The 114,192-nt window shown below is 60.8% G+C and carries 94 protein-coding genes and 8 pseudogenes (2 of these 102 cut by a window edge); 33 read left to right on the top strand and 69 right to left on the bottom strand.

From position 1 onward, the window contains the following. The 18 genes from A7X77_RS17530 to A7X77_RS17445 all read right to left on the bottom strand — a co-directional run. Nucleotides 1–797, bottom strand: partial view of a hypothetical protein gene (locus A7X77_RS17530; protein WP_064684121.1) — the 5' portion only. The gene continues 133 nt to the left of window position 1, outside the view; 797 of the gene's 930 nt are visible here — the first part of the coding sequence; the start codon lies at nucleotides 795–797; its stop codon lies off the left edge, out of view. Beyond that, the gene (locus A7X77_RS17525) at nucleotides 794–1,780 is read right to left on the bottom strand and encodes a DUF4150 domain-containing protein (protein ID WP_064684120.1); all 987 of its coding nucleotides are present in this window, start codon (nucleotides 1,778–1,780) and stop codon (nucleotides 794–796) included. Before A7X77_RS17525 ends, A7X77_RS17530 begins: the two co-directional genes overlap by 4 nt. Next, complete coding sequence (locus tag A7X77_RS17520) at nucleotides 1,780–2,823, bottom strand: 3-oxoacyl-ACP synthase (protein WP_064684119.1); 1,044 nt, start codon at nucleotides 2,821–2,823, stop codon at nucleotides 1,780–1,782. Before A7X77_RS17520 ends, A7X77_RS17525 begins: the two co-directional genes overlap by 1 nt. Beyond that, nucleotides 2,820–3,932: a DUF2169 family type VI secretion system accessory protein gene (locus tag A7X77_RS17515; protein WP_064684118.1), complete on the bottom strand. Its 1,113-nt coding sequence runs from the start codon at nucleotides 3,930–3,932 to the stop codon at nucleotides 2,820–2,822. The genes A7X77_RS17520 and A7X77_RS17515 overlap by 4 nt, the downstream gene beginning before the upstream one ends. Next, nucleotides 3,929–4,477, bottom strand: coding sequence for a type VI secretion system-associated protein TagF (gene tagF, locus A7X77_RS17510; protein ID WP_064684117.1), 549 nt, complete (start codon nucleotides 4,475–4,477; stop codon nucleotides 3,929–3,931). The genes A7X77_RS17515 and tagF overlap by 4 nt, the downstream gene beginning before the upstream one ends. Next, complete coding sequence (gene tssM / locus A7X77_RS17505; RefSeq protein WP_064684116.1) at nucleotides 4,459–7,989, bottom strand: type VI secretion system membrane subunit TssM; 3,531 nt, start codon at nucleotides 7,987–7,989, stop codon at nucleotides 4,459–4,461. The genes tagF and tssM overlap by 19 nt, the downstream gene beginning before the upstream one ends. A gap of 1 nt (nucleotide 7,990) precedes the next feature. After that, on the bottom strand, nucleotides 7,991–9,316 hold the full coding sequence (icmH, locus tag A7X77_RS17500; RefSeq protein ID WP_064684115.1) for a type IVB secretion system protein IcmH/DotU: 1,326 nt from the start codon (nucleotides 9,314–9,316) through the stop codon (nucleotides 7,991–7,993). Nucleotides 9,317–9,320: 4 nt separating this feature from the next. Beyond that, a complete protein-coding gene (gene tssK, locus A7X77_RS17495) occupies nucleotides 9,321–10,655 on the bottom strand; it encodes a type VI secretion system baseplate subunit TssK (RefSeq protein ID WP_064684114.1) in 1,335 nt (444 codons plus the stop codon). Between the two features lie 17 nt (nucleotides 10,656–10,672). Then, complete coding sequence (gene tssJ, locus A7X77_RS17490) at nucleotides 10,673–11,134, bottom strand: type VI secretion system lipoprotein TssJ (RefSeq protein WP_064684234.1); 462 nt, start codon at nucleotides 11,132–11,134, stop codon at nucleotides 10,673–10,675. Next, a complete protein-coding gene (tagH, locus tag A7X77_RS17485; RefSeq protein WP_064684113.1) occupies nucleotides 11,134–12,408 on the bottom strand; it encodes a type VI secretion system-associated FHA domain protein TagH in 1,275 nt (424 codons plus the stop codon). The genes tssJ and tagH overlap by 1 nt, the downstream gene beginning before the upstream one ends. After that, nucleotides 12,399–13,469 carry a type VI secretion system baseplate subunit TssG gene (gene tssG / locus A7X77_RS17480; RefSeq protein WP_064684235.1) on the bottom strand — a complete coding sequence of 357 codons (1,071 nt, stop codon included), beginning with the start codon at nucleotides 13,467–13,469 and terminating at the stop codon, nucleotides 12,399–12,401. The genes tagH and tssG overlap by 10 nt, the downstream gene beginning before the upstream one ends. Next, nucleotides 13,433–15,307: a type VI secretion system baseplate subunit TssF gene (gene tssF, locus A7X77_RS17475; protein WP_064684112.1), complete on the bottom strand. Its 1,875-nt coding sequence runs from the start codon at nucleotides 15,305–15,307 to the stop codon at nucleotides 13,433–13,435. The genes tssG and tssF overlap by 37 nt, the downstream gene beginning before the upstream one ends. A gap of 1 nt (nucleotide 15,308) precedes the next feature. Further along, on the bottom strand, nucleotides 15,309–16,070 hold the full coding sequence (locus A7X77_RS17470) for a type VI secretion system baseplate subunit TssE (RefSeq protein ID WP_064684111.1): 762 nt from the start codon (nucleotides 16,068–16,070) through the stop codon (nucleotides 15,309–15,311). Continuing rightward, a complete protein-coding gene (locus A7X77_RS17465) occupies nucleotides 16,057–16,506 on the bottom strand; it encodes an Hcp family type VI secretion system effector (protein ID WP_064684110.1) in 450 nt (149 codons plus the stop codon). The genes A7X77_RS17470 and A7X77_RS17465 overlap by 14 nt, the downstream gene beginning before the upstream one ends. Before the next feature lie 20 nt (nucleotides 16,507–16,526). Next, on the bottom strand, nucleotides 16,527–18,035 hold the full coding sequence (gene tssC / locus A7X77_RS17460) for a type VI secretion system contractile sheath large subunit (RefSeq protein WP_064684109.1): 1,509 nt from the start codon (nucleotides 18,033–18,035) through the stop codon (nucleotides 16,527–16,529). Between the two features lie 3 nt (nucleotides 18,036–18,038). After that, a complete protein-coding gene (tssB, locus tag A7X77_RS17455; protein ID WP_009990230.1) occupies nucleotides 18,039–18,575 on the bottom strand; it encodes a type VI secretion system contractile sheath small subunit in 537 nt (178 codons plus the stop codon). Continuing rightward, a complete protein-coding gene (gene tssA, locus A7X77_RS17450) occupies nucleotides 18,572–19,738 on the bottom strand; it encodes a type VI secretion system protein TssA (RefSeq protein WP_064684108.1) in 1,167 nt (388 codons plus the stop codon). Before tssA ends, tssB begins: the two co-directional genes overlap by 4 nt. Before the next feature lie 92 nt (nucleotides 19,739–19,830). Further along, the gene (locus tag A7X77_RS17445; protein WP_064684107.1) at nucleotides 19,831–21,924 is read right to left on the bottom strand and encodes a serine/threonine protein kinase; all 2,094 of its coding nucleotides are present in this window, start codon (nucleotides 21,922–21,924) and stop codon (nucleotides 19,831–19,833) included. Nucleotides 21,925–22,070: 146 nt separating this feature from the next. On the opposite strand from A7X77_RS17445, the gene tssH reads away from it, so the two are divergent. After that, the gene (gene tssH / locus A7X77_RS17440; RefSeq protein WP_064684106.1) at nucleotides 22,071–24,803 is read left to right on the top strand and encodes a type VI secretion system ATPase TssH; all 2,733 of its coding nucleotides are present in this window, start codon (nucleotides 22,071–22,073) and stop codon (nucleotides 24,801–24,803) included. Nucleotides 24,804–24,836: 33 nt separating this feature from the next. Here the strand turns inward: tssH and A7X77_RS17435 are convergent, their stop codons facing one another. Then, a complete protein-coding gene (locus tag A7X77_RS17435) occupies nucleotides 24,837–25,577 on the bottom strand; it encodes an OmpA family protein (protein WP_064684105.1) in 741 nt (246 codons plus the stop codon). Between the two features lie 120 nt (nucleotides 25,578–25,697). On the opposite strand from A7X77_RS17435, the gene A7X77_RS17430 reads away from it, so the two are divergent. The 3 genes from A7X77_RS17430 to A7X77_RS17420 are packed head-to-tail and all read left to right on the top strand — an operon-like array spanning nucleotide 25,698 to nucleotide 29,841. Continuing rightward, nucleotides 25,698–26,468 (top strand): PP2C family protein-serine/threonine phosphatase, encoded by a 771-nt coding sequence (locus A7X77_RS17430; protein ID WP_064684104.1) that lies wholly within the window; start codon nucleotides 25,698–25,700, stop codon nucleotides 26,466–26,468. 5 nt (nucleotides 26,469–26,473) lie between these two features. Continuing rightward, the gene (locus tag A7X77_RS17425; RefSeq protein WP_064684103.1) at nucleotides 26,474–27,373 is read left to right on the top strand and encodes a M15 family metallopeptidase; all 900 of its coding nucleotides are present in this window, start codon (nucleotides 26,474–26,476) and stop codon (nucleotides 27,371–27,373) included. Between the two features lie 32 nt (nucleotides 27,374–27,405). Beyond that, entirely contained in the window at nucleotides 27,406–29,841 is a 2,436-nt protein-coding gene (locus tag A7X77_RS17420; RefSeq protein WP_064684102.1) for an ImcF-related family protein, read from the top strand. Nucleotides 29,842–30,128: 287 nt separating this feature from the next. Here the strand turns inward: A7X77_RS17420 and soxR are convergent, their stop codons facing one another. Then, on the bottom strand, nucleotides 30,129–30,563 hold the full coding sequence (soxR, locus tag A7X77_RS17415) for a redox-sensitive transcriptional activator SoxR (protein WP_010059864.1): 435 nt from the start codon (nucleotides 30,561–30,563) through the stop codon (nucleotides 30,129–30,131). 85 nt (nucleotides 30,564–30,648) lie between these two features. Between soxR and A7X77_RS17410 the strand changes: the two genes are divergently transcribed. Both A7X77_RS17410 and A7X77_RS17405 read left to right on the top strand, forming a co-directional pair. Continuing rightward, the gene (locus tag A7X77_RS17410) at nucleotides 30,649–31,371 is read left to right on the top strand and encodes an SDR family NAD(P)-dependent oxidoreductase (RefSeq protein ID WP_064684101.1); all 723 of its coding nucleotides are present in this window, start codon (nucleotides 30,649–30,651) and stop codon (nucleotides 31,369–31,371) included. Then, nucleotides 31,368–32,429 (top strand): S-adenosylmethionine:tRNA ribosyltransferase-isomerase, encoded by a 1,062-nt coding sequence (locus A7X77_RS17405; protein WP_064684100.1) that lies wholly within the window; start codon nucleotides 31,368–31,370, stop codon nucleotides 32,427–32,429. The genes A7X77_RS17410 and A7X77_RS17405 overlap by 4 nt, the downstream gene beginning before the upstream one ends. Nucleotides 32,430–32,571: 142 nt before the next feature. Here the strand turns inward: A7X77_RS17405 and A7X77_RS33990 are convergent. Both A7X77_RS33990 and A7X77_RS17395 read right to left on the bottom strand, forming a co-directional pair. Further along, nucleotides 32,572–32,772, bottom strand: a pseudogene (locus A7X77_RS33990) (hypothetical protein); the annotation flags it as partial. Continuing rightward, entirely contained in the window at nucleotides 32,709–33,350 is a 642-nt protein-coding gene (locus A7X77_RS17395; RefSeq protein WP_064684099.1) for a DUF433 domain-containing protein, read from the bottom strand. The pseudogene A7X77_RS33990 and the gene A7X77_RS17395, both read right to left, overlap by 64 nt. Nucleotides 33,351–33,646: 296 nt before the next feature. Here A7X77_RS17395 and A7X77_RS17390 point away from each other — a divergent pair, with 296 nt between their 5' ends. After that, nucleotides 33,647–34,981, top strand: a complete 1,335-nt coding sequence (locus A7X77_RS17390; protein WP_156668124.1) for a TadE/TadG family type IV pilus assembly protein — start codon at nucleotides 33,647–33,649, stop codon at nucleotides 34,979–34,981. Nucleotides 34,982–35,285: 304 nt separating this feature from the next. Here the strand turns inward: A7X77_RS17390 and A7X77_RS17385 are convergent, their stop codons facing one another. The 4 genes and pseudogenes from A7X77_RS17385 to A7X77_RS33985 form a co-directional block, all read right to left on the bottom strand. Continuing rightward, entirely contained in the window at nucleotides 35,286–35,729 is a 444-nt protein-coding gene (locus A7X77_RS17385; RefSeq protein WP_064684097.1) for a TA system VapC family ribonuclease toxin, read from the bottom strand. After that, complete coding sequence (locus A7X77_RS17380; protein WP_156668123.1) at nucleotides 35,726–35,953, bottom strand: CopG family transcriptional regulator; 228 nt, start codon at nucleotides 35,951–35,953, stop codon at nucleotides 35,726–35,728. Before A7X77_RS17380 ends, A7X77_RS17385 begins: the two co-directional genes overlap by 4 nt. A gap of 258 nt (nucleotides 35,954–36,211) precedes the next feature. Beyond that, nucleotides 36,212–36,481 (bottom strand): annotated as a pseudogene (locus A7X77_RS17375) (4-carboxy-4-hydroxy-2-oxoadipate aldolase/oxaloacetate decarboxylase); the annotation flags it as partial. Then, complete coding sequence (locus A7X77_RS33985) at nucleotides 36,469–36,756, bottom strand: hypothetical protein (RefSeq protein ID WP_064684095.1); 288 nt, start codon at nucleotides 36,754–36,756, stop codon at nucleotides 36,469–36,471. The gene A7X77_RS33985 and the pseudogene A7X77_RS17375, both read right to left, overlap by 13 nt. 383 nt (nucleotides 36,757–37,139) lie before the next feature. On the opposite strand from A7X77_RS33985, the gene A7X77_RS17365 reads away from it, so the two are divergent. Then, a complete protein-coding gene (locus A7X77_RS17365) occupies nucleotides 37,140–40,166 on the top strand; it encodes an alpha-mannosidase (protein WP_064684094.1) in 3,027 nt (1,008 codons plus the stop codon). Nucleotides 40,167–40,325: 159 nt separating this feature from the next. On the opposite strand, the gene A7X77_RS17360 is transcribed toward A7X77_RS17365, so the two are convergent. Further along, entirely contained in the window at nucleotides 40,326–41,321 is a 996-nt protein-coding gene (locus A7X77_RS17360; protein ID WP_064684093.1) for a substrate-binding domain-containing protein, read from the bottom strand. A gap of 174 nt (nucleotides 41,322–41,495) precedes the next feature. Here A7X77_RS17360 and A7X77_RS17355 point away from each other — a divergent pair, with 174 nt between their 5' ends. The 6 genes from A7X77_RS17355 (at nucleotide 41,496) to A7X77_RS17330 (ending at nucleotide 46,808) form a co-directional block, all read left to right on the top strand. Then, a complete protein-coding gene (locus A7X77_RS17355) occupies nucleotides 41,496–42,443 on the top strand; it encodes a sugar ABC transporter substrate-binding protein (RefSeq protein WP_064684092.1) in 948 nt (315 codons plus the stop codon). A gap of 123 nt (nucleotides 42,444–42,566) precedes the next feature. Beyond that, nucleotides 42,567–43,688: an ABC transporter permease gene (locus tag A7X77_RS17350; protein ID WP_064684091.1), complete on the top strand. Its 1,122-nt coding sequence runs from the start codon at nucleotides 42,567–42,569 to the stop codon at nucleotides 43,686–43,688. A gap of 2 nt (nucleotides 43,689–43,690) precedes the next feature. Continuing rightward, the gene (locus A7X77_RS17345) at nucleotides 43,691–44,485 is read left to right on the top strand and encodes an ATP-binding cassette domain-containing protein (RefSeq protein WP_040142174.1); all 795 of its coding nucleotides are present in this window, start codon (nucleotides 43,691–43,693) and stop codon (nucleotides 44,483–44,485) included. A 79-nt stretch (nucleotides 44,486–44,564) separates the two neighbouring features. Continuing rightward, nucleotides 44,565–45,368, top strand: coding sequence for a TIM barrel protein (locus tag A7X77_RS17340; protein ID WP_156668122.1), 804 nt, complete (start codon nucleotides 44,565–44,567; stop codon nucleotides 45,366–45,368). A gap of 42 nt (nucleotides 45,369–45,410) precedes the next feature. After that, complete coding sequence (iolG, locus tag A7X77_RS17335) at nucleotides 45,411–46,403, top strand: inositol 2-dehydrogenase (protein ID WP_064684090.1); 993 nt, start codon at nucleotides 45,411–45,413, stop codon at nucleotides 46,401–46,403. 102 nt (nucleotides 46,404–46,505) lie between these two features. Continuing rightward, nucleotides 46,506–46,808: a hypothetical protein gene (locus tag A7X77_RS17330; protein WP_082928828.1), complete on the top strand. Its 303-nt coding sequence runs from the start codon at nucleotides 46,506–46,508 to the stop codon at nucleotides 46,806–46,808. Between the two features lie 80 nt (nucleotides 46,809–46,888). Here A7X77_RS17330 and A7X77_RS17325 read toward each other — a convergent pair whose 3' ends face one another. After that, nucleotides 46,889–47,524 carry a TetR/AcrR family transcriptional regulator gene (locus tag A7X77_RS17325; protein WP_064684089.1) on the bottom strand — a complete coding sequence of 212 codons (636 nt, stop codon included), beginning with the start codon at nucleotides 47,522–47,524 and terminating at the stop codon, nucleotides 46,889–46,891. Between the two features lie 110 nt (nucleotides 47,525–47,634). Between A7X77_RS17325 and A7X77_RS17320 the strand changes: the two genes are divergently transcribed. After that, a complete protein-coding gene (locus A7X77_RS17320) occupies nucleotides 47,635–50,094 on the top strand; it encodes a glycoside hydrolase family 3 C-terminal domain-containing protein (RefSeq protein WP_064684088.1) in 2,460 nt (819 codons plus the stop codon). A gap of 60 nt (nucleotides 50,095–50,154) precedes the next feature. Here A7X77_RS17320 and A7X77_RS17315 read toward each other — a convergent pair whose 3' ends face one another. The 9 genes from A7X77_RS17315 to A7X77_RS17275 form a co-directional block, all read right to left on the bottom strand. After that, nucleotides 50,155–50,691, bottom strand: coding sequence for an OmpA family protein (locus A7X77_RS17315; RefSeq protein WP_064684087.1), 537 nt, complete (start codon nucleotides 50,689–50,691; stop codon nucleotides 50,155–50,157). Between the two features lie 14 nt (nucleotides 50,692–50,705). Continuing rightward, a complete protein-coding gene (locus A7X77_RS17310; RefSeq protein WP_064684086.1) occupies nucleotides 50,706–51,380 on the bottom strand; it encodes a L,D-transpeptidase in 675 nt (224 codons plus the stop codon). Between the two features lie 275 nt (nucleotides 51,381–51,655). Continuing rightward, nucleotides 51,656–52,660 carry an ABC transporter ATP-binding protein gene (locus A7X77_RS17305; RefSeq protein WP_064684231.1) on the bottom strand — a complete coding sequence of 335 codons (1,005 nt, stop codon included), beginning with the start codon at nucleotides 52,658–52,660 and terminating at the stop codon, nucleotides 51,656–51,658. After that, on the bottom strand, nucleotides 52,660–53,637 hold the full coding sequence (locus A7X77_RS17300; protein ID WP_064684085.1) for an ABC transporter ATP-binding protein: 978 nt from the start codon (nucleotides 53,635–53,637) through the stop codon (nucleotides 52,660–52,662). Before A7X77_RS17300 ends, A7X77_RS17305 begins: the two co-directional genes overlap by 1 nt. Continuing rightward, a complete protein-coding gene (locus A7X77_RS17295; RefSeq protein WP_064684084.1) occupies nucleotides 53,634–54,548 on the bottom strand; it encodes an ABC transporter permease in 915 nt (304 codons plus the stop codon). Before A7X77_RS17295 ends, A7X77_RS17300 begins: the two co-directional genes overlap by 4 nt. A 3-nt stretch (nucleotides 54,549–54,551) precedes the next feature. Beyond that, the gene (locus A7X77_RS17290) at nucleotides 54,552–55,526 is read right to left on the bottom strand and encodes an ABC transporter permease (RefSeq protein WP_064684083.1); all 975 of its coding nucleotides are present in this window, start codon (nucleotides 55,524–55,526) and stop codon (nucleotides 54,552–54,554) included. Between the two features lie 11 nt (nucleotides 55,527–55,537). Beyond that, nucleotides 55,538–57,148: a gamma-glutamyltransferase gene (ggt, locus tag A7X77_RS17285; RefSeq protein ID WP_064684082.1), complete on the bottom strand. Its 1,611-nt coding sequence runs from the start codon at nucleotides 57,146–57,148 to the stop codon at nucleotides 55,538–55,540. Beyond that, nucleotides 57,145–57,999: a hydrolase gene (locus tag A7X77_RS17280; RefSeq protein WP_064684081.1), complete on the bottom strand. Its 855-nt coding sequence runs from the start codon at nucleotides 57,997–57,999 to the stop codon at nucleotides 57,145–57,147. Before A7X77_RS17280 ends, ggt begins: the two co-directional genes overlap by 4 nt. A 148-nt stretch (nucleotides 58,000–58,147) precedes the next feature. Then, nucleotides 58,148–59,722 (bottom strand): ABC transporter substrate-binding protein, encoded by a 1,575-nt coding sequence (locus tag A7X77_RS17275; RefSeq protein ID WP_064684080.1) that lies wholly within the window; start codon nucleotides 59,720–59,722, stop codon nucleotides 58,148–58,150. A 192-nt stretch (nucleotides 59,723–59,914) separates the two neighbouring features. Between A7X77_RS17275 and A7X77_RS17270 the strand changes: the two genes are divergently transcribed. After that, nucleotides 59,915–60,679 (top strand): IclR family transcriptional regulator, encoded by a 765-nt coding sequence (locus tag A7X77_RS17270; RefSeq protein ID WP_064684079.1) that lies wholly within the window; start codon nucleotides 59,915–59,917, stop codon nucleotides 60,677–60,679. Nucleotides 60,680–60,738: 59 nt separating this feature from the next. On the opposite strand, the pseudogene A7X77_RS33980 reads toward A7X77_RS17270, so the two are convergent. Together A7X77_RS33980 and A7X77_RS32425 are read right to left on the bottom strand one after the other, a co-directional pair. Beyond that, a pseudogene (locus tag A7X77_RS33980) lies at nucleotides 60,739–60,932 on the bottom strand (dihydrodipicolinate synthase family protein); the annotation flags it as partial. Nucleotides 60,933–60,937: 5 nt separating this feature from the next. Beyond that, nucleotides 60,938–61,262: pseudogene (locus A7X77_RS32425) on the bottom strand (ATP-binding cassette domain-containing protein); the annotation flags it as partial. Nucleotides 61,263–61,636: 374 nt separating this feature from the next. On the opposite strand from A7X77_RS32425, the gene A7X77_RS17260 reads away from it, so the two are divergent. Next, nucleotides 61,637–63,808: a TonB-dependent siderophore receptor gene (locus A7X77_RS17260; protein WP_064684077.1), complete on the top strand. Its 2,172-nt coding sequence runs from the start codon at nucleotides 61,637–61,639 to the stop codon at nucleotides 63,806–63,808. Nucleotides 63,809–63,812: 4 nt separating this feature from the next. Beyond that, nucleotides 63,813–64,598 (top strand): siderophore-iron reductase FhuF, encoded by a 786-nt coding sequence (gene fhuF / locus A7X77_RS17255; RefSeq protein ID WP_064684076.1) that lies wholly within the window; start codon nucleotides 63,813–63,815, stop codon nucleotides 64,596–64,598. Between the two features lie 12 nt (nucleotides 64,599–64,610). Here fhuF and A7X77_RS17250 read toward each other — a convergent pair whose 3' ends face one another. After that, a complete protein-coding gene (locus A7X77_RS17250) occupies nucleotides 64,611–65,525 on the bottom strand; it encodes an AraC family transcriptional regulator (RefSeq protein ID WP_064684075.1) in 915 nt (304 codons plus the stop codon). Nucleotides 65,526–65,620: 95 nt separating this feature from the next. Here A7X77_RS17250 and A7X77_RS17245 point away from each other — a divergent pair, with 95 nt between their 5' ends. Continuing rightward, a complete protein-coding gene (locus A7X77_RS17245) occupies nucleotides 65,621–66,463 on the top strand; it encodes an SDR family oxidoreductase (protein ID WP_245293762.1) in 843 nt (280 codons plus the stop codon). On the opposite strand, the gene fhuB is transcribed toward A7X77_RS17245, so the two are convergent. Genes fhuB through A7X77_RS17230 form a run of 3 tightly spaced genes read right to left on the bottom strand, consistent with a single transcriptional unit; the run spans nucleotide 66,385 to nucleotide 69,703 of the window. After that, nucleotides 66,385–68,349 carry a Fe(3+)-hydroxamate ABC transporter permease FhuB gene (fhuB, locus tag A7X77_RS17240; RefSeq protein ID WP_064684074.1) on the bottom strand — a complete coding sequence of 655 codons (1,965 nt, stop codon included), beginning with the start codon at nucleotides 68,347–68,349 and terminating at the stop codon, nucleotides 66,385–66,387. The genes A7X77_RS17245 and fhuB overlap by 79 nt on opposite strands. Then, a complete protein-coding gene (locus tag A7X77_RS17235) occupies nucleotides 68,346–69,179 on the bottom strand; it encodes an iron-siderophore ABC transporter substrate-binding protein (protein WP_064684073.1) in 834 nt (277 codons plus the stop codon). The genes fhuB and A7X77_RS17235 overlap by 4 nt, the downstream gene beginning before the upstream one ends. 32 nt (nucleotides 69,180–69,211) lie before the next feature. After that, complete coding sequence (locus A7X77_RS17230; protein WP_064684072.1) at nucleotides 69,212–69,703, bottom strand: GNAT family N-acetyltransferase; 492 nt, start codon at nucleotides 69,701–69,703, stop codon at nucleotides 69,212–69,214. Between the two features lie 165 nt (nucleotides 69,704–69,868). On the opposite strand from A7X77_RS17230, the gene A7X77_RS32420 reads away from it, so the two are divergent. Next, the gene (locus A7X77_RS32420; protein WP_082928827.1) at nucleotides 69,869–70,525 is read left to right on the top strand and encodes a sigma-70 family RNA polymerase sigma factor; all 657 of its coding nucleotides are present in this window, start codon (nucleotides 69,869–69,871) and stop codon (nucleotides 70,523–70,525) included. On the opposite strand, the gene A7X77_RS17220 is transcribed toward A7X77_RS32420, so the two are convergent. Genes A7X77_RS17220 through A7X77_RS17210 form a run of 3 tightly spaced genes read right to left on the bottom strand, consistent with a single transcriptional unit; the run spans nucleotide 70,416 to nucleotide 74,015 of the window. After that, complete coding sequence (locus tag A7X77_RS17220) at nucleotides 70,416–71,603, bottom strand: PLP-dependent transferase (protein WP_064684071.1); 1,188 nt, start codon at nucleotides 71,601–71,603, stop codon at nucleotides 70,416–70,418. The two genes, A7X77_RS32420 and A7X77_RS17220, sit on opposite strands and share 110 nt — an antisense overlap. Nucleotides 71,604–71,613: 10 nt before the next feature. Beyond that, on the bottom strand, nucleotides 71,614–73,032 hold the full coding sequence (locus A7X77_RS17215) for an MATE family efflux transporter (protein WP_064684070.1): 1,419 nt from the start codon (nucleotides 73,030–73,032) through the stop codon (nucleotides 71,614–71,616). Beyond that, nucleotides 73,029–74,015 carry a GNAT family N-acetyltransferase gene (locus A7X77_RS17210; RefSeq protein ID WP_197486856.1) on the bottom strand — a complete coding sequence of 329 codons (987 nt, stop codon included), beginning with the start codon at nucleotides 74,013–74,015 and terminating at the stop codon, nucleotides 73,029–73,031. The genes A7X77_RS17215 and A7X77_RS17210 overlap by 4 nt, the downstream gene beginning before the upstream one ends. 194 nt (nucleotides 74,016–74,209) lie before the next feature. On the opposite strand from A7X77_RS17210, the gene A7X77_RS17205 reads away from it, so the two are divergent. From A7X77_RS17205 to A7X77_RS17195, 3 genes are read left to right on the top strand one after another with little or no spacing between them, the layout of a single operon-like run. Continuing rightward, on the top strand, nucleotides 74,210–74,428 hold the full coding sequence (locus tag A7X77_RS17205) for an MbtH family protein (protein WP_064684068.1): 219 nt from the start codon (nucleotides 74,210–74,212) through the stop codon (nucleotides 74,426–74,428). An 18-nt stretch (nucleotides 74,429–74,446) separates the two neighbouring features. Further along, nucleotides 74,447–78,436 carry a non-ribosomal peptide synthetase gene (locus A7X77_RS17200; RefSeq protein ID WP_064684229.1) on the top strand — a complete coding sequence of 1,330 codons (3,990 nt, stop codon included), beginning with the start codon at nucleotides 74,447–74,449 and terminating at the stop codon, nucleotides 78,434–78,436. Next, nucleotides 78,433–79,791, top strand: a complete 1,359-nt coding sequence (locus tag A7X77_RS17195; protein WP_064684067.1) for a lysine N(6)-hydroxylase/L-ornithine N(5)-oxygenase family protein — start codon at nucleotides 78,433–78,435, stop codon at nucleotides 79,789–79,791. The genes A7X77_RS17200 and A7X77_RS17195 overlap by 4 nt, the downstream gene beginning before the upstream one ends. Here the strand turns inward: A7X77_RS17195 and A7X77_RS17190 are convergent. The 4 genes from A7X77_RS17190 to A7X77_RS17175 form a co-directional block, all read right to left on the bottom strand. Next, a complete protein-coding gene (locus A7X77_RS17190) occupies nucleotides 79,764–80,483 on the bottom strand; it encodes a 4'-phosphopantetheinyl transferase family protein (RefSeq protein ID WP_064684066.1) in 720 nt (239 codons plus the stop codon). The two genes, A7X77_RS17195 and A7X77_RS17190, sit on opposite strands and share 28 nt — an antisense overlap. Nucleotides 80,484–80,529: 46 nt before the next feature. Further along, on the bottom strand, nucleotides 80,530–81,327 hold the full coding sequence (locus A7X77_RS17185) for an ABC transporter ATP-binding protein (protein ID WP_064684065.1): 798 nt from the start codon (nucleotides 81,325–81,327) through the stop codon (nucleotides 80,530–80,532). A gap of 11 nt (nucleotides 81,328–81,338) precedes the next feature. Next, nucleotides 81,339–82,232, bottom strand: coding sequence for a nitrate ABC transporter permease (gene ntrB / locus A7X77_RS17180; protein WP_064684064.1), 894 nt, complete (start codon nucleotides 82,230–82,232; stop codon nucleotides 81,339–81,341). A gap of 61 nt (nucleotides 82,233–82,293) precedes the next feature. Continuing rightward, nucleotides 82,294–83,607: a CmpA/NrtA family ABC transporter substrate-binding protein gene (locus tag A7X77_RS17175; RefSeq protein ID WP_064684063.1), complete on the bottom strand. Its 1,314-nt coding sequence runs from the start codon at nucleotides 83,605–83,607 to the stop codon at nucleotides 82,294–82,296. Between the two features lie 540 nt (nucleotides 83,608–84,147). On the opposite strand from A7X77_RS17175, the gene A7X77_RS17170 reads away from it, so the two are divergent. Continuing rightward, entirely contained in the window at nucleotides 84,148–85,914 is a 1,767-nt protein-coding gene (locus A7X77_RS17170; RefSeq protein WP_064684062.1) for a putative bifunctional diguanylate cyclase/phosphodiesterase, read from the top strand. Between the two features lie 61 nt (nucleotides 85,915–85,975). Here A7X77_RS17170 and A7X77_RS17165 read toward each other — a convergent pair whose 3' ends face one another. From A7X77_RS17165 to A7X77_RS17125, 9 genes are all read right to left on the bottom strand, one after another. Then, nucleotides 85,976–87,631: an alpha-keto acid decarboxylase family protein gene (locus tag A7X77_RS17165; protein WP_064684061.1), complete on the bottom strand. Its 1,656-nt coding sequence runs from the start codon at nucleotides 87,629–87,631 to the stop codon at nucleotides 85,976–85,978. 38 nt (nucleotides 87,632–87,669) lie between these two features. After that, the gene (locus A7X77_RS17160; protein ID WP_064684060.1) at nucleotides 87,670–88,494 is read right to left on the bottom strand and encodes an MBL fold metallo-hydrolase; all 825 of its coding nucleotides are present in this window, start codon (nucleotides 88,492–88,494) and stop codon (nucleotides 87,670–87,672) included. Between the two features lie 117 nt (nucleotides 88,495–88,611). Then, nucleotides 88,612–89,637 carry a sugar phosphate isomerase/epimerase family protein gene (locus tag A7X77_RS17155; RefSeq protein ID WP_197486854.1) on the bottom strand — a complete coding sequence of 342 codons (1,026 nt, stop codon included), beginning with the start codon at nucleotides 89,635–89,637 and terminating at the stop codon, nucleotides 88,612–88,614. 128 nt (nucleotides 89,638–89,765) lie between these two features. Next, entirely contained in the window at nucleotides 89,766–90,704 is a 939-nt protein-coding gene (gene iolE / locus A7X77_RS17150; protein WP_064684059.1) for a myo-inosose-2 dehydratase, read from the bottom strand. Next, nucleotides 90,670–91,227: a hypothetical protein gene (locus tag A7X77_RS17145; RefSeq protein WP_064684058.1), complete on the bottom strand. Its 558-nt coding sequence runs from the start codon at nucleotides 91,225–91,227 to the stop codon at nucleotides 90,670–90,672. The genes iolE and A7X77_RS17145 overlap by 35 nt, the downstream gene beginning before the upstream one ends. Then, complete coding sequence (locus A7X77_RS17140) at nucleotides 91,224–92,342, bottom strand: ferritin-like domain-containing protein (RefSeq protein WP_064684057.1); 1,119 nt, start codon at nucleotides 92,340–92,342, stop codon at nucleotides 91,224–91,226. The genes A7X77_RS17145 and A7X77_RS17140 overlap by 4 nt, the downstream gene beginning before the upstream one ends. Before the next feature lie 100 nt (nucleotides 92,343–92,442). Beyond that, nucleotides 92,443–94,314 (bottom strand): GMC oxidoreductase, encoded by a 1,872-nt coding sequence (locus tag A7X77_RS17135; protein ID WP_064684056.1) that lies wholly within the window; start codon nucleotides 94,312–94,314, stop codon nucleotides 92,443–92,445. Nucleotides 94,315–94,409: 95 nt separating this feature from the next. Further along, nucleotides 94,410–95,840: a glycoside hydrolase family 15 protein gene (locus A7X77_RS17130; RefSeq protein ID WP_064684055.1), complete on the bottom strand. Its 1,431-nt coding sequence runs from the start codon at nucleotides 95,838–95,840 to the stop codon at nucleotides 94,410–94,412. 263 nt (nucleotides 95,841–96,103) lie between these two features. Continuing rightward, the gene (locus tag A7X77_RS17125) at nucleotides 96,104–96,448 is read right to left on the bottom strand and encodes a helix-turn-helix domain-containing protein (RefSeq protein WP_064684054.1); all 345 of its coding nucleotides are present in this window, start codon (nucleotides 96,446–96,448) and stop codon (nucleotides 96,104–96,106) included. Between the two features lie 174 nt (nucleotides 96,449–96,622). Here A7X77_RS17125 and A7X77_RS17120 point away from each other — a divergent pair, with 174 nt between their 5' ends. Both A7X77_RS17120 and A7X77_RS17115 read left to right on the top strand, forming a co-directional pair. Further along, nucleotides 96,623–97,261 (top strand): acyl-homoserine-lactone synthase, encoded by a 639-nt coding sequence (locus tag A7X77_RS17120; RefSeq protein WP_064684053.1) that lies wholly within the window; start codon nucleotides 96,623–96,625, stop codon nucleotides 97,259–97,261. Nucleotides 97,262–97,418: 157 nt separating this feature from the next. Next, complete coding sequence (locus tag A7X77_RS17115; RefSeq protein ID WP_064684052.1) at nucleotides 97,419–98,144, top strand: helix-turn-helix transcriptional regulator; 726 nt, start codon at nucleotides 97,419–97,421, stop codon at nucleotides 98,142–98,144. Nucleotides 98,145–98,159: 15 nt separating this feature from the next. Here A7X77_RS17115 and A7X77_RS17110 read toward each other — a convergent pair whose 3' ends face one another. Then, nucleotides 98,160–98,624, bottom strand: a complete 465-nt coding sequence (locus tag A7X77_RS17110) for an Lrp/AsnC family transcriptional regulator (protein WP_064684051.1) — start codon at nucleotides 98,622–98,624, stop codon at nucleotides 98,160–98,162. Nucleotides 98,625–98,749: 125 nt separating this feature from the next. On the opposite strand from A7X77_RS17110, the gene alr reads away from it, so the two are divergent. From alr to A7X77_RS17095, 3 genes are all read left to right on the top strand, one after another. Then, nucleotides 98,750–99,883 (top strand): alanine racemase, encoded by a 1,134-nt coding sequence (alr, locus tag A7X77_RS17105; RefSeq protein WP_064684050.1) that lies wholly within the window; start codon nucleotides 98,750–98,752, stop codon nucleotides 99,881–99,883. 30 nt (nucleotides 99,884–99,913) lie between these two features. Further along, nucleotides 99,914–101,170 carry a D-amino acid dehydrogenase gene (locus A7X77_RS17100; protein WP_064684049.1) on the top strand — a complete coding sequence of 419 codons (1,257 nt, stop codon included), beginning with the start codon at nucleotides 99,914–99,916 and terminating at the stop codon, nucleotides 101,168–101,170. A 68-nt stretch (nucleotides 101,171–101,238) separates the two neighbouring features. Further along, complete coding sequence (locus A7X77_RS17095) at nucleotides 101,239–102,258, top strand: helix-turn-helix transcriptional regulator (RefSeq protein ID WP_064684048.1); 1,020 nt, start codon at nucleotides 101,239–101,241, stop codon at nucleotides 102,256–102,258. Between the two features lie 82 nt (nucleotides 102,259–102,340). On the opposite strand, the pseudogene A7X77_RS17090 reads toward A7X77_RS17095, so the two are convergent. Next, nucleotides 102,341–103,318, bottom strand: a pseudogene (locus tag A7X77_RS17090) (aminotransferase class III-fold pyridoxal phosphate-dependent enzyme); the annotation flags it as partial. Between A7X77_RS17090 and A7X77_RS17085 the strand changes: the two are divergent. Beyond that, nucleotides 103,318–103,758: pseudogene (locus tag A7X77_RS17085) on the top strand (cupin domain-containing protein); the annotation flags it as partial. The pseudogenes A7X77_RS17090 and A7X77_RS17085 sit on opposite strands and share 1 nt — an antisense overlap. 89 nt (nucleotides 103,759–103,847) lie before the next feature. Here A7X77_RS17085 and A7X77_RS17080 read toward each other — a convergent pair. From A7X77_RS17080 to A7X77_RS17065, 4 genes and pseudogenes are all read right to left on the bottom strand, one after another. Then, nucleotides 103,848–105,035 carry a hypothetical protein gene (locus A7X77_RS17080; RefSeq protein ID WP_064684047.1) on the bottom strand — a complete coding sequence of 396 codons (1,188 nt, stop codon included), beginning with the start codon at nucleotides 105,033–105,035 and terminating at the stop codon, nucleotides 103,848–103,850. Between the two features lie 286 nt (nucleotides 105,036–105,321). Beyond that, a pseudogene (locus tag A7X77_RS17075) lies at nucleotides 105,322–105,683 on the bottom strand (DUF5086 family protein). Nucleotides 105,684–105,772: 89 nt separating this feature from the next. Then, nucleotides 105,773–106,558: a pyrroline-5-carboxylate reductase gene (locus A7X77_RS17070; RefSeq protein ID WP_156668121.1), complete on the bottom strand. Its 786-nt coding sequence runs from the start codon at nucleotides 106,556–106,558 to the stop codon at nucleotides 105,773–105,775. 4 nt (nucleotides 106,559–106,562) lie between these two features. After that, nucleotides 106,563–107,281 (bottom strand): annotated as a pseudogene (locus tag A7X77_RS17065) (GntR family transcriptional regulator). 321 nt (nucleotides 107,282–107,602) lie between these two features. On the opposite strand from A7X77_RS17065, the gene A7X77_RS17060 reads away from it, so the two are divergent. After that, nucleotides 107,603–108,280 carry a GntR family transcriptional regulator gene (locus A7X77_RS17060; protein WP_064684046.1) on the top strand — a complete coding sequence of 226 codons (678 nt, stop codon included), beginning with the start codon at nucleotides 107,603–107,605 and terminating at the stop codon, nucleotides 108,278–108,280. On the opposite strand, the gene A7X77_RS17055 is transcribed toward A7X77_RS17060, so the two are convergent. After that, nucleotides 108,277–109,284, bottom strand: coding sequence for an Ldh family oxidoreductase (locus A7X77_RS17055; protein ID WP_064684045.1), 1,008 nt, complete (start codon nucleotides 109,282–109,284; stop codon nucleotides 108,277–108,279). The genes A7X77_RS17060 and A7X77_RS17055 overlap by 4 nt on opposite strands. A 261-nt stretch (nucleotides 109,285–109,545) precedes the next feature. Between A7X77_RS17055 and A7X77_RS17050 the strand changes: the two genes are divergently transcribed. Both A7X77_RS17050 and A7X77_RS17045 read left to right on the top strand, forming a co-directional pair. Further along, nucleotides 109,546–110,598, top strand: a complete 1,053-nt coding sequence (locus A7X77_RS17050; RefSeq protein WP_064684044.1) for a proline racemase family protein — start codon at nucleotides 109,546–109,548, stop codon at nucleotides 110,596–110,598. Between the two features lie 106 nt (nucleotides 110,599–110,704). Further along, entirely contained in the window at nucleotides 110,705–111,544 is an 840-nt protein-coding gene (locus A7X77_RS17045; protein ID WP_064684043.1) for a hypothetical protein, read from the top strand. Between the two features lie 332 nt (nucleotides 111,545–111,876). Here A7X77_RS17045 and A7X77_RS17040 read toward each other — a convergent pair whose 3' ends face one another. The 3 genes in view from A7X77_RS17040 to A7X77_RS17030 are tightly spaced (at most 1 nt apart) and all read right to left on the bottom strand, a layout consistent with a single transcriptional unit that may run on beyond the window. Next, nucleotides 111,877–112,461, bottom strand: coding sequence for a TadE/TadG family type IV pilus assembly protein (locus tag A7X77_RS17040; RefSeq protein WP_064684042.1), 585 nt, complete (start codon nucleotides 112,459–112,461; stop codon nucleotides 111,877–111,879). Between the two features lies 1 nt (nucleotide 112,462). Then, entirely contained in the window at nucleotides 112,463–112,993 is a 531-nt protein-coding gene (locus A7X77_RS17035; protein ID WP_064684041.1) for a TadE/TadG family type IV pilus assembly protein, read from the bottom strand. Next, on the bottom strand, nucleotides 112,990–114,192 hold the 3' portion of the coding sequence (locus tag A7X77_RS17030) for a TadE/TadG family type IV pilus assembly protein (protein WP_064684040.1). The gene runs 162 nt beyond the window's last position; the window shows 1,203 of its 1,365 coding nt (coding positions 163–1,365); its start codon lies beyond the right edge, outside the window — the gene reads right to left on this strand; its stop codon occupies nucleotides 112,990–112,992. The genes A7X77_RS17035 and A7X77_RS17030 overlap by 4 nt, the downstream gene beginning before the upstream one ends.

Raw genomic sequence — 114,192 nt, 5'->3', positions numbered from 1 at the left:
GACGGCTGCATCGCATAGGCAAAGCTCAAGGCTCGGAACTCTTTCAGGACGTGATTGTCTTGGACGAAAACCCCGAAGTCATTATCGCCCCAAAACCGCGCCCCCTTGAAGTCACATATCGACATGAAATCGCTATCGGGCGCCTTGATCTCTTTCAACAGATTGTCTCGGTACTCTAAGCAGATGCCGTCTTCGCAGCCGATGCTGACCGTCCCGTTGGGCGAGACATGGATCGCTTCGATTGAGCGGTTGAAATCGAGGGGGACCTGCCGCCAACGGTCCCCTTGTAGATGGAGGAGAGTACCATTGTTGCCCGCCACATGAAGGAGCTCGGCCGACGGCCCATGCATGGCTCTCAGGAATGACGATACCAGCGGTTGCATCGGCTGCCACGAAATGCCGTCAAAACGACACACGCAGCCGTCCTCGCCGTAGGTGAAGAGTGTTCCATCGGGCAGGCGGAACAGCTTGTGAAAGAAGGGCTCGGGCGCCCGTGCGGTGGTGTGCGATCTGCCGCGCAGGAAATGGGTGAGGCCGCCGACCTCCAGCAACACGTGATCATCTTGCGAACCGCTGATGTGCGACAACATCTGGTTTTCCAGCTGCAAGAGAACATGAAACCGGGCGCTCCGCCCAGTGAAATCCACTAACAGCAGATAGGAACGGCCGCACTCCCTATATTCATCGCTGAGTTCAATCGACACGCCAAAAAGCGTGCCGCCAAGGTGATAGCCGCGCATTGCCTCCAGGTAGACTTCCTGTGAAGGCACATCGTCTATTGTCTTGCGCCCGGTCATGCCACTGTCCTGTGACGCATCGTCCGCATCTCATTAAGTTCCTCCATTGATTTCTTGGGAGGAGGGGGACCGACGACGCTCTGGATATAGGCCATAAATATCATGGTTAGACATTTCGCGACCTTCTCTTGCGTGGCAGGGCTCGAATTCTTGCACTCCTTGTGTTGTTCGGAGATCGACTTAGTTCCCTTGGCGACAGCCCCCCGTAACTTGGGGGACCTGCCTGTCTGAGCTTCCAGTTTTGCGTTGTAGTCGTTGACCGCCTTCGTCTTCGTATCATGGGGAGTGTCCTTGCGGCTTCCTTTGCCGGTTTCCTGGAACCCGCCGCCCTTCTTGTGCTTCATCGAACGGATGCAGACACATGGTGCCGTGCGCACGCTGTAATCCTTCCACTGATCGTAGGAGGTATTATGAGCACGATCGGGCTGGAAGTATTCGTTTCCAACATAGTGTTCCGACTGATATCCCTGCGGACAATTTTTCTTGTTGTGCGGATGCAGACGTAGGTTCATCTTCTGCAGCAGCGTGCCGCACGTGATTCCTCCGACATTTGCCGAGAGCACATGAAGCCAAGGCGGCGTACCGGCCTGTGGCGATGCGTGGTCATTGGTCGCCATATCGCTGAAACGAATGACCGGCTCGCCATCGAATTTCACGTCATTCGACCAGGAGTGGAAATACTCCTTGCCTGTATTCCTTGAGGTGATGAGGTTTTTCTTGGGTGCGCAACCGGCTTCTGTGCCGGTTGTCTTCGACAGATAGGATTTGTTCTTGATGTTGACCGTCTGGCCGCCGATTTTGACCGTGCTCGTGCCCTTGTCGGTATCGCTCGAGGTGCCGAAGCTCGGATAGGGAACGGGCACGCCCGGTGGCGTAGCGGGCGTCTGGGGCGGAGTGAAACAGGTGTCGGGGAATGCGGCAATGGTCTTTCCATCGGTGTCCTTGCCCGAAATCTCCAATCCGTTCGCAAAGACATTTCCCATCACTGCACCCTGAATGAGAAGATGGCAGCACCGCAGGCACCGCTGTCGTTGGATGCCTCGATGAGGACGGGGCTGCCGCCCGAATAGCTTTTGGCGGCTGCGGTCATCGCCATTCCGACCATGATCGGCACGACGGCGGCTCCCACGTTGCCGAGCGATTCGGCGGGAGACCGGATATCCTGGAAGTCGTGGGCCCCGCGAACCAGCCGGATCGACGCAAGGGCCGATTGTCTGAACCAATATTGCTCACCGATGAGATCTGCGATCCTATAGCCAAGCCCCGCCATTTCGATCCCGCATTCCGCCAGGGCCTCCCTATAGGCCGCCGTCATGCCATCGCCACGCAATGGTAGATGCATCCCGTCCGCATCGAGCCCGTTGTAGATGAAAGCCTGTTCTCGACTGAGACCTAGCCCGGCGAGTCGGAAATTGCCTTGTCCCGCCCGGCCGCAGAGGATCGCGCCGGCGGCTTCGCCCGGAATGAAACCATTGGCGTTGTCTGGCGTCAGCAATCGATTCTCGGCCAGATAGTGCGTGACCGTTCCAGCTGTGAGATAACTATCCACACCGGCGATGACGACGTGGTCTGTATCCGGATCGGCCAACAATCGCGCTGCCGTTCGCAAGGCGGCATGTCCTGCCGGCCTTCCTTCGCTGATCACGCGCGTGGGCCCGGTGGCAGAATTCCCAAGGAGATCGCCAATTCGGCGGACGAGCCGCACGCTGTCTTCGATCGGTGAACCGGAACGGCCTTCCTCTGGAAGGCAAAGTACCAGCTGGGCGGCCTGTGCACGCGGGGTGGACAAGGGATCCAGACTTTCTCGGATCGCGGCAGCAACCATGTAGGCCATACGCTGCTCGCCCACAACTTCGGGGATCAAAGGGATCGGAGCGCCGATGATCGGCTCATCCGGGCCTGACTGAAATCGGGTTTCCTGAAATCCATCAATGCGCGAACGTATGGCAGCACAGGCCGAAGGCGCATCGAGACCAACGGCGGTCACCATCCCGCAGGCAAGGACGTCCAGCGCACGGGTCGTCATGCGCCCACCTCATCATCAGCGACCAGTTCCTTCTGCGTTGCCACATTCCGGATATATTGCTTGCCTTCTTCCCGAGCCCTTCTCATCGTCGCTGTCGGACGACCGACCCAGGCCTCCTCGAACTCGGTAATGACTTTCCGTATCCGCACTTCCGTTCGCCAGACCATTGATAGGCGCCTGCTCTCGATGTCGAATAGCAGCGTGTCGGGTCGGATGACCTTGTCGAGCACTACCTCGTTATCGCGAAAGATCGTCATTGGCAGTGCCGTATCGGGCAGCAAAAACCATGTCTTCCCCTGGGGAGTGAGGTTGATGAGTGTCACCTGCTCACCACCTTCGGGGTGAGATATCTGTTGATCGGCTGGCGCCATCTGAAAATAACGCTCATCGAAGTCGGGAGGCAGGAACGGGAAGATGTTGTCGATCCAGTTCTGGTCATAGGTCCCCGCGAACTCGATCCTGCCCGGGCAACCGCGACCATATGGGCCGAAACTCATCGGCCGATAGTCGCCGAACGGCGAGCGGATTTCTTCGTCTACCGCTTGCGTGTTCGGCAGCCGCAGGCCGGGAACAAGGCGCTGATTGCTCGTGCGCGCCCAACCGGTACCGTAGGGGTTTTGCTTGTAACTTGCGGGCATTTCTTCGTTGGGATCGAGCCGGTCGATGCCACCCCAGGCCGTATCATACGAGAAGGGCTGACGCAGGAAGGGTTGCGGGGCGGGAGCAATGAAGGCCGGCCCCAGCGCCCGCCACTCGCGATGTCCGAGGACTTCGAAAACCTTTGACCAGTTGCCAACCTTGATTCCGACCGTGACGCGGTCGGCTGGACGGCCTTGTGGAGCGTAGGCGCATCCATTGGCGATAACGTCGCAGAACGTTTTGCGGAACGCGAAGTCGGATTCCCAAAGAGTTGCAGAAAAACCCGGTTCGCCGGTATAGGTGTCGGCCATGACCAGCGGGACTTGCTCAAGGGATTTCTGCGCGACTCCGCCCGCGACATCGGGGAAGTCGAAGGTTCCCTTGACGACGACAAGGATGTATTCCCGGCCCTCTTTATCCATGCCCATCGTGAATTCGGTGGGGTAGCCCGTTTGGTTCCAGATCCTCATCGGACATGGCTCTCGTCTTCGGGGAAAAACTGCCCAAGCGCGGCATCGGGCATGGCAGCGTCGATCGCCGTGATCTTACGCTCCGATGTCCAGAAAACCATGTCTCCGACCGGCCGGTCGCACGCTTTGGCCGCCGGAAAAGGGAGTGCCGCAAGGGCGTTGGCCAACGCGTCGCCGTCCATCCTATCGTCTCTTGCTGACGTTCCTGTCGCTTCCAAACGATCGAACCAGTCTGAGGCAACGCTTGCAATCTCGATGGCGGCAAGTGGGGGCGCCGCGGCGATGGTCAGCGGAAACCGCCGGCCGGCACGATCAGTGCTTGCCATGATCACGCCGGTCATCGGGCCGAATGTTTCCCGGCCCAGCAGAAAGCGCAGGACCGGAGCGTTCTCCATCGGCCCTTGCGAAAATCGGTGAACCAGATGCTGGCTGATCCACCGGTCCCACCGCCCGACGAAAGAGGCCGGCAGGTTGCGTGTGACGAAATCGCCCATCGCCGGCAGCTTTCCGAAAAATCCGGGCAGGATCAAAGCTGCGTCGGGCACGAGAACCTCGCAAACATCTTCAAATCGAAGGGATTGGCGACACTTGCCGCGCGAAGCTCGAAGTCGGCGTAGTAGCCCTGCGCAGCAAGGCGCAGCTTGAAGAGCTCGGCAAGATTGGTCCCGCTCAGCCGGCCGGCGCGCAGCATCCGCAGAAACGCCCAGCTTCCAGTCTCGCTGACCATAACTTCCGGCGAACCGTCGAGGGGCTGGAAGGCGAGGGTGATCACCCCGGTGCCATCCTTGCCGGGCCAGGTCATCGGCTGCGGGCGCGTCGGGTTGTTGAAGTAGGAGAGACTCTGACCATCGACATTCAAGGTCACGCGGCTGACTGTCGGCGAAAGATCTTTGGGCTCGAGCGTGAAGGTCAGGATCGGCCCCGCTCCTCCCGGAAAGAGGCTGTCGCGGATCAGCCGCGCCTGCTCCAGCGCCGCTAGAGGCCGAGGATCGAGCTTGATGTCGGAGCGCCATTTCCAGGGGTGACTGGTCGTGTCGATGTAGTTGACCAGATTGTTATTGATAAAGCTGTCGATCAGCCCGCCGGGACCGAAGACGCGCTGGAAATCGACGACGTTGACATCGATTGCGCTGTCGGGGACGAACGGATAGCGATTGGTTAGCGCCGCCTGGCAGAAGGGGAGCACATCGGCCCGCCAGATGGCGTTGAGCTCTGAAGTGACCGCCCCCGTAGCCAGCGCGCTGGTATTGCCGGCCAGTCCGGCCAGCCAGTCGTCCAGCGGATCGGGAAGGGTCACGGCTTGTTTTGCCACTGCACCGGTCAGCTCCGCCAGGCCGCCCTGTCTTTTCATTGCGTCCTGCGCATCCGGGCTTGCCGACACGGTCTGAAGCATGTTCGACAACGCGGTCAAGGCTGCGACTGCATCATTGAGTGCGGGAGGCTGGCCATCGACCTCGACAATGGCCGCCTTGATAGGTTTGAAATGCTCGGCGACCAGCGCGCCCGAAAGATCGACATCCGACGTGGAGCCGGCTTTGGGCATTATCTTCACGCCCTTGGCGGCGAGCTTGCCGATCTTGCCAAGCTTGGACAAAAGCTTGGATGCTCCTGGCGGAGGAGCCCGGCCGCCGCCGTCGTCATCGGCACGGGTCAGTTCCGTCTCGCGCACGATGGCGGTCAGCAAACGCTTCATTGATGAATCGGCGCTGGAGAGATCCTTGAGGTTTTCACTGGCCGTCTGCAGGTCGGCCAGTGGTGCAAGCCTGACGTCCCGCATGAAGCTGTCCCACTTGGCGATATAGTCGTCATAGTAGAGTTTAAGGATATCTTGCGAGAGGGCGGCAACCGACGGGCTGGCGCTCTCGGAGCATCCGCCGGCAAAAACCGAGCGGTCCAGCGCCGCCTGCGTTGCGACGTCTTCAAGCCGGGTCAGGATCACGTTGTGGAATCCGTCATAGGTGAAGGCACCGCTGATGCCGACCCTAAGGGTCTTGTCGGAGCGCCGCGCCAGAACCTTCAGGCCGTTCGGGCCGACATGATCTGCCGGGATCCATTCCTTCAGCGCCGTGACCTCCGGATCGGAGAGCAGCGCGCTATAAGCGCGCACCGGCAGCGGGATCGAGCAGATCGTGCGTAACGCTTCACCTACCAGCGCTTCGTCAGCAGCGACGAAGGCCTGTTCGGTTGCCATATTGTCGATCGCGGCAAGCTGATGATCTGCTGCCATCTCGGTCTTGAAAGGTGGCACTGGCGCCGCTTCAGGCAATTTCTCCGTCCACCATTGCTTGGCGAAGTCCGGATCCATCGGCGACAGGCCAGTCATCATGCGATAGGTTTTCAGCGCCCCCAACTGGAACTCGGGGTCGCGGATCTGCCGCCACATCGTCGCCTCGAGCAGTGCGACCATGCGTGGTTCCAATATATTGCGCAGGGTGCGGTTGTAGGCGTCCGACTGCGCCTGGCGAATTTCGGTTTCGGCGGAGGGACCTATCAACGCGGCTATTCCGCCAGGCTGGTCGGTCCGCGCATTCGACACTTCCGTGGCGGCTTCGAGCGCCAAATCAAGGTCGAGGGGATCCACCGGCGCTTGGCGTGCGGCAACCGGCGTCAGGGGAAGCTGCAGGGCCTCGAGCTGTTCGGCCTGCGCCGCCAGGGCGGAGTCGTTCTTTCGATATGATATCGTGAACAACAGGCCGGCAATGACCACGAATCCTGTTGCTGCCACGGCGGCACCGCGCCAGATCCAGATACGCCGATCCTCTGCCGCCGGATCGAAGGTGCCGAGGCCAGCCTCCTTGAAAATGACCTTCGTCAGCAGGTCTTTGAGAAAGAAGCTGCGTTTTTCGGCCCGCAACATAGGTGCAGCGGGTTGGGCAGGCAGGCCGAATGATGACGCCAATGCTGCCGTCAGCCGGTCGATTGCCGAACCTTCCTGAGTGGCGGAGGTCAGATAGATACCCCGCAACCAGGCGCTTTCCGCATATTTGCTTTCGCCGAAGACGGTCTCGATCAGCACACGAACTGGTTCTGAAAGGCTTTCGACCTGGGCTGGGAACCGAAATATTTCCGCCCGGGTGGTCAGATTCTCTTCGCCTTCGAGGCGGGGAATGAGACGCCGTTCGAGCACGCCCGCCAAGGCCGAGATTTCCGCGGTGACTTCGGTACCCTCAATGCGGGCGCCTGGCGGGAAGGTCACTCCCCACACCTGTTCACGATCGGCCGTCGAGAGCGCCCCGAAAAAGCTCTCGAAGCCCTTTATCAGGTCCGCTTTCGTCAGCATGAGATAGACGGGCAAGCGGATCCCGATGCGTTCCTGAAGCTCGGCCAGGCGTTTGCGGATCTGCCTGCCATGCATCCGGATCGCCGCATCATCTTCCGAGAGCGTGTCGATGCCGAGCGCCACGATCACCCCATTCAACGCACGACGGCCCCTGTGCTTCTTCAGGAGATCGAGGAAGCCCAGCCATTCCGCTGCATCGACCTCCGGCTGGCTCTCCTGCTGCACGTAGCGACCGGCCGTATCGATCAGCACCGCCTCCTCGGTAAAGAACCAATCGCAATTGCGCGTGCCGCCAACGCCGTGAAGGTCGTCGGTCAGATCGATCGGGAAGCGCAATCCGGATTGCCGGAGGGCTGTTGTCTTGCCGGTCGCAGGCGGGCCGATGATGACATACCATGGCATCTCCCGGAGAAACTTTCGGCCGCCGACCTTCTGGCGTTTGAGACCCGCCATGACCTCTCTGAATTTCGCCCCGACGGCGGCAACGCCCTCTTCAGCCGGACTTGGCGGAGCTTCAGGTTGAGGGGCAATCTCGGAGACGAAGAGGCGGTTGGCGCGCACCGCGCGCCGCCGCGCTGCAACCCACCAGATGATGAACACGAGGAACAAAAGGCCGATGATGACTAGTCGCACGATCTCGGAAGCAAACGGCGCACTGTCTCCGACGCTGACGATAGGGCCGAATATCCAGACGATGAGGGACAGCAAAATGAGCCCGATGAAGGTCCAGAGCCAACGAGAGGTGAGAACAGCCCAGAGGAACCGGAAGATCGCCATCTCAGAGCCTCTTTTGAATAAGGATTTCGATGCGGCGGTTGGCGGCCCGACCCTCGCGGCTGTCGTTTGCGGCAAGCGGCTGTGTCGCCGCGCGTCCTTGCGATTTCAGCTGTCCGGTCGCCACGCCGGAGGCGGCCAGCAATGAGGCAATCGTTGCAGCGCGGGCCTCGGAGAGGCGCTGGTTATTGGACAGCGGATTGCTCGTTTGCAACGGGACATTGTCAGTGTGACCGGTGATGGTAATGCCGCCAATCAGCTCCGCATTCTGCTTAAGAACCGCTGCGATGGAAGCAACAAGCGGTTCAAAGCTCCTCGTCAATTCGGGTCTAGCGGACTGGAAGAGCTCCGGTGTGCTTGACTGCAAAAGAAGCGTGACCGACGAGGCGTTTTCATTTCCTTTCAGTGCCGGCAGCAGGGAGGCGGGCGCTGCGGCGCGAAATTCCGGCAGCAATTGGAAAATAACGGGCTCCACGGGTGGTGCGTTCGGCGGTGGTGCCCGCTTCTCCGGGCGGTATATTTCCGCCCGCTCAGGTGGCGGCAGTGCCCGAACCAGCGTTGCGAGTTCCTCCGCCTTGGTATCGAGCCGCATCGACAGCAACATGTAAATTGCCGTCGACAGCGCTGCAGCAACGACGGCAAGGACCCAGATCGGCACGGCAAAACGGGATGGCTCGTCAGCCGCTGCAACTCCCTCCCATCGGGGCGAGAGCGGTGCAGCTTCAGCATCGGCGTCACGCAGAAAACGCGCCGCGGCGGCACGAACGGCGCTGATCGAGCGGTCGCCGGCACGGCCAGGCACACGGTACTTGCCGCGAAAACCAAGCGCCAGGCAGAAATAGTAAAGCTCGAGCAATTCCTGATCACGACCGGGATGGCGTTCCAATTCTTCCAACCGGGCAAAAAATTGCGCTCCGGCATCGACATCGCCGCGGAGCATGACGACCAGCGGCTGGCGCGGCCATGCGCTTGCTCCACCCCAGGGCGTGTTCAGCGCCAGATCGTCAAGCAGCGAGGCGACAGCCCATGCAGCCGAGTCCGCCCGCGCAAGCGCCGAACCGGAGGCTACCGCAGCGTCGCGGGCCGCAACAAGCTCTTCCATCAGCCTCGTTCGCAGCACTTCTGGATTGCTCGGTGGCAACGCACTTTCGAGTTCCGGTGCAAATTCCAGCAATTTGGCGAAAGCACTGATCAGTCTGTTTGGATGAGAGCGCGCCCTTCTTGCCAGGGTTCCGGCAGCAGGGACCTGTCTTGCGCTCGCCGAGGGCGCCGGGCGGATGCGTGTACGACCCTTATCGCCCGAAAGACCGAATGGATCCTCACTTGCCATGGCGCTACCTATTAACCGAATAGCAATCGACCTGCGGTTCGCTGGGCAAAACGCCAGACACGCCGATCACGAAGCCGGGCGAACGCAGAAGAGATTCCCAATGCTCGCTGCGCTGATCGAGTTCTAGGCAGAGACGGTCACCGTCATAGGGGATCTCGCGGGGCTGCGAATGAAGCGGCTTCAGGCGGATCCCCGGCAGTCGTGACTTCCACAGCGCCTCGAATTCGTCGGCAGCACCCACCGTCACCTGATCGACGAAGATTTTGCGCAGCGCGTCCTCGGACATGTCACATCCGACCCGTACGACAATGCGGCTGGCGGTCAGCAATTCGGGGTTGTCGACCCGAACCTTCCAGACGTTGGTCGCGTGTTTGAGCACCGGCAATGCCCGCGATTTGGGCTCGACATAACGCAGGCTGAGGAGCAGCGAACGCAAAGTGTCTGCGAGCGCCGCAAAGGCAGGTCCCGGCGCCATGTGATCATAGGTCGGAAGCTCGGTCAGCCGCCGGGAGCCGGACCCGTAGGTCGCCATTCGCCCCGCAAGCCCGCTCAATTCCAGAAAGAGTTCCGCCGGGTGAAAAACCTCCTGGGGAAGCATGTGGGCCAGCCGCGGACGTGCCGTGTTGGCGAGATCGAGTACCAGCAGATTTTCCACGCTGCGCCCAGCGCCGCCGAGAACCATTTTGCCATGTGCATCGGCGATACGGTCGAGCCCGGTTATCACCTCCTGCATCAACTGGCCGTAGAAGGCCACGGCACTGGTCGTCAGGGCTGGCGGCAGAAAGTTTTCCCCCATCGCGACGCTGCCGTCGGCCAGCAGCCCGTTGACCTTCGCAACCGGCATCGCGGTATAGCCGCCGGTCATCTGCACCGGCGACAGGAGCAGGGCTTGGGGGCGGGCGATCTCGATTTCTTCCGGGTCGGCGCCCCCATGCACGGCGTCACGCACGCGTTCGATCTGCCCCTTATAACGCGCTCCGGTCGGCTCGCTATGAGCGGCATCGAAGCTCGCTCCGCCCGGCGGTTCCAGCGGCAAGGCAAGCTGCACCGCCCCCGCACCCATGTCGCGGGCGATGGTCAATGGAACCGGCGCATCCATCGTCTCGGGAATGGAAAAGGGCGTACCGTCCGGAAAAATGCCGCGCGCCGACAAGACGGCAACGCGGCCTGCTTCAAGCTGTGCGGTATCCAGCGTAAGGGATCGAAAGCCGAAGGTCTGCAACCTCCCCGCCTGCAGCGCGCCGCGTATCAGGGCCTCGGTATACCGGTCTTGCTGCTGAAAATGCTGCGTCCGAAGGAAGAGCCCCTCGGACCAAAGCACCTTATTCGTGTCCGTCATGCTGGAACGCCCTCCCTTCAGGCGAGCGCGAGCGCCATGCCGCCGCTACTCAATGCTACATTCGCCGTCACCGTCGATTCCGGCCTGATCGGGACGGCCTGCCGCCAGACACGACCGCCGGGGGTCCTGAAAAAGGCGACCACCCCGAGGAACGTGGCTTCCGGCGGGAACGCCACCGTCTTGGTGGCCGATCCGCCGGGAGATACCGTCAACTGGTCGGAGCCGAGAAGGTCTGCCCCGAGTGCCGAGGCAGGGTCGGATTGGAGGGCGAAAATATCGGCAGAATTGAACTTTCCGACATCCTTGAGCCTGAGAACGAGCACGGTCACCGGGCGATCCCCGCCATCTGCGGCAAGATTCATCCCCGCCTGACCTGTCGCCTTTACAGTCACGGTCGAGGATTTTGGCGGACCGCCCACGCAGCCGGAAATCAAGCCTGTCGCGCCGAGCATCATCAAGAAACCACGTCGTTGAAGCATCATTCTTTCTCCCTCTCTTCATAGCCGTCTCGGAAATCGCTGCCGATTTCGCCGAGGAAGCGCGTTGATGCGCTCCTGGCTATTTCGCGGTAACGTTTCTCGTAAAGTTCCCAGAGCTTTGCCCGTCGCCCGCCCGCAAGCAGCGCGTCCCAGGCCGATTGAGACTTCAATTCGCTTTCCAGCGCCGCCGGATCGAAGCGGTTTACCATCCTTGCCAAGGCGGCCTGGACGCCGCGCCACGTGCGCACATGATGGTGGGCGAGATCGCGGATGGAGCCGTTGATCGCCGCTTCGGGCGGCAGGAAGCCGGCATTGCGTTGCGTGAGGAACGTCGCGATCACATCGTCGACCGTCGGCATGAATTTGAGAGGGTTGACCTCGGAGGCCCCGACAACGGTTTGTGCGATCCGGGCCTCACCCTTTTCTTCGGCCCGCTTGCGCAGGAGATGGATTAACCCTTCCAGCATCGTCCGGTATTCCCGACCGAAATTCTCCATTTGGACGACGGGATCGGCAGACGGAAATTCTTCGCCACTGAAGCCCAATCCGCGCAGAAAGGCGTCGCGCAGGTCGGTCTCGCTAGGCGCCGACTTCTGCTGCCTCGGCTCCGGCTGTGGCTCCGGATTGGCTTGCGGCCTGAGTTGTGGTGTGGCGAGCTCCGGAGCCGGCTGCCCTGCAGTCGTGCCCGGAAGAAAAAGATCCCAGCCCCGGTTATCCTGCCGCTGGGCCGGCAGCGGATCGAGGCTGAACGGATCGTCGAACAGGGGCGCGCTATTTTGCGGTTCCTGTCGGTCGGAATCGGCAAACGGCGCCGCAGCGGGGTGTTCGAACGGGTCAGGCAATCCGGTGGGTCGCCGGGGGAGGTCAACCGGCTCGCTGCGTTCGGAGAAGAACGAATCCTGTTCGAAACCCACCGGCGGCGACGATGTCGGTTGTTCGTGCGGGCGCTCTGCCTGCGTGCTTTGCAGCTCGACGCGGACGACATAATTGCCGAGCTGCAGCCGGGCGCCGTCATGCAACGGAGCGGAATTTCCCGCTCCAAGTGGTGCGCGCGACCCGTCTATAAAGAGACCGCCACTTGACGTATCCGTCACCTGGTATCGACCGTGAACGCAAGCAATGGTGCAATGGGCACGGGAAACGTACATGTCCGGATCGTCGAGTCGCCAGTCGGCGTCTGCGCTGCGACCGATGACGAGCTCGCCCTCGACGAGCCGCATCTGGCGCACGGCCTGGGGCCTGGGGGACTGTTCGAGGGTGAGGATCAAGGCCATGCTGCGGCCTCCGCAATCTCAGGACGAAAACCAACGAGGGTGCGCATGCACAAATCGGCTGCGTCGCCTCGGTCCTGTTTCGGAGCAAGCCAGGCGATATGCCCGAGCCGCGCTTTTCCCAGCTGCGCTGCAGGAACCTCGTCTCGTTTGAGCACGAGCCTGACATCCACATCCAGCCCGTTTCCCACCAGGTCGCGGACTGCCGTTTGCAAGAGTGCACGCCGCTCACTGCCGGGCAGAAAGGCTGCGTAGTCACCAAGCGTCAATGGTCCGACGGAAAGCTCGATCCTTTGCTGTCGCTGGAACGTTCTCGGCCCGATCGTGGCGCTTCTGCCGAGCTGTGCGTAGGCGCCGGCAAGGCGGGACTGGATCCTTTGCGGTATGTCCATCCAGACGCCAACAAACTCCCGGAGCCTGAAGGGAACCTTGAAATGATCACCGAGAAACTGCATGAGCCTTTCAGGCCCATCGACTTGATGGGCAAGGGCTGCGGCGTGAGCAAGCTTCGTCATGTCGACCGCAGTCGGCTGACGGTCTGTCCTGCCTCGCAGGCCGATGCCTGCCATGGCCGAAGCCATGGCACGAACGCGTCCGCCCTCGGCGCGCTCGATCTGGACGGCCGGGTGCGCATCCGCCCACGCCCGATAGAAAAGTGCGATCATGCGATGTTGGAGCACATTGATGAAGTCGACGAACGTGGTGTCGCTGACCTCGCGCATGTCGGCACCGGCAAACCAGCGCTGCGACAGGCGATCCAGCACCCAGCGCGTCAGATAAAGCGGCATCGGACCTTCCGGACCGAGCAAGCCGATCGTGGCCACCGTTACCCGGGCGGGCGCTGTTTCGGTGGAAGGCTCGAGCCTTGCGATGTCCTGCACGGCAAAACCCAGCCGTATGTGCTGCCCGAGCCTGGCTGGTTCCCGCTGCGGCGGGCCTGCCTGCCCGAAGATCCTGTCTGCATTTTCGAGCCGCCGCAGGAGCTCAAAAAAGTCGAACTGCTCGGCGGATAGGACGGCGTCATTCTTCAGATCAGGAAGCGGTTGCCCGGCGTTATCGGCCATAGCACGTCCTCCTGTTTCTGCAGGATCCGCGCTCTCGTGCGCACGAACCCGTTAATCGCCGCGTAGCGGGCAAAAAGCCTCGAGAGCAGCGCCGTAAGCAACAAGCTGCTATGCCCGGCAAGCACTGACTGGTCGACATGGAGCGTGATGTCGCTGCCGCGGGCAAAGCACATCGGTCCAGCGATCGGCAGGCGCTCGATGAGAGGTCGGGCCTCGACTCTCGCAATGGCGCGTACATGCCGCGAGAGGCTTGGATCCCCCCGCTGGGCATAAAGATCGAGCAGGGCGTGAAGAGGGTCGACCCCGCGGCCTTCCTCCGCTAGGCTGAGAAAGTTCAGCGACAATTGTGCGATAAAGCGCCAGGCGAGTTCGTCGGCTCTTGAGGCTTCGACGGCGCCGGCAGGAAGCGTTGCCGGAATGGCAGGCCAGGGCTGGCGCAGCGCGCCAAGCAATTGCACGGTCTCGACAGGATCGCCGCTTTCGAGCGTAAGGGAGGGCGTGTCGTCCAATATCGGCAGGTCCCTGTTGGTGCACAGGGCCGTCACTTCAATCCGCTTGAGCGGTCGCCCCGCTTTCGACTGCGCCGGCCGTGAGAGCGTGATGAAGACATCGTCTCCGACGTAGGATGTGCGGGTTTGTCCCTGACGAAGCTCGTCCTCGCTCGGACGCCGCGGGCGCCGTTCTGTAAAATAGACCCAACCGTTTGTGCGGTTCTGTCCGAGACTGAAAAGTGCCGGTATCTCCGCATCAGAACCTTCGGCATCGGCGTCCTCCACACGCACAGCGCGATAGATTTCAAAATCGCGCGGCCGAGTCCGATCGGCATGGAGGACCTGCCGGGTCCGCCGCGCATCGAGCTCGATGACGCTGCAGGAACGCTCGAACAGGTTGATGATCGGCGTTGCGAAAAGCTCCAGATCCTTCGCGGTGAGGCCCGCAAGCTCAGGAACGGGCCGGCGAAGCAGGAAGACCAATTCCAGCCTCTCTCCGCAACGGCGAACGACCGGCCGCATCCCCGTCACACGCGCATAGTGAAACCGCTCGGGGGCGATAAAATATTCGCGCAGGAGCCGGTAGCCCTCAAAAGTTTCGCGTGTGCGAGGCATGAGCGCCTCGTCGTCCGATATGCCGACCATCTCTGGCGCGGGCAGCGGCTTCAAGGGATTGTCCCGCCCCTCCGGGCGCGCGCCAACGCCACCGCAGGCGCCGAACAGCGTATCGAAGAGCAACGGCGCCCTGCTCTTTTCACTGAAATAAAAGTCGAGGCGATCGAGCGACAAGTCGGCCAGCTTGCCCTTGCCGGTTCGATTGATGGTGATGCTCAATCCGGACGCGCCGGAAACTCCGTCAATGGCGCCGATCCCAGCCGCCGCGAGTGCGCTTCGGTCTTGTATGTAGGTCACGGAGCTGATCGCAAGCGGCCAGAGCGTCACGTCCTGGACCGTGGTGAAGATGGACCTCGTTGAAATTCCAGGCCGGACGCTCGAAACGAGCCTTGTTCCCCGCTTCAAAAGGTGACCTGCAAGCATGGTTTGAACTTGCTGCCCGGGCTTCAGCAAGACCATGGCCGTCGCCGGCGCCGGCGAGACGAGGTCCGGATAGAAGTTTTCAAGCACGCTGCGGACATATCGCATGCTTTCGGCATCCACCTTCTGGCGGGTGCGGGCGGCCAGAAATGCGACGCCGTCAAGAAGCCGTTCGACAAAGGGGTCGGGACATGGGATGCTATCCAGAGAAAGGTTGCGCGCAATCGCGGGGTGCATATGGGCAAACTCGGCGGCAAGCGCGCGAATGTGGGTGAGTTCCTCCTCATAATATTCAAGGAAGACCCGATCCATTTCAGGTGTCCTTCAACTCGGTTCTCGCCGAGCCGTTGTCGAGATCGAGAATGGTGCGGATACGCAGCCGTTCTGGCGCCGGCGTCGTCAGGAGCAGCGCGTCAATATCGATCCTGAGGCCAATCGACTTGTCGCCAAGGCTGACGGTCACTTTGGTTGCGCCTTCCTTCAGCCGGGGCTCGAAGGCCGCAAGCACTTTTGCGATCTCCTTGGCGAGTTCCTCACGGTCGAAGTCCCGCGATGAGCGGCCCGAAAATGGCGGCACGCCGTAATTGACCACACTGCGGCGCACCAGCGGAAAATCCTCAAGCGAGGGAGGGTTGTCGCCAGCCAGGTCGGCCTCGGCATCGGTCAAAAGGGGCGAGGATTCGAAACGTTGCACATTGAAAAGCGCCTCGATGTCGCGCCGCACCGCTTCACGAAGCACATCGCTCGAAACAACCACGCCGCGACTTTCCAATTCCACGCGACGACGTTCCAGGGAAAGCAGACGATGGATGTTCTTTTTCTGCTCGATACCGAGATCCGTTGCAGACTCTATTTGCCCGACGCCGCCGGCCACCATCGCGTCCAGCAGCTCTGCGTCTATCTCGCTCTGCAACATCTGCCGGAGATCTTTGATCTCGGAGCCGAGCCCCGGCAGGTCATTGACCAGGCGATCCCACAAGGATGGCTGGATCGTTTCGCGGGTTGCGCGCTGGTGCCCGCCAAGCGGCCTCGACTCCCTTCCAACTTCTCTTCGCCAGCCGTCACTTGCCGACATAGACATCCATTTCGACCTCGTCCTTGTCGTCGTAGTTGAACGTGATGTTCTTGTAGGCGAAGCCGACGCGCTCCTCGATGAGATCGGGTTCGTCCTCACTTGGCTTCATATTGTACTGGGTGACCGAAGCCTCTTTCAGCGTAACGACCAGATAATCGCTCGTCTCGCCTTCGATCGTTCTGCGCGCCGAGAACTTGACCTCGCCGAGAAGCGTGTTGTCGAACAGCGCCTTCTTCAGATAGGGCGAGGATTTGTCATAGTGCTTGATGAAATTGATCATGCCAAGACTGACGCGGCCCCGTCGCGACAGCGAATTGGGATCGTAGGGGGCGACCATTTCAAACTCCACCCCGTGGATTTCGATCTCGTCTTCGTGGCCATCGCGAACGCTCGGTCCCGTGATATCCGGCACCTTGAGAAAACCGTCAATTTTCATGAATAACCTCCCTTGTGAATTCAGCTTTTCGTCGACGGCAGCTCCGATACGAGACGCAGTGACGCATTGATGCCTTCCAACTGATAATGGGGGCGCAGATAAAACCGGGCATTGTACCATCCCGGGCGGCCTTCGACGCTGTCGACCTGAACCTCGGCCGCAGCCAGCGGCCGTTTGGCGCGGGCCTTGTCGTCGGCAAAGGCAGGGTTGGCAAGAACGTAGCGATTGATCCACTCCGTCAGCCAGATCTGCATGTCGGACCGCTCCTTGAACGAACCGATCTTGTCGCGGGCGATTGCCTTCAGGTAATGGGCGAAACGCGAAACCGGGAAAAGATACGGCAGATTTGCGCTCAGGCGTTCATTGGCCTGTGCATCCGGATCGACCAAGCGCCCGGCGCGCGTCTCGTCATCCTGTAGCGAGTGCGCACCGATGAAGGCTGCGATGTCTGTATTTTTGCGATGCAGGATCGGCATGAGCCCAAGCTTGGCAAGCTCTGCCTCGCGGCGATCGTCGATGGCGACCTCCGTCGGGCATTTCATCGCGACGGTACCATCGTCAGTCGGGAAATTGTGGACTGGAAGATTGATGACCGCTCCGCCATTCTCGACGCCGCGAATTTGCGTGCCCCAGCCAAACAGTTTGTGGCTTCGATTGATATTGACGCCCATCGGGAAGGCGGCATTCATCCACACGTAGCGATGATGATCGCCCTGGACATCCTCCTCGAAGGCGAAGCCCTTTACCGGAATGGTTTCCGCGCCGTAGGGCAGGCGCGCAAGGACCCGGGGCATCGTCAGACCGATGTAACGCGCATCCTCGCTCTCTCGCAGCGACTGCCAGGACGCGTAGGCGGGCGACGAGACAATCTGCTGCAGGTCCTGGGGGTTTGGCAGTTCCTGCCAGCTTTCCATGCGAAAGAGTCGCGGGGCGGCGGCTGCAATGAAGGGCGTGTGCGCCGACGCGCAGATGCCGGACATGTTGCGAAGAAGAGCGACGTCCTTCGGGTGGTTGGAGAACTCGTAGGCACCGATCAGGCAGCCGTACGGGCTGCCGCCAAGCATCGAATATTCGTCCGTATAGACTTTCTTGAATATGGGACTTTGGTCCCACATCTGGCCCTCGTAGTCTTCGAGCGTGTCGGCCAAGGCTTCTTTTGAAATATTCATGACGCGGATCTTCAGCTTCTGATCCGTCTCGGTATTGTTGACCAGATACCACAAACCGCGCCATGTTCCCTCGAGCTGCAGCACTTCGGGTGCATGGAGAACCTCGTTGACCTGCTCGGTTAGAAGCTTGTCGATACCGGAGATCAGGGATTTGATCGACTTGATCGCATTCGAGGAAATTGTCGTCGACTGCGAGCGCGCGCGCGCTGCAAGCGCGAGATTCTGCACCAGGGTTTGCAGCTTGTCGCTGTCATCCTTCTTGACCTTGAAGTCCTTTTCAAGAAGGTCGCTGAATTCCTGAAGATCGACGCCTTCGGCTTCCTTGACGTCGACAGCGGCGGTTCTTTCCTGTTCGGCCATGGTTTAGCCCTCCGACTTGCTGCCATCATCAATCGCCTGGTCGGCGATTTTTGCTAAAAGGGGCTCGTTGTTCAAAAGCTGGGCGATACGCTTCTCAGCGTCAACGCGGCCATCCATGAAGCCCAGCAATTCCTCAAGCTGGCGGCGCATCTTCAACAGTTCGGCGAGCTGCGGGACCTGTTCGGCAATCCGATCCGGCGCGAAGTCCCCCATGCTGGTAAAGGTCAGGTCGACGGCAAGCTCCTCGTCCCGCTCTTCGCCGGGCGGTTGGGGAAGCGTGTTCTTGACCCGCGCCTTGACCCGCGGGCTCAGCGCCTCCATGAAGCGACCGAACCGGTTAGCGTCGGTTTCGACAAAGGTCCGGTCCCGCACCGATTTCAGAGCCTCAGGCGTTTCGGACGCACCGGCGAGATCTGCCATCACCCCCATCACGAAAGGCAATTCGATCGTGGTCGGGCTGCCATATGTTTCCACTTCATAGGCGATCTGGACGCGAGGCGCCCTGTTGCGTTCAATTACCTTCGCCTTAGTTTCGCTCATTGCTGGTCACCTTTTGTCCCAGGGGCAGGTTTCTTGCTTTCCGAAACGCCGGCCAGAAGCCGGAATTCTTTCAGCCCGGAAGGCGCAAGGTCCTCCATGAGCTCGAGAAAATCCATCGGCACCATGCGCTTGATCCTGCGGGCCAGATGGGGAATGGGGCTTGATGGCTCCGTACGGTCGTAAAAGGCGATGATGAGGTCGATGCAGCGCGTGACTTCGTCTCGCGAGCTCAGACGCGAGGGGAAGACCGTCGCGGGCCCGCTTGGGGTCCGGTCTGGCGCAGCGCTGGTGGCAGCAACTGGCGCAGGTTCGCCGCAGGCCGTGTCCTCTTTCTGGCTCTCCTGTGGCGCATGACGCTTGGCGCGCTCCAGGGTCGCCGACGCGCGCTGCAGAAACCGGCTGAGATCTGGCAGGGTAACGCGCAAATCGCCGCCGATCTGCAGGTTGAGCGATTGCTCCGCCGCCTCCAGAGCTGTGGCGGCAGCCCGTGCATCGGCGGCTAACGCCGCCGCTTCATCAGGGGCCTGTTCGGCAAATGCCGCGCACCCGAACCGCACGCGATTGACTAATTGCTCATGTTCGCTGACGAGCGAGGCTTTCTCGGCCGCACTCAAACCAGGCGCTGCTTCGTTGAGAACGGTGCGGCTGTCGACCGCCCCCCGCTCCAGATCGCGCCCCGTCACCGGGCCGGTGCCACGAGGCGTAAAGAACGTCATTTTGCGCAGATCGCCGAGCAGACCATCCTTGTCATTTTGAAGCTGGATCAGTGCGTTGATGCGGCGAAGAGCGGCCTCGCGGGGAGGCAGGCCGTCGCGAAGCTCCGGATGCATTGTCTGCCAATGCATGTCGAAGGTTTGGCCGATCAGGTTCAATCCCTCGGCGAGGCCGGCCAGTCCCCGCTCATTTGCGAGGGCACGCGTTACAATCACGAGCAGCCTGAGATCGCGCCCGTGCGTCCGCAGCTCCTCTGATTTGCGTAGCACGACCGACCAGTCAACCGGCACTTCCGTTCGTGCGACGGGGTTGTTGCGCTCGTCGCGGCTGATTTCGATCTGGGGCTGTACGAGGCGTTCGAGCTCGTGGAATCGTCCGTCGTTCCGTAGGCTTTCGCCGGACGGGTTGTCACCGTTTATCGGATTCAACCAGAGCGCAGAGTCGAACAACAGATCCCCCGCTTTACCGAATATTCTTCTCGCGATCCTGTTTTAGCATAAATTTTTGCTCTGTACTAATGCCACTTATCGACGAGCGGCAACTAATTCCGAGTGTCGATCAATCGGGTCGTAGTCGACAGGATCGAAACTTGCCCGCTGGCAATAACTGCATGTAAATCCTCGGCAAAGGACTTGGTGGATTCGGTTGTGGGGCGAAGTTGCGAGAACAGAGGACGGTCGGTCTGCATCGCGATTATCAGGCTTCTGCCGAACGTGTTGTCGACGGCGAAGGAAAGCTTTGCGGGATCGGTCGCCCCATCTGCGGTGGAGTAGGCGACACGGATGGTACGCATGCCATCGGACACCGTCCCGAGACCGGCAAGAGCGTTGTCCGGGCGCTTGATGTTGGGAAGGACGTTGAACAAATTGCCGGTGACATCGGCGATCGCGACCCAGAGGTAGCCGTCCTTGATCGTTGCCGGAGCGAGGACATCTATGATGGGATTGTCGCCGACCGAGTAGACGCCAGACATGTTTGGTTCGGATTTGTCCCCATAACCGAGCACGATCGCCATGGGCCCTTGCGGCACGTCGGGCAACAGTGACTGGACGACGCACAGCTGATTATTGAGCACTGTCGTATCAAATCGCAGATCGCGATCACCCAGACGCGGCGCGAGCGCTTGCCGGAGCGCTGCGATATCGCCGCTCGCGGCGACGTTTCCCCGAATGGCGACCGTCGACCCAAGAGGAAAGTTCGCCCCCTCCGGTGCCTGGACGACAAGCGGGCCACAGGTCTCCAACGGTGCGATGGCCGATTTCAACTGGTCGGGCGTCAGGCTTCTCGGTCCTGCGGCGATCCGCACGACAGCCTGGTAACCGGCGGCCCTGCTCGCCTCGTTGAACCGGCTGACGACGGTGTCACGCGCCGACTTGTCGGGAGCAAGGCCGGTGAGGCGAACGGTGCGGTCAGTGACATCAAGCCTCCACTCGTCCAGCCCGCCGGCGGCGGCAAAAAAGCTGTCGATGTCCTGTGCCCAGCGATCGGAAGGTTCCCCCTTCGCAAGTGCAAGCGCATCCTTGGGTGCCGGCAGCCCGACTGCGCGCGTAAAACCCGCCAATATCGCCTGTTGCTGGTCGGCATCGGGAGCAAAGCCGGACAAGGTCGCCTGGTGTTGCCCGTCGAGCCCGGCGCTGAGTTTATAGGGCGCCTCGACCGGAAGGGTTTTCACAAACAGGCTGTCACCAAAGCCGGCAAACCAAAGTCCCGCGATCGCCGCTACGGCAGCAATGGCTAAGATCGCCGGCCAGGACCGCCAGCCGAACCTTGCGCCACGCCCGCCTTCCTGCCGGCCGCTGCGATCGGTCCGCAACAACTCCGCCACCTGCTTGACGACGGCCGCGGCCGTCGGCGGGCGTCGCGAAGGGTCGGGTTGGGTGAGATCGTCGATCAAGGCCTTGAGCGGCTCCGGAACGCCGGTTGTGTCCAACCGGCGTTCCTTGTAAAGGACAACCTCACCGGGACTTGTTCCGACATCGGGAACTTTACCCCGAAAGGTTGCAAGCAGGGATGCGCCCAGGGCATAAAGGTCGGATCGCGGCTCGGCCTGCCCGTGCAATTGTTCGGGCGCTGCATATTCGTATTTGCCGGCAAACTCCTTGCCGACGATTGTGCGTGCGCCCGTCTTGCTGTCCTTGGCAATGCCGAAGTCGATAATAACGGCCTCCTCCGGCCGGCCGCTGCGCAAGATGATATTGTCGGGCGACAGATCGCGATGGACGATTTTGCGTTCGTGCGTCGCAACCAGGCCCTCGGCCACTCTTTGGGCCACGACCAGCAGGTCTCTGGAAGAAATCCCGCCTCGCTCGAGATAATCGTTGAGTGGCGTACCTGCGACGTAATCCATGACCAGATAGACGTAACCCTCGGCTGTCTGGCTGCAGTCGGTATAACGCACGACCGCGTCATGCGAGATGCCGCGCATCTCCTCTTCCCGCTTCATCAATTCCAGATAACCGGCATCGGCGGACAGCTCCCGCTTGAGTGCCTTGAGCGCCACGACCCGGCCGGTGATCTTGTTGCTGGCGCGATAGACTTCGCCCGTTCCGCCGCGGCCAAGCACACCCTCGATCTCGTAGGTATTGTTGAGTACCTGGTTCTTGCGAAAGATGTCACCGGGCAATGGATCGATCATCTGGTAACTCCAAACCACGCCGTCACTATTCATCAAAGACATGCGGTTCGAATATTTGTCAAGAACACTATAATGTGGCAGTTTGCCATTGAGATTGAAGACTAGGCTCGTTCATTCGAGAGCACGTGGGCAGGAGCCCGACCGGCATGCAACAGAACATGTCTTCTCACAGCTTCAAGCGTAAAGAACTGGTTGGCAAGCTCGACCCTATATGCCTGCGTGCATTCAAGGCGGCAGCCGACGCCGCCAAGCTTCGGGGCAATCCCTATGTCGAACTCGTCCATTGGATCGAGCAACTGGCGCTCGTCGACCGCGCGGATTTCCAGCTGATCCTCGCCGACGCTGGCGTGGATCTCGGCCGCCTTGCGGCCGACATGGCACGGTCGATCGACAAACTGCCCTATGGCGCGACGTCCATAGAAGAGTTTTCAGATCACATATTTCATGCTGTCCAAGAAGCCTGGAGTCTTGCAAGCCTTCAATTCGGCTCGGAAGAGGTGCGCGGCGCTTACGTCCTTCTGGCCTGTAGAAAGGTGCCGGTGCTTGATGGCCTGCTGTTGAAGATCAGCGGTGAGTTCGATCGGGTCGAAGCCGATTCCGTTCTTGCTCGCTTGGACGACGTACTCTCTCAATCGCTTGAAAATCGCGGCGGACGCGACGCTGGGCAACCGGTGCGCAAGGAACGACCGGCTGGCGGCGATTCCGCGTTGGCGAAATATGCGACTGATTTGACCAGGCGTGCTCGAGAAGGAAAGATCGATCCGGTTGTGGGTCGCGACCCGGAAATTCGCCAGATCGTCGATATTCTCATGCGCCGACGGCAGAACAATCCGATCCTGACTGGCGAGGCCGGGGTCGGCAAGACGGCGGTCGTTGAAGGCTTTGCGCTTCGCCTTGCGGCGGAAGACGTGCCGCCGCCACTCAAAGGGGTCGCGCTCCACATGCTGGATGTTGGCTTGATGCAGGCCGGAGCGAGCGTCAAAGGCGAGTTTGAAAAACGCCTCAAGACGGTGATCGACGAGGTTCAGGCATCGGAAACGCCGATCATCCTCTTCATCGACGAAGCACATACGCTGATCGGAGCGGGCGGGGCTGCGGGAACGGGGGACGCCGCAAATCTATTGAAACCAGCATTGGCGCGCGGCGAACTTCGCACGATCGCGGCAACAACATGGGCGGAGTACAAACAGCATATCGAGAAAGACCCGGCGCTGACCCGGCGCTTCCAGGTCGTCAAGATTGAGGAACCCAGCGAAGAAGACGCCATTCTCATGCTTCGTGGCGTGGCGGGCATCCTCGAGAAACACCATCAGGTGCAGATCCTCGACGAGGCGATCGAAACGGCGGTCGGCCTTTCACATCGTTACATTCCGGCCCGCCAGTTGCCCGACAAGGCAGTCAGCTTGCTTGATACCGCTTGCGCACGCGTGGCGGTATCACAGCACGCAACGCCGGCCGAGGTTGAAGATCTTCTGAGGCGCAAACAGTCTCTCGAGATCGAGCAGGGGATCATCGGCCGCGAAAGGTCCATCGGCATTGAGGTTGCAGACCGTCAAGCTAAGGTCGAGACCGCCCTTGGCGAGGTGGAGGCGGCCTTGGCCGGGGCGCGAACCCGCTGGGAGAAGGAAAGGTTGCTGGTGTCTGACATTCTCGACCTGCGGGCCAGGCTGCGCAGCGAGGGAGTTGGCCTAGATGCGGCGTTGTCGCAACAGGGCGATACCGCGACCGTTGCGACGCCCCCCGACCAAAATCTCTCAGCGCCCAGCGAAGACGAAGAAGAAGCTCCCGACGGAAATGCCGACCTTTCGCGCCTAAGGGCACTTACGCACGAACTTGCCGAGATGCAGGGCGAAACGCCATTGATGCTGCTGTCGGTAGACCGCAACGCGGTCGCCTCGGTGGTCCAGGACTGGACAGGTATTCCCGTCGGGCGAATGCTCGCTGGTCAGACTGAAAGGGCGCTCAAGCTCGCTGGAATTCTGGGCGAACGCGTTGTCGGTCAGGACCTTGCCATGGAAGCGATCGCACGCCGGGTACGGACCAGCCGCGCAGGACTAGGGTCGCCGGAAAAGCCGGTCGGCGTCTTCCTGCTTTGTGGACCGTCCGGTGTCGGCAAGACGGAAACGGCGCTCGCCCTCGCCGAGGCATTGTATGGCGGCGAACAGAATCTGATCTCTATCAACATGTCGGAATTTCAGGAGGCCCATACGGTTTCGACGCTGAAGGGAGCACCCCCCGGCTATGTCGGCTACGGCAAGGGAGGCATTCTGACCGAGGCCGTTCGCCGCAGGCCCTATTCCGTTATATTGCTCGACGAGGTCGAAAAAGCGCATCCCGATGTCCACGAGATCTTCTTTCAGGTCTTCGACAAGGGGATGATGGACGACAGCGAGGGTCGACGGATTGATTTTAGAAATACACTCATATTGCTGACCTCCAACGTCGGATCGGATGTCATCATGAGACTGACCGGCAACGGGCTCTCCCGCACGCCAACCGAAGAACTCGAAGCCGCGTTGCGGACACCGTTGCTGCATGTGTTCCCGGCCGCCTTCCTCGGGCGCGTTATCGTCGTGCCCTATTATCCCCTTTCGGATTCGATGATCGAAGCAATCACGCAGGCAAATTTTGCGAAGATCGCCGAGCGACTGCGTACGAGCCATAACGCCGAACTGGTCATAGGGGAGGGCGTTATCGACTTGATCAAGGCGCGCTGCACCGAAGTGGAGTCGGGCGGTCGCATGATCGATGCGATTTTGACCAACACGCTTCTGCCGGCCCTCAGCACCGGCATATTGAACTGGGCGCTGGATGGCAAACGCTTGACGAAGGCGACGGTCGGAGCATCTGCGGACGGCTTCACCTACGCCTTTGAATAGCGATTAGATCGCATCTGCGGCTGCTATGCGCGTTTAGCTGACTGCCTGGAATTCGACGCGTCGGTTCTCGTCAGCTCTCGGTTTTTGTGGATCGAGCAGAAATTGCTCCCCAACGCCAACAGCCTCGAGCCGTTCACGAGGAATTTGGCAATCCTCTGTGAAGAAGCGCGCCACCTCCCTTGCACGCAGCGTGGAGAGGTTTTGGTTGTACCTGGCTCCGCCGGAGGCATCGGTATGACCGACAATGCGAATGAGCTTGATATCCATTTCTTTCACCACACTGCAGAGCTTCTGCAGCATCGGCTTCTCCTTGGGTGCGATGGCAGAGGAATCGAAGGCAAACTGCACGCGGTAGTTAACCTGATCATCGTCAGGCAGCTTCCAGTATGTCTGCGGTGTTGTTATCGTCGCTGCTGCAGTTGTTGGTGAAGTCTGCACCGGCCCCTGTGCGGGAGTCGGGCCGGCCTCGACTGTTGCCTCGTTAGCCACATCTGTCGAAGCGTCCGGGTTGCTACTCGCTTGAGTAGAGCCGATCTTGGCCGGCGGGGTCTCGGGCGTAGCGATCGGCACTGGCGTTGGCTCAGGCGCAGGCCCGGAATTGGTCAGCACGAGGCCGCGGGACGGCCCGAGTTTGGCCGCCTTGAACAATTCCATTTGCCTTTGGAAACGTTCCTTGAGCGCCGTCTCGTTTAGTTCCTGTGCACGCAATTCACTTTGTAACGTGAAGAATAAAGCGAGAGACACCAGCAGCTTCAAAGTCAGCAGGCGCTTCATTTTAGGTTCCTCTCGGCAAAAATGTTTCGCCTGGCCAAAAAATTACTATAGGATGACCATGGGTGCAACCGCTTCCGTGGCGGCCCTCACGGCGGAGCGAATGATGAGGTTCTTCCGGTCATGACTCCGGAGTATCCCGATAGTCCCTCGACGCGGGTCCCGAGCTGGCCGGGCAGGCCGAAAGGGGCCGGGCTCAGCCACACCGGTCATGTTCGCAACCGCAACGAGGACGCAATACTCATAGATCCCACAGGCGTGCTTTGGGCGGTTGCCGACGGAATGGGAGGTTATGGCCACGGCGACGTCGCAGCAGGCCTGGTGATCGAGCATCTAGCCCTGCTTCCCCATGCTCCAATTTCGAGCGCCGATCTGGTGGTCGCGCTCGAGGCAGCCAATTCCGCCATTCGGCGATGGGCAACCTCGGCCGACGTGGCGCAGATGGGTGCAACCGTGGTGGCTGCGCTTCTGCACGGCGGCACTATTTCGCTTGCATGGGCGGGCGATAGCCGGGCCTACCGCTGGCGCGATCGTGAATTGCAACAGCTGACGCGTGACCATTCGGTCGTGCAGGAGCTTCTCGACGATGGGCGCCTTTCTCCCGCGGCGGCCTGGCAGCACCCACAAGCGCATGTTGTAACACGCGCGATTGGAGCGTCCGATCATCTTGTCGTCGAAACCACGGAAGTTTCGTTTTGCCCGGGTGATGTCCTCATTCTCTGCTCTGACGGGCTAACCGACTGTGTGGCGGACGCCGAGATCGCTGCCCTTATGGATGCCGTTTCAACGCCGACGGTCACCTGTCAGCGATTGATCGGCGCTGCTCTCGATAACGGTGCCCCGGACAACGTCTCAGTGATTGTCGTCCAGATTGATGGAGCTGCGGTATCTTGAGGCAAATGAGTGCCATCGCGGCCATCGTCATCGGGATGAGCATCATCCTCGCAGCCGTCATCTTTGCGTTTGTCGGAAACCTCTTGCAAGATACGGAGCGCGATCCGAATGCGGGCAAAATAGATCGGCTCACACAGCAACTTGCCCAGCAGGACAGTGAAATTCGGGGGCTGCGCTCTGAATTGAACACCCTCAAAGGACAGATGGCGGATGTCGGCGGCAGGGTGATGGAGTTGGAAAAAGCTCCACCTTCCGGCCCTGCTCAGACAGCCCCCGTCATTAATCCGCAAGCCGTCCAACAGACCGATCCTTCACCGCTCTTCACGGACCAGTTCGGCGGTATGGCACCGCGTGAGGAAGAAGGAAATCTGACTGAACCGATGCAACTGGCCAAGAAGCGTTTCAACGAGAATGTCATACGCCCGACCCCGGCCGTGTTGCGACAGATATTGGGCGAGCCGAGAAGCACCTATTCAACCACCTGTGCACCGGTCACCAATCCGAAATTGCTGCATGTACTCGAAACCCGCGACATCGGCGGTATTCGTCTGACCATGATCAGACCAGCGCTCGATTCGCTTCAGCAGATCATGGCGCGCCTCAAAAAAGAAGAGCCAGATATCTATGCCGCTATCGGAACCGCGGGCGCGCTCTGTGCAAGGTATGTACGGGGTTCTTCGAAGTCGGTGTCCTCACATGCGTGGGGGGCGGCCGTTGACCTGACCATCAAGAAGAACCTCGACAACATGGGCGATAACAGCACGCAATTCGGGCTTGTGGTGCTTGCCGAGTTCTTCAACGAGGCTGGCTGGTATTGGGGGGCGGGCTATAGCCGCGAAGATTCCATGCACTTCGAGGTCGGCGAGGCGCTGCTGCGAAAATGGGCGGCTGAGGGCAAGCTGTGAAGGGCGTTTTCGAACCGCCGGGTCCAGCCCCTATGCAAGCAGATGTGCTTGCCGCACTGGCACAGCCCCTGTTGGATCTTGCAAGGCGCGCCGAAAGCGAAAAGAACCCAGATCCGCGCGAGCTTGCGGCAATGGCACGGACCCTCGTCGCCGCTTTCGAGACGGAAGCACGACGCAGGAAGGTTCCGCAGGATTGGCTCCTGGATGCCCGCGATGCCCTTGTTGCTTTGGTTGATGCGCGAGCGCGTAACAATCCGGCATTGTCGATCCGAAAATGGGAGCGCGCGCTTGCCGCTGCTCTGCCAATTGGGGGAGTTATGGCGGCCAGCAGCCTGGCCGAACGGGCGAGGGCGGCAGCGAAGGCAGGGCCGGCGAGCCGAGATCTCGCCCGCTTCCTCGGCCACTGTAACGACGCTGTCCAAGCGGCGCTTCTGCCGGGCGCACGGCATAAAACCCGCGCGGATCGCGGTCTTGCTGCTCTCGTGATCGGAGTTTTTCTGGCAATTCTGGTGGTTTGGGCAGCATGGGCCGAATGGCGGTTTCGTGAGCGGCTTTTGTCGCAACTGCCCGATGTCGCAGGTGTCGTGGAAGCCGGCCGCGTGGCAACACCGGCAGCGCGCGTAGCCCAACTCGATGCATTCCTTGCAGGCGTTCGACTTGTCGAGCAGGACGCGCAGCGTTCACCTCTTGGTCTCATTCATCAATTGGGGATTTTCGATCCGGCAGAGGCCGCGCGCCAGCGCTACGGCCAAGCCGTCGACGCCCTGACCAGCGGTCCACTTGCTGCAGCCCTTGGAGTTGCTCTCGCCACGGAAGGAGAGGCAACCGCGCTTTACGATTCGTTACGCGCCTGGTCTATCTTGAAGGGCACATCGGACTGGCAAGCGCGGTTCCTGGCGGGCTGGATCGAAGATCGAGCCCAGACATTTCCTGAACTTGCCGGCATGGCAGTGCATGTCCCTGCCATGTCCGGACCTCCAATAGATCTTGAAGAGCCGGATCCCGAAGCAATCGCTCAAGCAAGACAGTTTGCTTCAGAGGGCTCTGCAAACGAGCGCGCCATGCTTGAACTTGCCCGTGCCGAGAAAACTGCGGGCCTGCCTGCCTGGTCTCTCGGGCAGGCAGCACCTGGTCTTGACAGGATATTGATCCGCAGGTCCGGACTGCCTATCGAGCAGGCCGTGCCCGGTCTTTACACTGAGGCGGGATGGGCTTACGCGCGTTCAGGCGCTGCAGAAGAGGCCATCGGGAAGGCGAAAGCCGAAACAACCATCCTCCTGCACGCCGGAGGCGAGACAAGCGCTGATGCAGTTATGGACCTCCTTCAGAAGCGAACGCTGGAGACGTGGTCGCAGTACCTTGGCGATCTTCGTGTCCGGCCGTTCACCGACCAACCGAGCGCGGTTATTGTCAGCGGTGTGCTAAGCGCCACCAACTCGCCGCTCTCGGCCCTGATCCGTGAGGTATGGCGCCAGGCGGGCGGCACCGACCGCAGCCGCAGCCATGCCAACCAGCTTCGCATCGCCGCGACACTCGGGCCTGCCATCCAGTTCGTGGAGCAGGGTCGCATGTCGGAAATCTCGCGCCTCTTTGTGTCGCTGAATGTCGCGCTTGCCCTTCTCGACGTAAATTCGGAAATCGGCAAAAAGTCGCTGATGGATGCGCAGGAGCGCGCCAACTCCGTCGTCGCCCTGCAGCAGGCCCCGCTCCTCGTCGTGCAAATGGTCGAAGACGTGATCTCTCAGACGGCCTCTCCAAAGGCCGTAGAGAAGGCCGAAGATCCGGTCGAGACAGGAAGGCCGCCTGGGGCTTGGGGCGAGATCGCCATGGCCTGCCAGGCTGCTGTCGCAGGCCGCTATCCGTTCTTTGAGGGGTCGGACTCGGATATGGCCGAAGTCGCACGCATTTTCGCGCCGAATGGTCTGGTGGCGACCTATTTCCGGACGCAACTGGCGCCTTCAATGGACACATCAACGACCCCGTGGCGCTGGAAACCGGAAGCACGGCTTTCCGGCTACGCGCCCGAAAGTGCAACGTTCTTTCAGAAAGCTTCCGCGATCGGCGACGCGCTCTTTCGTCAGGGAAGCTCGCCGCGTCTCCCTGTATCGCTGGAGGCACTTGCGCAGCGCGGGGCGGCTACCATCTCGATCGGCGGCGCTCACGCTCCGGTTACTACATCAGGCGGGGCGGTGACCTTTAGCTGGCCAGGAGACTTGCCATCACGCGGCCTCGAAATCTCCTTCGATAGCGGCAGAGCGGTTGAGAAAAAGAGCGCGCCCGGGGCGTGGGGCCTATTGCGCTTTCTGGACGGATCACGCTTGCGGCCACGCGACGGCGGCCGGCGTTTTCTCATTGACGTGCGGACAACCGGCGCGCGTGCCTACCTGCAGATGTCGTTCGCCGAGCCTGCCAACCCTGTCTCCGTGCGCATCCTGATGCGGGAACTGACATGTCCATCGAGCCTCTGACCTCAGCGGGCGGACGCACTCGTCTAATAAAAGTCACCTACGCCTGTCCAGCAGGCACCAAAGTCACCAACAAGTGCAACCATGGGCGCTGCGGTCACGGGTCATAGTGATCGCATTGTTTGACAGCGGCCGTGTGCCTTCGCTGCGGTGCCTCGTCAGCAGTTGCATCGTATGCCCTGCCGCGGCGGATTTAGGACCCGTCGTTAGAAAGCCTATCGGCAAATATGGATTTGGGCGACATCATTGAATAATCGGGAAAATCGTTCGGCGTAACGTTGGAGGCTCATTCACCCCAGCCAATACCTCGCCCCTGGGCCTTTGCGCCCTGCCACGTCAGCAGGGTTCGCCAAGCGGCATCGGTCGATCGACAGGCAGCCGCAACCGATGCATTCGCCAAGCCCGGACCGCAGGCGCTGTAGCTCGGCTATGCGCTGGTCGATACGTTTTGCCCACACGCTCGACAACCGCGACCAATCCCGACGTGACGGTACGCGATCGGCCGGCAGCTTGGCGAGCTCGGCGCCGATCTCCTCAAGCGTCAACCCGATCCGCTGTGCAAAGACGATGAAAGCGATCCGCCGCAATGCAGACCGGTGGTAGCGTCGATGTCCCGAGCCGGCGCGCTCGGATGCGATCAACCCACGCTCCTCATAGAAGCGCAGAGCTGATGAGGCAACGCCGCTGCGCCGCGACACGTCGGTGATGGTCAGCATCGGATCCATGCATAAATAAAAGCACGAAGCTCTCTTGACTTCAAGTTCACTTGAACTTGTAGCAGTTAGGCGTACCCATTGAAGGAGCACCGCAATGCAGGCGAATATCGATCTTCAAGGACTTCGCGTAGGGATCACCGGCGGCACTTCCGGCCTCGGACTGGCGCTTGTGCGGCGTCTTGCAGAGAAGGGTGCGAGCATTGCCTTCGTCGCCCGCACCGCCGCGAATGTCGAACGCGTCGGAGCCGAGACGGGTGCGCAAGGCATTGTCGCCGACATCGGCAAGAAGGAAGACATCTACCCGATCGCGATGCAGATCAGTGCCAATCTTGGCGGGGTCGACGTCCTGATCAACAATGCATCGAGCCTCGGTCCTGTGCCTCTGGCTCTTCTTGCCGATACGGAGTGCGAGGAGCTGGAAGCGGCGCTCGTAGTCAACCTTCTCGGCGTCTTCCGGCTGACGAAAGCCCTGTTCGGTGCGCTTGCCACGTCCGCGCGCGAGGGCCGCGGCGGGCTGGTGATCAACATCTCCAGCGATGCGGCGGTCAACGCCTATCCCGGCTGGGGCGCATACGGCGCGAGCAAGGCAGCGCTTGCCCATCTGACGGCGATTTGGGACGCGGAGTCGAAAGGAGATGGAATAAGGTTTCTTGCGCTCGATCCTGGCGACATGGACACCCCGCTGCACGCGCTGGCGCTTCCGGACGCCGACCCGTCGACCTTGAAAGACCCGGAGCTGGCGGCTGCCGAGATCATCGAAAAGATGCTCGACGCGCTGCCGGGTCACGCTGCGCTTACCGCCGGAGCCCACGCGTGATCGCCGCTGATCGCCTCGATCGGACATCGGCCAGACTGCTCCTCGTTGAGGCGGACGGTACGATGCGCGACCTGCCGCGGGCTCACCTCGGGGCATTATTGGATCCTGGCGATCTGGTTGTCGCCAACGACGCTGCGACCTTGCCTGCCAGCCTGCACGGCACCCATCTCCAATGTGGAAATACAATCGAGATTCGCTTGGCCGGCTGGCTGTCACCTTCAGCTCCGGTCCGCTTCCTGGTGATTGTCTTCGGCTCTGGCGATCACCGCACCCGCACGGAAGATCGGCTGCCGCCGCCTGCGCTGTCATCGGGCGATCGTCTCCAGCTCGGCCCACTTGAAGCTAAGGTCGAGCGCGTTCTCGACCATCCTCGCCTTGTCGAGCTCAGTTTCGAAGGCACCCGAGCAGCCATGTTTGCAGGACTGGCGCAGCATGGCAGGCCGATTCAATACGCCCATGTTCCCGAGCCGCTGGCACTGTGGGATGTTTGGACGAGAATTGCCGCCCGGCCGGTCGCGTTCGAGGCGCCATCGGCTTCGTTCGCGCTCGACTGGCGCACACTGCAAGCTTGGCGCCGGCGTGAGATCGGTTTTGCAACACTCACGCATGCCGCGGGGATTTCTTCCACCGGCGATCCCGCACTCGACTCGCGCCTTCCCTTCGACGAGCCGTACCACATCCCTGAATGCACCGTGGCGCAGATAGCGCAGGCGCAGCTCAGAGGCAGCCGCATCTTCGCGATCGGTACGAGCGTCGTGCGCGCACTTGAAGCAGCCGCCAATCCCGATGGCAGCGTGCGTGCCGGAGATGGTATTGCGACAGGGCGTATCGCACGGGGCACTCCGCTCCGCGTCGTCGATGCGGTTCTCACTGGCGTCCACCAGCCGGGCGAAAGCCATTTCGAGCTGTTGCGCGCCTTCGCCGACGACGGCCTCCTCGCCAGTGCCTCCACCGCTCTAACTGCATGCGGTTACCGTGCGCATGAATTCGGCGATTCCATGCTGCTCAACCGTCAATCGCTGATTTATCGGCGCGAACCTTCCCCTCGGGCCACATGATCATCGATTCATACGCCGCAGATGGTCCTTGGGGTTTATTCCGGCTACCGTCGATGCCTTCTTGAGAGTTATTCGATGGACAGAGCAGTTTGCATCGCCGTGTTTGGCTGGCCCGCCGGCACTCTGACCTGCCACTGAACTTTCATCCAGCAGCGATTAGAGTCCCAGCGTTTGTGAGCAGCGCATCCATTTCATCGCCCGAAAACAGGTCGATAAAATGCTGTTCATGCCTGTCGATCCGCTCGGGTGCCTGCACGAGCATCGCGTCACCGGCCGGCGTCAGATGCAGTTCCTGGCGGCGGCAGTCTGCCGCGGAGGGTCGGCGTTCGATGAAGTCGTGCGCTTCACGGATTTCACCTTCAGGCCCTGCTCCGAAAGCTTCCTCGGACGTCCTCTGGCGGGATTGGCCGCAACCCAGATCTCGGCAAGTTCCACCATGCGCTCGGTGAGCGAAGGATAGCCCTCAACGATTTCCGCTGTACTTGCGCCTTGGGTCTTCATCGCGGCAATCGTTCGCACAGGAACACGGGTTCGCTTGAAAACCGGCTCGCCGCCCACGACGCCCTTCACGCTCTCGATCATTCCTTCGGCCTCTCGAAGCGCCTCGGCCCGCGCGGCCAGTTGCTCTCGTGCCCGCGAGACGTCGATAATGAGATAGTCGTCTGCCCTAACAGTTTCGGCATCGGGGTTCTGGTCGATCGTATCGAATAGGCGCTTGCGGCGCTCGGCAGACAAGATCGATCCGACGCCGTACCAGAGCTTCAACCGAAGCAGATCCTCATCGATGAGTGCGCGACCCCTGCTGCCAACGAGATGAGTCTCGATGATGCGCTTGTCGATCGCATTGTGCACCGACTTCACAGCTATCTCGCTGACAGCGGCCGCCTCGGCGGGTGTGTAGGCGTGTGCTGTGCTGGCCATAATCATTCTCCTTATGGAGTATATATAATGAAAGTGACGCCCGCGTGAACACCTGCGGAGCTTTTCGATTTCGCTTCTGCTTATTGGCGGGCACTTCTGCAGCGGCCGTTTAGTCACCCGAAATGCGCTTCGCCCAGGGAGGGATCTGCTCGTGAGGGACCGATGAGGTTCCTATGTCTCCTTCGCGCCTGATGCGCAGGCGGGTACCTTTGGGATGCCTACAATTTGAATTGATAAAGCAATAACTCGTATATGCTTATTGGCTAATGTGCAGCTTAACAGTTGTGGGGGCGGACGTGCGTGAATTTCTTGATCGGCATGCCACCCGATTTGTTTGCGACAAAGGCGGCAACTTTGCCATCCTGACTGCCCTTGTGGCCGTTCCGCTGGTGGGGGCGGCCTCACTCGCGATTGACTTCGCTAATGCTAGTCTCGATGCCGCCAAGATGCAGGAGGCGTTGGACAGCGCCGCCCTTGCGGCGGTGCGGCTTTACGGCGAGGGCCACAGCGAAGCGGAAGCCACCCAAATGGCAACCGAAATGTTCTTCGGCAATTATCATAAGACGGGGAGCGTCTCCGATGGCAACCAGGATACCACCCCGGCAACCGAACCGCCACCCCTGCACGTCGTCTATGCCCAGGTGGGACAAGAGGTCATGGCGACGGCAGACTACGCCGTCAGCTACCAACCCGTGTTCTTGACCCGGTTGTCATTCCCAATCTCCCGCCGCAGCGCCGCCTTCCGCCAGCCGGACAAGGAGGCCTGCATTTTAGCGCTCAACCCTACAGCCGACCGCGCCTTCCAAGTCAGCGGCAGCTCGAAAGTAGACACATCGGGATGCACGATCACCGCAAATTCGCGCAGCAGCGAAGCGATCTATGTCGGCGGGTCGGGAACCCTGAAGACGGAATGTCTTTATACGCCAGGCAAGGTATCTGCATCGCCGGGTAGCATGGATCTCGAATGCAGCCAGCCGCGCGAGGGAACGTCACCGGCAACCGACCCGTTCAGGAGCAAAGCGATACCGAAAGCCGGGACCTGGGAGGACCTAGCAGGATGCGGACAGAACTTTGTCGCCGGCGGCGGCGGCAACGGCAGCTGCAACGGCACGGGCAAGACGCCTAACAAGCCGCCCGACGGATATACGGTGACGCTAAAGCCGGGGACGTACAATGGCCTTGAAATCAATGGCAATGTGAAGCTGCAACCTGGCAATTACCTGATTGACGGCGGTAAGCTGAAATTCAACAGCCAATCCGTCATCACCGGCGATCAGGTTACCTTCTTTCTGCTGAACGGTGCCGAACTCGACATTCATGGCGGCTCGACCTTCAACGTCACCGCCCCCACGTCGGGAGCATGGGCGGGATTCTCGATCGTCGCCGACCGCAACAACACCGCCCCCGCGGTCATCAACGGGAACAGCAGTTCGCACGTCAACGGCATCATCTACATGCCGGCGGCCGCGGAACTCCAGTATGCCGGCAATGGCTCGACAACCGGCGAATGCATCCGCTTAATCGCCCAAAAGATCACCATGATCGGCAACAGTACGTTTAAGCTGGATTGCAAGTCGGAACTGGCGAACAACGAGATCAACAATCCAGGTGCCATCCGGCTTGCCCGCTAAGGGTGTCATACCCGGCGACGGACGGTGCGCTTAATTCCTGGTGTCGCGCCAATGCCGGCCGCGGGTGCGCTGCAGGATGCCGGACTGCTAGGAGTTCGAGGGGCGGCTCCATCTCGACACTGACGGAAGTCTAGTGCGATGACTATGTTCCATTTGTTCCATAAATACCTCTTACGCCACTGGCACCGAAATTGCCGGGGTCAACGGTTCTGGCACGGCGAGAGGCTTTCGAGGCCAGCGTCCGGCTGTTGCTATGGGGTTCACGTTTTGGGCCAGGAAGATTGCATAATGGATCGACGGGAACTCATGATCTACTGGTGGTGATCAGGTGCAAGGCAGAAGTGCCCCTTCTAACCGCTGCTGCTGACAGCTTGCGATCGAATGTCGCCAGCTGCCCCCCATGCGCCTTGGCTAGCGCAAGCAGGTAGGTGTCAGTTACCTGTCCCGAAGTTAGAATTTTCGTGGGATCGATATCAGCTGACCCGACAAGGCTCACATCGTCCGGCCAAAAACTGTGGCCGGGGAGCGACCGCAATTTGCGGACGATCTCCATCACGAGTGACGGTGAACCGGGAGAGTTGGGATATTTGGGGTTGCCGACAATCCGGATGACACCATTTTCGGTAATGGGGCAGGTAGCCCACGCCGGCTGACCCATCGCTGCGAACCATTCGTGCGCATCATCATGGGCTACATGGCCCGGATCGATTAAGGCAATCAGCACATTGACGTCGAGCAGGAAAGTCACGGCAGTTCGTCACGCAAGGCGTTCACGATTTCGAGCGTCACTGGCGGCGCATTCGGGCGAGTTGAAAGGAGAGGAATGCCATTGCGCTCGCCGCTGCTGGGCGGTCGGCGCAGAGAACGTCTCGCCAGCTCAGAAATGACCTCGCCGACGCTTCGGTGCTGCTGGGTTGCCATTGCTTTTGCGGCGATCAGGACATCGTCGTCAATTGCCAAGGTCGTTCTCATATCCGCCTCATCGCGCATCAATCATCACGCATCATATAGAGCAAGTGGTCGGCCGTCTCAAGGTGGATACCGAAAGGACGCACCATTGCGCCAATCTGTTTCACCGGAAGCGGTTGAAATCACATTCTCAAATCCGTGCACGCACCACGTGTCTTGGTTCGAACCTGCTCAAGCCGTCCAGCGCATTGATGTAGCCATCTCATGTATCGGGCCCTGGATGTTTGGTCCCAGGCTTTGATGGGCCATTCGGACATCGTCTCAGATGTCGACAACCAGGCCCTTGGCTTTCAGCGCCGGTGCCAGATTGATGACCTCGATGACCGATTTGCCCGCCTTGTAGGCGGCGATATAGCCGGCTTCGGCGTCTTCGCGGGCCTGCGAGAGCCTGGCGGCTTCCCGCACTTCCTGCCTGCGCACGACCACAAGGCCGTCGGCATCGCCGACAATGATGTCGCCGGGGTTGATGGTCTCGCCGCCGACGATGATCGGGTCGTTCACCGCCGCGATGGTTTCCTTCACCGTGCCCTTGAATCCTGCCCATCACCGATCGCGAATTTGACGGTGGAGCCGGAGCTCTCAGCTTGGTTGCTGCTAATGGTAATTTTGTCGTTTCCCACTCCGCCGGTGATGACGTTTCCAACTCCAGCAGAGATCGTATCATTGCCGGCACCGGCGTCGATCGTATTATTGTGCCAGCCAGAAATCGGGTCATCACCCGCGCCGCCGGTCACCGTATTTTGGAATGCGGCGGAGATCGTGTCGTTGTTGAATCGTGCTGCCGGAGCTAGCGGATATCCGATCATTCCCAGCGCCTCCGCTGATATTCATGAGGAAGCTGCCGCTTATGATGTCGTTACCGGCACCACCGTTCACCGAGCTATTCGGACCCGCACGGATAATGTCGTCGTTGTCGGTGCCAGTGATGCCCGAAAACGCGCCTCCGACAATGAACTGTCCGCCATTTTCTTGCAGAATTCGGGTGATCTGGCCCTCGGCCGGTGCCTTCGCCCATCTTGTACGGTGTCCTTTGCACTTGACGGCAAATCAAAGTTACTTAATCTAAAGACTCGGCAGGACCCGCTGGGAGGAGGGGCCGGCAATAGCGAGCTCTGTCGCACCATCCTTCATCTCCCAAAACCCACGAGTCCGGATTGTTCGCCGCCGATTTTTTGAACAGGGATAAGCCATGCCTTTGACCATTGCCCAACGCCTCGATCGCCTCAAAGTCCGCATTGCGGAGCTCGCGCATTGGCGGGATCGGCAGAGTAGCCCGATCGATGGCTGGACCTTCGAGGGCGAGCCGATCGGCCATCATCAGGACTGGCCGCACCGCCAGGGGGTCGTGCATTTCGCCGCAAGCGCTGAGGCCCCGGTGGGCTGGCCGCTCGAGGATATCCGCCTGCAGCTCGATCTCGGCGGCGAGAGCCTGATTACGCTGAGCTATCCTGATGGTCAAAGTGAGACGTTCGGACTTGATCCCTACCACCAGGAATTTTCGATCAAGGGCCGCCGCTTTTCGATTGCGACGGAAAGCGTCGCGCGCTTTCCCTTCGGCGAGCCGAACCGGGCGCCGAGGCTCAATAAGGCCCGGCTGATCTGGCTCGACGGCCCGGCCCATCGCCTGCATCTTCTGTTGAAGCAGGTGGCAGAAGCGATCGAGGTGCTCGGCGAACATGAAGTTGTGCCGCATATGATGGATGCGGCCGAGCACGCCTTGCGCAGCCTCGACTGGCCGTCGGATACGGCCGCTTACGTCTCCCGCACCGCCGACGCCGTCATGCAGCAGAAGATCTGGGAATTGCCGGAGCTCCAGGAAAATCCGGCGGGCCTTACCGACGAGCAGAGCGCCTCGGCGGCTTCCGCTTTCGAGGCGCTGACGGCGCGGTTGAAGGCGCTGCAGAAACGCTTTCCGCCGAATGGCGAGCTGGTGCTGACGGGCCATGCGCATATCGATCTCGCCTGGCTCTGGCCCTACCGCGAGACGCGGCGGAAGATGCGGCGCACCTTCAACACGGCGCTGTCGCTAATGGAGCGTTCCGACGATTTCCGCTTCAACCAGTCGACCGCCCATTATTACGCGCAGATGGAGGAGGAGGATCCGGAGCTCCTCGATCGCATCAAGCGGAAGGTCGCGGAGGGGAAGTGGGAAACCGTCGGCGGCATGTGGGTCGAACCCGATACCAATATGCCGACCGGTGAGAGCCTCGTCCGCCAGGTTCTCTACGGCCAGCGCTATTTCGAAAAGACCTTCGGCGCGCGCCATTCGGTCTGCTGGCTGCCGGACTGCTTCGGCTTCTCCGGCGCGCTGCCGCAGATCCTGAGGCAAGGCGGGATCGACAGCTTCTTCACCATCAAGGTCAATTGGAGCGAAACCAATCATATCCCTTCCGATCTCTTCTGGTGGAAGGGCCTCGACGGCAGCCAGGTGTTGACCCACACCTTCGACAATCCGATGCAGGGCTATAACGGCTTCGTGCAGGCCGATTGCTACGTGCCGACCTGGAAGAATTTCCGCGGCAAAATGCAGCATCACGCCTCGCTTCTCGCCGTGGGCTACGGCGATGGCGGCGGCGGCGTGACGCCCGAAATGGTGGAGCGCGAAGTGCAGCTACGCGATTTTCCTGCCATTCCGCAGGCGCGCTGGGGCACGGTCAAGGGCTTCTATGAAGAGGCGCACCGCACCGCATCGGAGAAGAGCCTGCCCGTCTGGGACGGCGAGATCTATCTCGAACTGCACCGCGCGACGCTAACGACCCAAAGCGGCGTCAAGCGCAAGCACCGCCAGGCCGAGCGCGCGCTGATCACCGCCGAGACCATCGCTTCGCTTGCCCATATGCTGGGCGCGGACAAGCCCAAGAGCCTGGAGGCGGATTGGCGCGTGGTGCTGAAGAACGAGTTCCACGACATCCTGCCGGGATCGAGCATCCGCGAGGTCTACCAGGATGCCGAGCAGGAGCTTGGCGGCGTTATCGACAATGCCAAGTCCGAGCAGGCAAAGGCCCTGCAGGCGCTTTCGGCCCAACTGCCGAAGGGCGGGATCGGCAATGCCCTCGTCGTCGTCAATCCGTCGCTTGCGCCGCGGACCCTCAGCGCCAAGCTTGCCGACGGCACGGTCGTCGCGGCCGCTGATATCGTCGCCCCTCTGTCCGTTGCCGTCTTCGACAGGCAGGCGCTCAAGCCGGCGGGCGGGCTGAAGGCAGGTTCCGATCGTCTGGAAAACGATCATCTCGCGGTCGTCATCGGCAAGGACGGCGCGGTTGCGAGCCTCGTTCATAAGGCGAGCAGCCGCGAAGCGGTCGACGGCTCGGCAAACCAGCTCTGGGTCTATCCGGCCGACAAGCCCCGCAACTGGGACGCCTGGGATATCGATGCCGATTATGCCGAAAAGGCCGTCCGTCTCGAAGCGCCCGAAAGCATCAGCCTCGTCGAAAGCGGCCCGCACCGCGCGGCGATCCGTGTCGTTCATCGCTACCGGAATTCGAGCGTCACGCAGACCTACGTGCTCAGCGCCAATGCCAAGCGGCTCGACATTGAAACGACGATCGAGTGGCATGACCGCCGCACGCTGCTGCGCACCCTCAATCCCATCGATGTAAAGGCCCGCAAAGCAACGTTCGAATGCGCCTTCGGCATCGTCGAGCGGGCGACACACACCAATACCTCCTGGGAACAGGCGATGTTCGAGGCCGTTGCCCATCGTTTCGTCGATATTAGCGAGCCGGGCTTCGGCGTGGCACTGCTCAACAATGCCAAATACGGTCATAGCGCCCGCGGCAATGTGATCGGCATGAGCCTGGTGCGCGGACCGATCTATCCGGATCCGTTGGCCGACGAAGGCGAGCAGAGCTTCACCTATGCGCTGATGCCGCATGACGGCGCCTGGCATGAAGGCGGCGTTCTCGATGAGGCAATCGATCTCAACCAGCCGCTCGTGACCAATGAGGCCCAGGGCCTTTCAGCCGGCACTTTCGCGCCGCTCACCGTCGCCGGCACTCCCGTCGCCTTTTCCGGCCTGAAAACGGCGGAAGAGGGGGATGGCCTGATCCTGCGCCTCTACGAACCTGCCGGCCGGCGTGGACGCCTCTCCCTTGCGTTGCCGTCCGGATGGTCGGCCTCGCAGCCGCTCAACATTCTCGAAGAGCCGATGGAGCGGAAAGGACCTGCCGAGATCATGCCGTTTGAGATCAGGACCTGGAAGCTGCAAAGGGCCTGAGACTGCTGTTGAGATGACGCCCAGCCGATGCTGGCGTTCACCGCTCCCGATCCGCGCCGTCACGCGAACCAGCCCGTCCGATCGGCTGGTTCCCAGTGCCTATCCGCTTCCGGCGCTGATGCGATAAGTCGTATCTGGCGCGGTTCCCGTCAACGGCAATCAGGCGGATAGCCTGGGAACCAGATGCCCTGGCAAGGTGACTGTTTCGACGGCCCGGACTCCGGTAATCATCTCCACGATCGTGTTGATCATGTCATAAGTGGGCTGCTCGTAAGTCGTCAGGCCATAGGCCGGCGTCGCGCCAAGCGCGATATTGTCGAAACCGGCCACCGCAAGGTCTTGCGGCACGCGGCAACCAAATTCACTGCGGGCCGTATCCATGGCTCCTAACGCCAGAATGTCATTTTCACACATCAACACATCGACGCGCGAGGGGGGCGGGGTAGCGCTCAGATAGGCTCGCGCCGCTTCGGCGCCCGCCTCAGCACTGTACCGGTCTGTATTGAGCTCTACGACGCTCTCGACGCCCTTCCGCCGCCAGAAATTCGCGTAATGATGGCGCCGGCCGAGTGCCGTCGACAGGGTTCTTGCTCCCGTCATGAAGCCCGGACGGCGATAGCCCTTGTCGAACAGGTAATCGACCATTTGGCTGAGGGCGAGTTCCGCATCGCAGGCGATTGCCGGGACGCCGGGGATCTGGCTGTCTCTTGCCAGAACGAACATCGGGGGAAAACCTGGGCCGAGGCGTCGATCGCCGAGAGTTTCCTCCCGAAATGCCGTCCCGAACAGGATCACCGCGTCGAATTGCCGTTGGTCGGCATTGATCAGCGCGTGAACGTGATCGAAGTGCCGATTGATATTGATCAATACAGTCAGTAGTCCCTCCGCCTGCAGGCGCTCGGAGAGCATCTCCAGAACCGGAAGCTTGTGCGGATTGGCGAAGTCGTCGACGAAGACCGCGACCTGATGCGTGATGTTTGTGGCCAGGCTGCGGGCAAGCAGGTTCGGCGAATAGTTCAGCGCCTCGGCGGCCTGAAGCACCTTTTGCCGGCTGGCTTCGGTAATGGATGCACCTGGTGTAAACGCACGGATGACCGTCCATTTCGATACGCCGGCAGCTTCAGCCACCTCCCTTGCCGTCGCCCTTTTGCGCATGACTGTCTCCTCCTGTTTGGAATGAATATTCCATAAGAAAATAAAAATGGAATAGATGCTTGATTTTTGCCGACAATAAAGTAGTTTGCTCGTGCTTGCTACCGGGTGCAAATAGGATTGCTACCGGTAGCAATGGCGGGTCCGTATGAAGCGGACTGTTTTTGGGAGGGTTAGATGAAATTTGGTTTGAAATCGCTTTTCGCGGGCGCTGCCGTCGCTGTTGCATTCATGTGCTCTTCAGCAATCGTCAATGCGGCGGACATTCGCATCGTTGCGGTTACCCATGGCCAGGCCAATGACCCGTTCTGGTCCGTGGTTAAGAACGGCGTCAACGCAGCTGCGAAGGATATCGGCGTCAGCGTCGACTATCGGGCGCCGGAAACATTCGACATGGTCTCGATGGGGCAGCTCATCGATGCGGCCATCAATCAGAAGCCCGATGGGCTGATCGTCTCCATCCCGGACGCATCGGCGCTCGGTCCGTCCATCAAGAAGGCCGTGGCCGCCGGCATTCCGGTTATTTCGATCAACTCCGGATCCGACGTTTCGAAGGAATTGGGGGTGCTTCTGCATGTCGGCCAGGACGAATACACCGCGGGCAAGGCCGCCGGTGCAAAACTGCATGAGCTGGGCGGCAAGGAAGGCTTGTGCGTCAACCAGGAGGTCGGCAATGTCGCGCTCGATCTGCGCTGTAAGGGCTTCGCAGACGGTTTTGGCGGCAAGGTCACGGTTCTGCCCGTCAGCAACGATCCTGCCGACGTTCGCGCGAAGGTCAAGGCGGCACTGAGCTCCAATGCGGCGGTTGATACCGTCATGGCGCTTGGCGCCGGCACCGCCGGCGAGCCGTCCCTGGCCGCTGTCGAGGATGTTGGAATGACCGGCAAGATCAATGTCGCGACCTTCGACCTTTCGGCAGATTTCCTGACGGCAGTGGCCGACGGCAAGGCAGCCTTCGCGATCGATCAGCAGCAGTTCCTGCAGGGTTATCTGCCCGTCGTGTTTCTGGCCAACTACGCCAAATACGGGCTGATCCCTGGCGGTAATGTGCCATCCGGCCCCAATCTTATCACCAAGGAAAAAGCCGCCCAGGTCGTCGATCTTTCCGCCAAGGGCATTCGCTGACCAGAACTGACGGAAGGCATTCTCTCAGAATCTCCTCCCCCTCAAGGGGAGGGGGTTCGGTTGACAGAGCGCGGCCGAGCAGCGCCGCTGCTACCTCGAAATAAAGATTCCACGGGAGGAGTTATGGCTTCGCTTGAGCAGAACACGGCGGCTGCGCCGACGGTTGATGAGCGCGTCAAACAAGTGAGTTTTTTAACACACTTGATGCGGCGGCCCGAATTGGGCGCCGTGGCGGGCCTTGTTCTCGTCATCGTCTTTTTCTTTCTCACTGCAGATTCGACGATGTTTTCTCTTTCGGGCCTGATGACCATCATGGCGCCGGCATCGCAATTGGGAATCCTCGCCATTGCGGCGGCACTGCTCATGATCGGCGGAGAGTTCGATCTCTCGATCGGCTCGATGGTGGCTTTCGCAGGATTGATCTTCGGCGTCATCCTGACCAATTTTGGTCAACCGCTTTCGGTTGCCATCGTCATGACAATGCTGTTTGCGGCGTTCATGGGCGCGATCAATGGGCAGATCGTCATTCACACCCGCTTGCCGTCGTTCATCGTGACCCTGGCATTTCTCTTCATACTGCGCGGCTTGACCCTCGTCGGTCTGAAAGGGGCCACCGGCGGCTCGACGCAGCTTCGCGGCATCGGCGACCATGTGAAGGACAGTCCGCTGCTCGGGCTCTTTTCCGGCGATGCGCTGAAGGGCGTATTCGTCTGGCTCGCAGATCACGACCTGATCGACAAGTTCCCGAACGGCCTGCCGAAGGTCACGGGCATCCCCGTGTCGGTCCTGTGGTTCGTCGTGCTTGCCCTGGCTGCAACATGGGTCCTGCTGCGCACCCGTATGGGCAACTGGATCTTCGCTGCCGGCGGCGATCCGAATGCAGCAAGAAACTCAGGTGTCCCGGTCCATAGGGTGAAAACCGGCCTGTTCGCGTTGACGGCATGTGCCGCCGCGCTGGTCGCCATCATCACCGTGCTTGACGCCGGCTCGACCGACGCCCGACGCGGTTTTCAAAAAGAGTTCGAGGCGATCATCGCTGCCGTCATTGGCGGGTGCCTGCTCACAGGCGGCTATGGGTCGGCGATCGGCGCCTTCTTCGGAGCGATCATCTTCGGCTCGGTCTCCATCGGCCTGACCTATACCAGGTTCGACTCCGACTGGTTTCAGGTCTTCCTCGGCTCGATGCTGCTGCTGGCTGTTCTCTTCAACAATTTCATCCGCCGCAAGGTTACCGGGGAGCGCTGATCATGCCAGACGTCAATAACCGAACGCCGATCATCGAAGTAACCGATATCGTCAAGCACTACGGCTCCGTGATCGCTCTCAACGGCGTGTCGATGCAAGTGTCGGCCGGAGAGGTGCTTTGTCTCCTCGGAGACAATGGTGCGGGCAAATCCACCTTGATCAAGACGCTGTCCGGTGTCGTCCGGCCAAGCGGAGGTGTCTTCCTGGTCGAAGGCAAGCCCGTCAACTTCCGCAGCCCGCGCGATGCCCTCGATGCGGGGATTGCGACGGTCTACCAGGACCTTGCCATGATTCCGCTGATGTCGATCACCCGCAATTTTTTCATGGGGCGGGAGCCACGCAAAGGCATCTTCCCATTCCGTCACTTCGACCTCGCGCACTGCAACGATGTGACGCGCGAAGAGATGCGCAAAATCGGCATTGATATCCGCGATCCCAATCAGGCGGTGGGCACACTGTCGGGTGGCGAACGCCAATGCGTTGCGATTGCGCGTGCGGTCTATTTCGGTGCCAAGATCCTCATCCTCGATGAGCCCACCTCGGCGCTCGGCGTGGCGCAAACTTCGATGGTGCTGAAATACATCCACCAGGTCCGGCAGAACGGACTGGGAGTGATTTTCATCACCCACAATGTTCGGCACGCCTATGCGGTCGCGGACCGCTTCACCATCCTCAATCGCGGCCAGACGCTCGGCACTTTTGCCAAGGCGGATATCGCGATGGACGAGCTTCAGAACCTCATGGCCGGCGGCAAGGAACTGCAGCAACTGTCCGAAGAGCTCGGCGGTACGATCTAGCCCTGGCTTTACCCGGAGGCGGCGACCATTGGCTTTCAAAGGCTGCCCGCTTTTTCTGTCATCAAACATGGAAACGGTCATGAACGACGGTCCGTCGAATATCTCATCCCCCTTTACGCTCGCGGTCTGCGCCGAGATGGTTTTCAAGTCGCTTCCTGTTGTCGACAGGCTGAAGCGTATCACCGAACTCGGCTTCCAGGCCGAGATCTGGGACTGGACGAAACATGACATCGCTGCTCTTGCAAGATCCGGGGCGGTCTTCTCGTCGATGACTGGCTATGTGACCGGCACGCTCGCCGATGATGAAGGCGCGGAAGAATTATTGCGAACCGCGAAGTTATCGATCCCCGTCGCCCAACAGCTGAACTGCCCGCGTCTCAACCTGCACGGTACGGGTCTCGACGGCAACGGGCTGCCGGTCGTCAAGGCCAACGAAGTGACTGGTTCAATGTGGCTCAAGGCGCGCGATACGCTGAACCGCATCGCCGACCTCGGGGAGCAGGAGGGTGTGACTTTCGTGCTCGAAAACCTCAATCAGGCAGTCGATCACCCCGGGACGCCGTTTGCCAAGGCCGAGGATACGCTCGCGCTCGTCTCGTCCGTTAACCGGCCGGCGTTGAAGCTCAATCTGGACCTCTATCATGCCCAGATCGGCGAAGGAAACCTGATCGAGCTATGCCGGCGCGCGCTGCCCTATATCGGCGAAATCCAGGTGGCGGATGTGCCCGGTCGCATGGAACCGGGCACCGGCGAGATCAACTACAAGGCCATCGCCCGGGCGCTCAAGGACATGGGTTACCGCGGCACGATCGGTATGGAGGCCTGGGCTTCCGGCGACGACGAGATGGCGGTTGCCCGCTTTCGCGAGGCCTTCACCGTTTGAATATTTCGATAGTTAAGACCTACATATAATGGAGAGACATCAATGATCAGATTTGGAGTGATCGGCGCCGGCCGCATAGGCAAGGTGCATGCCGCAACTATCGCGGCGAACCCGAAGGCGAAGCTTGCCTATGTGGCGGATGCATTCAAGGCATCGGCAGAGACGCTTGCCTCGCAGACCGGCGCCGAGGTGGGCGACCCGGAGGACGTCATCAATTCCCCAAACGTGGATGCGATCCTTATCGCGACGCCGACCCCGAGCCACGCCGATCTCATCGAGGCGGCGGCGCGAGCTGGCAAGGCGATCCTTTGCGAAAAGCCGGTCTCCCTCTCGGTCGAGCGCATCAATACCTGCCTCGAGGTCGTTGAGAAAAACACGTCGACCTTGATGATCGGTTTCAATCGCCGCTTTGACCCCAACTTCGCGAGTGTGGAAGAGCGCCTGCGCCGGGGCGAAGTCGGCGCAATCGAAATCGTGACGATCACCAGCCGGGATCCAGCGCCGCCGCCTGCCGACTACGTCAAATCCTCCGGTGGTCTGTTCCGCGACATGATGATCCACGACTTCGACATGGCCCGCTTCCTCATGGGCGAGGAATTCGTCGTCGTGAACGCGCTTGGGTCGTCTCTCGTCGACAAGGCAATCGGGGCCGAGGGCGATGTGGATACCGCCGCCGTGCAAATGCAGACGGCTTCGGGCCGCATTGCCGTCATCACCAATTCTCGCCGGGCGACTTATGGCTATGACCAGCGCATTGAAGTGCATGGAGCTGCCGGTATGCTTGCGGCGAAGAATATCCATGCGACGAGCGTCGAGCTTTCCAATGCAAACGGCGTCAGCGGCGATCCTGTTCAATATTTCTTCCTCGAACGCTATGCACAGGCCTACGCCAACGAGATCAACGCCTTCATCGAAGCGATCGACAGTGGCAACCCCTCGCCGAGGCCAGGGGGGCTGGATGGCCTTCAGGCTCAGAAATTGGCAGAGGCCGCCACTGTGAGCTGGCAGACAGGCAGGCCGGTTGCCGTCAATTGACGTCATGGCGATGCAGTCCGGTCCACATCGCAAGCTGCGTCGCCCATTCCCCCAAATGCGACGATTTATCCTGCTCGAAACGCATCTGCCACGGAGGCGCCAATGTCAGCCATGCGTCCTTTGAGAGATCAACGTCCTCAAACTTTTCAGGAACTGAAACAGTTCATCGCTGAGGGACGAATCCTCCTCCCACACCAAGTGGAACAGGTGGCCAGGCGGATGCTTGAGCAGCCGGACATGATTGCCTTCGAGAGCGCTGCAGCAGTCGCAAAAAACTGCGGCGTTTCGCAAACGACAGTTATAAGGCTGAGCAGCCTTCTCGGAATTGGATCGTACCGGTGCCTGAAGAAACTCTGTGCCAGCTATGTTCGAGAACGCTCCAAAGGTATGTTGCATCCGCATTAAGTCTCCCAGCCGCCATCGCGCAACCGTCGATCCGATGCGCTTCAACGGGTGAAGATGCCACCACCGAACCGGAGGTCGTTTCAGCCCTCCAGGCCGAGGCTCGTCTGCAGGCGGTTGATATAGGCTTCGAGGCCGCCGACCATATCGAAGCGATCAGGCTCGCGCAGCCAGAGCATCTGCAGGCCGTCCATCACGGCGATCAGTTCGGCCGCCATCGCTTGCCCGTCGATGCCGGCATTGATCGTGCCGTCGGCGACGGCCCGCTCGAAAGTCGCGGCGATGTGCTTCTGCATCTCCGTGGTGCGATCGAGAAACCAGGCCTTGGCGGGGTGGTCCTTCATCAGGCTTTCGGCATTCAGGATGGCGAAGGCCCTGATGACCTCGATCATTCCGGCGTTGCGGCGGAAGATTTCGACCATGCCCCTGAGCAGGCCGCGAAGATCGGCGCGATAGTGGCCGATGAAATCGGCGCTATCGAGATCGCGCTTGGCGAGGATCGCCAGCAGCAGATCGACCTTGGTCGGGAAGTGATGCAACAGACCCGGCAGCGACAGGCCGACATCGCGGGCGATATCGCCGATCGCCGCGTTCTGATAGCCGTCTTCGGCAAAGCGCCGCATCGCCGCCGCCAGAATCTCCGCACGGCGTGTCTCCCCCTTGCGGGAGCGGCGGCGGCGCTTTTCCTCCGCGCCATTCTGTTCTGACAATTCTGCCATCGTTCCCCGCTACTTTCCCATGCTCTCCTTCCATACATCAGCTTTGCCCGATTGACATCTTAAAAATACCGAGTAATCGGTAGGTTTAAGAGCTTGCTTGGGAGGTTTGCATGATCGATTCCATTCTCGACCAAATGACGCTGGAGGAGCAGGTCTCGCTGCTGTCGGGCGCCGATTTCTGGACGACGGTTCCAGTCGAGCGTCTCGGCGTGCCGAAGATCAAGGTGACGGACGGGCCGAATGGAGTGCGCGGCGCCGGCTCATTGGTCGCCGGCGTCAAGGCTACTTGCTTTCCCGTCGCCATTGCGCTCGGGGCCAGCTGGAATCCAGGCCTGGTCAAGCAGATGGGCGCGGCACTTGCGCGCCAGGCAAAGAGCAAGGGTGCCGCCGTGCTGCTCGCGCCGACGGTCAATATCCATCGCTCCGGCCTCAACGGCCGCAATTTCGAATGTTATTCCGAAGACCCGATGCTGACCGCGGAAATGGCCGTCGCTTATATCGAGGGCGTGCAGGGCGAGGGGATCGCAGCGACGATCAAGCATTTCGCCGGCAATGAATCGGAGATCGAGCGGCAGACCATGTCTTCCGATATCGACGAGCGGACACTTCGCGAAATCTACCTGCCGCCCTTCGAACAGGCGGTGCAGCGCGCCGGCGTGATGGCCGTCATGTCCTCCTATAACCGCCTCAACGGCACCTATACGAGCGAGCATCACTGGCTGCTGACCAAGGTGCTGCGCGAGGAGTGGGGGTTCGACGGCATCGTGATGTCGGACTGGTTTGGATCGCATTCGACGGCTGAGACGATCAATGCCGGCCTGGATCTCGAAATGCCGGGTCCGGCGCGCGACCGCGGCGACAAACTGGTCGCGGCCGTGCGCGAGGGCAAGGTCGAGGCCGCGACGGTACGCGCTGCGGCGCGGCGCATGCTGCTTCTCCTCGAGCGGGTCGGCGCGTTCGAGAAGAAACCCGATCTGAGCGAGCGGGCGGTCGACCTGCCGGAAGACAGGGCGCTGATCCGGCGTCTCGGCGCGGAAGGCGCTGTGCTCCTGAGGAATGACGGCATCCTGCCGCTTGCCAAAACCTCCCTCGATCGCATCGCCGTCATCGGCCCTAATGCCGCAAGCGCGCGCGTCATGGGCGGCGGCAGCGCGCAGATCGCCGCGCATTATACGGTCAGCCCGCTCGAAGGCATCCGCGCCTCCCTCTCCAACGCCAACAGCATCAGCCACGCGGTTGGCTGCCGCCACAACCGCCTGATCGACGTGTTCAAGGGCAAGATCTCCGTCGAATATTTCAAGGGCCGCGGCTGCAAGGGCGAGCCGCTGCATGTCGAAACCGTCGACAAGTGCGAATTCTTCTGGTTCGAGTTGCCGTCGGGCGATCTCGACCCGGCCGATTTTTCGGCCCGCATGACAATGCATTTCGTGCCGGAGGAGAGCGGCGATCACGTCTTCGGCATGACCAACGCCGGACTGGCGCGGCTCTTCGTCGATGGCCGGCTAACGGTCGATGGCCGCGACGGCTGGACACGCGGCAAGAATTATTTCGGCACCGCCAATGACGAACAGCGCGGGGCGGTGCCCCTCGAGGCCGGACGATCATACAAGATCACCGTCGAATATGAGCCGTCCACCGCGACTGAGGAGGGCATCAACCTCATCGCTGTGCGCTTCGGCGTCGAAAAGCCGCTCGGCGAAGCCGATATCGAGTCGGCCGTCGAGACGGCGCGCAATGCCGATGTGGCGCTTCTCTTTGTCGGCCGCGACGGCGAATGGGATACCGAGGGACTGGACCTGCCCGACATGCGGCTCCCCGGCCGACAGGAGGAACTGATCGAGCGGGTTGCGGCCGCCAACGCCAACACGGTGGTCGTGCTGCAGACCGGCGGTCCGGTGGAAATGCCCTGGCTCGGCAAGGTTCGCGCCGTGCTGCAGATCTGGTATCCGGGGCAGGAACTCGGCAATGCCGTCGCCGATGTCCTGTTCGGCGATGTCGAGCCTAGTGGGCGCCTGCCGCAGACCTTTCCGAAGACGCTTGCCGACAATTCCGCCATGACGGGCGATCCCGCCGTCTATCCCGGCAAGGATGGCCATGTGCGCTACGCCGAAGGCATCTTCGTCGGCTATCGTCATCACGATACACACGCCGTCGAACCGCTCTTCCCCTTCGGCTTCGGCCTCGGCTATACCCGCTTCCGTTGGAGCGAGCCGCGGCTGTCGGCCGGCGAAATGGGTTCCGACGGCGTCACCGTCAGCGTCGACCTGACCAATGTCGGCGACCGTGCCGGATCCGAACTGGTGCAGCTCTATGTGCGTTCGCCAAAGACCAAGGTGGCGCGGCCGGACAAGGAGCTGCGCGCGTTCGCCAAGCTATCGCTGCAGCCAGGCGAGACCGGCACGGCCGTAATGCAAATCCGGCCGCGCGATCTCGCTTATTTCGACGTCGAAGCCGGCGCGTTCCGTGCCGAAGCCGGCAATTACCAGCTGGTCGTGGCGGCGAATGCAGCGGATATCAGGTTCGTGCTCGATCTGCCGTCATCATCCAGCTACGAGTTGCCGTCCTCCTAGACAGGAGGTCCCGGAACCGGTTGGCGCGTCTACGCGGGCGTCGAGTGGTCGAATCTGCGATCAGGCCGCGTCCGGTTGCGCACGCAGATTGGTGACGACACGCCGGTTCTGCACCTTGCAGGAGCGGTCCGTGCAGTCGCGGACTTCTCGATCGTTGCCATAGCCCTTGGCCCACATGCGCTTCGGGTCGACGCCCTTCGAGGCGAGATAGGCCATCGCCGCGTCGGCGCGCCTCTGCGACAGCGTCTCCATCTGGGAGGCAGAGCCGGAATCGTCGGCAAATCCCTGCAGCTTGAGCAGCCAGGTCGGGTTTCTGTTGAGCCAGGCGGCCTGGTTATCCAGCGTTGCCATGGCGACGGAATCGAGGGTGGCGGAATCCTGCTTGAAGTAGATCCGCCGGCCGACATTGAGGATGAAATCCTCTTCGCTTCCGGCCGCGACGTTTTCGAAACCCGGCGCCGGATCATTGGTCTGGCCGGTCATCGGCGCCGCAGTCGGTTCTTCCAGGGAAGCGATCTCGGTGGTGGAGCAGGCGGCAAGCGCCAGGAGCATGGCCGCGGCGAGAAGGCGGCTCGTGTATCCGGTCGTAGCAGACATCAGGGTAAGATTCCTTATTCGACCGGGGTTGTTTGGCTGACCTGCGTGGTGCTCTCGGCCTGGTCGGCAATATGCGGCAGAACCTGTACAGCGGTGCCGATCGGGCAGCGTTGGTAAAGATCGATGGCGTCTTCGTTGAACATACGGATGCAGCCGCTCGAGGCGTCCTTGCCGATGCTCCATGGCTCCAGCGTGCCGTGGAAGCGATAGCCGGTATCGACGCCGTCACGATGCAGATACATGGCGCGAGGCCCGAGCGGATTCTTCGGTGAGCCGCCCGCGACGAATTCGGGCAGTTCAGGATGGCGCTTGCGCATCTCCGGCGGCGGCGTCCAGCGCGGCCAAAGCGATTTGGCGTCGATCGTGGCGCGACCGAACCATTTGAAGCCCTCGCGGCCGACGCCGACCCCATAGCGAATGGCGGTCTTGTTCTCCATGATCACGTAGAGAAAATGGTGCCTTGTGTCGACAACAACCGTGCCGATCGGCTCGCTGCTGAAATACTTGACGACCTGTCGGTGCCACCGCTTGTCGACTTTGGCGAGGTTGGTCTTTCGGAACGTCACGCCATTGTCGACGAGGATGCCGTCAAAATAGGACGAGGCTGCGGCGAATGCCGGTTTCCGAACTGCAGCGGCGCCAAGTAACGCCAAACCACCAAGCAAAATATCCCTGCGGGTCCCCACCATCGGCAATATCCCCCTCAAAGCCAAAGCAGCGGAGTATCAGTAAATCAGATTTTTCATTGGCGACAACAGAAAATTATTTCCCTTCCTAAAGACCGGGATCGAGTTGCGGTCTTCTGGATATATTTGCTTCGATCGTTGATCGAGAGGAGAACGCTACACCCTGCAACCCGCAGATCACTTGAACGGATGGATCCTTGTCAGCAGTCCTGACGCCGCTTCGAAAATATCTGCGTATGCGGTCGACTGCGCTCACGGTTCCAGGAGCGAGTTCGGGGTCATGCATCGTTAAGATGGCAAGCCGACAGGTGCCCCGGTGCAACTTCCTTTTTTGCGGGCACTTCCAGACGGCAGCGATCCATCGCAAACGGGCATCTCGGATGGAAGTGACAGCCTTCCGGCGGGTTTATCGGGCTGGGAAGCTCGCCATCGACGGGCTTGAACTGCCGCTTGCCGGGTTCGATGCGCGGCACCTCGGCCAAGAGCGCTTTCGTGTAAGGATGATTGGGCCGGCTGAAAACCTCCTCGACGGGCGCCTCTTCGACGACCCGGCCGAGATACATGATCGCAACGCGATCGGAAATATGTTCGACGACGCCGAGATCATGGCTGACGAACAAATAGGTCAGGTCAAGCTTGTCGCGAAGTTCCATGAACAGGTTGATGACCTGAGCCTGGATGGAGACGTCGAGCGCTGCGACGCTTTCGTCACAGACGAGGAATTTCGGCTGCACGGCGAGAGCGCGCGCAATATTGACGCGCTGCCGCTGGCCACCGGAAAACTGGTGCGGGTATCGCTTTTTCATGGCCGGGTCGAAACCGGCCAGCATCAGATACCTGTCGACATAGGCGTCGCGTTCCGTCGAGCGGGCAAGTCCATGCGTTCGAGGCGCTTCCCAGATAAGCTCCTCGATGGTCATGCGCGGGTTGAGAGCCGCCATCGGGTTCTGGAAGATCATCTGGCTGGCGAGACCGAACTGATGCTGCTCGCCTTTCGACATGGCGCTTCGGTCGATCCCTTTCCAGAGAATGTGGCCGTGGCTGGGCGACGTGATCCCTGCAATGGCGCGGCCGAGGGTCGACTTCCCGCAGCCGCTCTCGCCGACAAGGCCGACAACCTCTCCGGGTCGAATGCTAAGGCTGACGTTATCAAGCGCTTGAACAACAGGTGCCGGTTTGGCCAGCCTGAGCTTATGCGCGATCTTGGCGGCCAGGTCGGGCTTGGCTCCGAAGCGCTGCGACACGTTCCTCGCTTCGATCAGGGGCGTGGCGATCGCCGTCATCATGCTATCTCTTTCGTAACGGGATGAATGCAGCGGAAGGAGCGGTCGCCTTCCGGCATGAGCGTCGGCATGATCAGGCAGCCGTCGGTCGTCCGGTCACAGCGCGTACGAAAACTGCATCCCTGTGGAAGGCGGTTGATTGCCGGCGTCATGCCTCGAATCTGGTGGAGGGGCTCTCCGCGTCTGTTTTGCGAAGGAACGGACGCGATCAGACCGGCGGTGTAGGGATGGTGAGGATTGGTCAGAACCTTGCCCACCGGGCCGGTCTCGACGAGGCGGCCGGCATACATGACGGCGATCTCGTCGGCCAATCTTGAGACGATCGCCAGATCGTGGGTGATCCAGATCACCGCCGTATTTCCCTCTTCCGTGAGCTTCTGGAATTCGGAAATGATCTGGCTCTGGATCGTCACATCAAGCGCTGTTGTCGGTTCATCGGCGATGATAAGGTCGGGCTTGTGAAGAAGCGCAATGGCAATCGCCACGCGCTGACGCATTCCGCCGGAAAACTGATGCGGGTAGGCGGCAAGCCTTTCTTCAGGGCTTGGTATTCCGACCAGCGCCAAAGCATCCCGCGCCCGCTGCCGGGCGGCATCCTTCGAGACTCGGTCGTGTGCCTGGACGGCTTCCACCATCTGCGTACCGACCGTCAGGACCGGGTTGAGAGTCATCATCGGATCCTGGAATACCATGGCGATCCGCTTGCCGCGCAGCTGCCGCATCTCCTCGTCCGAATATTTCGCGATGTCGGCGCCGTCGAAGATGATCTGGCCGCCGGCCACCCGGCCGGGTCTATCGAGGAGCCGCATGATCGAGAAGCCGGTTACCGACTTTCCGGATCCGGATTCCCCCACAAGACCAAGAACCTTGCCGCGCTCCACAGTGAACGATACGTCGTTGACGGCGCAAAGACTGGGGCGACCTTTGCCGCTACCGAATTCGGTGACGAGATTGCTCACTTGCAGCAATGGGGTCATGACATGTTCCTCGGGTTGAGCACATCGCGCAGCCGGTCGCCGACGAGATTGATCGCCGCGATCGTGATTAGAAGCGCAATGCCGGGGAAGAAGCTGATCCAGTAGAGGCCCGTCAGAAGATACTGGTAGCCGGTCGAGATCAGCATGCCGAGCGAGGGTTCGGTCACGGATGCACCCAGACCGAGGAAGGACAAGGTTGCTTCGAGGCCGATTGCCCTGGCGATCTGCATGGTGGCGATGACGATGACCGGCGCAAGACAGTTCGGCAGTAGGTGCCTGAAGAGGATGCGCCATCCGGGCAGGCGCAGCATCCGGGCCGCCTCGATATATTCCTTCTCGCGCTCGACCAGAGCGGTGCCGCGGACCGTGCGGGCATAGGTCGCCCACTCGGCGATGATCAGTGCGATCACGACATTGGGCACGCCCTTGCCGAGCACGGCGAGCATCATCAGCGCCATCAATATGGTGGGAAAAGAGAGCTGTAGGTCGACGAGCCGCATCATCGCGGTTTCCGTGCGCCCTCCCATGTAAGCGGCGAACAATCCGGCCGAGGTTCCGATGATGGCAGCAGCGAAAGCCGACAGAACGCCTACCAGCAAAGAGGTGCGCAGGCCATAGAGGATGCCGGACAGGATATCGCGGCCCTGGCTGTCGGTGCCGAGGTGATAGACAAGCCCGGTCATGGATTCGGACCCCGGCGGCAGTCGACCATCCATGATGTCGAGCTGCATCAAATCATAGGGATTTTGCGGAGAGATCCATGGCGCAAACAGCGCCAGGCAACAGATGATCACCAGCGTGAGGAAGGCGATCGCGGCTGCCGGAGAGCTGAAGAAATCCGCGATCCCTTTCGACAGACGACTGGGTTCGGGCGTTGGAGCGCTTGTGTCTTGCGTGTTTGGTTCGGCCATGGGTCAAGCCTTTCCTTCCAGCCGGACCCGCGGATCCAGAAGGGTATAACAGATATCGATGATGAAGTTGAGGACGACGAAGAGCAGGACCATCATCATCAGGTAGGCGACGATGACGGGGCGATCGAGAAGGTTGATCGAGTCGATGATGAGCTTGCCCATGCCCGGCCACGCAAAGATGCTTTCGGTGACGACCGAAAAGGCGATAAGCGAGCCGAACTCGAGGCCGATGATGGTCACAACCGGGATCATCAGGTTCTTGAGAACGTGCACGGAAATGATCCGCCGCTCTCGCAACCCCTTGGCGCGGGCAAACTTCACATAGTCCTGGGGCAGGACCTCTTGCACGCCGGCACGGGTCAGCCGCAGAATGAGCGACGTCTTGAACAGAGCCAGGTTGAAGGCCGGCAATAAGAGGTGCCGGATGCCGTCCCCGGTCAGAAAAGACCATTGTGCACCAAGCAGTTCCTGCGTCGGGCCGCGGCCATTCGTCGGCAACCAGCCGAGCTCGACGGAAAACACCATGATCAGCATGAGGCCGACCCAGAAGGTCGGAAGCGAGAAGCCCAGAATCGAGCCGCTCATGATGAGCTTGGAGGAAATCCGATTGGGGTAAAGCCCTGCATACAGCCCAAGCGGCAAGCCGAACAAGAGCGCGATGCCGAGAGCCGCGATCGCCAGTTCGAGCGTTGCCGGGAGACGTTCGAGGATCAGACCCAGCGCCGGCCGCCCATAAACGAAGCTGTTGCCGAAGTCCCCGTGCAGAAGCCCTTGGAGAAACAGCAGATACTGTTTCCAGAGCGGCTGATCCAGACCGTAATGCGCGATAACCAGTGCCCGCTCCGCCTGATTGGCGTCGGGGTTGATGAGGATGTCGACCGGATTGCCGATCACATTGACGCCGATGAAGACAATGATCGTCATCGCGACAATGACAAAGAGCGCCTGTATCAATCGCCTGATAATGGATGTGATCATAGAACCTCTCCTTAGGCGACGGAGATCGCCATCCCGTCGCGCTGCGGATCGGCGGCTCCTTTAGAGACACCGCCTTCAAGCTTGATCGCGTGGACTGCGGCGAATGCGTATGTCTGCGGCGACCGCGCCACCTGGTAGCCCTGCGTCCGCAGCTCGTCCTCGACAGAGTGTCGAATACGATTGCAGATGTCGATCGTGTTTGACACCCCTACGATTCTCGGCGCCGAGACGGCTTCGAGCACCGACATGTCGAAATCGATCATGTTCATCAGGCATTGCGCAACGGCCGGTGCGATATAGCTGCCGCCCGGCGCTCCGATGACGATGCTGGGCTCGTCACCCTTGAAGACGATCGTCGGTGCCGCCGAGCTTGGACGCCGCTTGCCGGGCGCGATGGAGCCGGGTTTGCCCGGAACCGGATTAAAGCGGCTCATCGTGCCATTATACATGAAGCCGAGGCCATCGGTGATCGCGCCCGAGGGACTGCCGAGGGTGTGGGTCATCGCGACGGCGTTGCCGTCCTTATCTATCACCGAGATGTGGGTGGTGTCGCGCTGCGAGCCATCAAGACGCGAAACGCTGGCGACCTCGCCTGCCTTGATCGCGTCGGCATGCGCCTGCGCATGCTCTTTCGACAGCAGCCTTTCGTAAGGCACGTCGACATAGGCGGGATCGCCCATATGCGCGTCCTTGTCGATCGTCATTCGCTTCATGGCTTCGAACAGGATGCGGATATGCTCCGCGCTGCCATGCTGCAGCGAGCCGACGTCGAACTGCTCCATGATATGCAGGAGTTCCAGCATCGGGAAACCCGAGCCTGGAGGCGGTGAGCTGGCAATGACGTTGCCACGATAGTCGCCCCAAACGGGCTTTACTTTCGACAATTCGTAGCGCGCCAGATCTTCCCGATCGATCAAACCGCCATTTGCCTTGAAATCGTCGGCGATCTGTTCGGCCAGGTCGCCGTGATAGAAAATGTCTGACCCGCCGCTTCGCGCGATGCGTTCGAGGGTCTGTGCCATATCGCTGTTGACGATCAGGTCGCCGACGTTTTTGAGTACGCCGTCGGCGTCGAAGTAGGTTTTCCGCCCCGTTGCGGAAAAGCGCAGCTTGTCGATCGTGTTGGCAAAACCGTCGTTCGCCTGGTCCTTGGCCCAATACCAATGCATGTGGTTTCGGATCATGAAACCGTTGCGGGCCAGGCGGATGGCCGGCTTGATGAGATCGGTCCACTCGAAGGTGCCGTAGTCGCGCAGCGCGGTCTCATAGCCCTTCAGCGAGCCGGGGGTGCAGACGGCAAGGTAGCCGATATCGGAGATATTGCCTTCAAGGACGTAGCCGAAGCCGTCGCGGCTCTGGTGCTTGATCTTGTCAAGCCACATGTCCGGCGCAGCCTTGAGCGACGCGCGCGCATAAAATTCGAGGATCTCGTGCACGCCCTTTTTCGGCATGTAGACATGCATGGAGCCGAAGCCGCCGATGCCGGCCATTTGCGGGTCGACCACGCCTTGGACGAAGGCACAGGCGAGTGCCGCGTCGATGGCATTGCCGCCGCGCTCGAGAATTTCCGCGCCGGCTTCGACTGCCTCCGGCTGAGGCGCCACGATCGTTGCATTTCTCATTTTGCGCGCCACTCTTTCAGCACCTTTGCCAGGAAGGCCTTGACGTGACCGAGAACTTTCATTCGGTCGTGAGAGACGCCAGGAACACGATCGAACGTCACGTCGACACCCGCTTCGCGGAATGAGCTCGCCAGGGCGGCAAGCCGCTCGGGCCGCGTTTTGCCGGCATCGTTTGCGCCATCCATATAATATTTGCCGCCCGGCTTATGGGTGATTTCCCAGGTCTCCAGATCGGCGTCGCCGACGATCATATGCACCGGCAGCTTGGCGAGTTCTTCCGACCGGAAGGCCTTGCCGAAGCGCGCCTCCAGATCCCGGATGCCGACCCACCAGTCACGCGTCGGATCCAGAAGGGTGACGGAACCAGGTGCGCCGATCGATGCCGCCCAGAGCTTTTCCGGATGCAGAATGGCGAAACGGTGCACGAAATGGCCGCCACCGGAGAAGCCGAACATGGCGAATTTGGACCAGTCCTGACGGTATTTGTCGGCCACTTCCTCGACCATGGCAAGGACGACGCGATCGTAGCGGATGTCGCCTTCCTCGAGAAACTTGTAGCCGGAACGCGCACCATCACCGAGAACGCCAACCGGGAAGATCGGGCATAGGATGGCACAGTCGTTGTAGAGCCCGAATTCGGCAAAACCGTCGCGGAAATCGATAGCCGATGTGCGCCCGGTGCCGTGGACCGCGACCAGGAGGTCGAGCTTGCGGCCATCTGCCGCCGTCGGCGGCACATAAAGCACCATATGGAGGCGGGGATCGGCCTGAGAGGCGAAGATGGCCGTCTGGCCATAGTCATAGATGGCCTTCGCCCGGGCGACGGCTTCGCCCGTTCCAAGTTCCTGCATGAATGTCTCCTGGGAGATGAAGAAAGGGACGGCCCTGGTGCGGTCCCATGCTGCTGTCTTTAAACTGCGTCGCATCGAATGGATCGATGCGACGCATTTCAAATCTCTATTTGGCCCAAAACCGCTGCACGCTTTTGGGCGACATGCATTAGTCCGCCGACTTCACGTCGTGAGCGAGCGTATATTTGTCGCCGCGCGGGGTGTAGGACACGGTCTTCTTGGCACCCAGTACGACGTTTTCGTAATGCATCGGGAGGAGCCAGAGGTTGTTGAAGGTCTCGGTCGACAGCTCCTCGAGAAGCGGCGCGCGTTGGGCTTCATCGAGCGTCGAACTGGCCTTGGCCAGCACCTCGTCGATCTTCGCATCGGACACGCCGCCGCCGTTATATCTGCCTGTCCCCTTTTTCTCGTCGCGCGTCGCGACGAGCGCAACAGTCGGATTGGTGGTTTCGCCGGTGTTCACACCCCAGGAGCCGAAATAGGTGCTGTAGGTGCCTTTTGAATAGGCTTCCGAATACATCGACCAAGGCAGGACCTCGACTTTCGATTTGATGCCGATGCGCGTGAACATCTGGCCGACCGCCTGCAGAACTTCGGCATCCTTGACGTAACGGCCAGAGGGACCATGCAAGGTCAGGCTGAAGCCATTGGGATAACCGGCCTCGGCCAGAAGCGCCTTGGCGGCGGCAGGATCATAGCCCACCTTCTCGACTTTTTCGGAATAGCCCGCATAGCCTTGGGCGACGAATTGATCGGCCACCGTGCCGTTCTTCTGCATGACGCGGTCGACGATTGCCGGCCGGTTGATCGACATCAACATTGCGCGACGCACTCGTTCATCCTTGAGCGGGTTCTTGTCGAGATCGGAACCATCCGCAGCCTTCACGAAAGGCGAAACATCACGGCTGACATCCAGGCCAAGATAAACGAAGCGGGAAGACAGGCCGTTGATGATCTGCAGATTATCGCTCGCTTCCACGCGTGCCATTCCATCGGCAGGAAGGGTTTCGACAATGTCGATCTCGTTGGAAAGAAGCGATGCCAGACGGGCGCCGTCATCGGGCAGGAAGCGGAGCGTGACGTTCGACCAGTGCGAGGGGCCGGCGAAATAGCTGTCATTGCGCTTCAAGGTCAGGTTGCTGCCTGGCGAATAGGAGACGAAGGAATATGCCCCGGTTCCGATTGCACACTTGCCGTTGTCGAAATCCTGGACCGGCGCCTCCTTGCAATCGGCGCTGATAATGCGAATTCGGCTGACGGAATTCAGCAGGATCGGATCCGGAACCTTGGTCTCGACGACGATGGTATAGGGATCCGTGGCCGTAACATTGACAATATTGCGGGTGTAGGAAGCAAAGCTCTGGCTGGGCTTGTCGCGGGCACGCAGAAGCGAAGCGATGACGTCATCGGCGTTGAACTCGCTGCCGTCATGGAATTTCACGCCTGTCCGCAACTTGAATTCCCAGTGGGTAGGGTCGACGACCTTCCATTCGGTGGCGAGTTCCGGCGCATTTGCCGACGTTCCCGTGAGGTTTATGAGGCTGTCCCAGATATGGCGCGAGGTCGCGTTGTTTGGCGCCGAACTGTCTTCATGGGGATCGAGCGTCGTCGGCGTCGTCGACATCCCGATCGTCAGCGGGGCCTCCTGTGCGACGACCATTGCAGGAATAGCGATCGTTCCGAGCAGCCCGATCGCTGCCCGCGTCAATGTTTTTGCGGCCATTTCTTCCATCCCGGTTTAGCGTTTTTGGGCCGACCTAATTTGGTCGGTGCGAGCAGGTTCCCGTCCACTCTCGACACAAATTGGTAAGGAGGCCTCAAGGGGCTGTCAAACGCAAAACAAACGCGTTATGATAGGCGTAATTTGAAAAACCGCCATTTTTTCGGAATTCCTCACGGAGAAAACTCTGATCCTATGGACAAAACACCGCCGTCGAAAAGCGATATCGTGCAATCTGTTGATGTCTGCATCGAGGTATTGCTGAATGTCGCTAAAAACCCGGACATCAGACTGACCGAGGTGGCACAGAACATCGGCGAAACCAAGCCGAGAATTTTGCGTATGTTACGCACACTGGAACGGCGCGGCCTAGTGCGGAAGAGCGATACGGGCACCTACCGGCTGGGCACGACTGCGATCATTATCGGAACCGCGGCGTCGACACAGGTTGATCTGGTGCGAATAGCCAATCCTGTTCTCGAAGAAGTCGGCCAGAAGGCGAACGAAACGACCCAACTCAGGATCATCGACAATGGCGAATCCCTGTGTATCGCAAAGTTCGAACCGATGCGCGACTTGCGGGTGCAGGCGATGATCGGTCGAAGACGACCGCTCACGGCAGGCTCGTACAAGGTGCTTCTCGCCTATCTCCAGCCTCAGGTGCAGATGCAAATGATCCCGGAGACCTTGCCCCGGCTGACCAAGCGCACCATCACGGATCGCAGCAAGTTGGTCGCCGAATTGGATAAAATCCGCCGCCAGGGATTTTGTGTGAGTTACGGTGAAGTCAGCGAGCAGCTTGTCTCCGTCTCAGTGCCGGTTCTGGCATTCGACGGATCCGTGATCGCCGCAGTGAATGTCGGCGCACCGGCCTTTCGCACGCAAAAAAGCGACGTCGACCGCTTTATCGTTCTGCTGAAGGAGGCCGCCAGCAAGATATCGGCCCGACTGGGATGGTAGAGGTTTTCGGTTCGACGCCCATTTGGCGAACCAAAGCTCAGCTCGTTTGTTAAGCAAACTTAGGCGAAAAGATCGGGGAGTTCGGAGTGGGCGATGCGTCGCAACCTGACTGTTTCCTCCATGTCTATCGAACGATAAGGAAACCGCAGACGGGTGCTCACGGGTCCAAATTGCCGATGGCGCTCAACAGCTTGTCGAGAGCGGCGTTCGAATTGCCGAATTGCTGGCGGAAGGGGACGAAATGCGCGTCCATGAGTGTGTGCCGCGTTGGATGCGGATCGGTTCAGCAATCTGGTCGCCGATCGTGAAGACGGGATTGAGGCTCGGCATCGGCTCTTGGAATACCATGCCGATGTCGTCGCCCGTGATCCGGCGCATGTTTTCTTTATCGAGGAAGACGACATCGCGGACCACGCCGCCCCTCGTCGTCAGGCGGATCCTGCCTGCGGCGATCACACCGATACGGGTGAGCAGCCATGACCGACAGGCTGGTGACGGACTTGCCGGAGCCGGATTCGCCGACGAGCGCCAGCGTCTCGCCAGCGGCAACTGTCAGGTCGATATCATTGACCGCCGTAAAGCAGTGCGCGCGTGAGCGGCTTCATCGATTTCAATGTCAATGCCGGGTCAGCCTTTCTCGCATCGCCGATAAAGGCTGACCGTAGGATATCTGTCAAATGGTCAGGCTGGTGGTGGCGCGTCGGGCACCGGCTTCGTAGCCATATCCCTCGCGAAAAACGGCGTCCCGGCGAGCGCATTGTCCACTTTCAATTTGGTATTTGTGCGGTTGAACCAAGGCAGAGACCGGGCCGACCCTTGAGGCGCGTGCAACCTCTTTGGGAACGCCGAGCATGCAAAAATCATCGATTAAAAGATGACAAAAATAATCATCTTATGTTGACAAGGCTTTCTTCGCTCCATAGGTTCCGCGCGCATCCATGACGCAGGGACCAAGCAATGGCGCGTGTTTTTTTTAATGTTTCTAATAATGTATCGCGATTTTATAGAGATACCCTATTTGCCACGACGGCGATCGTCCTGACCGGCATCGCGGCATCGCCGGCTTCCGCCCAGAGCGCGACCACTGGCGACACCGCGACGACGCTGGAGCCGATCGTCATCCAAGGTGCAGCCTCTGATAGCAAGACGGACCGGACATCGGTGACCGCCAAAAACAGCGCCGGCGCGACCAAGATCAGCACGCCGCTCGTCGAGACGCCGCGTTCGGTCTCGGTCACCACTGAGAAGGAAATCGAGCAGCGCGGCGCGCAAAGCATTATCGAGGCCGTGCGCTATACGGCCGGCGTGACGACGGGAACGAGCGGCTTCGACCCGCGTTTCGACCAGATCTACATTCGCGGCTACAACGCCACAACGGTCGGCGACTATCGTGACGGATTGCGCCAGCCCTACATCAATTATGGGATGTTCCGCACCGATCCCTATCAGCTGCAGCGCGTCGAGGTGATCAAGGGACCGGTTTCCGTTCTTTACGGTTCCGGTTCGCCGGGCGGCCTCGTCAACAAGATATCGAAGCTTCCGACCGAGGAGCCGATCCGCGAAGTCGGCATTACCTACGGCACCAAGGACCGGGTGCAGGGGATGTTCGATTTCGGTGGGCCGATCAGCGAGGGCAATGACGATTTTCTCTATCGCATCGTCGGTGTCGCCCGCCGCGGCGACACGAATTTCGATATTGCCGACGACCGCTATTTGTTCGCGCCGTCCTTTACCTGGAAACCCGACGAGGGCACCTCCTTCACGGTCTACGGCCTGGCGCAGGCGGACGAGACCGACTCCAACGTCGGCGCGATCACGACCGTAGACGGCCGGATTCTCGATCTCAGGGCGAGCGATCCCGACTACGACTACCAGAAGGTCAAGCAGCAGCAGGTCGGTTATCAGTTCGAGCATGAATTCGACAACGGCCTGACCTTTCGGCAGAACCTGCGTTACTCGCATCTCGATCTGGAGGCTCGCTACCTCGGTGTTACCGGCTGGACCGGCACCGTCGCGCATCGTGGCACCAACGCGATCCGGGACGAAATGAACGTTTTCCAGGTCGACAATCAGCTTGAGGCGAAGTTCGATACAGGTCCGCTTGCGCATACGATGCTGTTCGGGCTCGACTACACCAATCTCCAGTCGAGCTTTGGCTACGGCGCCGGAGCCGCAGATCCGGCATTCGACTTCGATATCGCCAATCCGACCTATGGAGTCTCGGGCGCTACGCCGGATTATAATATATTGGCGTCCGATGCGGATATGCGACAGCTCGGCATTTACGTCATGGACCAGATCGAGGTCGGAAACTGGCGCTTCAACCTCGGCGGTCGGCAGACCTGGGTGAACCAGACGCGAGATTCGACCTTGCCCACGGTCAACTCGGAGGACGTCGACAAAAATGCCTTCTCCGTGCAGGCCGGCGCGCTTTACCTCTTCGACAACGGCATAGCGCCCTTTGCTTCCTACGCGACCTCCTTCGATCCGGTCACCAACCGATCGAGAGCCAACACGATTCTTCCGCCGACGAAGGGCGAGCAATTCGAACTCGGGGTGAAATACCAGCCGCCCGGCTCCGATATCCTGCTCTCGGCTGTCGCCTATCACATCGTTGAGCAAAACAAGCCGAGGCTCGCCGACGTGCTGACCTTCGCCTACGACTCCCAGGGCGAAGTGACGGGAAAAGGTATCGAGCTTGAAGCCCGCGCGGCAATCGCCGACGGCCTCGATATTATTGCCGCCTACACCTACAACGACTCGGAAATAACCGGGGGCAACAACGTTGGAAATACGCCCGCCATCACCCCGACCCATGTTGCGAGCCTTTGGGCGAATTATACCTTCCAGGAAAGCAACCCCTTCAACGGTCTGTCGATGGGCGCCGGCGTACGCTACATCAGCGAGACCTGGACTGATGTCGCCAACACCTCGAAGAATTCCGCAACTTTCTATATGGACGCAGCCCTCGCCTATGATTTTGGGGCCGTCGACAAGAAATATGAAGGACTTACGGCAGCCTTCAACATCCGCAACATCGGTGATGAGCGCGAAACAGTCTGCGAAGAGGGCTTCTGCTACCTCGGCCAGGGTCGCAACATGACCGGCACCCTGAAGTATCGGTGGTAGCACCATGGCGGTAGAGATGAACGGGGCGGTCTCGCGCCCTTCGATCGCCGATCATCCTGTCGCCCACCAGGCCGTCGACCTCGACGGCCTGGTGGGCGATGGTCCGTTCTCTTATTGCCGCGGCAAGCTGCTTGCCTCTGCGCCGCCGACTGGGATTGTCATTCCCTGCAGGGATATCGGCGATCGGGACGTGTTTGACGGCATCATCGCTCGCTATGCCGAAAAATTTCCGGGCAGCGATCGCCGCGCGATCGTCTCCATGTGGACGCTCTATTATTTCAGCATGCTGACGATCGCTCCGAGCGTCCATATGTTCGTGAACCGCATTGCGCTGCCGCTGGAGATCGACCGGCTTTCACTCGTGTATAATGCTGAGACGGGCGAGCCGGAAGCCTTCGTGATGTCCAAAAGCCCGGAGCTTGCCACCGATCCGGCCGGCGAGCTTCACCGCCTGATGCTCGGCCATGCCGAGCCTGTCATCGCGGCGATTGCTGCCAATGCCGGCGTCGCGCCGAAGCTGCTCTGGAATAATGCCGCGGCCTATCTTTCCTGGATCCTCAAAGAGATCGCGCACCGCCACGAGCCCGGCCTTGTCGAAGGTGGTCTGGCGCTGCTCAACGATGCCGAGTGGCCGGGCGGCGGGCGCAATCCAATGTTCGGCATGATCCGCATGGCGCGCCAGCAATGCGGGCTGGAATTCGCCCGCCGCAAGGTCTGCTGCCTGCGCTATAATCTGCCAGGCGTCGGCGGCTGCGGCGAAGCCTGTCCGCTGCCGGACGGGCGGCATTGACGCCGCTTCCAGTCAGGCGGCGTCTGAAATGGTCTTTGTTTGCTCGGCATATCTTGAGGGCGGCAATCCGGCAAAGCGCGTAAATGCCGTGCTGAACGCACTTGCGGAGCCATAGCCGACGCGCTCGGCGATCTCCTGAATTCCGAAATCCTCCTGCCTCAGCAGATTCTTGGCGAGCGCCATGCGCCACGAAATCAGATATTCCATTGGCGCCAGGCCCACAGCGCGACGGAAGCGATTGAAAAACGCCGACCGCGACAGGGCAGCCTCGCCGGCAAGCTGCTCCACCGTCCATTCCCTAGCCGGATTTTCATGCAGCCGCCGAATGGCCAGGGCGAGGCGTGCATCGCTCAGACCCCGCAGGATTCCGAGCGGCGCCTTCTCCCCGGCATTCGAGCGCAGCGCCTCCACAAGCAAGACTTCCAACAACCGCGCCAGGATCATGTTCTTTCCCGGCCGTTCGGCGCGAGCTTCGTCGGTGACGAGCTGAACGATCGTCGACAGTCTGCTGTCGCCGCGGATATGGATGATCCGCGGCAGCAGGGAAACCAGCAGGGCCGCATCAGGCGAGCCGAAAGCGAAGTGGCCGACCAGCAATCGTGCATTCGGAGCCCCTTCGGGATCGCCGTGACGCGTTTCTTCAGGAAGCATGGTGACGGTGATGGGATCGATGCCGGGCGATAATCCGTCGTCGAGGCTCGACATCGTGAAGGCATGGGCCGCCGGGATTAGGATGAAGTCGCCTTCGCGCAGCGTGATCTGCTCGTCCTCCGCGCTCAGCCGCGCAGAACCCTCCAGCACGACGCAGTAGAAAGGCTGGCCCGTTTCCTGGCGCTCAACGCGCCACGTCCCCGCGCCGCTGACGAACTTCGAATAGCGCGCCGCCGGCTGCAGCAGCGTGACCATTTCAGCCAGAGGGTCGCTCATCGATACTCCTGATGATGAAACATGGATGATGCATAATATTCAGTAGCAGTATCGCCGTCTATATCTATCGCTGTCAGCATGGATAGGAGACAGATATGAAGACGGTTCTGGTTACAGGATGCTCGTCGGGGTTCGGGCTGGAAATTGCCAGGTTCTTTCTCGCGCAGGGCTGGAAGGTGATCGCCACGATGCGAACTCCGCGCCAAGGCCTTCTGCCGATCTCGGACCATCTCAAGATCGTTGCGCTGGATGTCACGAGCCCTGAAAGCATCCGAGCTGCGGTTGAGACCGCTGGTCCTGTGGATGTGCTGGTAAACAATGCCGGCATTGGTTGGCTCAACGCGGTTGAGGGAACGCCGATGGAGATCGCCCGCGATATTTTCGAGACGAATACGCTGGGATCGATCGCGATGACGCAAGCGATTCTGCCGCAGATGCGGGAGCGGCAGGAAGGGGTCATCGTCAACGTCACGTCGAGCGTGACGCTCAAGCCGCTCCCGCTCCTCTCGGTCTATACGGCCAGCAAAGCCGCAGTGGACGCCTTCACCGAGTCTGCCGCGCTCGAGCTCGAGCCCTTCAATGTGCGTATGAGGATCGTGCTCCCAGGGCGCGCGCCGGAGACGCGGTTCGGCGATACGGCGCGCTCACGGATTCAACAACAGGGCGGCTTCCCGGAAGCTTATTCGTCGGTCGTCGCAGAAGTGTTCGCGTCGTGGGAGCAGCAGTCGGAGACCGCCCTGACACAGCCCGGCGACGTCGTCGAGGCAGTATGGCGCGCTGCGACCGATCCTTCCTCTCCATTGCGCATCCCTGCCGGGACCGACGCCGAAGCCTTGGGGGGGATGAAGGCGGCGGCCTCTCAAGGCCGCCGGCGCAGAACGAACAGCAGCATCGGCGCCCCGACCAGGGCCGAGATCAATCCCGCAGGGACTTGGTAGGGGAAGGCGATCATGCGTCCGGCCCAGTCGGCAATCACGAGCAGGCTCGCCCCAATCAGCGCAGCGGCGAGAAGCTGGGTCGAGGGACGGCGAAGACCAAACCCATGGGCGAGGTGGGGCGCCATCAGTCCGACGAAACTCAACGGGCCGACCACCAGAGTCGCTGCTGCCGTCATGATCGCAGAGAGACCGAACAGGGCGCCGCGCGCCGGAGCAATCCTGAGGCCGAGTTCGCTCGCCGTTTCCGAGCCGAGCTGCAGCAGGGCTAGCCATCTGCTGGCGAGAAAGGCCGCTATGACACAGGCAAGCGCGATCAGCATGGCGCTTGCGGCAACGCTGTTGTCGACGAAATAGGTCGAGCCCGACATCCAGCGGATCAGCGCCAGGCCGCGCGGATCGCCGCTTGCCGCCAGCACGCCAATCCCGGCATCGAGGATCGCGCCGAAAGCGATGCCGGCGAGCAGAACACGGTTTGGGCCGAAGCCAGAACGAGCGCTCAAGAGGAAGATCAGCAGCAGAACGGCAACAGCGCCGCCGCCGGCAAAGGCAAGCTGGACGGTCAGGCCCGGCGCGGCAAAGGCGAACATGGCGGCTGCGACACCTAGCGTTGCCCCGGCCGAAACGCCGAGCACCTCGGGACTTGCCATTTCGTTTCCGGTCAGCCGCTGCAGGATCAGCCCGGTCACGCCGAGCACGGTTCCGGCTCCGAAGGCGGCGGCGACGCGCGGCAGGCGAAGGGGAAGGATGTCATCCCAGGCGGCGGCCGACAGCCAGACCCAGCTTCCGTCGGGCGCGCGGCCGAAGAAGATCGCTGCCGCTGCCAGGGCGGCGACCGAGAGGAGCAGCAGGCCGAGGGATGCCGTTCGGTTGGCGACCGCAACTCGTGGCGAAGCCATGCCGGGCAGCGCGCGGGTGGCGGTGGCAAGGCGTGGCAGAAGCGCAATCAGGATCGGTCCGCCGAGCAATGCGGTCACCGCCCCGGTCGGCACGAAATCGCCGGGAGCAAGGAGTTTGATGGTCTCATCCGTCAGCAGGAGAAGGCCGGCGCCGGCAATGGGCGACCAGATCAATTGGCTGACGACGCGGCGTGCACCGGCCAGCCGGACGATCTGCGGGGCGGCCAGCCCAATGAATCCGATGACGCCGACAGCACTGGTGACGAGGGCGCTCAGCGCAATTGCGATCGCCACGATGACGCCGCGCGACCATTTGATCGGCAGACCGAGGCTCGTCGCGCCGGCATCTCCGAGCTGGCTCAGCGCCAACGGTCTCGCGGCGAGAAAGGCAAGGCCGGCGAGCAGGGCGACCTTGGGCAGCAGCGATGTCGGGATCGCCCAGCTTTGCTGCGAGAGCGATCCGGCGCCCCAGATGAAGATCCCCGAGAGATATTGATCGTTCATCAGAATGAGAATGGCCGCCGCCGCCCCGCACCACAGGCCGATGATCATGCCCGACAGGATGAGGGAAAAGGGCGAGAAGCCGTGCCGGGCGCTGATCGAGAAGATGGCGAAGGCAGCGGCAGAACTTCCGGCAAGCGCGACCGCATCGCGGCCCCATCCTGTCAGCGACGGAAAGGCGAGCATGACGGATACCAGCGCCAGATTGGCGCCGGCCGAGACACCGAGCGTCGTCGGCGAAGCCAGCGGATTGCGCAGTACCTGTTGCAGGATCGTGCCCGAGAGCGCGAGGGCGGCACCGGTGATCAGGGCTGTGGCCATGCGCGGAAGCGTCGAATAGAGAAGGAGAAGGTGTTGGGCGTCGTATCCGCCTGATGCCTCCAGATGCGGCAGCGCCGGGAGCAGGTCGAGGAGAGCCAGGCCGAGGCTCGAAAACAGCAGCAGCGCCGCGAGCGCGGGCGCGCCGAAGCGGGAAATTTGCGCTGTCATCGGGCGGCAGTCTCCAGAACATCGACCATCAAAGTCGAAAAGCGCAGCGCCTCCTGGACCATTCCAAACATCAGCACGCCCGGAACGACCGAGATCCGCCCCCGCCGGACGAAGGGAAGGCTGGTCCAGAGCGGGCTTTCGGAAAGCCGGGTCAGCACATCGGGCGGAAGCAGCGGCGACACGACGACGAGGTGGGCCTCTTCATCGATCTCGGCGAGTTGTTCCAGGCCGATTGTCTGAAATCCCCAGTAGCTCGCCCCGCCCTTCCAGGCATTCCGCAGGCCGATACGGCGCATGGCGCCGCCGTAAAGCCCGGGGCCGCCATAGATGCGCGCATGCCTCTGGTCGATGAAATTGACGACGGCGACCGGAGGCGCGGACTGGCTTTTTATCTGTTCGCGCTGCTGGCCGAACGTGGCGTCGGCGCGGGCGAGATATGTCTTTGCTTCCGCCTGCCGCCCGATCATGGCGCCGAGACGTAGTGTTTCGGCGTAGGAGCGGTCGAGCGCCTCGCCGTTCTCGGCATAGACGGTGAAGCTTTCCACCGGCGCGATCCGGGACAGTTTTTCATCCAGCGCCGCAAGGAAAGGCGTGCTGAGGATGAGCGATGGCCGCAGACTTGTCAGGACTTCGAGATTGATCTCGGCGGTGGTACCGATATCGACGACGCCTGAGGGCATCGCCGGCTCGACCACCCATTCCGGCCAGTTCCTGAGGGAAGCGATCGCGCGCGGCACGCTGCCGAGTGCCAGCATCGTCGATGCCAGCCCATAGTCGAGCGAAACGATGTTGGCATCGCCGGCGCGTGCGATGGTGGGCGCGCCGGTCATTGCCAGCGCGCCAAGAAGAAAGTCACGTCGTCTCAAAGCGCGGTCCTGCCTGGCTGCGTCTCCGTGAGCGGTTTGACCATGAACAGGCACGGATGGTCCTCATGCCAGAGTTTCGGAAAGACCTCGGCCCTGACGAAGCCGGTCCGGTCATAGAAGCGCCGCGTCGCCTCGAATTGCGGCTCGTCGCGGCCGCGTGGCGCAAGCGTCTTGACCGTCAGCAGCCGGGCGCCCGATTCATGGGCGAAGCGTTCGGCCGCATCGACGAGATGGCGCCCGGCGCCGCGGCCATGATATTCGGGCCGGGTGGCGATCAGCGCGATCTCGACGGCATCAGGCAGGTGCGGCTTCAGGGCGATCATGGCGGTGACGACATCCGCCTCGATATAGCCGAACACCGGCAGTTCCTCGACCGCCTCGGCGCTTGCCTCGATAACTTCGGGCTCCGAAAACCAGTCCGGCAAATCCCCCATGATCGATCGGCAGAGCTCTGCCTTGCCGGTCAGAATCTCGACTGTTCGTCCCATTTTTTTCTCGCCTTCGTTCGGTCGATTTAAACTTGACTCCTGTTATCACCTTAAAATAGACACTGCAATCACATCGTGTAGCTTCCTTCGATAAAGGAATGCCAAGACCGCACCGACCAGCAACGACAGAGCCTGATTTTCCATTTGTAAAAAGGGTACAGGACAATGCGCGCATCGCATCGTGATGTGAACGGAAATGCCGTGGTCAACGCCATGATCGAAAACAAGGATAAGCTCCTCAAAACGATTGAAAGCGTTGTCAAATCAAGATCATATTCTGAGGATATATTTCAGGACGGAGTGATAAAAGCGTACGGGGTCAAGACGGACGACATCCGGTGCCCGATCGGTTACGCATTTCGGATGGTGTATAATCTCGCCCTGGACGAGAGCCGGCGACAACGCCAGCAGGTGAGCAACTATAGGTCGATAGACCAGGTTCAAGAAATGACAGCGCCCATCCCCACCGTGCTCGATCAACTGGTCGCCGCGGAGACCCTGCGCGATGTGCTTGCCTCGCTCGAGGCGCTGCCGAAGCGTACCAACGATGCCTTCATCCGCCATCGCCTGAACGGCGTGCCTCAGAAGGATATTGCGGCCGAGCTCGGCGTCTCCAGGACGCTCGTCAACTTCATGATCAAGGCGGCGGAGCAGCATTGCCATCTGGCAATCACCGAGCCTGCCCGCCCCGATCACGAGCGCCCGCGGGATATCACCGCTTCGCGGCGTGCAGCGCCTGCTGCAAATCGTTCCAAAGCAATTCCGGTTCTTCCAGCCCAACAGCAAAACGGATCGTCTGCTCGCTCACGCCGAACCGGATGAAGGTGGTCATCCGGTCAGGGATCTGCAGCGCGACCTTGGCCGGAACAACCAGCGTTTCCGGTCCTCCCCAGCTGACGCCGAGGCGGATTTCGCGAAGCGCGTTGACGAAGTGTGCGACATCGATATCGGGCGTCAGGTCAAAGGCGAAGAGGCCGGTATAACCCGTGAGCGTCGCCCGCCCGGGATGATCCTGAAAGGCCGGATGGCGAACGCGCGCGATGTCGGGATGCTGCTTCAGCCGATCGGCGAGCAGAAGCCCGCTACGCTCGTGCTCCTCGAGGCGCACACGCAGCGTGCGCATGCCGCGCAGCAGCAGCCAGGCCTCGAAGGGCGAGAGCTTGGCGCCGACATAGGGATAGGAAGTCGAATTGATCTTCGCGATCGCCTCCTTCGTGCCGACGACGACGCCGGCGACCGTATCGCTATGGCCGCCGAGATATTTCGAGGCGGCGTGAATGACGATATCGACGCCATGCTGGATCGGCTTCTGAAAAAGCGGCGTCGCCCAGGAATTGTCGATGATGGTCGTGACGCCGGCCTCTTTCGCCATGGCCGACAGCGCCACGATGTCCTGAAGCTCGAAGATGAAGGAAGCCGGGTTTTCGAGATAGAGCAGCTTGGCGCCCGGCAGCGCCTTGCGCACCTCGTCATGATCGGAGGGATCGACGAAATCGACGGTGACGCCGAGCCTGCCGAGCAGCTTCACCAGAAGTCGGTAGACGTCATTATAGAGGTGGCGGACGGCAACGACGCGGTCGCCCGCTTCCACCAGGCTGAGAATGGTCGCGGTGATGGCGGCCGTTCCGCTGGAAAAGGCGCGCCCGTCTTCGGCGCCCTCGAGGCGGGCGACCAGCAGCTCGAATTCGCGGACGGTCGGATTGTCGCCGCGCGAATAGATGAAGTTGCGCGTCCGGCCGGCAAAGACATCCTCCATCGCCTCGTAGCTGTCATAGGTGAAGAGCGAGGTCTGGAAGATTGGCGGCGAGACGGCGTTGAAGGCGGCCGGATCGACGGGGGTGAAGAGATCGTCGGCGGCCGCATGGGCGCCAAGGTCGCGGGGGCTGAACGACTGGTTCATGATAATCCTCTCATGGACAAAAGCTGGGATAGGGATTGAGGGCGGCGAGATCGTCGGCCGAGCGCTGCCGGAGCGCGCTGAGCGATCTCGCTAGCCAGAAGCATGACAGCAGGCCGGTCAGCGCCGAGGCCAGGAACATGGCTGCGAGCAGGCCGGAGAAGCCGAAGAAGGGCGGCAGGAGCGCGAGCAGCGGAAAGAGAAGATACCCGTTCTGCGCCAGGCCGACGGCAAACGCGGCTTTCGGCCTGCCCTGAGCCTGGAAGAGGATCAGCAGGGTCTGCCTGAGGCCGAACAGCAGGAAGGGAAGATGGGTTGCAATGATTGCCTGGCCGGCGATCGTAAGCACGGAAGCTTCGTCGGTGAAGAACGAGGCAAGGCGCTCGGAAAAGATGATCGCCGTCAGTCCATAGACCCCGCCGACCGCGCTCGTGACCACGGAAAGCATACGGGCCGCCGCCAGGACCCGGGATATATCCCCGCGGCCCCAGGCAAAGCTCAGGATCGACTGCGCGCCCAGCGAAATGCCGATGACCGGGAGTGCGCCGACCGCAAGCAGCCGCAAGGCGATGCCGACACCGGCAATGCCGTCTTCACCGTGATAGGTGCCGGCGACCGATAGCATCGCGGCAATTGCGCCAGCCGTTGCGAGGCTCGTCAGCGTCGTCGGCGCGCCGACCGCAAGGACCGGCCTGAGACGTTTGATATCGGCGAACCGCCAGCCGAGCGTTAGCCGGATCGTCCCGAGCCGCCTCGCATGATGGGCGCCGTAGATTGAGAGTGCCACGAGTTGGGAGAGAATGGTTGCCATCGCCACGCCCTGTAGGCCGAGACCGAAGCCGAAGATCATGATCGGGTCGAGAATGATGTTCAGCGCGAAGCAGGCGACCAGCGTCCACATGCTGAAGCGTGCATTGCCCTCGGCGATCGCCAGGAAATCGAGAATGATCTGCGCCATCGTCAGCGGTATCGAGACCGCGATGATGAGGAGATAGTGCTGCGCGAGCGGCTCGATGGCTGATGTGGCGCCGAACAGCAGAACCGAGGGAAAGGCGACGATCGCCACCGCGCTCGCCGCGCCGAAGCCGATGCCGGCGGCAAGGCTGACCGAGGCGAGGGTGCTGGCTCTCGACCGGTTGCCGGCGCCGAGCGCGCGTCCGACCTCGGTCGCGACGCCGACGCCGATGCCTTCGCCGAAAGCGGCGACGAGCATGAGGATCGGCAGAACGATCATGATCGCGGCGATCTGGTCTTCGCCGATCATGCCGACGAAGACCATGTTGATCGTGTGATGCGCGGCGTTGATCGACAGGCCGAACATGGCTGGGAGCCCGAGCCGCAGCAGCAGCCTGAACAATTGCGGGCTGGCAAGATCCTCCGGCGCAAGCCGCCGCTTCCGCAGGCTGCCGCTCATTTCGCTCATGTCGTTCATGATGCGGGCACCCAGAGGTGATCGCCGAAGAAGCGCTCGCGGCTCAGCATGACGAGCAGCGCCCGCTTATGCGGAAAATCGAAATGCTTGATCTTGGCGAAGCCCGAGCGGTCGAGATTGCGGATCTGCTGCTCGTGGCTGGCGCGCGGCTCGCCGACGATGCGCTGGGTGCGGGGATCGTCGAGGAAGATGAAATGCATCAGCGAGGGAAGCCAGGCGCTGATCCATTTCTTGCCGCGATAATCCGGCTCGCCGATCGCGACATGCCATCCGCGATCGTAATCGTCGGCATCGTAGAAGGCACCGAGCCGGTTCTCCTTGGCCCAGTAGACTTCGAAATAGCCGAAGGGGATATCGGCAAAACTGCCGATCAGCGGCAGCACATGCGGATCGTCGAGCCGCTCCTCTAGGATCTCGCGGTGCTTGTCGAGCGAGCCCGCATCCTCCCAGACCGTGTTGACCTGCTCGTCGTTCATCCAGCGGTGAAAGGCGGCTAGATCGGTCTCGGGATCAGCCACTCGGAAGCTGATGTCCCGCTCCAGCCAGGGAATGAACCGCTGGTAGACGGTGCCCTTCGGCTTCGCCGGCCGGCGCGGATGATAGCGGCCCGCGGTCATTTCCTGCACGGGCGGCAGCGGATAGGTTAGCTGCGGCAGCCACAGCGATGGCCATTGCCAGAGGATCGCGGAATCGAGCTTTCCGGTGCTGGAAATATGCTGGGGAAGGCTTGCCTGATGTCCTTCGAAGGTGATCGATTTGATCGACCGGTCCTGCGCCGTTAACGCTTCGGCGGCAGCCATCAGAAGCTCCGCCGATTGCGGGGGCTCGCCGTGGTAGAAGGTGATCGTTGCGATGCCGGCCTCGACCTCGAAGGCGGCCTCGTGGTGTCCGTGCGCGGTCTTCAGGTAGACGAGATTGGGGGCGAGCCTGATGTAGCTCCGCGACTGCAGAGCCCGCCTCTGTTTGGCGGCGTCGAAATCCATGATGTTCTCCTTGATCGGCAGGACTTTTGACGCTGTGAGCATGAAGCCCGCTCCTGTGCCGATTTGGTAGAATGACGATCCATCTCCGCCCCGATTTAGGGTTAGGCGAAGAAAAAAATTCTCAGCAATTTTCTAAACTCCGGCCTGCGGGATCCGTCATTTGCGCATGACATCCATCTCTGCAGGAGCTTCGAATGGACAATCTTGAACCCCGCGACAATCTCTGGATCGTCGTCTTCGACACCGAGCGCCACTACTCAGTCTGGCCGCAGGACAAGCGGATTCCGGCGAGCTGGGAGGCCGTCGGTTTTGCCGGTTCGCGCCAGGAATGCCTAGCCCATATCCGCGAGATCTGGACCGATCCCCGCCCGCTCTCCCTGCGCTCGGCAATGGCCGGCGATGCGCGTCTCTGAAAACCTGTGGATGGCAAGATGAACAAGCAGATCACCAATTTCGCCGATGCCCGCCCGACTGACGCAGTGGATGCCGTCTTCGAGAGTTTTCCGCTGACGATCGCGCAGAAGCGCATCTGGTCGCTGGAGCAGATCGGCAATTACACCGTCTTTCCCGATCAGGTCATCGGGCTGCGGTTGAGTGCTGCGATCGACGTCGAGACGATTGCCGACGCCTGCCGGACGCTCGTGGCGCAGAATCCGTCGCTTGCCTCCCGTTTCCGCCGGCTGGCGGGCGGCCGCATCGAGCAATATCGCGGCGCGTCGAACGCGGTGCCGATCGAGATCCTCGGCAAGGATGCGGCCGTTTCCGAGCCCGATGCAGCGGCTGCACGGAAGGCTTTCCGTGACAAGCGCTTCGATCTCTTGGAGGCCCCCGGCGCGCGCATCCAGATCATCCGGCTTGCCCAGAGGCAGTCGCTGCTGACGATCGTGCTGCATCCGATCATCTGCGACGACCGCGAAAAATCCGCTCTTGCCGGGTCGCTGGCCCGCATCCTCGACGGCGAACCCGCCGGCGACGTGCAGCCGATGGAAATCGCGGCCGGGACGCGGGAGGCCGATTGGCTAGAGACGGATGAGGCGCGGCAAGCGCTTGCCCATTGGCGCGATGCGATCGGCCTCGATTATGCGGCCTCGACCTTCCCGACCCGTTTCAACAGCGGCGGGCTGGCAGGCGTGGCGCGCGCCGAGCACCGGTTTTCAATCGAGCCCGGCCTCTGGGGCAAACTTGAACGGCATGCTGGGGCTAAGGGCGTTCAGGTCGAGCGCGTGCTTCACGCGGCTTTCTGCGCTCTGCTGGCGCGCTACAGCGGCAACTATGCCCTGCTGACCGGCCTGCTCGTCGCGAGGCCCCGCACCGAACATTTCGCCAGCCGCGGCCGCGCCGAACAGGTTCTTCCCCTCGTCCTTTCGCTGACCTCCAGGCACTCGCTCGACGACGTCGTCGCGGCGATCTTGTCGGTGACGGAGGAGGGGCTTGCCCGCCTCGTGCCGCTGGAGCGCATCACGCAGGAGCTGGTCGTCGACGAGGCCGCCGCCCAGGAGGCCGTGGTCAAGGCCTTGTTCGAATTCCGCGAGCCCTATCCCGTCGCAAGGCAGGGGACGAACCTGGAGCCGCCGGGCGCACGCGCCGACAGCGAGCTTTCCCTCGTGATCGAGGCGCGTGCCGATGGCGCCGCGCACGGTCTGATCGACTATGCCGGGGATCTCTATGACGGCGCCCTGATTGCCCGTGTCTCCCGACATTTTTGCCTGGTGCTGGAGCAGATCGTCGCGAAGCCGGATCTCAGGATCAAGGATATCGAACTCATGGGCAGCGACGAGCTCGACTGGCTGTCGGCGCCCTATGAGGATGACGTCGTCAATGACGACAGGCCGGTGCACGAGCTGATTGCTGCCCATTCGCGCCGCACGCCGGACAAGACCGCCATCGTCTATGGCGACGAGGAATGGAGCCATGGCTGGCTGGAGGCGAGCACCAACCGCCTCGGACATCGGCTGCGACAGCTCGGCGTCCGCGCCGAAGTGACGGTCGCGATCTTCATCAAGCGCTCGCCGGAGGCGATCGTCGGCATCCTCGCGACGCTGAAGGCCGGCGGCGCCTATATTCCTGTCGAGCCTGACCATCCGCCCGCGCGCAACCACCACATCCTGCGCGATGGCGGCGTCAAGATCGTGCTCACCCATAGCTGGCTGCGCCACCGCCTGCCGGAAGAACTCGACGCGACCGTCCTCGAACTCGACAAGCTCGATCTCGACGGCGAGCCGGATACGCCGCTCTATGTCCCCACGCACAAGGACCAGCTCGCCTATGTCATGTACACCTCGGGATCGACGGGATTGCCGAAGGGCGTCGCCGTCGAGCACGGGCCGCTGACGCACCATCTGCAGAATACCTCGCGCGTCTATGGCATGAGCTCGCAATCGCGCGAGCTGCCTTTCCTGCCCTTCAGTTCGGACGGCGGCCATGAGCGGTGGATGAACCCGCTGATGGAAGGCGGCAGCATCATTCTTCCCGACCAGCCGCTGTGGACGCCGGAAGAGACGCTGACGGCAATGCGCAAGCATGGCGCCAACAATGCGAGCATCCCCACAACCTATCTGCAGCAGCTGGCGGAATGGGCTGATAGCACCGACGGCGCGCCGCCGATGCGGCTCTATTCCTTCGGCGGCGAGGGCCTGGCGCAGTCGACCTTCGATCTTCTGTCGCGGGCGCTGAAATCGGAATGGCTTATCAACGGCTATGGTCCCACAGAAACGATCATGACGCCGATGGTCTGGAAGGTCAGGGCCGGCACGAAGTTCCAGGGCGTCTATGCCCCGCTCGGCCGCGCGGTGGGGCTCAGGCGCGTCTATGTGCTTGATCCCGATCTCAACCTGTGCCCGATCGGCGTGACCGGGGAACTCTATATCGGCGGCGAGGGCATTGCGCGCGGCTATCTCGGCAAAGCGGATACGACGGCCGACCGCTTCATCCCCGACCCCTTCTCCAAGGACGGCGGCCGGCTCTATCGTTCCGGCGATCTGACGCGTTGGCGTGAGGACGGAACGGTCGAATTCGTCGGCCGCGTCGACCATCAGGTCAAGCTGCGCGGCTACCGCATCGAACTCGGTGAGATCGAAGCCGCACTCCTCCAGCAGCCCGGCGTCGGCGAAGCCCTGGTCGTGCTGCGCGATGACGAGGCCGGCGGCGAAAAGGCGCTGGTCGCCTATGTCGTTCCTAAGAAGGATGAGAAGCTGAACGTCGAGACGGTCCGCTCCGGCCTCGAACGCAGCCTGCCGTCCTACATGGTGCCGGCGGCCGTGGTCGAACTGGAAAAGATGCCGACCAATCCGAACAGCAAGCTCGACCGCTTCGCGCTGCCGGCGCCGCAGCCGGTCAAGCGCGCCATCGTCGAGCCGGCGACCGCGCTTGAAGAAGAGGTGCTGGATGTCTGGCGCCAGGTTCTCAAGCTGGAAGCGATCAGCGTCGAAGATAATTTCTTCGCGATCGGCGGCAATTCGCTCGGCGCGATCCGCATCCTGTCGCTGCTTCGCCAGCGCCGGCCGAAGGTGCCGCTGACCGTCGCCGATATCTTCAATAACCCGACCATTCGCGCCTTCGCCGGCGTGATGGAGCAGGGGGAGGAGCGGGATCTCTCCGAGGTGATCGTGCTGCGCGCTTCCGGCGCCAAGCCGCGGCTCTATTGCTTCCCGGGGCTTCTGGTCAGCACCCGCGAATATGTGAAGCTTGTCGATTATCTCGGCGCTGATCAGCCGGCAACCGGCTTCATTTGCCATTCGCTTTCCGAAAAGAAGGAAGTCGGCGCGCCGATCGAAGAGATCATCGAGAGCTATGTCGATTATATCGGGACGCATAGCAAAGGTGCGCCCTGCACTTTCCTCGGCTGGTCCTGGGGCGGGCTTCTCGCCTATGAGGCCGCCCGCACTCTCGGCAACGACGTCGACGTCAGGATGATAGCGATGGTCGACGTTTGCGATCTCGGCTCGGAATTCGCGATCGGCGCCAAGCCGCGGTTCCGGCCCGGCGAACGCGACGCGCTGCATCGGGACGTACAAGCATGGCTCCAGAAAACGGCGATGCGCCCCGAATGGGACCGGCTGCTTTCGACCATGGACGCGGATACTTACGAGCAGTTCCTGCGCTTCGTCGGCGACGAGAAGGATCCGCTGCCGACCGACGGGCCTGACATCAGCAGCCGCGAACATACGTTCTGGGTGCTGATCGACAACGCCCTGATCTTCCGCAAGCATCGGCTCGTTCCCCATGACGTGCCGATCTATCCCTGGGCGGCCGACGACAGCCTCAACCGCGGCCTCAACCTGATCGATTGGCGCCGCCTGTCGCCGCGGGCGCATGCGGCCGAGATCATCACCGGCACCAACCACCTGCACATGATCGGGTCTCCCGCCTTCCACTCAAGGCTTGCCCTGCGTCTCAAGGAAACAGAGAAGGATAACGCATGACCGTCGCTTTTACCCGCAGGGATGCCCTGAACGACCCGCTCGATCTTGCCGGCATCGGCATCGGTCCCTCAAATCTGAGCCTTGCCTGCCTGCTGGAATCCGTGCCCGAGGTGCGCAGCCGCTTCTTCGAGCGGCGGGGCGCCTTCGACTGGCATCCCGGCATGATGATGCCTGGCGTCGAGCTGCAGTCGTCCTTTCTGAAGGACCTCGTCACCCCGGTCCTGCCGACCAGCCGCTGGTCGTTCGTCTCCTATCTGGTGGCGCACAAGAGGCTCTACGCCTTCCTGAACGCCAATTATGAGGCTGTACCCCGGCAGGAATTCGCGCGTTATCTCGCCTGGGTCGCCAATGGCGTCCACAGCCTGCGATACGCAATGGAGATCCGCGACGTCGAGCACTGTGACGATCGCTTCGTCCTGCGCTTCGACAACGGCCAGGAAGAAGCACGCAACCTGGTGATTGGCACGGGATCTTCGCCCTTCGTGCCCGACTGGGCGAAGCCCTTCCTTGGGGCCGATTGCTTCCATAACAGCGAGGCCAAGTCGCGTCTCAAGGATCTTCGCGCCGCCCGCATCGTCGTGGTCGGCGGCGGCCAGAGCGGCGGTGAAGTCGTCGAGGCGCTGCTTGGCGATCCCGGTTCGATGACGGAGCTGACCTGGATCAGCAGGCGCCACAATTTCGAGCCGATCAACGACACGCCGTTTTCGAACCAGGTCTTCTCGCCGGAATATGTGCAGGCCTATCTGAAGCTCAGCGGTGAGCAGAAGCAGGCGGCGCTGAGGAACTCGATCCTGACCAGCGACGGCCTGTCGATCTCGACGATCCACTCGATCTATCGCCGCCTCTACGCGCTGCGTTATCTCGATCAGAGCACGCTGAACGCATCTCTGTCGCCGAACCGCGACGTGATCCAGATGGAGCGGAACGGCAATGCCTATCGGCTGATCGTCCGCAACCACTTCGACGGCGGGATCGAGGTGCTGCATGCCGATGCGGTGGTGCTGGCAACCGGCTACAGGTTCCGATTGCCGGATGCGCTCGGCTCGCTCGGCGAAAGGATAAGCCTCGACAGAAACGGCTATCCCACCTTGAACGACGACTACACCATGCAGTGGACTGGCCCGAGGGCCAACCGGCTGTTTGCGCAGAATGCCGGCCGGTACTCGCACGGCATCGCCGACTCTCAGCTCAGCCTGATGGCCTGGCGCAGCGCCAAGATCGTCAACGCGCTTCTCGGCCGGCAGCATTTCGATGCCGAACCGGACAATGCGCAGCTGGTCTGGGCGACGGAGGCAGCTTCCGCCATGCCGCATCAGCTCCGGGCCGGCTATTCGGACGGCATGTTGTCGTCCTGAAACGTCAGGACATGAATGCCGGGGGCACAGGAATGTGAGCGGACGGCCAGCGCGACGACGTGCCGGCTGCCGCTCTCGATCAGGCGGTGATGCCATTGCCGGTCCGGTTCGCCGCTCTGAACCATGACAGGGATGCCGTCCTGCCAGGAAAAGGCGACGCTGCGCGGATCCTGGCGCAAGCCCACCCCGAGTGCCTTGAGATGGCTCTCCTTGAGCGTCCAAAGGGCAACGGCCGCACGCGGCCGTTCGCCCGCAGGCACTTGATCGCGCCAACGCCGTTCGTCCGGACTGCAATAGCTCTCCAACGCGGCCGCTTCGATTTCGGCGTCGGCGCGTTCACAGTCGATGCCGATGCGCTCGCATCCTGAAGCGATGGCGACCGCCACCAGCCCGTCGGCATTGGAAAGGCTGAATTGCAGCCTATTGCGACCCTCGACTGTCAGCTTGCCGCACGCATCCGCCCGCAAAACGAGCTCGTCAGGCGGAGTTTGCGCGTGCGCGCTCAGCAGTTGCCGCAGCAGATAGCGGCCGGCGATGAACGAGGTCCGGTCGCGTTCGAAGCGATAGGTCGCGGCGCGCTCCCGCTCATTCGAGGACAGCGACCGCGTCCAGCGCTTCTCATCGCTCCCGTTCTTCGGATATTGCCAAAGCACGACATCGATGGCGGCCGGTTGATTGTCTGATTGCTGCATCAGGCCAGTATGCGTACCGCGGACCGATTGACAATCGCCGCGGGGTCTACTCCGCGGCTTCGATGAAGCGGTGGCGTTCGTAAAGGAACTTCAGCACGGCCTCGCGGCATTTGAGATATGTCCTGTCGGAAGCGAGTTCGATGCGGTTGCGGGGGCGGGGCATGGTCACATCGAGCACTTCGCCGATGCGGGCGGCCGGGCCGTTGGTCATCATCACGATGCGATCAGAAAGCAGCACCGCTTCATCGACATCATGAGTGATCATCACCAGCGTATTGCCAAGCCGGGCGTGGATTTCCATCACCGCATCCTGAAGATGGGCGCGCGTCAGCGCATCGAGCGCGCCGAAGGGTTCATCGAGCAGCAGGATCTTCGGTTCCATGGCAAGGGCGCGGGCAATGCCGACGCGCTGCTTCATACCGCCTGAGATTTCCGCGGGCCGCTTGTCTTTGGCATGCGCCATCTGCACGAGGTCGAGATTGGCCATGACCCAGTCATGCCGCTCGGCCTTGGTCTTCGTTCGGCTGAAAACCTTGGAGACGGCGAGATTCACGTTCTCATAGACCGTCAGCCAGGGCAGCAGCGAATGGTTCTGAAAGACGACGGCGCGTTCCGGACCCGGTTCGTTGACTTCGCGATTTTCCAGAAGCACGGCGCCTGAAGAAACCGGGGTCAGGCCGGCGATGAGATTGAGCAGGGTGGATTTGCCGCAGCCGGAATGGCCGATGATCGAGACGAACTCGCCTTCGGATATCGTCAGGTTGATATCCTTCAGGACTTCGGCGCGCACGCCGCCGCGATCGAAATGCTTGTCGATATGATCGAGCTTGAGATAGGCGTTCATCAGAATGGTCCTCAGTTGGCCATGGCGCCGCGGGTGACGAGTTTGCCGAGCGCGGCCACCAGCTTGTCGAGGGCAAAACCGACGATGCCGATATAGGCGAGCGCGACGATGATGTCGGACAGGCGCGAGGAGTTCCACGCGTCCCAGATGAAGAAGCCGATGCCGACGCCGCCGGTCAGCATTTCGGCCGCGACGATGGCGAGCCAGGACAGGCCGACGCCGATCCTGAGGCCGGTGAAGATGTAAGGGGCTGCCGACGGCAGCATGATCTTCCAGAAGAATTCGAGCTGGTTGAGCCGCAGAACCTCGGCAACGTTGCGATAATCCTGCGGAATGTTGCGGACGCCGACGGCGGTGTTGATGATTACCGGCCAGATCGAGGTGATGAAGATGACGAAGATGGCCGAAGGGTTGGAATCCTGGAAGGCGGCGAGCGACAGCGGCAGCCAGGCGAGCGGCGGCACCGTACGCAGCACCTGGAAGATCGGATCAAGGCCGCGCATCGCCCAGACCGATTGGCCGATGATCGCCCCGACGATGATGCCGGTCACCGCGGCAAGGCCGAAGCCATAAGCCACGCGTTGCAGCGAGACCAGCACCCGCCAGCCGAGCCCGATATCCTGGGAGCCGTAGTTGAAGAACGGATAGGCGATGAGGTCATAGCTATCCTGCCAGACTTGATGCGGCGACGGCAGAGAGGCATCCGCCGATGAACAGAGCGCCTGCCAGACAATGAGGACGAGTGCCAGCACGACGGCCGGTGGAGCGACATTGTGAAGTGCGGTCAGCGCCGGACGGCGAAAATCGATCCGCGATCCTTGTTTGCCGGAGAATGACAGGATCTTCGCCGCAGGCTTGGCAGACGCGACGATCGAGGGATTTTCTTTATTTGCCAGGGCGGACATCAGCGCGCTCCTCACGTGAATGGAAGGCAAGGCCGGCGCGCCGTGCGCGCCGGAGGCGGGATCAGGAGACGGCCTTGATCGAAAGGCTGTCGAGATAGGCGGAGGGATTTTCAGGATCGAAGACCTTGCCATCGAAGAAGGTCTCCTTGCCGCGCGACGAGGAAGCGGGAATGTCGGCGGCTGCGACGCCCAGGTCCTTGGCGGCCTCGCGCCAGATGTCCTCGCGGTTCACCTGGTTGACCAGCGCCTTGATGTCGGTTGTACCAGGCAGATTTCCCCAGCGGACATTTTCCGTCATGAACCAGGTGTCGTGGCTCTTGAACGGATAGGAGGCGCCGTCCTTCCAGAATTTCATATAGAGGTCGGTGGCCTTGGCCTCGCGGCCGTTGCCGTAGTTGATGTCGCCCTTCAAGCGGCCGAGCACGTCCTTGGTCGGAACGTTGAACCATTGACGCTTGCCGAGGATCTCGGCCATCTCGGCCTTGTTGTCCATGCTTTCGCACCATTGCTGCGCCTCCATGACGGCCATCAGCAGGGCCTTGGCGGCGTTGGGGTTCTTCTCGATCCACTCGGCGCGCAGGCCGAGCGCCTTTTCGGGATGTCCCTTCCAGAGTTCGCCGGTGGTCGCCGCGGTGAAGCCGATGCCCTGGTTGACGAGCTGCTCGTTCCACGGCTCGCCCACACAGAAGACGTCCATGTTGCCGACCTTCATGTTGGCGACCATCTGCGGCGGCGGCACGACGATTGTGGAAACGTCCTTGTTCGGATCGATGCCGCCGGCGGCGAGCCAGTAGCGGATCCAGAGGTCGTGGGTGCCGCCCGGGAAGGTCATGGCCGCCTTGATCTCCTTGCCTTCCGCCTTCTTTTTCTCGAAGGCGGCCTTCAGCTTGGAGGCATCGAGCTGCACGCCGGTCTCGGCATATTCCTTGGCGACGGAAATGCCCTGGCTGTCGAGGTTGAGCCGGGCCAGGATCGCCATCGGCACCGGCTTGTTGTTCTGCGTCACCTTGCCGGTCTGCATGAGGTAGGGGAGCGGCGAAAGGATGTGAGCGCCATCGATGCCGTTGGCAGCGCCGCCGAGCACCAGATTGTCCCGGGTGGCACCCCAGGATGCCTGTTTGGCGACGTCCGTTTCCGGAAGGCCGTGCTTGGCGAAAAAGCCCTTTTCCTTGGCGATGATGAGCGGCGCGGAATCGGTGAGGGCGATGAAGCCAAGCTTGACGCCGTTCACTTCAGGGCTCGCTCCGGCCGCGAAGGCGCCGGAGGGAAAGGCGGTCTTGACAGCGCCAATGAGGGCGGCCGCGGCCGTCGTCTTCAGCATGCCGCGGCGGGTGATGCCGGTTGTCGAAATCCCAGTCGTCGAAATCTTTTTCATCTGCAGGTTCCCTCTGCTTGTGAATTCGGACGCAAAAAAACGCCGCCGGCAGTTGCGTTCACGGAGATCCCGGACAGCAAAAACCTTGCGACGTCGGTGTCGAAAGCAGGCGCCTATACCGCGCCCATCTGCCCCAATCGCCGTTGACCGGGGCGTTTAGAAACGTGCAACCGCCATGCCAATTCCAACGCGGGTCAGTAACGGCATGAAACAAAACAAGAAAGTCGGTAATTTCAGGCGTGATTATTTATTGTGCATATCTAAAATTTGGTGACTATTTGTGCGATTGCGAATGTGGAATGCATTCTGAAAGCGCCATATTTGTGCAGCGCACATAGCGTGGCCACGCACATTTGGCCTTGTCTCGGAGGCTCACGCGCGAATTCATCCGCCGAAAGCGACAGCATCCAGCGGGGGCAGTTGCATTCAAACGTTCTCGCCAACGGCAGAGGTCACGGACACATTTCGGCCGATGTGCGATTTGCGACGGTCGGATTGCCGCCGGCGGATGCTCTCGATTAGCACTCTTTAAAATATTCAATGCGACATTCGGGCGAACGAAATAGCGAGATCGCCTTGAGCAGCAAACGATCGAGAACAAATGTCGAGCTTGGGAACCTGCTTCGCCAGCTTGGACTGGCCCTTGAAGCGTCCGGGATCGGGATCTGGCAGCACAACATCGCAAAAAACCAGACGCGATGGGATGAACAGCTCAAATTGATCTATGGCGTTCCGAAAGCGCCGCTCGATGTCATCTGGCTCGACAGTATCCACCCGGACGACCTCGTGCCGACCAACGAGGTCTTTCTCCGCGCGGTCGAAACCAAATCGGATTACGCATCCGAGTTTCGCATCATTCGGCCGGATGGAGCGACCCGCTATCTGCGTTCGCGTGCTCGTTATTTCGTCGATGCGGCTGGCGACCCGTGCTTTGTCGGCGCCGAATGGGATGTGACGGACGACGTGCTTCTCAACAAGGAGCTGGAGAGGAGCCGGGCGGAGGCGCGGTTCGCGGCCGATCACGATCACCTCACCGGCCTGTTGAATCGGCGCAGCTTCGATTTCGCCCTGTCCGAACTCGCCAGGCAGGAGAGCATCAAGGTTGCGCTTCTTCATATAGACGTGGACCATTTCAAGGAGATCAATGACCGCTTCGGACATGCGGTCGGCGACCTCGTTCTCTGTCACGTCAGCAAAATTCTGCTGGAGGCAATTTCCGCTGGTGACGTCGCGGCACGGCTCGGCGGGGATGAGTTCGCTGTCGTCATCACCGAGGACGAATGTGACAAGACGATTGCGGTGCTCGATCATATTCAGAGACGTCTGGAGAGCCCGCTTCCTGTCGGTGATCAGACGCTCATCGTGCGGTGTTCGATTGGTGTTGCGAGCGCCATGAACGCCGATTTCGCCAGGCTGCTCTCCCAATCCGATCTGGCGCTGTACCATGCCAAACGCAACGGCCGGAATCGGGCCGAGATTTTTTCCGACGAAATGGCCTCGACGCTGGCGAACGAAAGGCAGCTCGCCCAGGATTTGCGGTCCGGGCTGGCGCTCGGCCAGATCCGCCCATTCTACCAGGTGCAGGTTGACGCCAGATCTTTCCGGGTGAACGGTGTCGAAGCTCTGGCGCGGTGGCATCATCCCACCCGAGGAATTCTCGCCCCGGCGCATTTCCTGTCCATCGCCTCGTCGAATGGATTGGTCGCAGAGCTTGACGATGTCGTTTTGAAGGCTGTTCTGACGGACATGAAATCCTCCGCTTCCCCGCTCAAAGGCATCCGGGTGTCCGTCAATCTATCCGCCGATCGTCTCGACGATCCCGAGCTGACGGCGAAGCTCGACGGCTATGACATCCCGCCCGGCCGGTTGAGCTTCGAGCTGATAGAGACGATATTCCTGGACAGCCTGAGTGATCAGGTGCGGCAGAACATCCAGGCGATCAAGTCTTTCGGTATCGACATCGAAATCGACGATCTCGGATCCGGGCATGCTTCCTTGCTGGGTTTGCTCGAGCTGCGACCGGATCGTGTCAAGATCGATCGCCAGCTTGTGACGCCGATCCTGCAATCGGTGCCCAGCCGCCGGCTTGTCGGCTCATTGGTCGACATAGCGCGGGCGCTGGATATGGAGGTGATTGCCGAAGGCGTGGAAACCCTCGAGCACGCCAACGTGCTTGCCGCTCTCGGAGTCCACACCCTCCAGGGTTATGCGTTCGGACGACCGCAGTCGTTTGCCGACCTGTCGGCGCGTTTGGAGCAGGAGATATTCGATTGCGAGCGGGCCGAAATTGTCGGGGCCGGTCGATAACGTCGAAGCGATCAAGCGACGGCAGTTCATCGCCTGCCCTGGTGCGCTCGCCAGAACCGCTCTAGCTTGCTTTCCAGTTCGCATTATTGGGGATTGACCGCTGAGGCACGACGACCTGGATGATGGACGGACTGTTCAGGTTTTCTCTGGCGCCGTTTATGGCGTCCTGCAGTTCGCCATAAGTGTCCACTTTCCAGCCTCGGCAGCCAAACACATCTGCCAACTTGCTGTAATTCCATCGGTGCAGGATGCATGAATTGTAGAACGGTTTACTGCCGTGGAAGACCGATGCATCGGCAAGCCATTGCTCCACGCCATAGATGCCGTTGTCCATCACGAAGATGATCGGGTTGAGATTGAAACGGGTTTGTGTCGAGAGGCATTGAGCGGTCATCTGAAACCCGCCATCTCCGGCAAAGACCAGCAGCCTCTGGTTAGCTTGCTTAGCCAGCGAAACCCCGGTCGCGGCCGGGCCGATATAACCGATCGCCGAATAGGATGACTGGACGATGAAGCCGCGGCGAGCCGCCACTTCAAGAAGCAGGCTCCCGAAGTAATTCAAACTGGCGTCGGCACCAACGATCGTATTTCCGTCGATCTGCTGCTGAATGAAATCGTAGAAGCCCTGATAGGTGATTTCGCCTGCCGGCGCCACGACCGGCGCTTGCCGGGCCGTTTTCGCCGGAAGAGTTTGGGCTTTGCACGTCAGCCTTTTGTCGATCAAGCCGTTAACGAGATCCGCCAGCGAAACCTGTGCGTTGAAGATCGTGCCGTATTTCACTGTATCCCAGGAGACGAATGCAGTTTTATCGAGATCGATAGGCCAGCCCAAATCGTTGATATCCGTCAGCCAGACGCCCAGCGCCAATACGAAGTCGGAGTCTTTGACCAAAGACTGGACATAGGGTGACGACGATTTGCCATCGAACACCCCGGCAAACTGGACATCGTCTTCCGACAGGATGGCCTTGCTCAGAAGCTCGGTCACGTAGGGAATTTTGAGGTCACGAATGAGCCGCTCCGCCTGACCGTGAAGGCCGAACCGGTCGATCTCGACACCGATCCAGATCAAAGGTTTGGTGGCGTTCTGCAATCTTTCGCTGATTTGCGCGATCGACTGATTGAGGCTGTCCTCGTTGGATATGTCAGGCGCCGCTTTCAATGCAGTCGACGGGCGCGCGCATTCAAGGTCGACCATATCCTCCAGCAACTCGATATAAACAGGACGTCTTTCCGTAATGCACTGTGTCAGCGCATAATCTATCAGCATTGGCGCAAGATGAGGGCTGTCGATGCGGACGGTAGCGGCGGTTATGTATTCGAACACCTGACGATCCGTTTCCCGTCCGCTGATGAAGTGATGCGAACTGTAGCCGGTTTGTTCGAATGTCAGCGTTTTCTGGATGCTTGGCGCACCGTTGATCAGAACGACCGGCACTTTCTCGACGTAAGATCCGGCGATCGCATTTGTTGCGCAAAGCGAGCCTGCGGAATAGGTGACGCACAGCGCGCCAATTCCTTTCAGTCTCGCATAGCCGTCGGCCGCATAACCGGCATTCAGTTCATTCACCTCTTCGATGACCTGGATACCGCTTTTCTCGACATAGCTGTTCACCCATTCGATCGAATAATCGCCCGCCACGGAAAACAGGTGCCCCAGGCCCAGTTCGCGAAGTCTGTCGACCAGATATTGTCCAACCGTGTATGTATCGCCCATGTTCCAGCGGCTCCCCTGTTGACGAGAATTGACGAATATTAGAACTCGCTCGCGTTATCGAATAAGCGCGGTATGTATATGTCGAATATTCCGGGGCATTTTCGTTCTGGAAATCTTTCCAGCAGGAAGCGCTTGAAAGCATCATTGGTGATTCCGTTGCCGGCGGCCTCCATGGCGACGGACAAATACTCGATATTTTTGGCAACCTCGTTTTTGTCAGCCGGAAAGCCGTGACCGGGAAGGAACAGCTCATAGTCGGACAGCAGCATGCCCTGCAAAACCCCGATCCAATGCTCCATGTATTTCGTCAGATAAAGGTGCGTTCCGCTGTAGATCAGGTCTTGGGCAATAAAAACGCCCACATCCGGAAGACCTATGGTGAGGAGAAAATCGATCTCCGTATCAACGACTTCATCAAATACGTATTTGACTCCGTCGATGATCTCGTGGCCGGCGCGGACGGTTTTTTCGGGAAGCACCAAGGTCTTCGGAGCGAGGTTGCCCAGTTTCCAATGGTCATTCAGGGAATCCTGGCCATGCTGCCTCAGGAACTCCTTCGTTTCCGACAGTGCATGAATCGGAATGTCGCTGAATGCGGCCCCCAGGCCGAACCAATGGTCGGGGTGCCGGTGCGACAGATAGATCCGGTCGATCTCCTTGCCGAGACTGTCGGCATAGGCCCTGAATTGCAGCGCATAGGGGACGAGGAATTGCCCATCGACAAGAACAAGCTTGTTCCGGCTTTCGATGATGTGCGTCGCGTTGGCGATATTGTCATCCGTGAAAGCTGAAATGAACGTGTGAATACGGACATCGCCTGCTCGCCTGACGATTTTAATGGGATCCGGCAATTGCGCCACCATAGGTAACTCCCTGATTGAAAGGTCGTTTGCTGAGGTTTGACGTTCACCCGGGCATGGCGGAGACTTGGTTCCCCAGCATTCGCGGGCTGTTTCCAACATTTGCGCGCCGGAGCGCCATCACCGATGAGATCGACGACCGTGGGACGCGATCTTTTCCTCCAATGTCCTCAGGGCGGTGCGCGCAACGTCGTAGGCGCTGTCGACGCCCGCCTCGGGCGCGTCCTCGCCGGGCCGCCAGAAACGTCTGCGCGTCATTCGCATCGAGCTCTCGAAGGGGGGAATCGCGTTGAAGACCTCGACGAGATACGGGCCGGAATAGACCGGCTCGATTTCGTCCAGCATGATCTCCCAGGGAATCCAGCTGTCGCTGACAGCGCCTCGGTCCGGCGCTGAGATATGAACGTAATTCAGCCGGCTCTGCTGTGCTGCCCGGGCGACGTTTTTCCGGAAGATTGCCGGCCCCTGGCTTTCCATCACGACCTGGGCTGTATCGATCGTGACGCCACAGACCGGAATGTCGGCGCTTTCGATAAAATCCAGTGCTTCCGAGACCATGGTCGGCCCGGGCGTTTCCCAATTCTTGACGGGTTCGATGGCGAGCTTCACCCTCTTCTCGGCAGAATATTGCGCCAATTCCCGGAAGATGGAGGCCGCCGCCGCATATCGTGGCTTCATCCAATCCTGAAGCGCGTCGCTCCAGATTCCTTCACCGTCATCCGTCAGCGGAAAGACACCATAGGGGTACAGGAACGGCCCCGACATGATCGTATTCTCCCCGCCCAGCACCGAGGTGATGTCGACGCGGGATTTGAGATAGGACAAAGCCTGCTTGCGCTGTTCCTCGTAGGGCGAGGTCGGATCGAAGCTTCGCGTGGTCCCCACATTGGTCGTGAACTTCACATCCCGGAAGCCGGCCCGATCGAACGCTCGTCTGAGGCTGATATAGCTTTCGACCTCAGCGTGATGATCATGGGCCGGTCCCGGGGCGATATGCACATCGAAGCCGGTGTAGCCGATCTCGGTAAGAGCTTTCAGGTGTCTGACGAGAACCTCGGTATAGCCCGAGTCATTCGGCCTCAAATCCGCTGTAAACATAAAGAAGCTGAAATATATATCTCGCCTGCGTGCCTCTTCCATCTTCATCGCTCCAGCTGTGACTATCCAGTAATGCGTGGTTCAGGATGATGTCTCGCCCGGCATTGTGGTTAAGCGAGATCCGTCCCCGCCTCCTTCACATTGCCATCGGGCTGAAACTAACGGTCGGCGCCGGGCTACCATCCAAGCAGCTTGTGCAGATATTCGCGGCCCATTTTCGCGTATTGCAGCGGATTGGCCTTGGCCGGGTCCTGCTCTGCCTCGATGCAGATCCACCCGGCGAAATCGGCTTCGGCCAACGCATCGAGGATTTCCGGAAAGGTTTCTATGGAGCCGTCACCCGGCACGGTGAAGATCCCCGCCTCGATCCCTTGTTGGAAGGACAATTCTCCCCTGTGAATCTTCGTAACCACGTCGGCGCGAATGTCTTTCAGGTGAACATGCTTGATGCGGTGGGCGTATTTTCTGGCCAGCGCCAGCGGATCGACGCCGGCCGCCGCCTGGTGCGCGGTATCGAGAAGCATGTTGACCAGGCGAGGATCCGTCTCGTCCATGAGCCGGTGGATCGCTTCCGTCTTCATCACCCCGGTTCCGAGATGCGGGTGATAGCAGAGCCGGCGGTTACGGGCCCTGGCTTTCTCTCCAGCTGCGTGCAGGCCTTCGATCAGCTGTTTCCACTGGTCCTCGGAGAATTCGGGGCAATTGGGAAACAGGGCGACCGGAAGCGGATTGACCGCTCCGCCAAACTCGGCGACGACGAGATCGGCCCTGCGCGGATCGTCGCTGCCGCCTTCCATGGCTTCGAGGAAGTCGAGCTGAGCATCGACGCTTTCAAGCGTGTGACGATTCATCGCCTTGATGGTGAAGTAAGTGCTCACCCAAGGCTCGGAAATCCGCAATCCCCTGAGTTCGAGGACGGGGCGCAAGATTTTCGGATCCGTCGGATATTTGTGGCCGACGCCGCACCCGACATACCCGGCGAGCGCCATTTCACTCAGAGCCTGCTCGTAGGGGATGCCGATGTCGATGTTGATGAAATCGTCATTCCACCAGAGCGTGGGGATGACGCCGAGCCAGACCTTAGCGGGCGTCAGTCGATGCAGATATTTCGTCATGGCGTTGATCCAGTTCTTTGAAGACAAGCGGAAGTGGCGTCAGGTCAGGTTTTGGAACGGGGGCGGGAGCCGGAATTTTCGGCGGAAAGGCCCAGGAGCCGAAACCCTGCCCCTTGGCGCCCGCGGGGTGGGCTCCGATCGCCTTCCAGAGCAGACCCTCGATATAGGCATCGGGAGAAACGACGAAGGTGGTATTTGCAGGCCTGGGGCCAAAGCGCTCCGTCCAAGCGGATGGCAGCTCGAACCAGGTGCCGGAATACCAGAGCTTGATCAGCGCGCGGGCCACGTCTCCGAGCAATTCATTGCCGAGGATGGTCGTGCGCAGGGCGTGGATACGGGCCTCACTTTCCGGCGGTGGCAAGGCGGTGAAAGCGGCCAGCAGCGCGTCGGTGATCTCGCTGCCGACCACCGTGTCCAGCGTGGCGAGATAGCGTTCTGCCAGGCCGGTTCCCAGAAGATCAAAGTAGGAGAAGGCCGTCAATTCGACGGAAAGACCCAGAAATGGCTCGAAACGGCTGCTCATGCATTCACCTCCGCCTGCCGGGTGATGGCAGGCTGTTTGATGCCGCCGGGGATCTCATAGGTGGGGCTGCCGTTCTTGCCGGGATGCTGCGGCAGCGGATTGCGGATGAGTTCGAGGATCATGTTGCGGAATTCGAACATCATCGGAACGGCTTCCAGCAGCAGGTTTGGCTGGCCGTTATAGGCACGCGTCAAAAGCTGGAGAAATTCGCCATAGCGGGTGTTGAAGGCGATCGCCGCCTCACGCAGTTCCGAACCTTCGAGTATATCCCCCACTTTCAGGTTCTCTTTTATGGGATAGGCGCCCTCCCAATCGACCTGTAAGTGCGGACCTGTGGGCTGGCCGGGCCGGTCGCCCTTCTGGTAGTAGCGGCCTTTGACGAGCTCCTCGAAACGATAGTAATGGGCCAGTTCGTGGTCGTCATCGTCGTAGATACCGCCACCGTCGCCCTCGCCCTGTTCGATGATGAGCTCAATGGCTTCCTGGGCGCTTTTCAGATCGGTGACGGGAAACAGCTCGCCGCCGCCGGAGTAATAATATTCCGAGGTGATCTGGCGCGACCTGTCGCCGGTAAAGATGGTTGTGCCCGCCTTATGCGCTTCGGCTTCCAGATATTTGATGCCTTCCGCAATGGCCGAGTAGAACTCGCCGATACTGTAGAAATGGAGGTCCTCGTGCCTCGGATGGCTGGCAAGCGCGGTGATATCGGCGGGAGTTTTACGGTACATCAGGCCCTTGCCGACGAGATGTTCAGGACGCTGGGCCGGCCGCTCGATTTTCAGGAAGGTCGCCAGCGCCTCACGGCCGAATGCCTGGATGCCGACCTTGAAATCGGTCTCGCCGTCCGGCAGGGCGGCCGGATAGCTGGCTACGAAGTCCGGCCTGACAAGATCCGGCTTGCCGCCGATGGCATTGAGAATATTGGCTGCGATCGTCAGATGCAGCATTTCTTCCACGACGATCACGCGCAGAACCTGGGTCGCATCTTGGTTGACGCCGGGCTTGATCGAGTAAAGCGCCGTCAGATACGGCGGAATCGTCGCATGTTCGAGCTGCATCGCCCGGTAGAGAAACTCTTTCAGCTCATCGAGCGTCTTGATACTGTAGGAATCCATGCTCATGCTCCGTGAAAGATAAGTTGGGTGCACCGGCCGGCTTCGTGTCGCTTGCATCGAACCCATAGGTTCGTTCCGCGCAGCGGATGCCGGTCTTCGGTTAATGCAGAGACTTCAGAATGTCGCGACCGCTTCGGAAGCACATGGCGGCCAGCGTCAAGGTGACATTGGCCGTGCCGATCGTCGGCATGCTGCCGCCGCCCACGAGATAGAGATTTTCGTGGTCCCAGCTGCGCTGGTTTTTGTCCACGACGGAATTGGTCTTCGTCGTGCCCATGATATGGGTGCCGGCTAGGTGATTGCCGCCGCGGATCGCATAGCCTTGTCCCTCATAGGCCACATAGCCGTAATCGCTGGGGTCGTAATGGGTATGGTCCTGCGCGCCCAGGCGCGCAAAGACGGTGCGCGCAAACTGGCGGCCATAGGCGGCGCCCTTCATGGTATATTCCGGAACCGTGAAGGACAGGATGGGCCGCATGTTGCCCAGAGCATCGGTATATTGCGGATCCACCGTGATGCGGTTGCTGTCGACGGGCATGACCTCGATCATGAACGCCAGCAGCAACTGCCGCGAAACCTGGTCGACCATGCCGCGCCGAAGATCGGTCCCGTAGAGGTTGCGATCATCCACCAGTTCCAGAAGGTCGGAGGTCGGCGCACCCGTGGCCCAACCCCAGCCGTCGTTATGGATATCGATGGCGAAGGCGGCCTGCTTTTCCCGGAAGGGGCCGTCCCGCAGGTCGACGATACCGCCCGTCGAACTGGTTCCGCGCATCGTGCCGCAGATCTCAGGCATCAGCGCCCAATTCAGCAGGTAGGCGTGGTCCATCAGATTGCGTCCGACAAGACCGCTGGTGCTGCGCAGGCCGGAGGCCAGCATAAGACGCGCGGTTTCGATGGCGCCTGCCGCAAGCACGAAAACCTTGCCCTTGACGGTGATGGTCTCGTGAGCCGGTGAGGCCGGGTCCTTGTAAATCTTCACCTCGAGAGAACGGACTTTCCCGCTATCCGGATCGATGTTGACCTTCGAAGCGACCGCCTGCGGCAGCAGTTCGACAAGCCGCTCGCCGCCCTTCCCGTTTGCCGCGAACGCCTTGGCAAGCGTTTTGCCGGAGTGGTAGCGCGCTTGCACGGGACAGAGCGGTACGCAGTTGGTGTTGCCCTGGCACCGGCCGCCCTCTTCGACCTGATGCGTATCAACGGCACCGATTGGACGGTAGCCCCTCCCACCGTCATAGGCCGGGTTGGGTATGCCGTTGCGCCCCTGCGGATAGGGCCTGACCTTCAGGGGATAGGTCTTGTCGTAAAGTTCGACACTGGTGCCTTCGATGCCTTTGTTGACCTGCTGATCCAGATAGGAAAGCGGCAGGCCGCGCATGGGAAAGACATAGTCGTCCGGGAAGGTCTGCCCGAGATATTGCTGATCTTCGACATTCGCCGATACGCCGATTTCCCGCTCGGCCAGGCGGTAATCCTCCTCGACTTCCTCAAAGCTCAGCGGCCAGTCCAGCCCGTGGCCGAAAATGGTGCGCGTCTTGAAATCGGAGCGAAGCAGGCGGGGCGTTTTCGCCTCCCAGTGCATGGTCGTTCCGCCGAAAATACGGGTATATACCGTATCACTGACATAAGGGCCGGATTGAACGATATAGTTCGAGCTATCGGTTTCCCCCGCCTGCAGCTTGCGAAGCTGCGGGCTGCGGGGTATGGCCGCATTCGCATTCAGCGGAAAGGGCGACTGGTTGTCCTTGGAGGCTGCCGAATAGAAAGTCGTCAGCAGATTGTCATAGCCTGACAGAGTGACATTGGAACCGGTTCCGGCTTCAAGGATAAGCACACGTTTGCCCGCTTCCGCAGCCTGCTTGGCAATGATGGCTCCGGAAATGCCGCTGCCGACGATCACGATATCGTAATCATCAGACTCTGCGACGGTCTTGGCATCGGTTCTTATCGCCGATTCGAGGGGAAACAGCACTTTGGTCCTCCATTATTCCCGGAAAGCCGCATCGGGCTTTGCGGATCATGCGTTCTGGACTCAATCGAGATTTCAGGCCGGATGGCCTGAGCTCGTCATGGTCTCGGGCCGCGGGAGCTTCGGGGTTTGGACTTGGCGGCCGGGGCGGCGGCAGAGCGAGCTCTGACTGCGGAGAGAAAGGAGGCATAGCTCCAGGTCAGATTCCGGACGCTCTTCTCGTAGCCGACGGTACCATCGAACTGTTCGCTCAGCTCATAGTGATCGCTGTGATAGACGATGGCGCGCAGCATGGCGTCAGAGGAAGCCCGCAGGGCAGCCGACGCTTCCGCGGCGCTGCTGGATGCGCCAAGTCCCAGTTCCGTGAAGAAGGGTTCGGAGAACTGATCGAGGGGGATGACGCCGCTGGCCTCGATGGCATTGGCAAGCCGATATTGAAACTCGGCGAAGTTGGCGGTGCACAGAGCCCAGGGATGCCCGCCGACCACTGGAGCCGCCACATCGCCATCGTAATGGTCGCCTGGATAACGCCCGAAGAGTGGTCCGAGCCCTTTGGCCGCGTCGGCGCCATTGACCGGGTAATAGTTCGACGACGAAGGATCGGCCCACTGGCGCCGCAGGATGGCCGCCGTTGCCAGAAGCTTGGTATCGGTCGGCTCGATCCCGCCATAGCAGACCGAAGAGACGATATCGATGTTCGCGTCATAACCGGCTTGCTCCGCGGCATCCAGAATGCTCACATAGAGCTGCCCGTTCCAGTGGGCGGCCAGCTGGCTTTCCAGCCAGGAGATGGCATCGGCCACCCCGGCAGGCACCGCAATACCGATCGTGTTTGTGGAAATTTCCCGGAAAAAGCGCAGCTGTACGGCTCTGGCGAAAAACGAATAGCCTTCATATTCCTCCCAGAGATTTGTGGTCTTGTTCTGGTAAACTTCGAGAAGATAAGCGAGGTTGGCCTGGACCAGTTGTTTGGCGATCGTCTGCGTGGCGCCATCCAGCTGATCGAACAGGGTGAGGATCGCGATCGACTGAATGGCCGGCCCATCATTCTGCTCCGACCACGGACGAACCTCGCCGGTGATGGTGAAGCAGGCGTGACCAAGTGTGACGGTGTCGGAATTCTTCGCGTTCGCCTGGCAGAGCGCGGCGAAGTTCACGTAGTCGACAAGGCTCGGCAAAACTCCGCCCGGAACAGGCAGCAAGCCGGCAAGCGCGATCTCGATTGCCGTGATGGCCCCGTCGCGGACCCAGTTGAAAACATAGTCCTGGTCGACCCCAGGCGTGTTGGCTGGATAGGAGGGTGCGGCGATGACGCAGCCGGGGGCAGAGAAGACGCCGGGCGATTTGGGATCCTCGATGACATAGCCATCGCTGGTGATGTTGCGCATCATCAGAAGAGAAAAATAGCGCGACAATGCGACCAGATCGGTCTGCGCGAAGGCAGGCCTCGGTTTGACTGTAGGCGCATTGGCGCCGATATGGGCCGGGTTCGCACCCGTCATTGACTGACTCCAAAGCGCAACTGTCATTGACTGACTCCAAAATCGGTTGAGACTTGCCGGCACCAGATCGAGAAAATACTCCGGACCCGGATGGGAGAAATATTGCGGCCGAATGGGCGTTGAGAGTGAACACAAGGTTTCTGTGGCGAGGGGCAAGGTGGCCGGTCGCCCGCCGCCCCGCCCCTCGCCGCCGCTGAACCTTTAACTAGAAAGATCGTCGACGATCTGCTTTTTATCAACCTAAACGTGTTGATCTCAGATCAAAAAATCCCAGAGAATTGCGCTTGGCGTTACGGGTGCTCCGGCGGGATGGATTCGACCAGCCCGACGAGATTGGAGCGTGTTGCCGCAGACCGGTTGCGCAACGCCAGTACCATTTGCAATTCCGTGGCGGAGATCCCGCTGTTCCTATGCCAGTCCATCGTGCCGCGCCCGAGCAGCAGCCAGTCGAGGGAGACATCCAGCAGGTCGGCGAGCGCGCAGGCGCTTTCCAGCGAGGTATGTCCGCCATTCTGCCAGCGTGAGACGGCGGCGACGGACACGTCCAGTTCGGCCGCCAGGGCGTGAACTTTCCGGAACTTGCCGCGGGATATCGCCTCTCGAATACGTCTGCCGCGCGCCATGTCGTGGGTCATCAACAATCCTCCCCGTTGTTGCGTCAAATTACCAAGAGCTTCCGATCGACGAATATCAGAAACTTCTTATGGAAGGGGACGGCAAAGCCAAGCACCGGTCAACCTGGTGAAATATCCAGATTGCTCCCGCTCGGCCTCCTGTTGTGAAACGTCAGCACGTCAGGAGGGACGGATATGTTGCGGATACTCACCAAAGACATGCTCGAGACCGATCGACGTGCTTTCGATGAGATGTTTCGGGCTCGCGCCGCCGTTTTTCGCGATCGGCTGGGATGGCAGGTCGATGTCCGGGATCAATGGGAGAGGGACCGTTACGACGAGGCCGAAGATCCCGTCTATCTCGTCACGCAACGACCTTCCGGCACGCTGACCGGTTCGCTGCGCCTGCTGCCGACCACGGGAGCGACAATGCTCAAAAGCGAGTTCCGGCATTTCTTCGATCAGCCTATCGACGTCGATAGCCCGACGAGCTGGGAATGTACCCGCTTTTGCCTTCATCCGCATTCCGGACACATGGAGCAATCGCGCGCAGTCGCCACGGAGCTGCTCTCAGGGCTTTGCGATCTTGCGCTCGACACCGGTATCGAGAGCATTGTCGGCGTCTATGACGTCGCGATGGTCGCCGTATACCGCAGGATCGGCTGGACGCCGACGCCGCTTGCCCGATCCCGGCCCGAGATCGGCAAGCTGTATGTCGGACTATGGGATGTGACGGCGGAGAATTGTCGGACACTTCGGGCCAACCTGTCCCGACTTCTGGAGCAAGCCTCTCGCTATCCTGCCGAAACCCTTGTCGATGGCGGCATGCGGTAAGCGCAGTCGCTGTCCCGCCCGGCATGGGATAGGTCTCGTCGGTCTTTAACCTGTTCTTCATGTCGCGCCATGGTTGCTAAAAATATGCTGTCCTCGGCTGCCGCGAAATGTTACCATTGCGAGCAGTTATGAAATCACGCAACCACGAGTCCATCTCATGCTGAGCAGTTCTCGTTTTTTCTACTGTCTGGACCGGATCTCCGCAGCGCCGACGTTGCAGGATCTGGAAACGACGCTGGACGAAGTCCGCCACATCTATGCGATATCGCACATGGTTCTGCATGTGACCCGCTCCTCGGGGATGGCGGACAGCAATCCATTGCTGATGCTGACCTACCCGCCCGAGTGGGTGAAACAATATCGTGACCGCGACTACTTCAGCATCGACCCCGTCGTGCGCCTCGGCCGGCGCGGCTTCCTGCCCGTGGAATGGTCCGCATCAAAATGGGATTCAGGCCGAGCCTATGGCTTCTTCAAGGAGGCGATGGCCTTCGGTGTCGGCCGGCAAGGCGTTACCCTGCCGGTGCGGGGACCTCAGGGGGAGAGATCGCTGTTTACCGTGACCTCCAATCATCCCGATGCCTACTGGCGGCAGTTCCGCATGGACAGCATGCGCGACCTCCAGTTTCTCGCCCACCATCTCCATGACAGGGCCATGGTGCTGTCGGGCATGAGAGAGATTGCGGATTTTCCGCAATTGTCGCGCCGCGAACTGCAATGTCTTGAAATGACGGCCGGCGGCCTAATGGCAAAGCAGATCTGTGCCCGCCTGTCCATTTCCGTGAGTGCTGTGCAGCTCTATCTCGCCTCGGCACGCCGGAAGCTGACTGTCGCCACGACGAGCGAAGCGGTCGCCAAGGCCACGGCGCTTGAATTGATATGAGCGTGGGATCGCTGTTCAGCGCCTGCCCCGCGTGCGCGTCGCCAGAACGTTGCGGATCGAGAAGCTGGAATGGATCCTGAGGACGCCGGGCAGAGTCGACAGGATCTCCTTGTGGATCCGTTCGAACTCGCCCGCACTGGCAACCTCGACGCGTAACAGGTAGTCGGAGCCGCCGGTCATCAAAAAACATTCGCGGATCTCGGGATGCCGGCGGACCGCCGCCTCGAAACGGTCGAGATGGTCCTCCGTCTGCCGCTCGAGGGTAATGTTGATGATCACGGCGATCATCTCATCGGCGTTGCCGGTGTCAACCAGCGCCGTATAGCCACGGATGACGCCTGATTTTTCCATGATCTTGATGCGTCTGAGACAGGCCGACGGCGAAAGACCGATCTCGGCGGCGAGCTTGGCGTTGCTCATACGCGCGTCAAGACGCAACAGCCTGAGGATACTGCGGTCGACCGTGTCGAGGGCGGGCATGACGGTTTCCTTCACATCTTGGCTGATTATGCAAATAATATCCAATCCGCGCAATAATCAACGACAGAATCGCCGGCAATTTCGCTCATTATTTCATAAGCTGCTGATATCGAGATGGGGTGGACATGGATAGCGATATTTTGGTTTCCCGCACACACACAGCCACGATCACGCCGGGAGCCACGGGCTATCTGACGATCGATCTTGCGGCGCTCGGCCGCAATTATTCGAAGCTTGCATCGATGCTGGCGCCGGTTCGCGCGGGCGCCGTCGTCAAGGCCGACGCTTATGGCCTCGGCGCCGAACCGGTCGCCCAAGCGCTCTACGATCAGGGCTGCAGGCATTTCTTCGTCGCCCAGTTCGTCGAGGCCGTCAGGCTGCGGCCGGCCCTTGCTAAGGGTGCGCAGATATTCGTGCTGAACGGCTTGCAGCCCGGCAACGAGCTCGCCTGCGCCGAAAGCGGCATCGTTCCGGTTCTCAATTCGCTCGCGCAGTGGCGGCAATGGTCGGCGATGGCGCGTCGGCTGAAGCGCAGCCTGCCGGCCGTTCTGCAGTTTGACACCGGCATGTCGCGGCTCGGTTTTCCCGAGGACGAGCGAGCCGAATTGGCAGCAGCCATCCGCGACGGCGCCAATGTCGAAATCCTGTTCATTATGAGTCACCTGGCCTGCGCCGACGAGACGGGCAGCAGCCAGAACGGCGAACAGATTGCCGAGATGGCGCGCATTGCCGATGAATTTCCTGGCTTCGACATCTCCTTCGCCAATTCCGGCGGCGTCTTTCTCGGCTATGCCTATCATGGCGTGCTCGCCCGCCCGGGCATCGCCCTTTATGGCGGCGCACCGAATGCCGGCGGCAAGAACCCAATGGAACCGGTCGTCAGGCTGGATGTGGCCGTCGTGCAGACGCGCACCGTACCTCCAGGCACCAAGATCGGTTACGGCGGCGCGCATGTGACGCGCAGCGAAACCCGCCTTGCCACCATTGCCGCCGGCTACGCCGACGGCCTGCCGCGCAGTCTCGGCGACTGCGGCGCCGTTTATCACAAGGGCATCCGTCTGCCGATCGTCGGGCGCGTGTCGATGGATAGCGCGACCGTCGATATCACGGCCTTGCCCGAAGGGGCGCTGAGCCTCGGCAGCCTTGTCGAAGTGCTTGGCCCCAACCAGACGCTCGAAGACGTGGCTGGCGACGCCGGAACGATATCTTACGAAATACTAACCGGTTTGGGCGATCGTTACGACAGGCACTATTGCTGAGAGCCGGCCGGCTTTGTTCTTGAGGAAATCATGAAAGTCATCGTTCTCGGTGCCGGCATCGTCGGCGTCACATCCGCCTATCAGCTGGCCAAATCCGGTCATGAGGTTACCGTCGTCGACCGGCAATCCGGGCCGGCGCTGGAGACGAGCTTTGCCAATGCCGGCGAGGTCTCCTTCGGTTATTGCTCGCCCTGGGCCGCCCCCGGCATTCCTGCCAAGGCCATGAAATGGCTGTTCATGAAACATGCGCCGCTCATCCTGCGCCCGAAATTCGACATGGCCATGCTCGCCTGGATGACGAGGATGCTGTCCAACTGCACCTCCGAGCGCTATGCGATCAACAAGAGCCGCATGCTGCGCCTTGCCGATTACAGCCGCATCGCGCTCGCCGAGCTTCGCACCGAAACCGGCATCGCCTACGACGAACGCATGCAGGGAACCCTGCAGCTGTTCCGCACGCAGCAGCAGCTCGAGGCCTCGGCCAAGGACGTCAAGGCGCTGGCTGCCGACGGCATCCCCTATGAGGTGCTGGACCAGGACGGCTGCATTCGTGTCGAACCGGCGCTGAGGCACGTGCGCGACAAGATCGTCGGCGGCCTTTTAACGCCGAAGGACGAGACCGGCGACTGTTTCAAATTCACCAACGCGCTGGCCGCCAAAGCCGAAGCGCTCGGCGTCCGCTTCGCCTACGGCACGACGATCAAGGCGCTGGACGTGGAAGCCGGCCGGGTGCGCGGGGTCATCACCGATCGCGATCGCGAACGGATGAGCGCTGACGCGGTGGTGGTTGCGCTCGGCAGCTATTCGCCGCTGCTGCTCAAGCCGTTCGGCATCAGCCTGCCGGTCTATCCGGTCAAGGGCTATTCGCTCACCGTCCCGATCACCGACACCTCCCGCGCGCCGGAATCGACGGTCATGGACGAAACCTACAAGATCGCCATCACCCGGCTCGGCGACCGCATCCGCGTCGGCGGCATGGCTGAAATCTCAGGCTACACCAACGATCTCGGCCTCGCCCGCCGCAGCACCCTGGAGCATTCCGTCACCGATCTCTTTCCCGGCGGCGATGTATCCAAGGCCTCCTTCTGGTCGGGCCTGCGCCCGATGACACCGGATGGCACGCCGGTCATCGGCCCGACGAAGATCGTCGGCCTCTTCCTCAATACCGGTCACGGCACCCTTGGCTGGACAATGAGCACCGGTTCGGCAAGGCTTATCAGCGATCTCGTCGGTGCCCGTACTCCTGAGATCGACGCGCGGGATCTTGCGGTCAGCCGCTACGCCTGAAGTTCCACATAACGCAAAAAGAGAAGTATTTATCTACGGGAATCGATTTCTCCAATTCGAGGTCGTGAATGTCCGTTAATTCCGATGTGCCTGCCGCTGGCGGCTTCCTCCACCATCCGGCGGCGCAGAGCCCGATCTTTTCGGAAACGGCATACAGCGGAACGGACCCGGATGCCCTCTCGGAAATATTGTCGACCTCGACCTCTCCGATCAAGGCTGCGGCGCAAGCCAATGCCTCCATCGCGTATCGCTGCAACTTCGTCTCGGCGGGAGATCTGGCCATAGCCGATTGCGCCTATGATGGCGCGATCTCGCTCAGGCGGGAGGCGCCGACCAGCAAAGTGATCATATTCCTGCCGGTGGAGGGAGATGCGGTCTTCAATTCCGGGCAGGAGCCGATCTATTCGGTTCCCGGTCGCGGCGCCATTCTGGGAGCAGGTCGCGCCACCGGCGCCCGCCTGCTAAGCCGTCGCCGCCATCTCGGCTTGTTCGTCGATCAGGCGAGAATCAACCGGCACCTCACGCAAATGTTCGAACGAACGATCACCGGTGACGCCGATTTTCATCCCCATATCGATCTGACGGCCGGCCCGGGGCTGTTGTTGCAACAACTCGTTACGAACCTGCATCGCGGACTTGGCGGGGGCGGGCTGCTGCAGGAGTCGCCGCTGGCCGTCAGCGCGCTCTGCGACGCGACGGTCTATCTGCTTATCGAGGCCTTTCCGCATCGCTATTCGAGCGAGCTGACGCTTCCTGCACCGGCGCCGGCTCCGCGCCATGTGAAATGGGCCATCGATTTCATGCATGCTCACATCGCCGAACCGATCTCGCTCAGCGAGATCGCGACGGCAGCCAAGGTCAGCATTCGGACTTTGCAGCAAGGTTTCCGGCAGTTCAGGAGTACCACTCCGATCGCCTACCTCCATGAAATCCGAATGGTCGCTGCCCGTCGCGACCTGCTCGAATCCGCTCCGAAGCAGGCCGTCGCCGATATCGCGCTCAGATGGGGATTTACCCATCTCGGGCGTTTCGCCGCCGAATACAAGAAACGTTTCGGTGAACTGCCGTCGCAGACGCTGAAGGGTTGAACTCCGCCTCGGCGTGCCGGATGGTTCCCTCGGCGACGGACCGGGCGTCCGGTCGCCGACGGGGTGTGCGCTGGATGCAGATCTAGGCTGCACGCTTGAGGGCATCGGCAAGCGTCGAGACGAGCGTGTCGATCTGGTCCTTCTCGATGATCAGCGGTGGAGACAGCGCGATGATGTCGCCGGTGACGCGGATCAGCAGTCCCTTGTTGAAACAGTCGACGAAGATGTCGTAGGCGCGTGTTCCCGGAGCGCCATCACGCGGCGCCAGTTCGATTGCGCCGACCAGTCCGAGGTTGCGGATGTCGACGACAGCAGGCAGGCCCGCTAGCGAATGGAGGGCGTCCTGCCAGTAGACGGCCAGCTCGGCTGCGCGGGTCAGCAGCCCTTCTTCCTCATAGATTTCGAGGGTTGCGAGCCCGGCGGCGCAGGCGACCGGATGGCCGGAATAGGTATAGCCGTGGAAGAGCTCGATCGCATTTTCTGGTCCGACCATCAGACCGTCATAGACCTTCCAGCTGGCAAAGACCGCGCCCATGGGAACGGCGCCGTTGGTGAGGCCCTTCGCCGTGGTGACGAGATCGGGTAGGACGCCGAAGTAATCCACCGCGAAAGGCGTGCCGAGACGGCCGAAGCCGGTGATGACCTCATCAAAAATCAGCAGGATGCCGTACTTGTCGGCAGTGGCGCGCAGCTTTTCCAGATAACCCTTCGGCGGCAGGACAACACCGGCCGATCCCGACATCGGCTCGACGATGACGGCTGCGATGGTTTCGGCGCCGTGCAACTGCACCAGGCGCTCGAGATCATCCGCCAGTTCGACGCCATGGGCGGGCAGCCCCTTCGAAAACGCGTTGCGGCCGATATCCAGCGTATGGCGCATGTGATCGGCTGGGATCTGCGGGAAGACCCGCCGATTGTTGACGAGACCGCCGACGGAAATGCCACCGAAGCCGACGCCGTGATAGCCCTTTTCGCGGCCGATGATCCGGGTGCGCGTGCCTTGACCGATCGCGCGCTGATAGGCGACGGCTATCTTCAGAGCCGTATCGACCGATTCCGATCGAATCGAATGCCTCCAACCCTTCGGTCGGAGCGCTGAAGCGAATTCTCGACGGCATTCCGATCGGGCTGGCGGAATTCTTCGCCTTCGAACCGGAGCGTCCGAAAAAGGCCTTTTACGCCGCGGAGGAGCTGGTGGAGATCGGCAAGGGCGCCATTTCCTACAAGCAAGTCGGTGAAACCCTGTTCGGGCGCAGCCTGCAGATATTGAAGGAATGCTACCAGCCGGGTGCCGACACCGGAAAAATTCCCCTTGTTCACGAAGGGGAGGAGGGCGGGATCGTGCTCTCGGGAAGACTCGAGGTCACGGTCGACGACGAGCGGCGTATCCTTGGACCGGGCGACGCTTATTATTTCGAAAGCCGGCGCCCGCATCGGTTCCGTTGCGTCGGACCGGTGCCATGCGAGGTTATCAGCGCCTGCACGCCGCCAACGTTTTAACGCAATTTCACAAAATGCGCGCAGTGGTTTCGGAAAGATGATCCCGAAGGCGGATCGGTAAGGACCCGCCTCCGGCAGTTGATCTTGACTTAGTCGTTCGCCGATACCTTGACGCCGAGCACCGTGGGAATGGTGTTCGGCGCACCCATGGCTGCACCGACAATCATCGGCACAGGAACCGGCTTTTCCGGCGCGGCGCTGATCGTCAGGCTCTTCGGCCCGTCAAGATAGGTGTTGAGAGCCGCCGATATCTGGTTTTGCAGTTCCGGCATGTTGAGTTGCGCCATCATCATCGGAACCAGCGCCTTCAGCGATTGTGCCAGTTCGTCGCCCGTGACGCCCTGCTTCGCGCCGGCATAGTCGAGCGCCTTTTTGGTGATCGAGGCGTCGTCGAAGCGGATCGAGGCGCTGTTGAACGTCAGCTGCTGCATCAGCCCCATCATAGCAAGTCCGGCGGCCTGGTTGGCCTCTTCCTTGTTCGGATTGGCTTCGGCTGTCTTGACCGCCTCCTGCAGCGACTTGATGAAGCCGAGCGTATAACCGGAGAAGTCGACGGCGAAGTTCAGCCGGCCGACATTCTTGAAATCGAAAGCATATTCGTCGAGGACAACCTTGCCGCTTTCGACTTCCCAGCTTCCCTTCATCGTCATGGTGCCGTCGAGCGTCGTCAGTCCGAGCTTCTCGATGGCCTCCTTCGCAGCCGCGTCCTCGACTTGCGACAGGTCGGCCTTGAAGCCGGCGACGTTGGCGTCGTAGGCAAAACCGCCGTCCTGGCGCCCCATGTTTGCCTCGACACCTTCGATCGCAAGCACATCCTTGCCCTTGATGTTGAGCGCGATCGGCCCGGTGCTGGCGGTTTCATAGAGGAGGATATTGTCCAGCGTCTCGCCGGTCGCATTGGCGGGAATCGTCAGGCCGGTGAACAGAATCTCCTTGGCGGAAAAGCGTCCTCCCTCCTGGCTGATATCGACATCCGGGAAGGAAAGGGTCTTGGCGTAATAGGCGCCGCCTTCTTTTTCCTCGACGCCCTCGAAGGTGAGGTCGCCGATCTTCAGCGTGTCGCCGGGCAGGTTCGCAAATCCCACCTGGACGCCTGTTGCTGTCACCATGTCGCCGTCGACTTCGGCTTTCTCGAAGGTGATGACCGTGCCGCCGGCATTGGTTGCGGCGCTGAGCTTCTTCATCATATCCGCGCCGTCGAGGGCGAGCGCCGGGCCGGCCAGCGTCAGGAACGCGGTGCTTGCCATCATCAGGTGGAAATTGCGCATAGGCTTCATGGAGATGTCCTTGTGTTGAAGGTAGATGCGGGGAAATTCATGGAATATGCCCCGCCGCGCTCTGCTCGCAGAGCGGCCGGGACGTCACGGTTCGTCAGATCAGCTAATTGGGGGTGACGCGATCGGGATCAGCCGGATCCGGCAGGCCGGAGAAATTCGGCCACCCAGCCGCCGGGGGCCGGGCCGGGATATTTTCTCTAGCAAAAGTAGTTTTCTGACTCATCGCCAGAGCTAAATTGTATTTTTTCGATTTTTGCAACCGCGAATTTTCGTTGGTGGAGCGGAATCAGTCACGCTTGTCGGCGAGGCCGACGCAATCGAGGATGGTCGTGCTGCAAACACCCGCCTGCCGCAGTAGGCGAGGCTGCGCGCGCCAGTTCTGGTAGGCGATCCGGAATTCTATATCCTTGTAAAAATAGGTCCTGCCTTTTGTCGCGAGCGGCTCCTGTTCAACGCATCGGCCGTGACCACGATATGGGTGGTTAGCCGCTTGAATTGCCACGGCGGCGCGCGTCGCTCCTTCTCGATCACCTCGACGTGGTAATAGGGATCGTCTTCCCCGGGATCGGGAGCCTTGTGGACGGTGGCCCAACGGACGGTCCGAGGTGAGACGGAGAGAATGATGGCGGAGATGGTCGGTCGCTCCACCGATTCGGCGCGCGCCGAAATCGTCTGGCCCAAAATCGCGGCGACTGTGAAAAGGACGGTAAGGGATTTTCGCCTGGGGTGCACGCGCTTCAGCTGCTGCGGCCCTCGATGCGGGCGAGCACGCCATCGAGCGCTGCGGTCAGCGCAGCAAGGCCGCCCTTCTTGTCGACGTCGGAAAGAACCTGCTCGTTCAATCCGCCCTTGGTGGCGAATTCGCGGCTCAGCGCGCTGAACGGCTCAGTGCCTGGGCTGTTGGCCTTCTGCGCCAGACTTGCGAAAAGCGGCGCGATATAGGCATTTGCTTTCGGCCTTTCCAGGCCGCTTTTTTCCAGCCAGACGGCTGTGGTTTCCATGATGCCGAAATAGGTCGACATCATTGCGCTCGCCGCCGCGAGCAGATCGTATTCCTTTTTCGACTGACACTGGACGGCGGTTCCGAGCGTATCGAACAGCGCCGCGACGGCGGCATCGGGCGGGAGGATGGCGGTGACGCCTTGCCGCTGCGCGACGAAGGGCAGGGGGATGGCCTGGACGAGGTGCACGTCTGCGCCGATCCAATCGAGAAGAGCCTGGCGCTCGGTCGCTGCAACGAGGCTGACGACCACCTGGCCGGTTCTGAACGAAAGCGCCCGTACGACCTCCTCGGCGATCTGCGGCCGGATCGCCAGGAACACCATGTCGCTGCGATCGACGACAGTCTGGTTGTCCCCGGCAATCCTGACGGCGGCGAACTCCTGGGCCAATGTCGCGGCAATGTGCGCGCTCCGCGGCGATACGTGGATCTCGGAAGCGTAGGCCGGTGCGGCCAGAAGCCCGCGAACCATCGCTTCGGTGATCGCGCCGGTGCCGACGAATCCAATGCTGTTGATCATCACGTCGTTACTCCGCAGCCCGCAGCGGTCCCAGCGCGACATCCGTCGTGTAGTTCTCGCGCATGAAGTTGATGAAATTATCCTGGAACTGGCGCGTATGGGCGTGGGCGAGCTCGTCGGCCAGATCGACGTTCTTCTCCCTGATGGCGTCGAGCATCAGCGTGTGCTCGTCGGTCAGCAGATAGCCTTCGTGCGTCCGCTCCAGATATTCGAAATGCAGGTGCAGCATGCGCTGGCCCTGCGACAAAAGCTTCTCGTAGAATGAGGCCAGATACTGATTTTTTCCGGCATGGGCGATTGCCATGTGGAATTCCTTGTTGGCTTCTGACATGGCGAGGTGATTGCCTGTCTTGACCGCAGCCTCAAACGACTTCAGCCGTTTGGCGATGATCTTCAGATCGGCCTCGGTTCTCAGCGCTGCGGCAAGCCGCGTATTCATCCGCTGCGCGATGTCGAGCGCCTCGACATATTTCGGAAGGTCGCCACTTCGATCGGCGCGACGATCGTGCTGCGGTTGGAAAGCGTCACCACCAGCTCGTCGGCGCCGAGCCGGATCAGGGCCTCCCGCACCGGCGAGCGCGACATGTCGAAACGTTCGGCAAGCGTCGTCTCGTCGAGAAGCTGACCGGGCGGCAAAGCGAGCGACAGGATCTCGTTACGCAGCGTTTCGTACACGTTCTTCCATCCGGTGCCGCGGATCCGTTTCACTTCCGATTCTTCAGACACTTAAGTCCCTTTCTCTCGACGTGGATTCATTGGGCCAGAAAAACAGCGTGTCGGCAACGCAATTTTTCGGCTTGATCTTGCCGACACGCTGTTGACTCTTCGAGCCCTGGGGCCGCTACAAGGAATTCGGCATCGGCCGCGAACGGCCCACTGGGCTCGACAGCTATATCGAGGCCAAGCAGATCACCAGGCTCAATTCCGCCTGTCCCGGCGAAAATCCACACACCGATGCTGAGACTGGCCTGAGGCTGCGCGGCTTGAGGAAAGAGATCGGCTACGATATCCCAAGCAGCATCTTGTCCCCAATGAGGAGCTTGGGAAATGCCATTCAACACCGCACAGGTGACCGATCTCGGGAAGGCGCCCACGGCCTCTGATGTGATCCTGAAGTATATCCGCGACTCGATCGCGGATGGTTCGCTTGATGAAGGCGAACCGATTCGGCAGGACGATGTCGCGCGCCTGTTCAATGTCAGCAAGATCCCGGTTCGCGAGGCGCTCAAACGGCTCGAGGCTGAAGGCCTGGTCGAGTTCCATCGCAACAAGGGCGCGATCGTCACAAGCCTTTCGGAACCCGAAATCGCTCAGATCTTCGAGGTGCGCGCGATCCTGGAAACGAATGCCATCAAGCTGTCGATCCCGCACATGACGCAGGAGACTTTCAAAGAGGCACTCGCTTTTTGCGACGCTTTCGCTGGGGAAACCGACGTCGCCCGCTGGTCGGAACTGAACTGGCGCTTCCACAGCCGCCTTTACGAAGACGCTCGCCGGCCCTTCCTCGTCAGCACGATCCGGTCGGTGAACGACCGGCTGGAACGATATCTCCGGGTGCAGTTGACGCTGTCGCACGGCCAGCAGACGGCGGACCGCGAACATCGGCAAATCGTCGAAGCCTGCCGGGAGCGGGACGAGGACAAGGCGGCAGAGCTGGTCTACGCTCACATCATCAGCGCGTGCCAATCGCTGCTCGAACATCTGCCCGGGAAAAGGTCCCTTTAGCCGTCAGTCTCCGCTATCCTCCTGATGGCCTCGAACACGGCGCGGGGCATTTTCAGTCCTTCCGACGCAGGCCTTGGATGGTCGATGCCGCTGACGCCGGGCACGAAGACGCCGTGGCTTTGCAGGCGGTCGGCTTGGCGGCGCGCGCGTTCGACAAGGCCGCGGTCAGCCTGCCCCGGCATCATCGCGATAACCGTCAACCCCACAGCCGGACTGACGCTTCCTGATCTGAAGGATGGCGTATCCAGTGACCAGGGGCCGCCGGACAGGCCGGCCGACAGCATTTCCACCATCAGTGCCACATTGGCGCCCTTGCGCCCGCCGAAGGGAAGCAGGGCTCCGCCGAGCGCCCTTGCGGCATCCTGAGTTTCCTGTCCCGCTTCATCGACGGCCCATCCCTCCGGGATGCTGCGTCCCTCGGCTGCGGCCGCGACGACGTTGACATAGGCGGTCGCACTCGACGCCTGGTCGATGAGGAGCGGCGGCGTTCCTTCGCCGAGTGGAAAGCCGAAGGCCATCGGGTTCGTACTGTAGACGGCAGGGCCGCCCGCTTTGGCGACCACCATGGCGTTGGCATTGGTCGCGGCGATGCCGACGATCCCTTCGCCGGCAAGACGGCGGACGTAATAGCCGAGTTCTCCTGTGGTGTAGCTGTTCGTTTGCGTGAAGACGGCGACCCCGAGCGTGCGCACCGCTTCGACCAGATCCTTGAAGGCAAGATCGAAACCGAGCTGTGCGATCCCCCGATCGGCATCCGCGGCGAAGAAAGCGGGGTAAGGACGCTCGCAGGTGGGAGCGGGATCGCGGTTGATGCGGCCCTCGCGGAAGCTGTCGAGGTAATCGACGAAATGCGGGAACCCGACGGCCGGAGGTCCGTAAAGCGCGGCTGACAAGGTGGCGTCCACGAGGGAACGGGCGCTGGCTTCGCTGGCGCCAGCCGCAAGGCAGGCGCGCATCGCCAAGCTCTCGGCTTCCGCCAGATCGAATAGGACCTCATCCGACATCTTGTATCTCCTCTTTTTTCTCTTCTGGCCGTCCGACCCGGTCCGGCCGTTCTGAGGCTTCTTAGCAAAAGTGGTGAACGCTGCCAGGGAAAATGTACATGCATGTCCATTTTACGCAGTTGACGGATCGGCTTTTTCAGATATCGTATACGATATTACAAAGCAAGATGGATCGGGCGCACGCCAAACGGGAAAATCGGAGGCGGCCACATTGCCCTCATGAAGACCGAGCGCGCGCAACCGAACAGAGGAGAAGCAGAAATGGGATTTAAAAGAACGATTCATGCGGTCGATACCCACGCCGGCACGCCGATGCGCGTGATAACGGGAGGCGTTCCGCACATTCCCGGAAACTCCGTCTATGAGAAGATGAAATGGCTGGAAAGCAACGACGACCAGTTGCGCAAGCTGATGCTGCGCGAACCGCGCGGCTATCCCGCCCATTGCTGCAACATCATCGTGCCACCCTCTCATCCGGAGGCCGATGCCGGCTATGTCATCATGGAGCAGGTCGAATATCCGATGATGTCCGGCGGCAACACCATCTCCGTGGTGACGGTCCTCTTGGAAATGGGCATGCTGCCGATGAAGGAGCCCGTCACCGAACTGGTCCTTGAGGCGCCTGCCGGCCTGATCCGCGTGAAGGCGCAGTGCAAGGACGGCAAAGTCAAAAGCGTGACCTTCAAGAACGTGCCGGCATTCGCCGCCCATCTCGACGCCATCATCGAGGTGCCGCATCTTGGAAAGATTACGGTCGATGTCGGCTGGGGCGGCATGTTCTATGTCATCGCCGATGTCAGACAGTTCAAAGGCCTTGAACTGATTCCGGCGCACGGAAGGGAGATCGCACGTGTTTCCGCGATGATCCGTCAGGCGGCCATCGAGCAGTTGCCCGTTGCCCATCCGCATTATCCCGGCGTCGGCCTCACGATCTCGCAGCTGTCGGGACCGACGGACGATCCGAACGCCGATTGGAAGAACACCGTCACGATGGCCACGGGCGATCTTTCCTGGGACGATCCCGCGACCTGGACGGGAGCGCTCGATCGCTGCCCCTGCGGCACCGGCACATGCGCGAAGATGGCCGTTCTGCATGCGAAGGGCGAATTGCCGCTCAATCAGGATTTCCGGCATCAGGGAATCCTCGGCAATATCTACACCGGCAGGCTGGTCGAAGAAGCAAGGGTCGGCGACAGATCCGCCGTCGTCCCGACGCTGACCGGCACCAGCTGGATCTCCGGCCTGAACACCCTTGTGCTGGACAATGACGATCCCTTCACCGAAGGGTTCACTCCGGGAGACATCTGGGCCTGAGCAAAAGGGCGTGACGCATCGCCTGGCGATGATCCCGCTTTCGTTTTGGGCGCCATATGTTTACAAGCGGAAGCTGTAAAGATTCGACCGAACGGAGGCATCGCTCTTGCATATTCTGCGTCGCGCGCTGTTGGGGTCCCTATGGGCCATGATCGGCTGGAAACCGTCTTTCGCTGCGCAAGCCAGCCCGGAAACAATCACCCAGGACGAGGCGTCGTCGGTGACGCCCCGGCACGTCCTGTGTTTTCTCGGTAGGGATCGCGACCTCAGCCGCCTGTCCGAAGCGGCAGGCCAAGCGATCCGTGATTTCGCCACCGGCTTCAGCGTCGATGAGGATTATTCGCAGGCAGAGCCGGATAACCGCATGAGCCGGTCATTCGATGTCTGCTGGGATCGGGTCGAACCGGATGCGTGGGACGAGGCGGACGAGAAAGCCGTCGCTGATCACCAATCCGTCCTCTATCTCCTCGGGCCGAGCATGGCGCAGGCGGAGACGGTGAAGGTGTCGATGACGGCGCTGCGTCTCGTCGAGCGGCTGATCGCGGCGGGAGCGGTTGCCGTCAAGGGCGAAAGCGCCGGCATCGCCCATGGCCTCGATCGATGGAAAGAGTTGATCCGGCAGGCAGCCGAAGCGCAGAAGGCCAACGACCCGCTCACTCAGCAGCGCATCGGCCGCCTAGCCTTCGCAAAGCGGCCGCTCTCGGCTCGCGGATATCTAGAAAGCGTCGGCTTTCATCTCGTCGGGCTGCCGGAAGTCTGCGCGCCGGAGGCGATGGGCAGCGAAAGGCAAGTCGTTGCCATCATCGACCAGGTCGCCGACGAGATCGCCGGGCATGGCCTGGATCCTACGCTGAAGAAGCGCCGCGCCAGGCTCTCCTTCGAATCCACCTATGAAGTGGACGAATTCAAGTTCAATCCCTACGGCATCGTCCGGCTTTCCGAATGAGCGGGCGAATCTCCAGCGCCTTAGGTTCTCAGGCCAAGCCAGTCGAGCCGGAGGGCGTCTGCCAGCCCGACCGATTTGGAAACACTGGCCTCGCATGGCCGGCAGTCGCTCAATCCATCTGCAGTTCAAGTGTTGCGGCAAGCTCTTCATAGTGGCGCGCAGACCCGGCATTTTTCTCGGCGGCATACTTGGCGCCGACCACCCGCGCTGCCTTGGTGGCGATGCTGAAGGCATCTGCGGGTCAGGTGCCAACTGGCGAAGCAATGCATCATTGTCGGCCAGTCGACAACCAGCCTGAGTGGCATTGTCAAACGTTCATCAGAAGAAGCAGGCTATTTGTAAGTGATTGTGTCGCTGACGCGCGGGCGGTTGAAGAAATGATGGTCGAAGCTGTAGCCGTTCTGTCCGGTGAAATTTGAGAAAAACGCGGAGACCGGTGTCGTCAATGTGTATTGCACGCGGGTCAGCACGACCTGGACGCCCGCATCCTGGATTTGCGCGGGGATATCGATTGCGCTCGCCGTTCCGGAATTCAGCGCCGAGGTGTTGAGCGCCGCAGACCAGTTGACGGTCGCGTTGCCGCTTTTGCTGATATCGTTCACCGCGACGGTGATCGTCAGCCCGCTCGTGTCATAGGGCTGCAGAATGAAGCTGGCGCCGGAAAGAAGCTTAGTAACATCGGAACTCGTCCACGAACTCTGCTGTCCAATCAAATCGCCCGTCGTGGAGGCGATTTCGTCGATCTTACGGCTGACCGTCAGCGCATGGCCGAGATCGACGGTGCCGAACAGCAGCATCACCAGGATCGGCAGCACCAGAGCGAATTCGACGCCAGATGCAGCCGTCCGCTCTTGCGCCAGACGATATAGGCGAGATCGGGCGAAGCGGAAAAGGAAAAGGCTTCGTTTCTTGATCATGTCAGAAGGGCTCATTGCGCAACAGGACGGACGAGCCAAGAAGATAACGGCCGTCCGAAAGCTGGGCGCTCGACAGAGTGAGGAAATTGGCGACGGGGTCCCAGGGCAGGAAGGTCTGAACCAGAATGTAATCGCTGCCCTTGCCGACATCGAAGGTCTCGGTGACGGCAAGATTGCCGCTATTGTCGATCGGGTCGGTGCTGACCGCCGCCGACAGGTCAGAAAGCACGTTCACTTTGACGACGAGATCGGTGGAGCAGTTGAACGACAAAAGCATATCCTCGCAAATCTTCGCCTTGAAGCCGGCGAGCGTGATCTTCGACGACGCAACTTCGCCGGTACGGATCATTCGGGAGATTTTGTGAACCGAAGCATCCTGCGCAGAGTTGACGAAAAACATCAGCGAGACTTCGATGATGCCGAACAACATGATGAAGAGCGGCAGGGCGAGGATCGCGAACTCGATCGCAGCCACCCCTTCACGATCGCCGAGGAAGCGGCGAAGCGATGTCAATCTTTTTCCGTATTTCATTGGGTCAGCCGGACGGAAGAGAGATATTGGGTAAAGAGCGCCGAAAGCCCTGCCGTAATTTCCGTCGACGACGATGCCGAAATGAACAGGCTCTTCGATGATGCGCAGCCGGCAAGCGCATAGGGGATGTAATCCCGTCTCGTAATACTGCTCGAAACGCCGCTGTCCATGGTGCCGCCCCAAGTGTTCTTCCAGTTGGCGCTGGCCATGGTCGAGCCGACGGTGGCGTTATAGCCCCAGTCCGAGGTGATCGGCAGATATTCGGTGTAGAGCACCGCCATCGTATTGGATTGGTTCTTCAGATAGCCGCACCACTCGGGATTAAGCGGCGCCACCTTGTTCCAGTATGAGCCGGAAATCGCCTTGCCCTTGCTCCATACCACTCCGTCGGTGACCCATTCGCGCTGCGACTGCACGCCGTCCGTCAGCAGAAGAACCAGCTTGAGCGGCGAGCCTGAGGTGGTTCCGTCCCCTCCGGCGCCGACCTTTTGCTTGAGCGTTGTAAGCGATACGTCGAAATAGGTGGCGGCCTTCGAGGTCGCGCTGGTGAGGCCGTAGCTTGCATCCGCCAAGCGGGTACGCGCCGTATCCGTGCTCAGCGTCGGGGTCAGAACTTCGGTGAGCGTATCTCCCAGGCTGTAGAGTCCGACCTTGATCCGTTCATGATTGGCGTCGGATTCGTCGATCATGTCGAGCACTTCGCGGACTGCGTCGCCGGCGACATCGGCACGCAGCTTTATCTTCTTTTCTGAGCTGTATTCATAGTTGTTGGCATATGTCTTCTTGCCGATCGTGTGCGCGTCGCCGGTGTGGCAGGCGAACTGGCATCCGATGCCGGCATACATAGTCGCCTGGCCCGATGTCGTTGCCGCCAGCAGCATCGAGGGCGAGCTGTCGATGACGATATAGACGTTGAGATAGGAGGTGGCCGGTCCCTTGACGGCGCTCGCCACGCCGACGTCGACGGTCTCGATGTTGGCGATCTTCATGAAGGTGGTCGGAACGGTGCCGCTCGCCGTCGCAGTGATGTTGTGGTTGGCCGTATCGATCTCGATCTCACCCAACGTGTAGCTGTTGTCCACCTGTACGTGGAACCAGTCGGAAACCTTCTTCTTGAGAGCGTCCGTGTCCTCGACATTGTCGATCTGTTTGACCGCGGCGATCAGGGCTGCATCGAGGTCGCTCTGCATCCTCTGCCG

The sequence above is a fragment of the Rhizobium bangladeshense genome (assembly GCF_001662075.1).
Lineage (GTDB): Bacteria > Pseudomonadota > Alphaproteobacteria > Rhizobiales > Rhizobiaceae > Rhizobium > Rhizobium bangladeshense_B.
The sequence above is the reverse complement of the archived record's forward strand: the minus strand, read 5'-3'. Positions and strand labels throughout refer to the sequence as shown.

Excerpts from the sequence above, each read along its gene's own strand:
- A7X77_RS17290 (WP_064684083.1), bottom strand. The coding sequence starts at position 55,526 with ATGATCACATCCATTATCAGGCGATTGATACAGGCGCTCTTTGTCATT.
- A7X77_RS17055 (WP_064684045.1), bottom strand. The coding sequence starts at position 109,284 with ATGTCGGATGAGGTCCTATTCGATCTGGCGGAAGCCGAGAGCTTGGCG.
- A7X77_RS17270 (WP_064684079.1), top strand. The coding sequence starts at position 59,915 with ATGGACAAAACACCGCCGTCGAAAAGCGATATCGTGCAATCTGTTGAT.
- A7X77_RS33985 (WP_064684095.1), bottom strand. The coding sequence starts at position 36,756 with ATGATCGGATATCCGCTAGCTCCGGCAGCACGATTCAACAACGACACG.
- A7X77_RS17410 (WP_064684101.1), top strand. The coding sequence starts at position 30,649 with ATGCAGGCGAATATCGATCTTCAAGGACTTCGCGTAGGGATCACCGGC.
- A7X77_RS17365 (WP_064684094.1), top strand. The coding sequence starts at position 37,140 with ATGCCTTTGACCATTGCCCAACGCCTCGATCGCCTCAAAGTCCGCATT.
- A7X77_RS17185 (WP_064684065.1), bottom strand. The coding sequence starts at position 81,327 with ATGAACGCCTATCTCAAGCTCGATCATATCGACAAGCATTTCGATCGC.
- tssF (WP_064684112.1), bottom strand. The coding sequence starts at position 15,307 with ATGGATCGGGTCTTCCTTGAATATTATGAGGAGGAACTCACCCACATT.
- A7X77_RS17355 (WP_064684092.1), top strand. The coding sequence starts at position 41,496 with ATGAAATTTGGTTTGAAATCGCTTTTCGCGGGCGCTGCCGTCGCTGTT.
- A7X77_RS17425 (WP_064684103.1), top strand. The coding sequence starts at position 26,474 with ATGAGTGCCATCGCGGCCATCGTCATCGGGATGAGCATCATCCTCGCA.
- A7X77_RS17040 (WP_064684042.1), bottom strand. The coding sequence starts at position 112,461 with ATGATCAAGAAACGAAGCCTTTTCCTTTTCCGCTTCGCCCGATCTCGC.
- iolG (WP_064684090.1), top strand. The coding sequence starts at position 45,411 with ATGATCAGATTTGGAGTGATCGGCGCCGGCCGCATAGGCAAGGTGCAT.
- A7X77_RS17515 (WP_064684118.1), bottom strand. The coding sequence starts at position 3,932 with ATGAGGATCTGGAACCAAACGGGCTACCCCACCGAATTCACGATGGGC.
- A7X77_RS17175 (WP_064684063.1), bottom strand. The coding sequence starts at position 83,607 with ATGAAAAAGATTTCGACGACTGGGATTTCGACAACCGGCATCACCCGC.
- A7X77_RS17320 (WP_064684088.1), top strand. The coding sequence starts at position 47,635 with ATGATCGATTCCATTCTCGACCAAATGACGCTGGAGGAGCAGGTCTCG.
- A7X77_RS17190 (WP_064684066.1), bottom strand. The coding sequence starts at position 80,483 with ATGCAGCAATCAGACAATCAACCGGCCGCCATCGATGTCGTGCTTTGG.
- A7X77_RS17340 (WP_156668122.1), top strand. The coding sequence starts at position 44,565 with ATGAACGACGGTCCGTCGAATATCTCATCCCCCTTTACGCTCGCGGTC.
- A7X77_RS17395 (WP_064684099.1), bottom strand. The coding sequence starts at position 33,350 with ATGGCCAGCACAGCACACGCCTACACACCCGCCGAGGCGGCCGCTGTC.
- A7X77_RS17310 (WP_064684086.1), bottom strand. The coding sequence starts at position 51,380 with ATGGTGGGGACCCGCAGGGATATTTTGCTTGGTGGTTTGGCGTTACTT.
- A7X77_RS17100 (WP_064684049.1), top strand. The coding sequence starts at position 99,914 with ATGAAAGTCATCGTTCTCGGTGCCGGCATCGTCGGCGTCACATCCGCC.
- tssH (WP_064684106.1), top strand. The coding sequence starts at position 22,071 with ATGCAACAGAACATGTCTTCTCACAGCTTCAAGCGTAAAGAACTGGTT.
- tssG (WP_064684235.1), bottom strand. The coding sequence starts at position 13,469 with ATGGCCGATAACGCCGGGCAACCGCTTCCTGATCTGAAGAATGACGCC.
- A7X77_RS17210 (WP_197486856.1), bottom strand. The coding sequence starts at position 74,015 with ATGGATTTCGACGCCGCCAAACAGAGGCGGGCTCTGCAGTCGCGGAGC.
- A7X77_RS17095 (WP_064684048.1), top strand. The coding sequence starts at position 101,239 with ATGTCCGTTAATTCCGATGTGCCTGCCGCTGGCGGCTTCCTCCACCAT.
- ggt (WP_064684082.1), bottom strand. The coding sequence starts at position 57,148 with ATGAGAAATGCAACGATCGTGGCGCCTCAGCCGGAGGCAGTCGAAGCC.
- fhuB (WP_064684074.1), bottom strand. The coding sequence starts at position 68,349 with ATGACAGCGCAAATTTCCCGCTTCGGCGCGCCCGCGCTCGCGGCGCTG.
- tssC (WP_064684109.1), bottom strand. The coding sequence starts at position 18,035 with ATGGCCGAACAGGAAAGAACCGCCGCTGTCGACGTCAAGGAAGCCGAA.
- A7X77_RS17445 (WP_064684107.1), bottom strand. The coding sequence starts at position 21,924 with ATGATCGATCCATTGCCCGGTGACATCTTTCGCAAGAACCAGGTACTC.
- tssM (WP_064684116.1), bottom strand. The coding sequence starts at position 7,989 with ATGGCGATCTTCCGGTTCCTCTGGGCTGTTCTCACCTCTCGTTGGCTC.
- A7X77_RS17420 (WP_064684102.1), top strand. The coding sequence starts at position 27,406 with ATGCAAGCAGATGTGCTTGCCGCACTGGCACAGCCCCTGTTGGATCTT.
- A7X77_RS17305 (WP_064684231.1), bottom strand. The coding sequence starts at position 52,660 with ATGACGGCGATCGCCACGCCCCTGATCGAAGCGAGGAACGTGTCGCAG.
- A7X77_RS17525 (WP_064684120.1), bottom strand. The coding sequence starts at position 1,780 with ATGGGAAATGTCTTTGCGAACGGATTGGAGATTTCGGGCAAGGACACC.
- A7X77_RS17345 (WP_040142174.1), top strand. The coding sequence starts at position 43,691 with ATGCCAGACGTCAATAACCGAACGCCGATCATCGAAGTAACCGATATC.
- A7X77_RS17115 (WP_064684052.1), top strand. The coding sequence starts at position 97,419 with ATGCTGAGCAGTTCTCGTTTTTTCTACTGTCTGGACCGGATCTCCGCA.
- A7X77_RS17155 (WP_197486854.1), bottom strand. The coding sequence starts at position 89,637 with ATGAAGATGGAAGAGGCACGCAGGCGAGATATATATTTCAGCTTCTTT.
- A7X77_RS17315 (WP_064684087.1), bottom strand. The coding sequence starts at position 50,691 with ATGTCTGCTACGACCGGATACACGAGCCGCCTTCTCGCCGCGGCCATG.
- tssB (WP_009990230.1), bottom strand. The coding sequence starts at position 18,575 with ATGAGCGAAACTAAGGCGAAGGTAATTGAACGCAACAGGGCGCCTCGC.
- A7X77_RS17110 (WP_064684051.1), bottom strand. The coding sequence starts at position 98,624 with ATGCCCGCCCTCGACACGGTCGACCGCAGTATCCTCAGGCTGTTGCGT.
- A7X77_RS17220 (WP_064684071.1), bottom strand. The coding sequence starts at position 71,603 with ATGAACCAGTCGTTCAGCCCCCGCGACCTTGGCGCCCATGCGGCCGCC.
- alr (WP_064684050.1), top strand. The coding sequence starts at position 98,750 with ATGGATAGCGATATTTTGGTTTCCCGCACACACACAGCCACGATCACG.
- A7X77_RS32420 (WP_082928827.1), top strand. The coding sequence starts at position 69,869 with ATGCGCGCATCGCATCGTGATGTGAACGGAAATGCCGTGGTCAACGCC.
- A7X77_RS17330 (WP_082928828.1), top strand. The coding sequence starts at position 46,506 with ATGTCAGCCATGCGTCCTTTGAGAGATCAACGTCCTCAAACTTTTCAG.
- A7X77_RS17245 (WP_245293762.1), top strand. The coding sequence starts at position 65,621 with ATGAAGACGGTTCTGGTTACAGGATGCTCGTCGGGGTTCGGGCTGGAA.
- A7X77_RS17195 (WP_064684067.1), top strand. The coding sequence starts at position 78,433 with ATGACCGTCGCTTTTACCCGCAGGGATGCCCTGAACGACCCGCTCGAT.
- A7X77_RS17080 (WP_064684047.1), bottom strand. The coding sequence starts at position 105,035 with ATGAAGCCTATGCGCAATTTCCACCTGATGATGGCAAGCACCGCGTTC.
- soxR (WP_010059864.1), bottom strand. The coding sequence starts at position 30,563 with ATGGATCCGATGCTGACCATCACCGACGTGTCGCGGCGCAGCGGCGTT.
- A7X77_RS17470 (WP_064684111.1), bottom strand. The coding sequence starts at position 16,070 with ATGTCGGCAAGTGACGGCTGGCGAAGAGAAGTTGGAAGGGAGTCGAGG.
- fhuF (WP_064684076.1), top strand. The coding sequence starts at position 63,813 with ATGGCGGTAGAGATGAACGGGGCGGTCTCGCGCCCTTCGATCGCCGAT.
- A7X77_RS17430 (WP_064684104.1), top strand. The coding sequence starts at position 25,698 with ATGACTCCGGAGTATCCCGATAGTCCCTCGACGCGGGTCCCGAGCTGG.
- A7X77_RS17050 (WP_064684044.1), top strand. The coding sequence starts at position 109,546 with ATGGGATTTAAAAGAACGATTCATGCGGTCGATACCCACGCCGGCACG.
- A7X77_RS17145 (WP_064684058.1), bottom strand. The coding sequence starts at position 91,227 with ATGAGCAGCCGTTTCGAGCCATTTCTGGGTCTTTCCGTCGAATTGACG.
- tssJ (WP_064684234.1), bottom strand. The coding sequence starts at position 11,134 with ATGCTTCAACGACGTGGTTTCTTGATGATGCTCGGCGCGACAGGCTTG.
- A7X77_RS17465 (WP_064684110.1), bottom strand. The coding sequence starts at position 16,506 with ATGAAAATTGACGGTTTTCTCAAGGTGCCGGATATCACGGGACCGAGC.
- A7X77_RS17140 (WP_064684057.1), bottom strand. The coding sequence starts at position 92,342 with ATGGATTCCTACAGTATCAAGACGCTCGATGAGCTGAAAGAGTTTCTC.
- A7X77_RS17350 (WP_064684091.1), top strand. The coding sequence starts at position 42,567 with ATGGCTTCGCTTGAGCAGAACACGGCGGCTGCGCCGACGGTTGATGAG.
- A7X77_RS17380 (WP_156668123.1), bottom strand. The coding sequence starts at position 35,953 with ATGAGAACGACCTTGGCAATTGACGACGATGTCCTGATCGCCGCAAAA.
- tagH (WP_064684113.1), bottom strand. The coding sequence starts at position 12,408 with ATGGCCTTGATCCTCACCCTCGAACAGTCCCCCAGGCCCCAGGCCGTG.
- A7X77_RS17200 (WP_064684229.1), top strand. The coding sequence starts at position 74,447 with ATGAACAAGCAGATCACCAATTTCGCCGATGCCCGCCCGACTGACGCA.
- A7X77_RS17250 (WP_064684075.1), bottom strand. The coding sequence starts at position 65,525 with ATGAGCGACCCTCTGGCTGAAATGGTCACGCTGCTGCAGCCGGCGGCG.
- A7X77_RS17360 (WP_064684093.1), bottom strand. The coding sequence starts at position 41,321 with ATGCGCAAAAGGGCGACGGCAAGGGAGGTGGCTGAAGCTGCCGGCGTA.
- A7X77_RS17125 (WP_064684054.1), bottom strand. The coding sequence starts at position 96,448 with ATGACCCACGACATGGCGCGCGGCAGACGTATTCGAGAGGCGATATCC.
- A7X77_RS17300 (WP_064684085.1), bottom strand. The coding sequence starts at position 53,637 with ATGACCCCATTGCTGCAAGTGAGCAATCTCGTCACCGAATTCGGTAGC.
- A7X77_RS17165 (WP_064684061.1), bottom strand. The coding sequence starts at position 87,631 with ATGGGCGATACATACACGGTTGGACAATATCTGGTCGACAGACTTCGC.
- A7X77_RS17280 (WP_064684081.1), bottom strand. The coding sequence starts at position 57,999 with ATGCAGGAACTTGGAACGGGCGAAGCCGTCGCCCGGGCGAAGGCCATC.
- A7X77_RS17260 (WP_064684077.1), top strand. The coding sequence starts at position 61,637 with ATGGCGCGTGTTTTTTTTAATGTTTCTAATAATGTATCGCGATTTTAT.
- A7X77_RS17215 (WP_064684070.1), bottom strand. The coding sequence starts at position 73,032 with ATGAACGACATGAGCGAAATGAGCGGCAGCCTGCGGAAGCGGCGGCTT.
- A7X77_RS17275 (WP_064684080.1), bottom strand. The coding sequence starts at position 59,722 with ATGGCCGCAAAAACATTGACGCGGGCAGCGATCGGGCTGCTCGGAACG.
- A7X77_RS17295 (WP_064684084.1), bottom strand. The coding sequence starts at position 54,548 with ATGGCCGAACCAAACACGCAAGACACAAGCGCTCCAACGCCCGAACCC.
- iolE (WP_064684059.1), bottom strand. The coding sequence starts at position 90,704 with ATGACGAAATATCTGCATCGACTGACGCCCGCTAAGGTCTGGCTCGGC.
- A7X77_RS17160 (WP_064684060.1), bottom strand. The coding sequence starts at position 88,494 with ATGGTGGCGCAATTGCCGGATCCCATTAAAATCGTCAGGCGAGCAGGC.
- A7X77_RS17230 (WP_064684072.1), bottom strand. The coding sequence starts at position 69,703 with ATGGGACGAACAGTCGAGATTCTGACCGGCAAGGCAGAGCTCTGCCGA.
- A7X77_RS17120 (WP_064684053.1), top strand. The coding sequence starts at position 96,623 with ATGTTGCGGATACTCACCAAAGACATGCTCGAGACCGATCGACGTGCT.
- A7X77_RS17035 (WP_064684041.1), bottom strand. The coding sequence starts at position 112,993 with ATGAAATACGGAAAAAGATTGACATCGCTTCGCCGCTTCCTCGGCGAT.
- A7X77_RS17325 (WP_064684089.1), bottom strand. The coding sequence starts at position 47,524 with ATGGCAGAATTGTCAGAACAGAATGGCGCGGAGGAAAAGCGCCGCCGC.
- A7X77_RS17435 (WP_064684105.1), bottom strand. The coding sequence starts at position 25,577 with ATGAAGCGCCTGCTGACTTTGAAGCTGCTGGTGTCTCTCGCTTTATTC.
- A7X77_RS17205 (WP_064684068.1), top strand. The coding sequence starts at position 74,210 with ATGGACAATCTTGAACCCCGCGACAATCTCTGGATCGTCGTCTTCGAC.
- A7X77_RS17170 (WP_064684062.1), top strand. The coding sequence starts at position 84,148 with ATGCGACATTCGGGCGAACGAAATAGCGAGATCGCCTTGAGCAGCAAA.
- A7X77_RS17130 (WP_064684055.1), bottom strand. The coding sequence starts at position 95,840 with ATGACAGTTGCGCTTTGGAGTCAGTCAATGACGGGTGCGAACCCGGCC.
- tssK (WP_064684114.1), bottom strand. The coding sequence starts at position 10,655 with ATGACGGACACGAATAAGGTGCTTTGGTCCGAGGGGCTCTTCCTTCGG.
- ntrB (WP_064684064.1), bottom strand. The coding sequence starts at position 82,232 with ATGTCCGCCCTGGCAAATAAAGAAAATCCCTCGATCGTCGCGTCTGCC.
- A7X77_RS17235 (WP_064684073.1), bottom strand. The coding sequence starts at position 69,179 with ATGACCGGCGCGCCCACCATCGCACGCGCCGGCGATGCCAACATCGTT.
- A7X77_RS17520 (WP_064684119.1), bottom strand. The coding sequence starts at position 2,823 with ATGACGACCCGTGCGCTGGACGTCCTTGCCTGCGGGATGGTGACCGCC.
- A7X77_RS17060 (WP_064684046.1), top strand. The coding sequence starts at position 107,603 with ATGCCATTCAACACCGCACAGGTGACCGATCTCGGGAAGGCGCCCACG.
- icmH (WP_064684115.1), bottom strand. The coding sequence starts at position 9,316 with ATGGCAAGTGAGGATCCATTCGGTCTTTCGGGCGATAAGGGTCGTACA.